We start from the raw sequence: 115,343 nt of genomic DNA, 5'->3' as shown, positions 1-115,343 counted from the left end.
TAAATCGTATCCCATCAGAAAGAAAAAGAAAGTAGTGGATAATTAATGAGTAAAAAAAACGTATGGGTCTGGACATCAGTCCTCTCCCTATTCCTCGTTCTGGCCGGCTGTTCGTCAAATGATACCAACACACCTGCAGACAAAGATCAAAAACCAGCCGTCGAATCAAATGAAGTTTCCAGTTACACAGTTACAGATGATGCCGACAATGAAGTCACCTTCGATAAGGTGCCTGAAACTGTGATTTCCCTGCAACCAAGCAATACAGAAATTTTATATGCCCTCGATGAAGGAGATAAACTGATCGGAGCGACCGACTACGATACCTACCCTTCTGAAGCACTGGGCGTGGAGCGGATATCTGATTCTGTAACCTTCAACGCAGAACGCATTGTCGAATTGAAACCTGATGTAGTGCTTGCATATACAATCGGCGAGGATGAAGCATTGAATACGTTGAGAGACTCAGATATCCCTGTGTTCGTCATCGAGTCCGCTTCTTCCTTCGACGACGTATACGGTGACATTATACAGATTGCGGAAGTAATGAACGTAAAAGACCAAGGGGAAAAACTGGTTGATTCTATTAAAAGCCGGATTAGTAAAGTACAGGAAAAGCTAACCCAAATAGAAACGCAACAGCAAATGTATTATGAGATTAGCCCGGCCCCGGACATCTACACAACAGGAAGCAATACGTTCCAACAAGAGATTTTCGATTTGGCGAAGGTGAACAACGTGTTTGCTGACCAAGAGGGATGGATTAAAGTTTCAGAAGAAGATATCCTGAAGAAAAACCCCGACGTGATCATCACTACAGTGTCCTATGAAGACGATGCCATTGCCAATATTAAAAAACGCGAAGGCTGGGACGTCCTGGATGCAGTGAAAGAAAATCGCGTATGGCAACTCGACAGCGATATTATGTCACGTCCGGGACCGCGCATTGGAGAAGCAGTTGAACTACTGGCGAAATCAGTGTACCCTGACGAGTTTAACTAGACACCTGACCTCTACACGCCTCGAAAGTACTGAAGAAGAGTCTTCCAATCGATTCCTCGATTCGGAAGACTCTTCTCTTTGATATTGCACTGTTTTTCCAACAGTGCTAAAAGCTTACCTCTTTAATAAATGTTGTGTGACGCATGAACACGTGTTTTTCAAAACCAGCAACAAGTTATTCAGAAATCCATACCCGCCGCAGATGACGATTTATAATTGTTTGTGTACCTGGTACCTTCTTTAAAGCCTGGCATCATCTTTTATTCAATCGAAGCTATAACAAAATCATCTTCTTCAACAGAAGAAGGTTTCTCAATAATCACGGTGATTTTCAAATCTTGCGCCTTATTTCCCGCTCCATCTATCGCACTGTACGTTATCGTATAAGTGCCACTAGTAGATGTATTAATATCATTAATAACTACCCCAGAATTATCGGTAATGACAGTTTGAAGCACGATTATTTTACCTGAATAGTCTACCGCTTGAACAGCCGGAAGTGTAAACTTCTCTCCATTTTTAAGACTCAATTGCTTCTCACCATCATATTTCCAAACTGGCGATTTGTCAGTTGGTTGCTGCGGCTTGTTGTCTTCAGTGGGGACGGAAACAGATGCTGTTTTAAATAAGAAGGATGCAAATTGACCCCGTGTAGTCGTATTCTTGGGATTAAACGCAACTGCAACCGGATTGGTAATATCGAAAAAGTCGAGTACATCAACAAATGGGCGAGCTTCCGCTTTGGCTGATTTTAAATCTTGTACATCCTTTTTAAATGTTTGCTTCGCAACAAATCCTACAAGATCTGTTTTGTGAATGGCATTATAAGCGCGAACAAGCACAATTGCCATATTCTCACGAGTAATTTCACCAGTCGGGTTAAGTGTACCATCAGCTTGACCGTTGAAAACTCCTTGATCCTTTACTAAGGCTGAGTATTTCAGTAATTCTTCATTTTGTATTGACTTATTATCAGTAAAACGCGGTTTTGTCTGATAGTCTGCTGGAATATCATATCCAAGAGATACTAGCCATTTCCCCATCATTTTTACAACGTCAGAACGTGACAATGTCTTGTTAGGTTTAAACGTTCCATCCGCATACCCCGAAATGACTCCTTGTTCAACAAGTTCTATTATTGCTTTTTCATGTGAACTATTTTCTGTATCAGAAAACCCTTTCGCGCTTGTAGTGATCGGCGCAGTCATCAGAACGATTATTGCCATAAGCACGATTAATACGTGATTTCGTTTAGATTGAATTGTCATGCAAACTTTCCTCCTATAAATTTCATATATAGCACTATACAATTATATCAATAATCAATAGAAAGTATACACAAATCCCCATATGAATAAGCTACTTTATATCTTGGCCAATTGTACAATCAAGTTAGCCACCTAAATTCAAATAAAAAATGCCACTATAAAATTCGTGTATCATTGAAGTTGCGAGACTAACAATGAGAGGAAGTTTTATAGTGGCACAACTTGAGAGTACCATACAAAACCGTAAAAATAAACACCTGTCGGCTTTTGAGCGCGGTCAAATCGGGGCACTTTACAAGTATGGAAATACCAACCGAGAGATTGGTGGACGCTTAGGACGCGTTAATCAAACGATTGCTTAATGAACTGAAGCGTGGAACCACGCCCCAGCTTAAGACGGGTCGCACGCCCTATACAACCTATTTCGCTGAAACAGAACAGGCGATATATGAACGAAATCGACTTCAGTGCGGTGCGAAAAGCAAACTACTTATCGCGAATGAATTTATCGATTTAGATGTATTGCGCGTTCGAAATATAGACTTGCCGATGAAACTGAGAAGGAACACCAAGGCTAAATGCATCCGAAGAAATCGCTGTGTTTTGGGCATGGGTATTGCTGAACGACCCGTTGAAATTGAAGACACCAAGAATTCGGTCATTACGAAATTGATACGGTAGAAGGACAGAAATCTTATGACACCGCATTATTGACGCTTGTTGAACGAGAATCTATTATGTGATTCTACTAGATGATTAAGATCATGATTCGGCCGGCTTTGCGATGAACCAGTTACGATAGGATTTCGGTGAGCGGTTTCCTCAAGTATTCAAAACGATTACGTCGGATAATGGCAACGAGTTTTCCAATATGACAAAGAGGCTACAAGATATCACGGATGTCTATTTCGCTCGTCCTTATGCTCCGTATGAAAGAGGATCCAATGAGCGACACACCGGTCTTCTCAGACGATATATTCAAAGGAAAAGCGTATCTAATTACTCTACAGAGTCTATTCAACGTATTTATCAGGCACTGAATCAGTTGCCCAGGAAGATTTTGAACTATCGATAGCCATCCATTTTGTTTGAAGAAGAGTTGGCTAAGTTAGCATAGTATTTCCAAAACTAACCCGTTAATTGAGGGATTACATTCCCCCTCATACATACACTGGATTTTATCAAAGTAGCTAATTTAATATTGCAATTCAAGGTTTTATTTTGCAATAAAAATAGTCCCTCTATTGATTTCTCAGTCAAGAAACTATCTCATCTAACTGTCTGAATAATGGTGGAGTTGTGTCGCAAACAGTAGCGATTCTTTAGACTATTGTCGAGACGAATTCCGACGTCACCTAATTTGTGATTCAGTACTAGAATGACATAATCGGGAAACAATTTAAGAAATATACCGCTCAATACTCAATATCTCTTCAACTTTCATTAAACAATAATCAACATAAGCTTCTATAGTTTTCTCAAACGGTGGTGGCAAATAGCGTGGAAGTTGTTCTATGTCTATGTAAGGTTCAGTCATTTTATCAGAGGAGTAGTAATATGGGAACGTACTAAAAGAATAATTAGACAAATGCTTTCCCATGGGTATTTTTGTTTCGATCGGGTTCCGATGTATATACCGGCTAACCGCCAGCATAGCTTGCGGAGTATCCACGAAATAACCCTGCCTCCGTAGATGGAAGCAGGGTTATTCATAATTAGTATTTTGATGTTTGTATAACTATATGTAGAAAAATTCCTATCCGTTTTTCAAAACCTCTTCAAAAACCATGCTAAGTATAGTGAAATATGAGCTTCTTAAAAGCAATATCGCAACAAGGATTTAGCCAATACAACAGAGGCTCTTCAGCCTTCGAACATTCATTCAATCCTTTTTCAAATACTAATATTCCAATTTCTCCGCAATCTTCTCAAACTTCTCTATTCGCAACTTGTGTTTGATGGTTTTATCATAATCGTCATATAACAGTGTTCCCTTTTCGTCTGTCTCCAACAGTCTGACTTCCATTCGATAAATATCGATGGCGACAATCTTGTAGAAATGATTTTCAATTATATATAAGCAATCCGATGGTATGACCAGAAATTGACCTATATAATCATGTACTTCATTTATGGTCTCAAACCCTTTCTCTTTCAGAACTGAATATACGGCTTCATAATACACTAGATCACCTTTTCTTTTCTTCAATCTACTAGAATAAGGTGGCTGATGAGCTAAAACCAACAGATTTAAAAGCTATGTTTTGTCGAATGACTGTAATATATAGAGGCAAGGCTTCTCTTCCAAATATTCCGTAGATTATGATAATAGGCTACAATGGTATACAAAAGCAACAAGCAAGGAGGAATCGTCATGAACATTAATAAACTACGTAACTACTGCATGGAATGGCTACTCTATCTGGGTCGCTTCCTACGGCTCTACTCCCAATCGACACAGTCCGTCAGAATGGAAAATATTGCTCTTAGGAGTCAACTTGCATTATATGTACAACGATACGAGAAAGAGAAGCTTCCTAAGCCTACGCCAACACCGGCATTTCGACATCTATGGGTGTTTCTTTCGAAGTATTTAGGACACTGGAAAGAGGTATTGACGATAGTCCAGCCCGATACCGTTATCCGATGGCATCGGACAGCTTTTAAGTTCCATTGGCGACGGATTTCTAAGAAAATAGGCCGGCCAAACATATCGCCAGCTACCATCCAATTGATAAAACGCATACATAAGGAAAACCCCTTGTTGTCACCGGAGAAAGTTCATGAAAGGTTGCTAGCTTTAGGGATTGAAAAGTCGCCTGCACCCAATAAAATCGCCAAATACCTGCCTACTACCAGGAAGCCTCCTTCGCAAAAACAGGTACAGTCTTGGAAGATGTTCCTGAGTAATCATCACCACGATCTGTGGGCGACCGATTTCTTTACCATTCCTACATTAAAGTTCCGAGTGTTGTACGGCTTAGTCGTCATCCACCATCAGAGCCGGGAAATCGTTTACTTCGCTGTCACTACAAACCCGACTGCTGAATGGACCATCCAGCAATTCCGCAACGCAACACCTTATGGTAAAGTACCCAAGTATTTATTGCATGACAACGATCCAATTTTCTGTTCTAAAGCATTTCAAGCGTTTTTACGATCATCGGAAATCGCTTCGAAGAAGACGGCTTATCGCTCGCCATGGCAAAATCCTTACGCAGAAAGAGTCATTGGAACAGTGAAGAGAGAACTGTTGGACCACATCATCCCACTGAATGAGCGGCATTTATATTCGCTGTTACGAGAATACATCAGCTATTATAACAATGATCGGACACATCAAGGCATCGACGGCAAGACGCCAATTACTTCACCAACGTATCTCCAGACTTCAGCGGAAGAGACAAAACTTGAAGCGATGCCTGTACTGAATGGTCTCTATCATACATATAAGAAAGCAGCTTAGCCCACTATCAACTCGCTCAAATTTTTCTAACCTTTCAAGAAAGGATTCTTTGGAATGCCTTTCTTTTTTATGTTCACTTTTTACATATTGTATTAATGAAATGAAGCTTAATTTTCAGATTCTCTCCAAGGAAATATGAAAGCCATCTCGAGAAATCTTGGTGAATTCTGTCCGGATGGACTTTTTGAAGGCGACAGGAATATCTATCGTCTTTCGTCAGACTCCATAATTGTTTATGGTGACAATCCATTTCCGCCAGAATTAACTCTTCCCCTAATACAGCACATTTTCCTTTTTGAGCAACGAACAGCGATATTCGATTATCATTAAACTCTATCGTTGCCCGTTCGTTAATGACAGGATGCTTCCTAATCCATTGAACTTGCCAGTTTGGAACCGACTTTTGTTCTTTATGCATTAGTTCACGTCCCTCAACGGTGAATTTATTAACACCATTTTTGGGCATTAACGCTGTTTTCGTTTTAATAAACCCTATAGGAATAAGAGGATATCCATTTATATATCTTGTCATTTCCGATTTTAAGTAAGGCTTCAAACCTTGGTCTTTAATTATATAGTTGGTTGTTTTCCTTAATGAGAACTGTCTTAATCGATGGCGTTCTACTAGTGTTAGTTGGTATTGTATTGGCATCAAACTTGCATTTACTTGCGTTGCGATTTGATAATAATTATGAATGCCAATGACCATACTATTGTAGATTTGAACATTTTTGATTAATGCCGTTCCGTTAGGTGCTTTTTGCATAAGTTTGATATGGTCTTTGAGTTGTTTCTTAATCCTCATTCGTGCTTTTTCTGCTATATGTGATTGACAGACATAATTCTTACGACCCAAACGGTCATATCCTTTTCGTTCCATTTTCAGTTCAAAGCCAAGAAATTCGCTACTCTTCTTTTTAAGATTCGTAATTTGAGATTTCTCTTCTGATATCGGAAGGTTTAACCGCTCTTCTAGCCACATTTTACTTGCCGTAAATATTTTCTCAGCATTTGAATGTGTTGTCGTAAAGATTTTAAAGTCGTCAGCGTAGCGAACAATATACATTTCTTTTAGTTTGGATGTTTCCCTTAGCTGTCTGTATCTATATTGATGGCTATACAGTCCCGTTTTCTTAATAAGGTAGTCGTTGATATTACGACATTTCTTACTCTCCCATTGATTAGCTATCCACCAATCGAATTCATTTAAATTGATATTCGCTAACAAAGGAGAAAGTATTCCTCCTTGTGGTGTCCCTTTTGTTGGATATACAGTTTTTCCATTAGGCAAAACAATTGGTGCTTTGAGCATTTTCCGAAGTATAACAAGTAATTGTTTATCCCGGATGCCCATCGTCCATATTTGTTGCATAAGTTTTGAATGTTTCACTTCATCAAAGAAGCCTTTGATATCCACATCCACTACGTATTGCATTTTGCTCCTGCTTATCCGTACAGCACATGCAGAAATTGCATTTTCCGCTGACTTAGTGGGTCGAAAACCGAAACTGTATTTATAGAATTTAGCCTCGCATATCGGTTCCAAAACTTGTAGAATGCATTGTTGCGCTACTCGATCCCACATAGAGGGAATTCCTAACGGTCTAGTTTTTCCATTAGGTTTTGGTATTTCCACACGTCTTACTTTCCGAGGATTGTATTGAGCGAATCTTTTCCTCACAATTTCAATGAATTCATTTGTACTCAACTTTTCAATGTCATTGATTGTGACTTTATCCACGCCAGCCGTTGCACTCCCGTTATTCCGCTTGATATTTCGATAAGCGAGAAGGATATTATCGTCTGAGGTGATAATAGGCATTAGATTCGTCAACTTTTGATTTTCTTTACTTTTTACAAAAAGCGTATCAAAGGTTTCTGTCATGCCGTAGTATTCTGCATGACGTAGCCTTGTATTTTTCATTCTAGGGATTTTCTTATAATTTTCTTTCAAGGTCTATCACGCTCCATTTCTGGCTCGTGACCTTTTTAGTCATACGAGAATCCTTGAGGTGATTGAGTTGAAATAAATTTGACTAAACGACTTGAGGCTGTTGCTCCATTTCCATTATAGAAACTTCAAAGCTCATGCCTCTACTCTCACTATCACAAAAGAAAGTTATAGACGAATCCTTTCCTTCCTACCACTTCATCGAGTGTATACTCTCCATGTTAATAGCTTTCCACGTTCCCTTAACTCTATCCATGTCTTAACTTAGGTGCTAGCTCTTGCCTGGCGTCCTCTCCACCGCCTGTAACGGTGCATGAAGCTTTCGAAACCACCATAGGTACTCGCCCACGGAACGCACTTGATTCTTTCATCAAGCTCACTCATTTCTAAGTGCTCGCCACTTACAGACATTTCATTCGCTAGTTCGTCAGTGTTTTACCACATTCTCACCATATCAAGTTTTTTAAGACTCCCGACCTATCGGTTGCACCAACCACCTCTGGTTAGCTTTCGGTTACCAAATGGCACTACGACAACTTTCAGCCGACTTTACCGAGCTTCACACCCTATTCTTATATACATTCGAATAGCGCATGTCGGAGTATCAGAGTAGGCATTTCAAGGCGTTACCCCATCATTCTACCTATCGAGTTAAGAGTTCACGACTCTCTTACAGTCTTTTGGACTTTCAGACAGCGTGCGTAACCTTTTCAGTTACGAACATGTCACACGGTGGTTGTGCGCAACAATGAGCGAGGCAGCATTGGACAGAATCGCAGTTTTCATCATTTCCCGTGGATGGACAATGCTCGCATTCAAACTACCAATGTGACAGACGTTGATCGCTGTCGGCTGATTCTTCACGTCCAAACACATGACGACAAAGTATTCCCGATCCAATTCCCCAAGGAATTGCTTGAACAGTTGGTAGCCATCTTCGGGACTTTTAATAGAACGGTTCTTGTATAATAGGCTGGATTCTTTGACCATTCGCAAGGACACAATATCTACTCGCTTGGCTGGATGGGACTTGGATGAGGGTGATTGCGTGGATGCTGTTTCTGATGCTTGTTGACTGTTCGTGTAGGGATTGGTTTCTTTCATAATTTCTCCTCCTAAAGTAGAAAGCGTCCTTAACCAGTTGAATGGCTAAGGACGCTTCGTGTATTCAGGAATATAATATCTATTTGAAAAGGTAGTTGGAACGGTAGGAACAGAAAAAGACCCTGTGGGGATTGCTCTCCACAGAGTCATAATTCTTCAGCTACTAGACTATTTTATTATCAGAATAGTGTCTGAATTGTGTGATGCACAGGTACCTCGAACTAGAACCTGGCACCCGAACCCGAACTTATAACTTATTATTGAACTGTAACTGTAACTACTGTTGGACCAAAGTCAGTTGCTTGAGTTAATTCTAACGTTCCAGCATTATCGTTAGCAGTAAATGCAGGTGCAACAACTGGATCAGCATTCAATGCATTAGCAATACGTGTTGCAGCTAATGTAGGAGTATTGTCAGTTGCAAGGAATGTTACAGGAACTGTTCTGTTAATACCAGTTTTAGTGTCTGTAACTGTAACATTTTTAGTTAATGTAGCTCCAGTTAAGTTACCTGATGTAACAACAGTATTGAATTGAGCTGCTGTTCCAGCCGAACCAGCAACTGTTTCTGCTGTAGCTGTAGTAACTGTTACGCCTGCAGTACCTGCATTAGTTACTGTTAATGATGGAGTAGCATTAGATTCGCTTCCAGCATTTTGAGTTGTAATTACTGCTCCGTTATTAGTTGAAGCTGTATAATCAGCTGCGAAAGTTGAATTATTATTTAATGCCGTTGCAATTTTAGTAGCTACTGTTGAAGCATCATCTCCCGCAACAATATTTGTTACAGGAACTGCTTGAGATAGAGTTCCATCTGCAAATGTTACTTCAAATGCCCCTGAGTTACCTGTCGCAGCTGTGAATAATGTTGAAGATTTTTCTGCTACAGGTGAAACTCCAGCAGCTGCTTGCGTTGATGCATTAGCGCCCACACCGAAACTAACAGTTGTATCTGCATCAACAAGAGTTGATGGAGACGCTAAAGCATTATCCGCTAAATCTGTAATTGCTGGTGTAGCTCCTACAGTGTAAGTTATAGCTCCGATATCAGCAGTAGCAATAGTACTAGTAGTCGTTAATGTTAATTGATTTCCAGAAATCACACCGCTAGTACCAGCATCAGTCACTGAACCATCATCATTATGGTCTACTGAGAATTGAGCTCCAATTTGAGCAGCAGTACCAGATGATTTAATGTTTTCGCTGAAAGTAATTACAACAGTATTATTACCTGTTGCTACAGCAGAAGTCATTGTCGGTGGCGTTGTATCAGCAGTTGCTCCAGTATTTCCAGATACTTGTGTACCGTTACTGCTGTTATCTACGTTAATCAAACGAACACCTGTATAAGATACAGAGTTAATGCTGATACGGTCACCTACAGATAACGCACTTTCAAAGTTAGCAATAGTACCTTGCGTCAATGCTGCAAAGTTAGCTGAAGTACCAACATAGAATGTATCGTTACTGTTGTCGTAAGCATAGTGGCGATAAACAGGTGCACTTGCAGTACCTTGTCCGTCAACCTTTACTATTACATAGCCATGATTTCCACCTTGACCAGCAACATCAGCTGTGCTATATCCTACAACTTCACCAGTCAACTCGCCTGTTTGTTGCGCCTGAGAGTTAACAAATTCAACAGTCTTTGTTGCGCCAGCCAGATTCAAGTTGTTGTTAGCTGTGCTACCTTGTGGTGTGTTAACACGGCCATCAATTGACAGCTTTCCAATTTGATTAGTATCTACAGCATTTACACCTAGAGAAACAGCATTTGTTGTACCATTTGCAATACCAGTAACAGTATAGCTGTTACCTGCTGCGATTGTGACATTATTTACTGCAGTACCTGTAGCTACAGTAAAGTTGTTGGCAACTAGATTAACTGTGATCGGTGTAGTACCTGTGTTTGTCAACGTATATTGAACGTCTGTGATTCTTGTAGCAGATGAAGCTGCATTACTTTGATTTCTCAACTGTAGACGCAATTCAGGTGCTACTGCGTTATTAGAAACATATGCACCACGAGTCGTAAGTCCAGCAGTTACGTCTGCAAGGTTTACTTGTGTAACTACTTCGTCACGGAATGTGATAGCAGGACCGTTCAATTGTGGTTCCTGATCTTGACGAACACCATCGCTTGAACCTTGTTCTACTTGATCAATCCATACTGAAGGTGTTGCAGTTGTGTTAGCTACTGCAGAAATCACATTGAAAGTAGCTTTCCCGTTTTCGTCTAAAGTAATACGAACTTTATCCGCTACTGCTACAGTTCCTTGTGTTCCAGTAACAGCGCCACGTGCCGCAACTACTGAAGCGCTAGTTTGAATACGCGCAGCTGTATCTGTTGAGATACTTGAATCTAATAGCTCATCCAAACCTACGTGGATTGTTCCGCCAGCCCAAGCCTTACCATCTTTTTTCAATACTTCTACTTCATATTCAAATGCAGAACCTACAGCTGCTTCAGTTGAAGATGCTGGCTTCGTGAATTTGAAAGTATAACCTTGTTGAGCGCCAACAAACTTAGTTGTAGGAGCAACAACTTGAAGTTCACGTGCATCTAGACGACTATTCCCGTTACCAAAGATAACAGTGTTATCAAAGTTTGCTGGAGCAACCTGATCTAAGAATACGATTGGAGTTGCCTCAGTGTTAGAACCAGTTACTGTGAATGTAGCTTCACCTTTATTGTTAGTTCTGATTGTAGCAACACGCTGGTTGTTTTCAGACTGGTAAGGAGTGATTGCTGTACCAGCACCAGTGCTGATTGTTGCATTTGTATCATTTTTTGTATCTTTATCAATGTTTTCTTTGAATGTAGCATGCAAAGTAACATTTTGAAGTGGTTCGCCTGTAGCCGGATTAACCAATTTCGCTGTGTATTCGCGAGACTGTTGGTTATTTGTTGTATTACTTTCGATGTCAGCTGCAGTCACAGATAGGACTTGTTCAACACCCCAGTAAATAGTAGCTACGTCACGAGTTGCTGGTGAGCCTGTAGGGTATACAGATACAGTATCAACGCCTGCTGCATAACGAGTATAAGAATATGTCGCAATACCTTCAGCATTTGTCATAACTTCAACGATTTCATCCTGGTTAAGGCTACCAGCAGGAGCATCAATATTGAATGTTACAGGAATGTTTGCTTCCTTTACGCCAACGTCAGCAGTTAGGATATGTTGAGTACCTACTTTAACAGCATTAGAATTTGAAGTAAATTTCACAGAAGTCGGAACAACTGCAGATACACCACTGAATGAACCAATTGCTTTGTCATCCAATTTTACTGTGTACTTTTCTCCACCTTTTTGAACAGCAGTAGTCAATACAACAGTCTTATTGTCAGATTGTTTAACTGCAGCGTTAGAAACAGTCAATCCGTCAATTGTGAAGTTTAGTGAGTTAACATTCTCTACCTTGTCTTTGAACGTTACTTCAACAGTAGTAGCGTTAACCGCCTTAACCGATGCAACTCCAGGAGCTACAGCTTCTCCACCGATTTGATCGAAGTCTACTTTAGTAGTCTTGTAAAGGAATGAAGCGAACTGTCCACGAGTTGTTGTGTTTTTAGGGTTGAACTCTGGTGCAGCTGGGTTTGTGATGTCGAAGAAGTCAAGAACGTCGATAGCCGGACGAGCTTCAGCTTTCGCTTTGCCTAGGTCAGTAACGTCTTTTTTGAATTCTTGTCCTTTTACGTATGAAACTAGATCAACGTCATATACGCGGTCGAATGCACGTACAAGAACGATTGCCATGTTTTCACGAGTGATATCGCCAGCAGCGTCAAGTGAACCATCTGGTTTACCTACGAATACGCCGTTGTCATATACTAGTGCTGACATTTTTAGAAGCTCATCGTTAGATGTAGTCTTCAAGTCAGAGAAACGTGGTTTAGTTTTGTAGTCAGTAGGAACTTTGTATCCTTCTGCTACTAACCATTTACCCATTAACTTTACAACGTCAGAACGTGTAAGTGTTTTGTTTGGTTGGAATGTACCATCTGGGTATCCTGAGATAACACCTGCATCAGAAAGAGCGTCGATCGCTGCTTTGTGTGAGTTGTTGTCTTTAACATCTGTGAATTCTGCCGCGAATGCTACTGGTGCTACTGCTGATGCTACTAGTGCAGCTGAAGCAGCCCCTACTACAAACTTGCGGTATTTCGTTGGTTGGTTAGCCATTAAATAATTTCCTCCTCGTAATATCTCTTGTTTTTGCCAGTTACTACCTATGTATGAAAGTAGTAGGCATTACACATTAAAGTATAGATAAGAATGTGCTAAAAGTCAATTGAATCTTAAAATATATGCTAGTCTAATAGCACATGGCGACATTATATTTTTGTCCCCTCTACTATTGTATCGAAAGTTTGATAAAATACAAGTTATTTCCATAGCATTTCAAAAATAGTGTATCCTGGGCACACAAGATAATTTTACCAAACAAAAAGGCTTGAACAGATGGGAACTGTTCAAGCCTTTTTGTTTGCGGTCAACCAACCGTAACGCTTTGCACGTATTGTGCTATATGCTAAAGAGAAAATTATCCTTACAACTTCGTATTCTATCATTAAGTTAACTAGATTACAAGATAGTAACACATTAGTATAAAACTTCTTTATTTACTTTTGTTGGTTGTTTATGTAGATATAAGTAGATTTTTCTTAGGTATAGTAGAGAAGTAGAATGTAGGAGTTAGGTAGTGGTTTGGAATTGAAGGTTAAGTTGGGGTACGCTAACCCCCAACCCACTTCATAATTACTTCTTTCGATAAACTTCTACTAGAAATTTTGGTAGATTCATCTGTCTTTTGATTCTGCTAGGTTCTAATAATAGTCTATACAACCATTCCGCCCCAGCTTTTTGAAACGCAGCTGGTGCTCTTTTGATGTTGCCTGCCAATACGTCAAACGATCCGCCTACTCCTTGGAATAGGATTGGATGCAGCTGGTTACGATGTTCTTCGATCCACTGCTCTTGTTTAGGTGAACCCATCGCGACGAATAGGATATCCGGTTGCGCTTGGTTGATCGTGTCGAGTACAACTTGTACATTCTTTTCATATCCGTGTTGAACACCAGCGATTTTGATGTTTGGATGCATTACTTGTAATCTAGCGGCAGCTTCTTCCGCCACTCCAGGTTTTGCACCGTAGAGGAAAATGCGCTTTCCTCTGACGGCGGCTTCCTGTACGACGCGGTCCATCATGTCGATTCCTGTAACACGTGAACGAATCTGACCTTTTTTTAACTTAGAAGCAAGTATTACACCAATACCATCAGGAATTTGGAATTCCGCTCGGTTAAGCAATGCTTTAAGCTCAGGGTCTTCTTTTGCTTTCATCAACTTTTCCGGATTGATCGCGACAATAAGTGATTTCTTTCCTTCATCGATATTCTCGAAGACTTTTGGAATCAGTTCGTCGTAATTTTCCGTATTGACCGAGACGCCTAGTATTTCTTCTTTCATTTGTATAGCTGCCCCTCTTTTTTGCCATCTCCAAGTTTGAAGAAGCGATATTCTGCTTTTTCCCATTTATCTGCATCGAGTGCATTTTTCGTATCCAACATAATCGGTCTTGGTTGTTTCGTCTGCAAGATTGCTGGATCAAGTTGCTTGAATTGGTCATGGTCTGTAGTTAATAGAAGGAGATCAGCCGAACCGATCGCTTCTTCAAGTGTCGCAACTTGCGTCGAATGCTGTAATTCTTTGATGTGCGGATCGAATGATACGACATCTAAGCCTAGTTCTTGCAGTGAATCAATCACTTTCGTTGACGGACTTTCGCGCATGTCGTCGACGTTGCCTTTGAACGCTAAACCAAGAACCGCCACTTTACCGTTTTCGACATTGTATTCTTTTAGCAAACGCTGCGCGCGCTGTGCTGTGTACATCGGCATGCCGTCGTTTGTATTACGTGCTTTTTTGATAATATCCGCTTTTTCCGGTGCCAGTTCGACTAAGAACCATGGATCGACTGCGATACAGTGACCGCCAACTCCTGGACCTGGTGTATGGATATTGACACGTGGGTGGAAGTTCGCGAACTTGATCGCTTCCCAAATATCTACGTCGATACCTTCTGCGATTTTAGCAAGTTCATTCGCAAATGCGATGTTGACGTCGCGATATGTGTTTTCCATTACTTTTACAAGTTCAGCTGTCGTTGCGTCTGTCAGGTGGATGGTCCCTTTGACGAAAGCTTCATAAAGATCCTTTGTCATTTCCGCTGATTTCGCATTGATCCCACCGACGATGCGGTCGTTGTTTACTAGTTCTTCGAAAATCTTGCCTGGTATTACGCGCTCAGGTGAATGGGAGACGAATAGTTCTTCTCCGATGATTAGATCTGTTTTACGTAATTCAGGAAGCATAATGTTTTCGACAGTCTTTGGTGGGACTGTTGATTCCAAAATAACTAACGCGCCTTTTTTGACGAAAGGCACAATCGATGCAGTTGCCGCACGGATGAATTCCAAGTTCGCCGTGTTATCCGGATTGATTGGCGACGGTACCGCGATGATGTAGACGTCTGCTTCTATTGGTGTAGTCGATGCTTTGAAGTGCCCTGCGTCTACGGCTTGTTCAAGACGTTCTTGCAGGCCGTTTTCTTCTATATGTAGTTGTTTGTTGTTGATTAGGTTGACGACGCGTTCGTTACGGTCGACGCCGTGTACTTGCAAGCCGCTGTTTGCGAACATAACGGCAGTTGGAAGGCCGATGTAGCCTAGGCCTACTACGCATAATTTCTTTTCCATAGTGTATGATACCTTCGCTTTCTTAATTTAGGTTGTGGTTAGATACTTTGGATAAGGGTTGAGACCTGCACTACAGGCGGACGCTTTCCTGCGGGCATGGCTTGAGTCTCCTCGCTTCGCTGCGGGGTCTCAAGGCTCATGCTTATCCCGCGGGAGTCGCCGCCTTTCGTTTCGGTCTTACCTGTAGTGTGGTAACAAGTAAGTAACCACATTCTCTTTGTGTTGGATGTTCAAGTTCAAGAACACGCGACTCAACACATTTCAATTCAAAGAGAAAGGATGAATCTCTTCATCCTTTGCCTTAATAGATACATTTAGTAATAATGAGTACTTTTAGCTTTGGCACTTCCGCTCAAAATCCAAAAGAATACCCAGTGGATCGTAAGCGGAAGGCGGGGACTCCCGATGGATCAGCGAAAGCCTTGAGACCCTGGACGGAGCGAAGCGTAGGAAGCGGCTCAAGCCGAGCCCATGGGAAAGCGTCCGCCTGCAGCGTCGATCCACGTTGCCTTCCCCTTCACTCCATTTACCAAGTATACCAACTTCTCTTCCTCATCACCAATTTATTTAGCTCGTGCCTGAACGGTATAAGGCGTATACGTTCCATTCACTACATTCAACCCGTTAACCCCTTTGATTCCCGGGTGGACGATGAGCATATACTCCGCTCCAAGCGCCATAGGTTTCGCCGGCTGGATCGTCATCGTTTTATCATTGCTAGCTTTTTTAGTTGTTTGTATAGAGACGCTTCCGAACTTCACAAGTTCCATCTTGTTGAAATCTTTCGCAGGACCGAAGTTCATCTTCTGTGTAAACTCTACATTAAACACCTTCGACTGCGGTACACCAGTTGGTCCTTTGACGAACTTGTAGCCTTGCGAGATCAGATCAGAAGTGACGAGGCGTTTATGCATGCCTGATTGCTCTGTTCCTGGCTTCATGCTGATGTTCGGATTCACACCTTTATGTTGTACAGGTGTTCCTTTAGGTCCTGTGTAGTGACCTGTTGTTAACTTCAGCGCACCACCGTTTTCTAATTCAAATAACGACTGGACGCTACCTTTGCCTTTTGTCGTCTCCCCTACTACGTTCGCAGCGCTTTGATCCTTCAGGCTAACTGCAACGATTTCAGATGCTGATGCCGAGTAGCGGTTAACGAGTACGTATGTGTCTGCAGGGAATTTATTCTTCGCAGGAATAACTTTCCCTACCTGTGTGCCCTCGCGCGTTTGCAATTGGTATGCTTCTTTTACTTTCGGAAAGAAGCCTAGTAATTGTTCTGCACTTTCGACATAACCGCCACCGTTAAAGCGCAAATCCAGAACGAGTTTCTCAGCGCCTTGGCTTTTTAATTGACTCCAATGGTTGTTGACGTCGTCAAGCAAATGCGCAGAGAACGTTTTGATCTTTAGATAACCGACGTTGCCATACATCATATGCGATTGGACGTTATCCAGATTGTACGGTGCTGCCACAGCCGCGACTTGCGCAGGTGCTTTAGCGCTTGCGTATTGATTGAGATAATCAGTATATTCAGCAGGCGTCATATAGACCGAGTATTCGTCAAGCTGTCGAACGACTTCTGTGACGTTTCTTGCTTTATGAAGATTAGTTGGCTGTTCGCCGTAATAGTACAATTCGACAATTTCCTTTACTTCGTCGAGAGTCGCGGCTTCTGTAGCGGGTGTCACATAGAGCCAAGCAAAAACAGCTACTAGTGCAAATAGAGTTTGTTTCATTGCGCTTCCTCCTTTATTCGGTCGGGCTTGGTAAATGTATGTATCTTTTCACTATACCCTAAACACCGGTGGTTAAGCGGCTAACTATAATTATTTTTTCGAATATAGTGTGACCCAATAAATTTTACCATTTTTATCTTGAGCTGTGCCTGCGCCAATATGCGTAAATATCGGACTCATTAAGTTTTCTTTATGCGACGGAGAGTTATACCAGTCATTGGTGATGACTAGCGCATCAGTATACCCCTCGCCAAGGTTCTCACCAAAAGCCAACCAATTATAATCAAACTTCTTAAGCATCTCTTCTGCCGTACCATATGTCGGCGTAATATGTGACAATTCCCCAAGCTTCACCAAATCTTCTGCCCGTGCGCTAGCTATTCGGTTGAGCGCAGGATCTGCCGACAACGCTTTAACATCAGCATTCGTCCGTTTCATGTTGACCGCTATAATAGACTGCGCCGCAAGTGATGGTTGTTCAGGTGCTGGCTTTGGTGGTTCTGGTTTAGGCTTCGGCGGCTCTGGTTTTGGTGCTGGTGGTACTGGTGTCGGTTTTGGCGGAACAGGTTTTGGCGGTTCCGGCTTAGGCTTCGGTGGCACTGGTTTTGGTTTCTCTGGTGCTGGCTTTTGATTATCAGGATTCGGCTTGATCAGATTTTTGTTCTGATCGACATAGCCTTTCTTTTGATTGTCATACGTAATCAGACCTTTTTTACGATTTTCGTCGAATTGCATCGTTCTATAGAGGAATGCTGCCATTTGACCACGCGTGACCGGCTCATTCGGATTAAATTTCCCACCCGGTCGCGTCGTCGTAATATTGAGTTCCGCGATCGTAATAATATATTCATATGCGCCACTGCTCTTTTTGACATCATCAAAGATAATGAAGTCGTTGTCGTCGGTAACGATATGATAGCCAAGAACTAGCAGCTTCGCCATTTGTCCGCGAGTCAACGGTTTATTCGGATTGAACTTTTCCGCGTTCTTAAATAGTCCCCGCTGCGTCAATGCACGGATATGATCATATGACCCGTTGTCTTCGGTAACATCCTTAAAGTCTATTTTATACGCATGGCTCGGCTTCGCTCCAATAGAAACCGCTATCATTTTGGCCGCCTGAGCACGCGTGACAGGTTTGTTCAGGCGATATGTATTGTCGGCATACCCTTTGATAATTTCATTGGCAGCCATATAGGTGACGGCATCGTAAGCATAATGTTTCTCCGGCACATCTTTGAATGTAACGGGTTTAGCCGCCTCCACTGGTGTCGGCGTAGCCACTCCTGTCGCAGATACCGCAACTGTCATAGCTATAGTACTTAAGAATAACTTTTTGTTACTTAATAGATTCATATAAACGTCCCCCTTTTGTTAAAAGTATACGGTATTTCACTGGTGTTTTGGTAGGGATTTTGTAGTATTTGCTAGAGTTTTATGATTCTTTATAGGTTTATGGTGTTAGTGGCGTAATGGCCTATGAGCGGTGGTGGGAGTTCTATGAGCACTTAGGCCGTGCGATAGAGCGGCCAGAGACGCTAATAGAGCACTCACAAGTCTGGATAGAGCGCCCAACCACGTAGATAGAGCACTCAGACACGAACATTGAGCAAGTCACCTTACCACGCCCCGTCCCGCGCTCCATCTCGGGCTATGAGCGGTTACTTGGCTTCTATGATCGGATTACGCGCCCCATAGAGCGGTCGCGTAACTTCTATGATCACTCAAAGACTCTGATAGAGCGGCCACACTATAAGTATGATCGGTTAGGCGGTTTCATTGAGCATTCATATAATCCAATTATCATGAAAAACCAGCGGTTGGGTAATATACGCGCTGGTTTTTAGGTATTTAAAGAGACAATTCACGGATTTTAAGAAGTTGTGGGGAGAGCTGATATGTGGCGTGCCGCTTGATTCCAGACATTTCTGTATAGGAGTTCGCAAGCATCCGCTTGGCTATGTGACGCGAGGAGATGTTTGCAAAATGGCGGAATTGCTTATTGGTTAGTTGGCCGCCGCTAATACAGTACCACTCCGCAAGCGTCGCATGATGAGCATGGCGATCACGATGGCCGCACGCACGACATTGCCAACTTCTGGTCCGCCACAACATCGTTAGCTGCTGGCAATTTGTGCACGCGACACCGGTTGCCAGATCTTTGATAGAAAGCCCATACTTTTCAATCAGCGGGAACGGATCGTACTGGCGATGTGCTTTCATGAGTTCATTTGCCAATCTCTTGATCTGGTCCGCGGTCAATAATTCCTCTTTCATTTCCATATTTCGAAGACGATTCGGAATTTCATAGGAGAATACCAGACGGTGGGATGATGTGTTTTCTATGGTGAGTTCATTTTGGTAGGCGAAGACGATGTAGTCAATGAGCGGAATTTCGAGGTTACGCGCTTGCAGCCAGCTAGTGAGATAGTGTTTCTTGCGCTCCATTTCTTCAATCGGACTTCGCAAAACGGTGCGTTCACCGCCAACTGATTCACGAATAAACTGGGTAGGATTTTGTTTAATATGCAGCTTGCCGGCCATGTTCTTGATTTCAAACAACACGATAGCACTCGGCGTAATGAGGATAGAATCGATTTGGAAGTAAGCATGTTCGTGTTTCAGGAATACGTCGTGGAGAATTGCATGTGGATACGGCGGGATAAAATCGCGTAGCTGGTAGTCGAATTCCCTTTCGCCGCCAAAGCCTGCTTTACCGTTGTAGAAATCGTTGCGAATTTTCTCGTACTTCTCGTGATCAACTGGCAGGCGTTTCAGTAATACTTGTTGACCGATGATTAACTTGGGGATGGTACGTGTTTTGTAGATTATGTGGTTTCACTTCCTTTGTTTTATGTGTTTATTGTAGCAAGAGATGCATGGAGTTGGAAGGTTATGGATGAAATTGAATTTCGGTGTGCTTTTTAGGAGGGAAATTGAGTTTTGAGGTCGATTTGATGGAGGAAAATGAGTTTCCGCTGTCTGTTTCTTGGAGTTTGGGAGGATTTTTGTTAAAAACGTTACTTTAGTCGTATTTTTTCTGTGATGCTATGAGCGGTCAAACGGCCGAATAGATCACTCAGCCACCTGAATAGAGCGCTCGCGTGGCCAGATAGATCACTTTAATCCCGACATAGAGCAGATAACGGCTTGCATAGAGCACTCAACGCATTTCTATGAGCGCGACCCACTTTCACTTCACTCCGCCAGCGAACAGTTACGCTATGAGCGGTCAAACGGCCGAATAGATCACTCAACCACCTGAATAGAGCGCTCACGTGGCCAGATAGATCACTTAAACCACTGCATAGAGCGAATAACAGCCGACATAGAGCACTCAACGCACTTCTATGAGCGCGACCCACTTTCACTTCGCCCCGCTAGCAAACTTTTACGCTATGAGCGGTCAAACGGCCGAATAGATCACTCAACCACCTTGATAGAGCGTTCACGCGGCTGGATAGAGCACTTAAAACTCGGCATAGAGCGAATAACAGCCTGCATAGAGCATTCAACGCACTTCTATGAGCGCGACCCACTTTCACTTCACCCCGCTAGCAAACATCTACGCTATGAGCGGTCAAACGGCCGAATAGATCACTCAGCCACCCAGATAGAGCACTCGCGTGGCCACATAGAGCACTTAAACCACGGTATAGAGCAGATAACGGCTTACATAGAGCACTCAACGCACTTCTATGAGCGGCGACGCCCGACGCCCCCCCCCACCCAACTCCCCCACAAAAAACAAAAAAACTGCCCAATTAAGGGCAGTTTTTTCATCGTTTAATTAAATAACGTACATAGTTTTGCCAAGGAGTCGTTTTCCACTGCTGCCATTCCGGTAAATAAAGCGGAAGTGGATGGAAGACTGATTGATTTTCAAGACTACTATCCAAATCATCGCTATGCAGTGCAACCATTCCAGGTTCGATGCCCATTGTCAGAACAGAGCGATCAAGAGAAGTAAATGGTGCTTCGACTACGTTCTGAACTGCTCGTCCATTACTATCTAGTGTCCATGCCTTCGCTGCATTTTGGTATTTATCTGTCAACCAGTTCGTTTTAATACTAACTGCTTGATTGGCTTCATTCGTTTGAATGAACGTATTAACGTTCGTGCCGAATGGTAAATCCATTTGCTCGTCGTATGGCGCGACGACCACTTCGTAATACGCTAATGGATTTTCTTTTTGTGTGTTGCCTAGCGCTTTATACGCTTGTAGCCACTGATCGTCTTTCGCAGGCACTTTGGATACCGATACGACGACTCCGTTAATTGTGGAGATCTCGTTCGGGTAATCCGGTGTGATGCGCTCTTGGATTTCGGCTAGTTTCTTTTCTTTGTTTGTTAATGCAGGCTTTCCTTCAGGTGATTCATTCACTTCCGGATTGGAAATGGTTCCATCAGGGTTCGTAATTGTACCATCCGGGTTCGTTGTACTGCCGTCTGGATTCGTTGTTATGCCATCAGGATTCGGCGTACCTTCAGGAGTTGCATCCGGATTTGTTGTACCATCCGTGTTCGAAGTACCTGGCGTTGATGTCTCCGTATTCGGTGTTGTTTCTGTGCCTGAGTTGTTACTGTTTGAATTATCGATGCTGCTATCCGGCGTGTCCGTAGACCCGTCTGGATTACCGGATGTGCCGTCGAAGTTCTCATCAGGACTTGGACTTGTCGTGTTCGGATTCGTTCCAGAATTACTATCTGACTTAACAGCCGGTGGTTCCGGATCTGTTCCGTCGATTTCCGTTTTCGGATCGTCGTACGGTACAGTGCTCGGTGGAACTCCGTCAGCAGATAGAGACGCTACTGCTTTGCCTTTTTCGCTACCGATTCCATCTTCCGCATTCTCCGGTTCTTCGATTTCCTGAGCCGGATCAACTTTCGGAGTAAATGGTGTTTGGATCGAGTCGTGCTGGATTGTTACCGGCGCGCCTGTTTCTACGTTTGGCCATTCGTTGTCGAGAACGTACGTGACAATCGTCTGGTCCGTGCTGTAAATATCGATGGACGGTGCCTCGCTATCGCGTTTGATTGCGACGACATAGCCATTTACCGGGCTTGTCAATGCAGATTCATTCGGCACTTCTGCGAGTTTCGCTTCGACTAGTGCTATTTTCTTCTGCACTTCTGCGAGGTCACGCTCCGCTTCCGCAATCGCTTGCGCAAACGTGCCGTCGCCTTTGACTTCAATGCCTACGTTCAAATTCACACGCACTTTTTTCTCGTCATTTGTATCATAATAATCACTGTCGTTTTTCGAACCGCCCGCTGAGGACTTGTCATACTCCAGATTACTGATCGTTTGCGAAATCGAAGACGACTGATTTTGCAACGCGGATAGTTCCGACTCTAATTCATTGCGCTTCGAATCGATATGATCCATTTTCAATGAAGCAAGCTCTGTTCCGAAGTCCACGGTCTCGCCTTCTTGAACGAGCCACGAATCAATTGTCTGGTCGTCTTTCAGGTAGATCGTTTGCAACTCTTTCGGCGAAATAAATCCTTCTTTGTCGAGCTCTTTTTTGTAATCATCCGCAGCCAACCGTTCGTACTCGCTGACGTATTGTGCTTTCGGAATGACACTTTTTTCATCAAACATCAATAACATATTGAGTGCCAGAAACGCTGTAACGAGGACCGTCACGATGATATTTTGTGCTTTCATCTTATAGTCCTCCAATCATTAACAAGTTCAACATTTTTTCGATTGGAACAAAACCGACTGCGGCCGTGATCAATGCAAAAATAATTTGCAATGCGATCAACATCCACAATGCGTTCTTGCGGATCCCTTTATGCTCCACCACTTCTTCACCGACAAGTGACGTTTCCACTTTCGAGAAGCTAATAAAGCGATACTGGATCGCGATAATCAAAGCGGAGAAAATCGTTAGTTGATTGACAAAAAGAATGATGTACCAATTTTCCAAGAATGTTACCGCGAGTGGTCCGAATGAAAGAATCGAAACCGCTGCCGTTTTTCCAGCAACCGCGAAAACAAGGAAGTTGATAAGTTTTTCAAATAGCAATAACCCAGTAACCACCAATTGCAACTTCAGCAATGGCTTGAACGGAATTTTCGTAAGCATGCTCAAAATCCATGCGACGCCCCAGAAATGGAACGACATATAGATCATGGCCCAAAGTATGGCGCCCACTAATGCGGTGATGCGGCCGATCGTGAATTCATCGAGCGAACCGTTCGCCAAGATATACGTCATCGTGCCTGTGTTCATGCCCCACATATCGCGGAGGACGAACAGGATGATGCCCAAAATGAATACGCTAAACACACGGCGTTTGAACCCATTGACAGTGCCTTGCCCTATTTCAACGGCAAGTCGGTCAGGATAAACGAGTGAACGCCAGTAACCGTAAGTAGAATACATATGTACTTCTCCTTTGCCTCCAACTTATTCGACTGATTATATCAGTTTCTATCTCTCTTACTTTATCAAAAAATGACGAATTTGCAATGAATGTAGTGTTTGTTTTGGAAATTGATAGGTTGGTTGGGGGGAAAGAGGCTAAAAATGGAGAGTGAATTAGGGGAGTGCATGGGATTTCCGCTCCAGGTGGGGGACGCTTTCTGGAGGGCGGGCGGTGAACCACACCCCTCGCTATGCTCGCTGGGTGTTTCACCTGTCACCCTGATCCTCCCAGAGTCGCCCCCATCTTCCGCTGCAATCCTACTTTTATGGTGGGTGGAGTTAGATCGTTTTCTTGCGATAGTGTGTGAACTAGTACTGTTTTTGAACTTAGTTAAGTTCTAGTTCTAGTGCACTTCTAAATAATTACAACCCTAACTTTAATGACATCTAAAAGTATCCCCCACTCACACTGCAAGGGATTGGAGCGGCAGGCGGCGACTTCCGATGGATCAGCCCGATCAGGTGAGACAACTAAAGGAACGCAGTGACTAGTTGGCTCACCGCGGGCCCATGGGAAAGCGTCCGCCTAGAGCGAAGGCCGTAGCGAAGTACGGCCTTTGCGAGCATAAGCGAAGCGTTGGGAGCACATCTTTGCACTTGAAATCCCTCCCCCTACCCTCTGCCAGCCTTTACCTGTTAAAAACCCCCTAGTCCATTAGATTCATTTAGTTATCTGAATGTTTCCAATCTAAAGAATTAGTCTATAATAGGAAGTAATAGGGTCCTGTGACTCTAATTACAAGAGGAGTGATGAGCGATGAACTTGGACAAGACAATTGAGTTTACATGGCAAGACTTTGCACTAGGCCTTGGTGGATCAGGACTATTCGTACTAGCGCTCCATTTCCTAACACTATGACAACCAAACGAACAAAGCATCCCACATAAAAACACCTCAACTTCGACGCACACGCATGTGCTTTTCGACTGAGGTGTTTTTTAACGCGTCATAGTGATGATCAAATCATTCGCAGTCCTTCCATCAACTCCTTAAACAAGAGCTGGTTTTTCGTTTCGAGTGCGTAGTCTACCATTCGTTCCCAATTATCCCGTTCCAACTTCTCAACCAAACCGTCTGCTTCACGCATGTACTCCTCCTGTAGATGGCCTTCCAATCCCATCGCTCCTTCGAGTATAGTCGACAAATGCAAATGTAAATCGGAAACTAGCAGTAATTGATAAAGCGGGAGCCGTATAAACCGGTTTCCTCGTTGAAAGACAAATACCTCTCCTAAGTTTTCTATCTGCAGACTCTTCGTGTTGACGACGATTTCCTTCCCCTCTGCCGGTACGAATTGGAACACCTCATCATTTCGCTTAATAGAGAAATATTGATAAGCGAATACAAGGCGTAAGTTGAACTCTTCCTTCCTGGTATAAAATGGCTTGATCCGCTGTATAACTAGCATATCTTCCCCCTCCTCTTCATTTGTTTGAATTTTCCGATTATTAATAATATATCACAACAAAGAGGATTTTGTGCATGATATGAGTCGGAAACCTTCTAATATACCAAGAGAATTTTTCAGATAGCGGTCATAGTGGCGAATCACGCCGTTGATTGGGTTATTCGTCAGGCCCTACGAGAAAAGTTTTGGACATAGGATGATATTCGATGTTCTCTTTTTTCAATTGTTCGAGCAATTCTTTGCTCGCATCCACATTCGTTTTCTCATAGGAAAAGATAATTTGATTAGCATCATAATAGATGACGACTTGTTCGAAAATCATCTCGTCACGTGTGATGCCATACAAATACGAAACTCTTCCACTTGGATCGTGGATGGACTTTTCGCAATACTGTTCAAGAGAATGAAAGAAGCATGGTTCACCTGCTATGACCGGTTCAGGCGTTTTGGAGCGAGACTGTAATTGTGGAACGTGTAAGGTCAATTGCACTTTTTCTATCACATTCGCCTACTTTCTACTTTTTATTCATTATCTTCTCATATCCTTTTGAATAAATTTATTAATTGTCATTACGTCAATTCGAATTGCTTAAATGACAATTAATCAAAATGACGGACCCTTTTCTTATAAGATGGCGAGAAAAAATGGGTGATGAAAATGAGTTTCGGAACACAGTTGAAAGAATATCGGGATGAGTATTTACACATCTCTCAGAAGCAGATGGCAGAGGATCTCGGAGTGGATGGCGCAACGATGTCGAGGTATGAATCGGACATACGCGGCTTTCCAATTTATTTAATTCCACGGATCAAGGAAACGTATAATATCCCGGACGATGTATTGCTTGCGATGATTATGGATAAGCCGTTAAAGTCATTGCGCCCTCTTTCCAATCGAACGCTTGATAGTACCGCCACATACGAAAAAGGGTTTATTGCGCAATATGGATCGCTGATTGAAAATGAGCCATTGCTGAAAGAATTTATTTTACAGGTCGATTCATTGGACCACGAAAACCGCCAGTTGTTGCTGTCAGGCATGTTGAACCTCATGCAGCTAATCCATAATCAATCGGGTAAATGAAATCTGAATCTTATTAAGCTCCTCAAGTTGTGGTAAAACATTGATAAAAACGGTATAATAGGAGGAATGCTTAAGTAAGGAGTGGATTCGGTGGCCATCACTATTGAACGAATCGCAAATATGCACGAATCGCAAATCGAAGAATTCATGAACCATATTAAACATACATTTCAGCCGTCTGTCCCTGAGCAGGCGGAAATTATACGCAAGGCGGCTTCACTTGTACGTATGAACGCAATTGGTGCGTATCGCTACACGGAAACCGAGCAATCGTTAATGGCAAATATTTCGGGTACCGAGTCTGAATTCGCGCGTCTTTCCTTCCAAACAATGGAACCGTACTGCACATGTGCTGGCGGAGATTGGTGCTCGCATCAGATCGCGGTGGTCTTTCATTTGTATTCGCAGTTTCATTCATTATCCGATTGGCTGAATACGTGGCGCCAGTCAGGAACTGTGCAAACGCAATTATCGATCAGTGAACGGACACCGGAAGCTTGGTTGACTGCATTATCCGCATTAGTGAAGCCGCTCACCGAGTTAAATCCGAGTGACGGACCGACTGGATTCTTGCATTACGCTTCAAAAATCGAACATCAGAAGACGCGGCTTTCTCCTTTTGAATGGGAATGGAAGCCGCTCTTTTCGCTGTACTATCAACTGACACTAATGCGGGCGGCTTGGCCGTTCCTAAAAAATGAACTATCCGCCAATGATTCCTATCATTACGGCAAATGGCAGTTGACGATCTGGCTCAATGAACAGATGTCCGAAATGAAAGCGGGTATTAAGCAACTTAGTTCGAAATCACGTTTATTTGAAACGGACGCCTTCCATACGAAGCTGAAGGATTTAATCCATTCATTCGCAGTAGACGAAGAAGGATTGTTCTCGAAGCGTTTTGAAGCGTTCCGTCTTGTCTATACTGAGCTCTACGAAGACGAAGCGGAATTGACACAAGAAATTGAGCGCTTGGAGAAAGAAACGGCAGAGGATGCGCCGTTATTTCGTGCGTTCCTCTACTTGACGTCAGGTCGCTTTGATGAACTTGATCAGGAGCTGAATAATTTAGATGCAACCGCAGTTCCTCAGTGGTTGGCATTTGCGCTTTATGCGAAGGAAGATGAAGACTTTGATATCGTACAGTCGATCATGCTGAAATTGCTTCCGCATTTGGCCGAGTATTATCAGCAACTGGCAGCGCGTAATCGTTCGGCTTTCGCTGAAGATATTGATGAATTACTGTCACTTTCTGACGTGCCGGAAGAGCAGCGTGATCAATTATTCCAATCGTACGGTCCGGAAGCGAGTCGTGCGTATGGCAAATTTTTATTCGAGCGCAATCGCTACTCAGAATGGGCTGCGCTTATGCATTTGACTCGCGGATCGGTCGATATGATTGACGGCTCGGCGCTAAAGACGGCACTGGCGGAAGATTCACAAGCCGTGTTCCCTCTTATGCATGCGGAGGCCTTGAAATTAGTTAAAGAGAAAAATCGTGATAGCTATCGTCGTGCGGTGCGTTTGTGGAAGCAGATGAAGACCGCTGCGAAGCGCGATGGCCGCAATGAATTTTGGAACCGTTATGTCCATACAGTCCGCCAGCAATTCCCACGTCTGCGTGCACTGATGGAAGAGATGGAGAAAGGAAATCTACTGTTATGACCGATTCGAACATCTTACAACTTTCATTAGAGTTAACGTTACAAGAAGGACAGGATGGCGTGTTCATCGTATCCGCAAATGTCGAAAGAGAAACGCGCAAGATCGACGCGGACATGTTGGTGTCGTATTTATTTTATTCGGATGAACCGACGATGTATGGAATGTTAGTGGAGCAGCGAGATAATTGGCTCGACGTATCGATCGATATGTTGCTGCGCTTGTTTTCGGCTGGCAGTCATCCGTATGTGCAATACTCGGGTGCGACTTCTAATGATGAACAAGTACTGGCAGACATTCGTGAAGCCGCGACGTTGTGGAATGACCCTGCGTTGTTTTCATATGTGGAAGCGACGGAGTCTGGACTGTCGTTTAATCTCGACAAGACCCATTTATCTGAGCAAGCTGGACGCTATATTTCGCTTGCGATGCGCGGACAGTTGGCGACGCTTGGTGTTTCGATGGCGGACTTCCCTGCTTTGTTACCTCACTTCCAGCAGTATGGATGGCCAAATACCGAAAAGTCGAAGTTACCGTTCCGCGTAGCCCTTCGTTTGACGGAGCCGGATATCGATGAAACGGATTGGTTGCTTGAGACGATCTTAATTAGTGATAGAGGGGCGCAATGGTCGCCGGCGATTGGTAAAATTGCAGGCTCGATGGAAAATGCGTTGCCAGCAAAACGCAAGGAGTATGCAGAAGAGATTGAAGAGCGTCAATCCGAGATGGTCGGGATTTTCCGTTCGGTCGAATGGTATGAGCCAAGACAGTTTATGCATGTGCCGTTAAATGATGCGCAAGTGCGGATTTTCATTCAGGAAGATTTGCCGCTTTGTCAGGCGTTTGATTACCCCGTTATATTACCGGCTTGGTTGAAGACGGTGACAGAGACGAAGTTAAAGATTCGTACTTCTGCAGGAATGCAGTCGTATCGTTCGTCAGCCAGTCTTGATCAAGTATTGTCGTTTGATTGGCAGTTTTCATTAGCTGGCGAAAAGATCGATAAAGACCAGTTCCAGAAGATGGTCGATGAGAACCGAGAATATATTCGTGCAGGCGATGAGTGGTTCCATTTGGATCCGGCATGGCTCAAGCGGATTCGTGAGTTGATGGAGCAAGTGGACGACGGCGAGTGGACGGTGAAAGATTTGCTGTTCAATGAAGTGCCGGAAGAGATTGCGCCTTCATTTGAGGAAGAGGAAGAAGACGATCCGCTCGTTGCGTTCTCGATGCAGCAGTCGTTACGTAAAGTGATGAATATGTTGCATGACAAGAAAGGTTTGCCGGCTGTTCCCGTACCTAAAACGTTGCACGCAGAGTTGCGTCCGTATCAGCAGGAAGGTTTCGAGTGGCTTCATTTCATGCGGGATAATAAGTTCGGTGCCGTGCTTGCGGATGATATGGGACTAGGTAAGACTGTGCAGCTCATCGCGTATTTGCTGTATGTGCATGATTTACCGGAAACGGACTCCCCTTCGCTGATCATTTGTCCGACGAGTGTCATGGGCAACTGGCAGAAAGAGCTTGAGCGTTTTGCGCCTTCGCTAACGGTACACGTACATTACGGAACGAATCGTGCGCGCGAGGAACAATTTGCGGATATCATGAGTACGCGTCAAGCGGATATTATTTTGACGACATACGGTACCGCCACACAAGATACTGAGATGCTGTCGGTGTATGAGTTCGCGAATGTGACGATTGATGAAGCGCAAAATATTAAGAACTTGCAGACGAAGCAGTCACGAGCAATTCGCAAGTTGCGCGGTGGACATCATATCGCCTTGACGGGTACGCCCATCGAGAACCGTTTATCGGAGTTATGGGCTATTTTTGATTTCATTCATAAAGGCTATTTCGGCAGTTTCCGTAAATTCAGCGAAGAGTTCATCGTGCCGATCGAGCGAGATGATCTCGAAGCGGAGAAACGGAAATTGCGTGCGCGAATCCAGCCGTTCATGATGCGCCGGACGAAGAATGATCCGGAATTGCGCTTGAACTTGCCAGAGAAGCTCGAGCAAAATGAATATGTACCGCTGACTACTGAGCAAGCTGCATTGTATGAGAGTTTTGTCTCGGAGACGAAGTTCAAACTTGAAACACTGACAGGGTTTGAGCGAAAAGGCTTGATCTTGAAGATGCTCAGTCGTTTGAAGCAGTTATGTAACCATCCAGCATTATTCTTAAAAGAACCGCCAGCCCCTGCTGCCGAGTTGACGAAGCGTTCCAATAAAATGGCACGAATCGTCTCCATGGCAGCGGAGATTGCGGCGAATGGGGAGCAATGCTTAATCTTCACGCAGTACATCGGTATGGGGCAGATGATCCGTCAGTGCTTGTCTGAATTACATGGAATCGACGTGCCGTTCTTGACGGGTAGTATGCCGAAAGGACAGCGTGATGCATTGGTTGAAGCGTTCCAAAACGGGGAATTCCCGATTTTCATCCTGTCGTTGAAAGCTGGGGGCACCGGCTTGAACTTGACACAGGCGAATCACGTATTGCACGCAGACCGCTGGTGGAATCCGGCTGTGGAGAACCAGGCAACGGATCGTGCGTACCGTATCGGGCAGACCAAATTTGTGCATGTGCATAAATTTGTAACGGTCGGGACAATCGAGGAAAAGATTGACGAGATGCTCGTCGAGAAGGCGGCTTTGTCAGCTGATTTGATTCATTCGAGTCAGTGGTTGACGGAACTCAATGATCGAGAGCTCGAGGATTTGCTGACGTTTAATTAATTGAGTGAGACTTGCATCGAACGTGATGCAAGTCTTTTTATTGTGATTTGGAGGGGATGAGGAACGGGTTGGTTTTGATTGTTTCGAGGTAGTTGATGCGCTCGTTCATGTTGGCGATGATACGGATTAGCTGACCGAGCTGGTCTTCTAAGCGCTCGATATCTTGTTTGTGTACAACGGTAGAAGTGGTTGGCATGGGGCTTCTTCCTTTCTATGGGCGGGTATGTATTCCGTCAGTCCGTCTTTTGGAAGTGGTCTCCAGCAAAACGGACGACGGATGAGTTGGCGTAAAATCGATTCAGTTCCTATGCTGAATGTACTCCCGGCATCACAGAGGATCGAGTCCCCACCCGCTCTTGCTTCTGCCGATTAGGTATTGCTAGTTGGCGAATATGCTTGTAGTGTCGTTTCTGTTTTCTCTTTTTTCGTTTCTCTTCAATTGTGTGTTAGCCAATGGATCAGGAGTTGATCAACAGTGGCTGTGTGACGGCGGATCAGCCTTTGTCTCCTCCCCTTTCGTTTTAGGCTGGTGTTAGAAAATTGGAAGTGCGGTTTCTGCTGTTTTCGCTTCTTCAAAACGTTTCGGCTCAGTAGATGAATGCGTTTTCATTTCGGCGTGTTGAGATTTTGGTGACTTTGACAAGAAGCGAACGTCGTTGCACATAACTTCTGTGATGTACACTTTCGACTGATCTTCCCGTTCGTAGTTCCGAGTTTGAATACTTCCACTGACGCCTATGAGTGATCCTTTGCCGCAGTGACGGACTAGGTTTTCGGCGGATCGCCCCCAAACGGAGCACAGCACGAAATCGGTTGCCACTTCTCCGCTGGCGTTTTTGAAGCTGCGATTAATAGCGAGGACGAACGTGGTGTTGACACGTCCAGATGCGTGTTCTTTTAATACGAGGTCTTTGGTGATACGCCCTACTAAAGCCACTTGGTTCAAGAGTTTGTCCCTCCCTTCTTTGTGCTGCCCTTATCGTAATCTACAAAGGGCAGTTCAAGCAAAGTGGCAAAATTGAATTTTGATGCCGTTTTCGTATAGCTTTTTCAATTTTCATTGGACGTGATTTTCGGAGTTTCTTGTGTTGATAAGGTTTCATGTGGATCCTGCGTAATGCATTATTGAATTTTCGAGTATTGTGAGATTTTTATGCTATACTTGGGAAAATTGTACCGAGGTGATAGGATTGAAGACGTTTAAGATGATTTCGGTGGAAGTGATGCAGGAGAATGGTGTGCTTGCGTTTCCACTGTATGACGGGATTATCATCAATCAGGAAAACAGTCATCGTTTGTGGGTTCTTGAGTTGTTCATTGATGCCAAGTATAAGGACATTATGGATAAATGGAAGGTCGAGGAGACGTTGCTGACAGTGCGCGTCGTCATTTCGTATCCCGGCAATGAACCCGCTTCGTTCGATGTGGCGGTAGAAAACTGGAGTCAGATCGGCGACCGGATTTCCGTATTGATGAAGGGTCGTTTGAAGCGCGCCCGTTCGAAATACGCAGAGCATTTGCTTGAGGAGTTGCTGGATGAAGGCTTCGCGGGCGATGCGTTGCTTGAGCAATTCGAGATGGGCATGTGGGATCGACCGAAGTTGAAGCGTGACACGGATCCTGATGAGAAGACGAAGTTGTGATTGTGATTGTGTTTTTGGTGGCTGCCCTTTTTTGGGTGGCTTTTTTTGGTTTTTGGTGGGTTTGGGTGGGTTGGGTGGGTTGTTAGTGCGGATATTGTGATGCTTAGAGCGGGTAGCTCGCTGCTTAGAGCGGATAACTCACCGCTTAGAGCGGATAACGCAACGCTTAGAGCGGATAACGCGCCCCATAGAGCGGATTACACACCGCATAGAGCGGATAACGCGCCACATAGAGTGGATAGCATGCCGCTTAGAGCGGATAACGCACCGCATAGAGCGGATAACGCACCGCATAGAGCGGATAACGCACCGCATAGAGCGGATAACGCACCGCATAGAGCGGATAACGCACCGCATAGAGCGGATAACACGCCACATAGAGCGGATAACTCACCGCTTAGAGCGGATAACTCACCGCTTAGAGCGGATAACGCGCCACATAGAGTGGATAGCATGCCGCTTAGAGCGAATAACTCGCTGCATAGAGCGGGTAACTCACCGCATAGAGCGGGTAACGCACCGCATAGAGCGGATAACGCACCCCATAGAGCGGATTACGCACCCCATAGAGCGGATAACTCAACCCCATAGAGCGGATAACGCGCCCCATAGAGCGGATAACGCGCCACATAGAGCGGATAACTCACCGCATAGAGCGGATAACTCACCGCATTGAGCAAACTAGACAAACCACCAAATCCAAACACACAAAAACGACCCATGCATTCGATATGCAGGGTCGTTTTTATAGTGGCTGGAATCATCGTACTTTACGATCTTCGTCGCGTAGAACGCCGTTTGGAGCAGCGTCGTTGCCGTTCATGTTGCCGTTCAAGTTGTTGTCGTCGCGTGCACCGCGGTTTTCGTTATTGTCATCGAGGAGTTCATCGCGTGTTCTGTCTATCCCTTCGCGTGTATCCTCAATGATACGATCTCCTTCGTCCCTCATGATACCACGGTCATTGTTGTCATCCAGACCGTCAAGATTTGGACCCATACGCTTGTTACCGTTCGGCGTATTGTCGCGTTCCATATCTTGCATCGGCGTTTCGTTGTTGCTTGGAAGTGCGCCGTTGTTCGTGTTACATGCGGTTAGGACGAGTGCAGATGCAAAAACTACCGGCAGAGCTTTTCTGATCATAAAAAAATTCCCTCCTTTTTTACGAGCTATGAACCATACGTATCGGTATGTTCTTCGTTAGCTTGTGCGAAAAGGAGAGAACTATTCGTTTTAATTATCCGACTGATTAGACGTCGTTTCCAATACGTTTTGAACGTATACAGCTTCCGCTTTACAGCCATAATCGTAATGAGTGTTAAGTTTTTGCTGCAGAATTTCGATTTGCGCGATCTGCTCTTCTGTTGGCGGATCATTGAGGATACGAATTAATACTCCTTCTACACGCTCGGCTAATTCTTTATGGAACTCGGGATCTGCTTTGATGTCATCGGGAATCTTGTCGTACCAAAGAGCTTTAGTCGTAATGTATTCCCGCCAGTTGGCGTAAAATTGTTCGATGTTGTAATCTTCTGCTGACCAGCCGATTTCACTCATATATTGTTCAAATGATTGCGATATGGAACGAGTGATGCTGCTCTTTATATTCGGAGAAAGCTTCTTTAACATGCTGTAATGTACCCTCCCACTGTATGCCAATATTGGCATTCCAATGATTATTATATCAAATTTTTCGTGTTAAGCAAAACGATAGTACTACTCCTGGACTGGTCCTAGTGCGAATGTAATATCTGCTTCACATGCAACTTCGCCTTCTACGGTAGCGACGGCTTTTCCTTTGCCAATCGTTCCGCGCAAGCGAACAATTTCTACTTCGAGACGAAGCGTGTCGCCAGGTGTTACTTGGCGTTTGAAGCGGCAATTATCAATACCTGCGAAAAATGCCAAACGACCTTTGTTTTCTTCTTTCTTGAGCAAAGCGACCGCGCCTACTTGGGCAAGTGCTTCTACAATTAAAACGCCTGGCATGACGGGATAGCCAGGAAAATGGCCGTTGAAAAAGTCTTCATTGATAGATACGTTTTTTAATCCGACTGCACGCTTACCTTCTTCAAGCTCTTCGATGCGGTCAACGAGCAGGAATGGGTAGCGATGTGGAATGATTTCTTGTATTTGTGTAGCGTTCAGCATGAAATGTGTCTCCTTTATTCTAGAGGTTCTGAAGATGTCAGACCTTTCTGTACTTATTTACCATTCATGATATCAAAAATATGTTGCCATGTCTCTTTTTTGAAGACATCGGCTGCTGTGCCGTCACCGATCACACTAAAGCCTACCATTGCACCGACTGCAGCGGCCAAGACGAGCAACACGAGTAAAATCAGCATGCGTAGCCAGATTGGAATCATACGGACTTGAACCCAGCGCATTTCACTTACAGGTTTCATAGGTTTTTTAGTGCGCTCCTTGCGTGGCCATTTGGACTGAATTTTCGTCCAGAACGACGCGTTGGATTCTTCTGGTGCAGGTAGTTTTTTTACAGGTTCCGTTTCGATTAGAAGCGTTTCTTCTACTTCTTGCTGTGAGACGTCAGGTGCTGTTTCTAGAGCTTCCGGCTCCACAATCGGTTGATTGTCTTCACCAACTACTTCGTCTGTCACAAGTGGCTCTGACAGCGTGACAGCCACTTCGTCCGCTACAGTCGGTACGTCCTGATCTGTTTCTGTCAGTTTGATTGGATCTTCCATTTCCGGTGTGCTCGCTGGCTCTACAGGTTCTTTAGTCTTCAACGGTTCAAACGGTTGCACAGGGGAAAGTGGTTCTGTTATTTTTTTGAAATTTGTATGTTTTTCACTCATAGTCAGTACTCCTATTGCACGCGTTAGCGAATGCCATTAATTAAGCCCATCATCTGGTCCGCCATAGTTACGGAACGCGCATTGAATTGATAGGCACGTTGCGTCGAAATCAAATCGGCCATTTCTTTTTCATACTCTACGTTGGATGTTTCGAGTGCTTGATTTTGCAAGCCAATTTGGTTTCGACCCGCTCCGGTCATTTCTGTTAACAAATCATTAGCTGCAAGTCCTAGTGCTGCGAGATCCGTCGGCAAACCGAAGTTCGTTGCGGAAAGCTGAACCATCGAATCTGGCTTTTCAAGAACCGTAACACCGAGATTGAAGTCCTGCGTGCCTTGCGGAGTAGTGACTTGCAATACACCGTTAGGGCGAATTTGATAGTCGGTCGCTTGTCCAGAAAAGACGATGGGACGTCCTGCTGTATCCGCCACTGCTAGTCCTTCTTCATTGACGAGCCTATTGTCGCCGTTTGCAGTAGGTGACAAATAGAAATTACCCTTGCGCGAGTAAATGATTTCTTCCCCATTGTCTGTTGGCTGAATCAAATTAAAATGTTGTTTCGGTTCCGTCAACGCAAAGTCGAGTTGACGATCCGTTACTTGAACGGAGCCGACTTTCCAGTTCATCTGCAAGCTACCAAGATGTGCGCCGGTACCCATGCGGATGCCAAGATCTGAACTTCGGTCCGCTTTATCTGCTTTGTCGTTATTCATTTGTTGGAATAAAAGTTCCTGGAATGTAGCGTCCGAGGATTTATATCCATGTGTGCCGACGTTCGATAAGTTGTTGCCGATCAAGTCAAGACGTTGCTGCAACTGGTTCATCGTATTCGTGGCGGTAGTCATCGTGCGAATCATAAAAGGTCACGTCCTTTTCGCATGTTTCTATATGTAGTCATTAATTGACTCGTCCTACTTCATTGACCGCTTTTTCCATACTGCGATCATAAGCTTGAAGAATCTTTTGATTGGCTTCAAATGCACGGTAAGCTGTCAGCATATCCGTCATCGAGCGCGCGGCATCGACATTGGAATCTTCGAGATAGCCTTGTTGCATCGAGTATGTGCCGCCAGTTGGCAATGCATTGCCGTCAGTTGTCGTGTACAGTCCATTGTCTTGCTTGGACAGCGCATTAGGTCCGTCAGAGTAGGCAATCCCTAGTGTCGCCACTTCCGTTTCCCCTGCGAAAACTACGCCTGAATCCGTCACGCGAATATCGTCACTTGCCAGTTCGATCCGGTTGCCCGCATCGTCAAGGACAAATAGGCCGGATGGATTGGTCAGATAGCCTTCTGCGTTGACAGCGAAATTCCCGTTTCGTGTATAGTATTGACCGCCATTCTCGCCTTCAAGCGTGAAAAACACTGTTCCTGCAACACCGGTTTCTTCGTCCACTTCCATCGGTCCATCAATTAATGCAATATCGGTCTTTTGTTCAGTCTCCCGCAATTGTCCTTGCGCGAATAAAGGCAAGGTTTCTTGCATATAGACGCCTGTCGATAATTCGCCTACTTTGGAAAGGTTATTGAAACTCAAGCCTTTTTCCGTCGGTACGCGCATCGAATCCAATCGGGACATGAACATTTCCGGGAACGCACGAATCGTCGACTGCTCAGCTTTATAGCCTGGCGTATTGGCGTTCGCGATATTATTGGACAGCATTTCCGTACGGCGTTGCTGTGCGATCATGCCTGATCCTACTGTATAAAAACCACGAAACATTTCATTTCACTCCTTCGCATCATCATTTCAGATAAATCGTTCTTTTTAGTATACACTACTTGCCGCTTGCATGGCAGGTCAATTTATGCGTGTTGAGGCTTTACCCGCTTTGTTCATTAACAGACCCGTACCTTGCGCAATACAAGTGAGCGGATTTTCTGCAATGAAAACCGGGACTTTCAAATGTTCGGATAATAAGGTATCGATCCCAGGAAGCAATGCGCCGCCACCGATTAAAATGATGCCGCGCTGCGCTACGTCTGCAGCGAGCTCCGGTGGCGTTTCTTCCAATGCGTCTTTTGTCGTCTGGACGATTTTACTGATTGGCACACGTAATGCCTGATGGATCTCTTCGGCTGTCACTTCAATCGTCTTCGGAATACCTGTCGCTAGGTCACTACCGTGCACGTTCATCGCGCTCGGCTTCTGTCCGCCCATTACAACAAGGCCGATTTCTTTTTTCACTTGTTCTGCCGTTTTTTCGCCTATATATACATCATATTTTCTTCGTATATGTTGAATAATGCACTGATCAAAATAAAGGCCACCGATATTCGTAGTTTTAAAGGATACGATTTCCCCCATTGAAAGCACGGACGCGTCTGTCGTACCGGCGCCTAAATCGACTATCATATTGCCTGAAGGTTTAGATATATCAATTCCCGCTCCGATTGCCGCCACTTTCGATTCTTCCTCGATCACGACCTGTTTAGCTCCAGCTCCCATCACTACTTGTTGGATGACGCTTTTTTCTACCCGGGTCGTATCCGCTTTACAGCACATCGTAATATGGGGTTTGCCACGCAAGCCCTTTCCTTGCGCTTTCTCGAGGAAGTGCTGAATCAATACGCGGGCCATTTCGAAGTCCGCAATGTTCCCGTCTTTCATTGGGCGTACGATTTGGATATGTTCTGGTGCACGACCAATCATTTGATTGGCCTCTATACCAAAAGCTATCGGTTCATCCGAACGTTTATCGATCGCCATGATAGCCGGCTCGTTGATGACAAGACCATGGTCTTTCATATATATCAATATATTGGCAGTACCCAAGTCGATCCCAATTTCTTTCGAAAACATCGTGACTCTATCCCCTTCCCCATCCGTCCTGTCTGGTTAAACTCTCTAGCTGTTCATTATATCATATTTCTACTTTATTTGACATCGTTCGATAGGTTGACAAATCAAAAAGCCGCCAGCAAGTTAGCGGCGGCTAAAGAATTATTTAAAGGCAATTGTCGCGCGAATGGCTTTTTGCCAACCTGCATAAAGTTCTTCGCGTACGGTTTCTTCCATATTCGGTTCAAACGGTTGATCGAGACATAAGTACTCTGCAATTTCATTGCGGTCCTTCCAGAATCCTACTGCAAGGCCTGCAAGATACGCTGCGCCAAGTGCTGTAGTTTCATTGATCGTTGAACGCTCGACCGGTACGTTAAGTAAGTCTGACTGGAATTGCATCAGGAAATCGTTCGACACAACGCCCCCATCCACCCGTAGCGTTTTCAATGAAATCCCCGAGTCCGCTTCCATCGCGTCGAGGACGTCTTTCGTTTGGTAGGCGAGTGATTCAAGCGTCGCGCGTATGAAATGCTCTTTCGTCGTTCCGCGTGTCAGACCGAAAACGGCCCCTTTCACATCGCTGTCCCAGTATGGTGTGCCGAGTCCAACGAATGCAGGCACGACGTAGACGCCGTCAGTTGATTTGACACGCTTGGCATAGCTCTCGCTTTCCGAGGCGTTACGGAACATACGCAGGCCGTCACGTAGCCACTGAAGGGCGGAACCCGCAACAAAAATACTTCCTTCGAGTGCATATTCCACTTTGCCATCGATCCCCCAAGCAATCGTCGTCAACAATCCATTTTCAGATGTTACGGCTTTCTCTCCTGTGTTCATTAGCATGAAACAGCCGGTTCCATACGTATTTTTCACCATGCCGCTTTCAAAGCACGCCTGACCAAATAAAGCCGCCTGCTGATCCCCCGCGATTCCCGCGATGGGTGCTTCGTGGCCAAAAAAGTGTTTGGCGTCGGTATGTGTGTAGACTTCGGATGACTCACAGACCGTTGGCAACATGGCTTTAGGAACACCGAGAATGTCTAGCAGCTCTTCGTCCCACTCTAGCTTGTGGATATTGTACATTAACGTGCGCGAGGCGTTTGAATAGTCGGTAACATGTGCTTTGCCTCCTGAAAGCTTCCAGATGATCCACGTATCGATCGTGCCAAACAGCAAGTCCCCATTCTCCGCCTTTTCGCGTGCGCCTTCTACGTTATCAAGAATCCATTTCACTTTCGTTCCGGAGAAATAGGAATCGATCAGCAAGCCGGTTTTATTACGGAATAGCTCACTATGTCCAGCGGTTTTTAGCTCCTCGCAAATATCAGCAGTTTGGCGGGATTGCCAAACGATCGCATGATAAATCGGATCGCCAGTATGTTTGTCCCAGACGACAGTCGTTTCGCGTTGATTGGTGATGCCGATTGCTTCGACTTGTGTGGCGGTAATATTTTTTTCAGAAATGACAGCTGCGATAACGGAAAGAATCGAACTCCAGATTTCATCCGCATTGTGTTCCACCCAGCCGGACTTTGGAAAGTACTGCTTGAATTCCTGTTGTGCCGTGTGGAAGATGTCACCCTTTTTATCGAATAAAATAGCACGTGAGCTCGTGGTGCCTTGATCGAGCGCCAGAATATACTTTTTTGTCATGATTCATTCCTCCCGTTGCGTTGTTTTGTTGTCTATTATACATGGTTTTGTGGGTTTAGGCGGTTGGTGGGGTGATAGAGCGTTTGTGGACGGAGATAGAGCGATTGGCGCGGGCGATAGAGCGGATAAGATGACGCTTAGAGCACTCGCGGACATGGATAGAGCGAATGGCGCGGCCGATAGAGCGGATAGGACGACGCATAGAGCACTCGCGGACTGGGATAGAGCGAATGGCGCGGGCGATAGAGCGGATAGGACGACGCTTAGAGCACTCGCGGACGCGGATAGAGCGAATAGCGCGGGCGATAGAGCGGATAGGACGACGCTTAGAGCACTCGCGGACTGGGATTGAGCGGATGGCGCGGACGATAGAGCGGATAGGATGACGCATAGAGCACTCGCGGACATGCATAGAGCGGATAGCTAGCAGCATAGATACACAACCAAACAAAAGCTACCCAGATACACGATCATCTGGATAGCTGCTCATGATTTCAGGCTGCTTGTATGGGTACAGTACATTACTGCTTCATTTTCAGTGTGGCTAGGCATCTGCTTTTTGTGCTTCGTTTTCATTTTTCCATTTTTGTCGGGTGGCTTCTCCTCCGCGCAAGTGGCGGATGGATTTATGATAAGCCAAAATTTCTGCGACTTTCCGTGACAAGCATGGATCTACATTCGGTAGTCGTTCCGTTAAGTCTTTGTGGACCGTACTTTTGGAGTAGCCGGTCGCATTGGCTAGCGCGCGCACTGTCAAGTTGGTCTCGATCAGTAGCTTGCCCAGTCGTACGCAGCGTTTTCTAATTTGCTCGTGCACGCCCTCTTCCTTTCTCTATTCACTCCTTTGACTAATGTAGTGTATGCGAACGTGTGTCAACATATGAAAAAAGCCATTCCAGGGGGTGGAATGGCTTGGATGCTACCTATTAAAATGCTAGGAAATCATGTGGATTCACGGCGACTCCGTCTTGCTGGATTTCGAATTGCAAGTGGATGCCTGCTTCAGGATTCCATTCATTCTGAGTCGTTGTCGCGAGCACTTGCCCTTGTTGGACTGTGTCGCCTTCTTTCACAAGTACACCTGTTAACGAACCGTAGATCGTCGTCTTACCGTCCGCGTGTTTCAAACGGACTTCTGTTCCTTTGAATGAGTCCACGATGACTTCTTCGACTGTTCCGCTCATTGCCGCTACAGCTTCGAACGGTTCACCGTCCATCGATAAAGAAAGTCCTTTGCTGGTGACGTACGTCTGGTTGAATACGAGTAGTGCTTTCTCACGCACTGCTTCGTCTGCTTCTGCATCATAAAATTCTTGTAAGATGGCGACTGAATCTACTTTTGCTTCATCGAATGGATACTTCAGTGTTTCCTTTGATGCATTTGTTTCTACCGTGACATTTTCTTTTGGCTGGTCTACTTTTGCAACTTCAGACGGGGCAGATTCTTCCGTCGTCAATGCGGTGTATCCCCATACCATGCCGATGAATAAGAGCGCTACGCTCGTATAAATGGCAGGCCAGAACCAGCCGTTCTTCGTTTTCTTGATCTCCTGAGAAGGGGCCTTTGGTTTTTCTTCTCGCATGTTCATCACCTCACTTGCATTCTTTGCAAGTTACGGGGATTTTAAACATCGATCTTCAGGTAAATTTATTTTTTGTATTTTTGTACCTGTATAATAGTGCGACAGAATTTGATCGGCGGTCCATCCTTTTTGCGCGAAAGCTTCCGCACCATACTGACTCATCCCGACGCCATGGCCATAACCAACGGTCGTAATAAGGACGATTTGATTGTTAACGTCATAAGCAATATTGAAATCGGTGGAAGCCAAATGAAGTTTTTCTCGGATCTGTCGTCCGCTCGTTTCATAGGGTCCTGCGATAATTTTCTGAACACGTCCCGTTTGATTACGCACGAGTTGTAGTTCGCGGAATTGATTAGCATTCCAATTGAAACCGAGTTTACGATTCCACTCCGTTAATGTTAATTCTTGCTTGCGCTCTACGGTTGGCGCCACATCTTCTTCACCTGGGCTATCTACACTTTGTAAATATTCAACCGGATTGCCGCTGAAGTTTTGCGCGGCTTCCGTTTTGCCGTTAGATGTAGAGAAAAACATGGCAGATATAATTTCTTCTCCATATACAATTATTTTACCTTCAGTCGCTTCAGCTGCTTGGCGGACTTTCTTTTCATTGTCTTTGAATGACTTGCCCCAGCGTTCTTTGCGCTCTGCTTCTGTACGATATACTTGCGCAGAGACGTCTTTGGCAATAGGCTTGACCCCTTTATCCGTGTTTCTAGCCGCATAGGTGCGAGCAGCAATTACTTGCGCCTTCAATGCTTCCGGATGAAAATCGGCAGGCATCTCTCCCGCTACGACCCCGACAACATATTCTTCTAACGGAATCGGCTCGTCCACACCTATGACCGTAATCAACACATCGCAGTACTTCTCCTCTCGCTGTTCTACCAGTTTCAACTCTGGCGCTTGTCTTACAAGAATAGGAATAATAAATAATGTGAAAATAATGAATAAAACGAGTAGTTTTTTGTACATACTAGACTATATGTTAGCGAACAATCGTGTATTCATTGTAAAAATCGAAAAAACCATGAACAGTAAACTGTCCATGGTCTTGAAGATTATGCTAATTGAGATTCAGTAACTTCTTGTTCAGTAGAGACACGTGTTATGTCTGCGCCTAGGGCTTTGAGTTTCTTGTCAAAGTCCACATAACCGCGATCTAAGTGAACCAATTCCGTCACACGTGTAATACCTTCTGCTACGAGTCCGGCTAGGATGAGTGATGCAGCGGCACGCAAGTCTGTGGCTGCGACTTCCGCTCCCTGGATTTTTGAAGGTCCTGAAACAATAACAGAACGTCCTTCAATTTTTACGTCTGCGTTCATACGGCGGAATTCTTCCACGTGCATGAAGCGATTTTCAAATACAGTTTCGGTCAACACACCGATACCGGTAGCTGTTAACATCAATGCCATCATTTGTGATTGCATATCTGTAGGGAAACCTGGATGTGGCATTGTCTTCAAATCGACTGCCTTAAGTGGGTGTTTCGCTGTGATACGAACCCCTTCATCCAATTCCGTGATGACTACACCCATTTCAGTTAATTTTGAAATCAAAGCAGTCGAGTGTTCAGGAACTGCGTTTTCAATCGTGACGTCTCCGCCTGTGATTGCTGCAGCTACCATAAATGTTCCTGCTTCGATACGATCCGGTATAATATGGTGAGTGGATGCATACATTGTTGTTACACCTTCAATACGAATGTTATCCGTACCTGCACCTACTACTTTACCGCCCATTTCATTGATGAAATTCGCCAAGTCGACGATTTCAGGTTCTTTCGCAGCGTTCTCGATGATCGTTGTACCTTCAGCGAGTGCAGCAGCTGTCATAATGTTTTCTGTTGCACCTACGCTCGGGAAGTCCAAGTAGATTTTTGCGCCTTTTAATCGGCCATCTACTTTCGCTTCGACATGTCCATGTCCAAATGAAATTTCCGCTCCCATTGCTTCGAAGCCTTTCAAATGTTGATCGATAGGTCTTGAACCGATTGCACAGCCGCCTGGTAATGCGACACGTGCGAATCCGTTACGCGCCAGTAACGGTCCCATTACTAAAATGGATGCGCGCATTTTACGTACAAATTCAAATTGTGCTTCGTCTGCTAGTCTTCCACGTGAATCTACGATGACTTCCCCGTTTTCCGGATCATGCGTGATCTTTGCGTTTAAACTTTTTAGCACTTCATTGATTGTCCGAACATCCGATAGGTTAGGAACATCACGAATGACGTTCACTCCTTCAGATGCCAATAAAGCAGCAGCCAAGATCGGTAATACCGCGTTCTTCGCACCTTCTACACGTACGTTCCCTTTTAAAGTCCGTCCGCCGTTAATAATAATTTTTTCCACCAATAGCCCCTCCGAGTCCAATTTATCCTTCATCCACAGCCTATTATCAAAAATCGTCTATAAACATTTTCATTGTTGAAGCCTAGTCATTTGTCAGTTTCCAAATTTAACATATAAAACATCTACTATTGTACCTTGTAAAACCTTACTAAACAAGTAACTTCCGGCGCAGTTTTGTGTTATTTCTTGCGTGATGTAGTATATGTTTTGATATGACACAATGTGATTGCAAATGACCCATTTATTTAGCCACATTACTGCTAATACCCGTTAATCCTACATTTTACACGTGTTTGCCGTTATTTTTATTACATGAATATTACAGAGTTGTGGCGAGGAAAGCCAATTCTGTGATCTGGTTGGGATTTTCGTTGCAGACGGGGGAACACTTTCCGGAGTCGTCCCCCGTCTTCCACTGCAATCCTAGTGATATTGTGTGAACAGTTGTTCTAATCATTAAAGTATCAGGTACATCTTATTAGTATTGAATAGATAGCGATGCAGTACATAAGTTGATTTCCGTTTCAGGCGGCGACTCCTGCGGAAAGCGTCCGCCCGGAACGGAAATCAACGGTGCTTATAAATTGACCAATTCTTTCTTTACCTTATTCGTTTTAATTTCCTTCAGCTAGAGTTCTGATTTCCGTTGTGAGGCTAGTAGAGCTTCAGCTGAAGGAAATCAAAACCAAGTTGCCCATCTTCCTGACCAATAGGATATGTCTAAAAAGAATTTTGATACGGTCGAGCCGATAGCAATACTTAGTAAAATAAACAAAAGTTGTGTTTGGAATACACGATTTTTTCGTATGATATTTTCTGGCAAGATAGCTTGTAGTGCATAGAAGCTAACGCCGATGAAGAAGATATGCGATACCATCGCGAGTAATGGATTGCTGCCTAGCATGCTGTCCATTGTTTCCACTCCTTTTTTCTTGAATATAGAGAAAATGGACGGACAGAGATTGTCTGTCCGTCCATTTTAGTTATAGATTACATACGCTGTTCATACACTTGCATGCGGTTGATAGCACGTTTCAAATCAAGCTCGTGTAAGTTATGGGAAAGGTCATCAGTTTTTTTCTGAAGATCTTGCTCAGCTTTTTCAGCGGCTTTCTTTGCACGTGCAATATCAATGGACTCAGCCAGTTCCGCACTCTGTGCCAATACAGTGACCACTTCAGGACGGACCTCGATGAAGCCTCCGTGGACTGCGACTGTTACTGTTTTGCCATCTGTCTTTAGGCGAAGTGCACCAATTTGAAGTGGTGCGACCATTGCGATGTGACCGGGTAAAACCCCGATCTCACCAGCTTCGGTAACTGCTATCACCATGTTCGCATCCATTTCAACAACAGGGCCGTCGGGAGTGACGATATTCACTTTGATTTTACTCATTTTTTTCCCTCCTGGTCCCTTTTCTTAGACTTCTACACCCATAGCTTTTGCTTTTGCAATTACTTCTTCGATACGTCCAACTAAACGGAATGCATCTTCCGGCAAGTGATCATACTTACCTTCTAGAATTTCAGCAAAGCCTTTGATTGTTTCAGGAACTGGAACGTAAGAACCTTTTTGTCCTGTAAACTGCTCAGCAACGTGGAAGTTTTGTGACAAGAAGAACTGAATACGACGAGCGCGATCAACGATCTGCTTGTCATCTTCATCTAACTCATCCATACCTAAGATTGCGATGATATCTTGCAATTCACGGTATCGTTGAAGAGTTGTTTGTACTTCACGAGCTACACGGTAGTGTTCCGGTCCAACGATTTCCGCACTCAATGCACGTGAAGAAGAAGCTAGTGGATCCACAGCTGGGTAGATACCCATCTCTGAAAGTTTACGCTCCAAGTTCGTTGTTGCATCTAAGTGAGCGAAAGTTGTTGCCGGAGCTGGATCCGTATAGTCATCCGCTGGTACGTAGATTGCTTGGATCGATGTAACCGATCCTTTATTAGTAGAAGTGATTCGCTCTTGTAACTGACCCATTTCAGTAGCCAATGTTGGCTGGTATCCAACCGCTGATGGCATACGACCTAGTAGGGCAGAAACTTCAGAACCTGCTTGTGTAAAGCGGAAGATGTTATCGATGAACAATAGAACGTCTTGTCCTTGCTCATCACGGAAATACTCAGCCATAGTCAAGCCAGAAAGTGCTACACGCATACGTGCGCCTGGTGGCTCGTTCATTTGACCGAAGACCATTGCCGTTTTCTTGATAACGCCTGAATCAGTCATCTCAAAGTACAAGTCATTTCCTTCACGAGTACGCTCTCCAACACCAGCGAATACGGAAATACCACCGTGTTCTTGTGCGATGTTGTTGATTAATTCCTGAATTAGAACTGTTTTACCAACTCCAGCACCACCGAAGAGTCCGATTTTACCACCCTTAATGTATGGTGCAAGCAAGTCAACTACTTTAATTCCTGTTTCAAGAATTTCTACCTCTGTAGAAAGGAATTCGAATGTTGGTGCAGAACGGTGAATTGGGTCACGTTGTGAATCAGCAGGAACTGGCTCACGCAGGTCAATTTCCTCACCTAGTACGTTAAATACACGTCCGAGTGTAACGTCGCCGACTGGAACAGAAATTGGTGCGCCTGTATTAATTACTGACGTACCGCGTTTCAGACCATCTGTCGAGGACATCGCAATCGTACGAACTGCATCATCACCAAGGTGAAGTGCTACTTCTAAAGTCAATACTTCAACCACTCCGTTGGAACGATCGATATTAACCTTCAATGCGTTATAGATCGCTGGAAGTTGTCCGTTTTCAAACTTAACGTCGACAACCGGACCCATAACTTGAAGAATATGTCCATTACTCATGCTTTTCCCTCCTGTCTTACTGTTTCAAATCTATTATTCGAGTGCTGCTACGCCGGCTACGATTTCAGTGATTTCCTGAGTGATCGCTGCTTGACGAGCGCGGTTAAATTGTAATGTTAACGAATCGATTAGATCAGACGCATTGTCTGTCGCCGTCTTCATCGCTGTCATACTGGAAGCATGTTCGCTCGCTTTTCCATCAAGTACTGCTCCATAAATGAGGCTCTCCGTGTATTGTGGGAGAAGTGTTTCGAGAATCGCTTCTGCTGAAGGCTCGAACTCATAAGATGAATTAGCTGAACCTGATGAAATATCTGTGAGTGGAAGCAATTTACGTTCAGTTGCTTCGTTGGAGATGGCGGAGATGAAGTGGTTGTAATACAAGAACACTTCATCATAAACGCCTTCTGTGAACATGCCAACAGCCCGATTCGCGATATCTTTTACTTCTTCAAAACGAGGGTGATCCGAAAGTCCGATCAGGCTTTCTTCGATCTGGTAACCCAGACGGCCGAAGAATTCATAGCCTTTACGACCGATCGCGATAATGACCACTTCATCTTTCGATTTATGGCGTTGTTCGATTGCACGGGTAACTGCACGGAAAATGTGCGCGTTGTATCCACCAACTAGACCACGGTCAGAAGTAACTACGATGTACGCAGACTTCTTAACGGGACGTGCTGTTAATAGAGGATGTCCGGAATCTTTCGTTACGGCTGCAATAGCACCAACTACTTCTTCTACTTTATCCATGTAAGGTACGAATTTCTTCGCATTCACTTCTGCACGGTTCAGTTTTGAAGCAGATACCATTTGCATCGCTCTCGTGATTTGACTCGTCTTTTTTGTTGAAGCAATACGGCTTTCTATCTCGCGTAAGGACGCCACTGGCTATTCACCACCTTTATTTTAAGATCCATTCAAGGAATATTACGCTTCAGAAACTACGAAATTTTTCTTGAATTCGTTGAACGCTGCGCTCATTACGTCATCAGCTGGAAGATCTTTCGTTGTACGGATATGATCATACACTTCCGTATGGTTGGATTCTAACCAGCTAGTGATTTCACTTTCAAAACGCAATACGTCTTTTACTGGAATATCGTCGAGGTAACCGCGTGTCAGTGCATATAGACTGATAACTTGGTATTCGACTTTCAACGGCTTGTTCAAGTCCTGCTTCAAGATTTCAACTGTGCGGTGACCGCGGTCCAGTTTCGCTCTTGTCGTAGGGTCTAGATCCGAACCGAATTGTGAGAATGCTTCTAGTTCACGGAATGCTGCCAAGTCCAAACGAAGGGTACCGGCAACTTTCTTCATTGCTTTAATTTGCGCTGATCCACCAACACGGGATACGGAAAGACCGGCGTTGATCGCTGGACGTACACCTGAGAAGAATAGATCAGACTGCAAGAAGATTTGTCCGTCTGTAATAGAAATTACGTTTGTTGGGATATAAGCGGAGATATCTCCTGCTTGTGTCTCAACGAACGGCAATGCTGTGATAGATCCTGCTCCTAGATCGTCATTCAACTTCGCAGCACGCTCAAGTAAACGGCTGTGTAGGTAGAAGACATCACCTGGATATGCTTCACGACCTGGAGGACGACGAAGTAGCAAGGAAAGTTCACGGTAAGCTGCTGCTTGTTTAGATAGATCATCATAAACGATTAGCACGTGCTTGCCTGCGAACATGAATTCTTCTGCCATCGAAATACCTGTGTATGGTGCCAAGAATAGCATTGGCGACGGGCTTGATGCAGATGCAGTTACTACGATTGTGTAATCGAGTGCACCGTTTCTGCGTAGAGTTTCAACAACTCCACGAACAGTAGATTCTTTTTGACCGATTGCAACATAGATACAGATCATGTCTTGGTCAGCTTGGTTTAGGATTGCGTCAATCGCAACAGTAGTTTTACCTGTTTGACGGTCACCGATGATTAATTCACGTTGTCCACGGCCAATTGGAACTAGAGCGTCAATCGCTTTGATTCCTGTTTGTAGTGGTTCGTGAACTGATTTACGCGCCATAACCCCTTGTGCAGGGCTTTCGATAGGACGAGTTTTTGTTGTATTGATTGGACCAAGTCCATCAACTGGTTGTCCAAGTGAATTGACGACACGGCCGATCAATTCTTCTCCGACTGGTACTTCCATAATACGGCCTGTACGACGAACTTCATCGCCTTCTTTAATGTCTGTGTATGGCCCAAGGATAACGATACCTACGTTGTTCGCTTCCAAGTTTTGTGCCAGACCCATTACGCCGGTAGAGAACTCAAGAAGTTCCCCCGCCATGACATTGTCGAGGCCATGAGCAAGTGCGATACCGTCACCTACACGGATTACAGTACCTACTTCACTTACTTCCATTTCAGACTGATAATTTTCGATCTGCTGTTTGATCAGACCGCTAATTTCTTCAGCTTTGATGCCCATGTATGTCACCCCTCTTAATTCAAATTAATTGATTAATTGACGTTCAAGACGCGCTAACTTAGCGCTAATACTGCTATCGTAAATTTGATTGCCGATCTGAAGGCGAATGCCACCGATCAAGCTTGGATCAATTACGTTTTGAATATGCAATGATTGTTTCCCTACTTTGTGCGCAAAGGCAGTAGAGATCGCTGAACTTTCTTCATCAGAAAGCAAACGCGTAGAGTAGACTTTCGCTTCGGCAACTCCGGAAGCTTCGTTAGCAAGTTCCAGGTAGTCTTCGATTAGATTATCTATTTCTCCGATACGACCTGCATCGATCAACACATATAGTGTGTTCAGTACAAGTTGATTTGCTCCATTGAAAAGTTGTCCCATCAATTCTTTCTTCTGTTCTGGTGAGAACTTTGGCGAAACTAATAGTTCGTCAAACTGCTTTTCTGCAGCGAAGACTTTTTGCAATTCTTTTAAATCAGTTTGCACGGAAACAGTTTGTTGCTTTTCCTGTGCGGCTTCAAACAATGCTACGGCATAACGTTTTGCGATTACCGATTGGCTCATCGCCCTTCGCCTGCCTTCACAATCGTTTCTTCGATCAATGCGCGGTTATCTTCCTCAGAAATTTCTTTCCCAAGAACCTTAGACGCAGCCAAGATAGAAAGAGATACGAATTCTTCGCGTACTGCTGCAACTGCTTTCTCTTTTTCAGTAGCAATTTCAAGAGTTGCAGATTCTTTCATACGGTTCGCTTCAGCGCGTGCAGCCATAATCAGCTCTTCACGTTGAGTATCACCTTGTTTTTTCGCATTTTCTACAATAGATTGTGCGCTTTCACGTGCTTCTTTCAATAGAGCACGCTGCTCTTCAAGAAGCTTTGCAGATTCTTGACGACTTGTTTCGGCTTGTTCGATCTCGGTAGCGATTAATTGCGCTCGTTGATCCATCACGCCCATTAACGGACCCCATGCAAACTTCTTTAGAAGTACCATGAGAATCGTGAAAAATACTACAGTGACGATAATGTCGCCTAGGTTCAGACGTTGGTTTAAGCTAGCTAAAAATCCTGCGTCAGCGTTTGCTGATAAGAGGACGAAGGTATCCAACACGATTGTTTCACTCCCTTCAAGAGCTCATGACTCTTTGTTTCGTTCTTCTGCCAAAGCAGATGTATTCTATGTTCATTTCATTCATATGTTTTACCACATAAAGCATGGCGAAGACCTATTTCTACGTGCTTCGCCACCATTACGAAAATTATTTGTTCATTACGATAAACGCGATAACTGTTGCGATGATTGGAAGTGCCTCTACCAATGCAACACCAATGAACATTGTTGTTTGTAGAACGCCACGTGCTTCTGGTTGACGAGCGATCCCTTCAACTGTCTTAGAAACGATCAAACCGTTACCGATACCTGCACCAAGTGCTCCTAGACCAACTGCAATAGCTGCTGCTAATAATCCCATACCTGCCATTTTGTATTTCCTCCTAATATTCTTTGTAGTTTTGTTCCCCTATTCCGGGGTAAATATATGTTTAGTGGTCTGTGCTGACTTTGTGAGCCATATAGACCATCGTTAACATAACGAAGATAAACGCTTGGATTGCCCCGATAAATACCGAGAATCCGAGCCATGCAAGTGCTGGTATAACAGCTCCGGCAAGACCGAAGATGCTTGAAGCACCCAATGTTGCAAGCAAACCAATTAAGATTTCACCTGCGAAAATGTTACCGTAAAGACGAAGACCGAGTGTCAACGTATTTGCGAATTCCTCAATGATCTTCAATGGTGCCAAGAATGGAATCGGTTGGAAGTATGTTTTCAAATACTTGCCCATTCCGAGTTGTTTCACACCATAGTAATGCGTTAACGCAACAACTGTAGCAGCGAGGGTTAACGTGATAACTGGATCGGCTGTCGGTGATTTCCACCAAAGTTGGTGATCCCACACGATTGCGAATGGAAGTCCAATCATATTTGCAACGAATACAAACATGATCAAAGTGATGCCTAGTACGTGGAAGCGGCCTCCCGTTTTCCAGTCCATGTTATTTTTGATGATGCCTTTGACGAAGTCCATAACCCACTCCATGAAGTTTTGCATACCCGTAGGTTTCATTTGAAGCCGCCGCGTAGATGCAACTGCAATCAGGAAGACAATCAGACACGTTACAAATAACATCAGTATATTCGATGGGTTAAACCCGATCCCGAATAAAATAAACTGTGGATTTTCATGATTCACGTTTTTGTTCACCTCCCCTTGCTAGTAAAGTGTCATTGCTTCCATTGGAACAGCAGATGACCAGTAAACAGCAATGCGTAGGGTATCATTAACCCGATTACCGTGCTGATCAGATCAAACTCTTCCGGCATAACGAGTGCAATGGCCGTAGCCCCTACACCTGATGCAAAACGCAAGCCCATACCTAGTGACTTCGCACGTGTTTCCTCCGTAATGGATCGGTCAAACCGCTCCATACGTCGAACGAGAATCCAAAAGTTATACATTCCGAAAAGTGAACCTAAGATGAGTCCCGCGAAGATGGTACGGTAGTCCAAGAAGAACCAGCCGAGCACGAACAATGCAAGCAAAAAAAAGAAACTCTTCTTTTGCTGTGTAAAAATTTCCTGCATACTTTGCATTGTCGATTCTCCCAATTCGTATTTTGGATAACAGCGTCTGAAGTGTTCAGTAGTTCTCGACAATTGTCGAGAGATGAGTCTTTGTCGTTTTGATCATCTTTCAACGACATAGATTCCTTGCAAAGGAACCTGGAAATTGTAAGTGAATCGCAATTTTCCGTTCACCAGGTGACGTTGCTATGTGCGACGTCCACAAAGTTTTAGGATTTTGCGTTTCTGAGTGAAGACTTGAAACCTCTGAAACATGATTTCTGTACTCAATTTATGTATGAGTTCCTTATCAATCTTACCCTTTGTTAGCATACAATAGGGGCTTTTTGATGTCAATTGATTCTAGTGAATAAATTCACAATGTGTTCTCTTTGTCAAACATTCGACATATTTGTTTGAAGGCTTTGTATAAAGGTTTTGAAGGACTTTTGGTATGGATTTGCTTGTTATTTGTTTAAAGATTTAATGTTTAAATAGTTTGGATTACATTGGGTTACTTAATTTGAAAGTTGGCAGAGTGTTGGGGTGGGGATTTGCGCTTCGGAGGGGACGCTTTCTGGAGGGCCCGCGGTAAGCCAACTGTTCGCTGCGCTCTCTTAGTTGTCTTACCTGATCGGGCTGATCCTCCCAGAGTCGCCCCTCCTACGCGCCAATCCCTGCAATGTGAGTAGGTTACACTTTTTGTTGTGCATTGAAATAAGTGTTGTAATGGTTTTTTGAACTTCAGTACTTGTATCTAAAGAAGTTAAGACAAAACAATAATTCAAATACTACCTACAATGAGTGATCTAAGTACTTCCACTATCAACGTAGGATGGAAGCGGAAGTTGGCGGCGACTCCCGATGGATCAGCTCGAAAGGAGAGACAACCAAAAGAGAGCGAGAGCCGTAGCGAAGGACGGCTTTTGCGAGTAAAAGCGAAGCGTTAGGAGCACATCTTTGCACTAGCGAACTGGTTGGCTCACCGAGAGCCCATGGGAAAGCGTCCGCCAACTGGAGCTTCCATCCCTTCATGCACACATATTCAATTACTATTCCCATGCATTTGCTTTTGAACTTAAATAACTTCCCCCCCTTCTACTAACTCTTACTATAGAAAAAAACAGCAGAAGGTTCTCTGCTGTTTTGGGTTGTTATAAAGAAGATAAATACTCGAGTAGGCATCCTACAATACGCTTGGAGGCGTGGCCGTCACCATATGGGTTGTGGGCCTTGGACATTTTTTCGTACTCTGCGTCGTCGGACAGGAGTGCGTCGGAAAGTTGGAAGATGCTTTCTTCTTCAGTTCCAGCCAAGCGCAGCGTTCCTGCATCGATACCTTCTGGGCGTTCGGTCGTGTCTCGCAAGACGATAACTGGCTTTCCGAGAGATGGTGCTTCTTCTTGAATGCCGCCTGAGTCTGTCAGGATAATATGCGAACGCGCCGCAAAGTTATGGAAGTCCAATACTTCTAACGGTTCGATTAGATGCACGCGGTCGTTGTTACCGAGCAACTCATCCGCCACTTCACGTACTGCCGGATTCATGTGGACAGGGTAGATTACCTGGATGTCATCGTGTTTGTCGAGCAGACGGTTGATCGCACGGAACATGTTGCGCATCGGTTCGCCGAGGTTTTCGCGGCGGTGTGCTGTCAACAGTACTAAGCGATCATCACCAAGAGTATCGAAAATCGGATGATGGTAATCAGGATCTACCGTAGTTTGCAATGCATCGATGGCAGTATTGCCCGTGACGTAGATACGTTCTTTGTTTTTCCCTTCGTCGATCAGGTTTTGTGCTGATCTTTCCGTTGGTGAAAAATGAAGATCCGCAATGACACCTGTCAGTTGGCGATTCATTTCTTCAGGGTACGGAGAATATTTATTCCACGTACGTAGTCCCGCTTCGACGTGTCCTACTGAAATTTGATTATAGAATGCAGCCAGACTACCAATGAACGTCGTGGATGTATCGCCGTGAACGAGCACGATGTCCGGTTGCGCTTCTTTCATTACTTTATCCAGACCTTCAAGACCGCGCGTAGCCACATCGATCAGTGTCTGACGGTCTTTCATAATATTTAAATCATAGTCTGGTGTGATGTTGAATGTTTCCAGCACTTGGTCAAGCATTTGCCGATGCTGTGCTGTGACGGTAACAATTGACTCGATTTGCTCTGGATGCTTTTCAAGTTCCAATACAAGTGGTGCCATTTTAATAGCTTCCGGTCTCGTACCGAAAATGGTCATCACTTTCCATTTCTTAGTCAATGAATGATCCCTCCATTATTTTGTGCCGAATAAACGGTCACCCGCGTCACCTAGACCCGGTACAATGTAGCCATGTTCATCAAGCTTTTCGTCTAGCGCTGCGATGTATACATCTACATCGGGGTGTGCTTTTGTTAATACTTCCACGCCTTCTGGAGCTGCGACCAAGCACATGAACTTAATGTTCACTGCACCACGTTTTTTCATTGAATTGATTGCCTCGACTGCTGTGCCGCCTGTCGCAAGCATCGGATCCACTACGATGAATTCGCGTTCGGATACGTCAGATGGTAACTTTACAAAGTATTCAACAGGTTTTAGTGTTTCTGGGTCGCGGAATAATCCAACGTGCCCCACTTTTGCAGCCGGGATTAGATCGATGATTCCGTCTACCATACCAATTCCCGCGCGCAAGATTGGAACTATACCTAATTTCTTCCCTGCTAAAATGCGTGATTTCGCTTCACAGACGGGTGTTTGGATCGTGATTTCTTGTGTTGGTAGATCACGTGTAATCTCAAACGCCATAAGTGTCGCTAGTTCGTTCACTAGTTCACGGAATTCTTTCGTGCCTGTATCTGCCTTTCGTATAAACGTTAATTTGTGCTGAATTAATGGATGATCAAATACATGTACTTTTCCCATTTATATCGCTCCTTTTCGGAATATCTTGTACATTATAACAGAAACTTTGCGATAGGCGCAGTGAACATGTGTGATTTGTTCGAACGAAATAGATTAAGGTTAGTTCAGCAAAGGTTGCGAGTATTTAGATATTCAGACATATGCTCAATGTATGCGATTTAGCGCTCTATCACGACCGTTGAACGCTCTATATGGCACGTGATCCGCTCTATGGCGAACCCTGAATGCTCTATCATGACTTTTATCCGCTCTATTCTCCCCTTTATCCGCTCATAGACTCTAGAACACCACACTAAAAAACGCCTGACACAATGTCAGGCGCTACATTTCTTACTTATATAGAGGATGCTGATCTGTTAGAGCTGTGATTGCTTTACGTGCTTCGTCTTTTGCTGACTGGTCTTCGTGGTTTTTCAATAACTCTGCGATGATGCGTCCCACTTCTACCATGTCTTCTTCAACGAAACCGCGTGTTGTAACTGCAGGTGTACCGATACGGATACCAGATGTAATGAATGGTCCTTCTGTGTCGAATGGTACAGTGTTCTTGTTTACTGTAATACCGACTTCATCCAATACGTGCTCTGCTACTTTACCTGTTAGTTCAAGTGATTTCAGCTTCACAAGTACGATGTGGTTGTCCGTACCGCCTGAAACTACATCAATACCTTCTGCTTGAAGTTTTTCAGCCAATGCTACAGCGTTTTTCTTTACTTGTTGCGCGTACGCTTTGAATGAAGGATCCAATACCTCTTTGAACGCTACCGCTTTTGCAGCGATTACGTGCATCAATGGTCCACCTTGAACGCCTGGGAATACTGTTTTATCAATTTTCTTACCGAATTCTTCAGCTGTTTCTTCATTCAATAGAATGATACCGCCACGTGGTCCACGCAATGTTTTATGCGTTGTAGATGTCACGAAGTGTGCGTGTGGAACTGGATTTTGATGCTCGCCTACTGCTACTAGTCCAGCGATGTGTGCCATATCTACCATCAAATATGCGCCAACTTCATCCGCAATTTCACGGAATTTTGCGAAGTCGATTGCACGTGGGTATGCACTTGCACCCGCAACGATCATTTTCGGCTTGTGCTCAAGCGCCTTTTGACGAACATCTTCATAGTCGATGACTTCTTCTTCTTTTGTTACACCGTAATCTACGAAATTATAAAGCTTTCCGGAGAAGTTTACTGGTGAACCGTGTGTTAAGTGACCGCCGTGAGAAAGGTTCATCCCAAGAACTGTATCGCCAGGCTCAAGTGCTGTAAAGTAAACAGCCATGTTTGCTTGTGCACCGGAGTGTGGCTGTACGTTTGCATATGCTGCGCCGAAGATTTCTTTAACGCGGTCGCGTGCGATGTTTTCAACAACGTCTACGTGCTCACATCCACCGTAGTAACGCTTGCCTGGATATCCTTCAGCGTATTTATTCGTCAAGTAAGATCCTTGCGCTTCCATTACCGCTTCCGTAACGAAGTTTTCAGATGCGATTAGTTCGATGTTAGAGTTCTGACGGTTTTTTTCAGCCATGATTGCCTCATATACTGCTGCATCATCGCGTTGTACTTTGCTTAAGTCCATTGGATAGTATCCCCTTTTTCTGATAGTTTTATATTTTCTTGTATTGTACACGGTTTATTCGTATTTAGCACGACTTCCGCCAATTAATTTTGGACGAGTTGTCGCGAGTGTGATGACAGCTTCACCGATTTTGTTAATGGATGTTCGGATTGGTACTACAACCGGCTTCATTTGCATGCCAATTAAAGTTTGTCCGATGTCGATACCGGCATTTGCCTGTACAGATTCCACTACGACAGGATCGCTGAATTGCTTGTACGCATAGGTGGACATAGAGCCCCCCGCTTTAAAGACAGGCACGACGGATACAGGTTCCAAATGAAATTGCTGTGCCGTCTTGCGTTCCAAAGTAATGGCACGGTTAATGTGCTCGCAACCTTGGAAAGCTAAATGCACATTGTATTTATCCGCAAACGCCTGAAGCGGTGCGAATAATGCCTCTCCTATTTCAAGTGCACCGTTCGTGCCGATCCGTGCACCTGCTACTTCAGAAGTAGAACAGCCGACGACGAAAATCGTCTCTTCGGCAGGTGGTGCTTGTTCAGCAAATTCGGTCAATGCTTGTTCTAGTTGCAGTTTCCATAATTGAATGGCATCCACTTGTTCCACCTGCTTTCGTTAGTTCTTTTCAAGTTCCATCATTTTATTTATACGACGCTCGTGACGGCCGCCTTCAAATTCGGTTTCAAGCCAAGTGCTAACGATTTCTCGTGCTAGCCCTGGTCCAATTACGCGTTCTCCCATTGCTAAGATGTTGGAGTCGTTATGTCCGCGTGTTGCTTTTGCGCTGAATACATCATGAACGAGCGCGCAACGAATGCCTTTGACTTTATTGGCGGAAATGGACATGCCGATTCCTGTGCCACAAATCAAGATGCCGCGGTCTACTTTCCCTGCTACGACGTCATTTGCTACTGGTACTGCATAGTCTGGATAGTCGACGGAAGTGTCGGCGTCCGGCCCGTAGTCGATATATTCTATGTCGAGTTCGGTTAATAGATTGGTGATCTCTTTTCGGAGATTGTTGCCTCCGTGGTCTGAAGAAATTGCAACTTTCACTGCGCACCCTCATTTCTATTTTTACTTATCGCTTATTCTATCATTGTTCGATAAAAAAATCATCGGTTTTACTGTACTTTTTATGAATTATTCATTTTGAAACGTTGAAGTTTTGTCATAAAGACGAATGTTATATGAATAAAGTTAATGTATCGTACGTCTTTTTGGCGGTGTTTTTGTGGGTTAGGGTCGTTGCTCGATATTGGCTTGTTCATGGAAAGTAGTGAGGGTCATGCTTTGGACTCGCGCAGGCACGTGGGGGATTGCCTCCAGCCATGAGCCAACTAGCGGTGGGGCTGCTAGCTGTCTCATGGCCACGGCCTACCCCGCAGTTGTGCCTGCGCTACTAAGTGGGAACCAAGTTAGGTTGTGGTTTATAGTAGATAAAACCAGTGACCTGGTAGAATTCGTTCCTTATTCTTGCAAAAGAAGAATCTGAACTGTCCTACACATTATCTAACGAAGGCGGCTGCCAGTGGTAGGCGGAGCAATGAGACAGCCAGGCGCTCTTCCTGTCTGGCTCATTGCGGAAGCCATCCACCACCGCCGAAGTGGGGCCAATGATCGCCCTACTGCAAAGAATCTTAAAACAAACTCTCTACGCGTACATTAAAAAAAGACGATCCCGAGCACGAAATGCCCCTGGATCGTCTTTGCTTATTAAACTGGCGTGCGGTCGAACTTTCGGATGACTTTGTACAGCTCTTCCGATTGCTCCTTCAACTCTAACGCCTTCGTCTTCGTTTGGTCTATCGATGCTACCTGTTCGTCCGTAGCCGCGCGGACTTCTTCCGCACCCGCTGAGGTATGCTCTGCGATTGAGGCTACTTCCATCGACTGCTTGGCTGTGCGCTCGATTGTCCGCATTTGATTGCCGACGATATCAGTGATTTCCTCTACAAATTGCGCCATTGTATGGATTGTGTCGGTCATGGTCTCGACATTTTCATTCGTTTTTGTTGCGCGTTTGGCTTCAGTAGATGCCGTTTCTACTTGTTTTTGCATTTCAGACACTACTCGTTTAACGTCTGCCTGGATCGTTTGGACAAGCCCCGAAATCATCTGCACTGCTTTTGCGCTTTCATCGGCTAAGTTGCGGACTTCTTCCGCGACGACGGCGAAGCCTTTACCATGTTCTCCTGCTCGCGCCGCTTCTATAGAGGCGTTAAGTGCGAGTAAGTTTGTCTGACCCGCTATGTTGCCTACGAGTTCCACGATTTCACCGATTTTATGGGCATTTTCATCGAGTACTTGAATCGTTTCCAATGAATGTTCGCTTTGATTGCTCATTTGATGGATTCCCGCTAATACGGATTGGAAGATCTCGGTTGTCGCATGCAATTCTCGTAACATCATTTTAGACTGCTCTGAAGATTGATCCGCCCGACTATTGACTTCCATCGCGAGTTGCCGGATATCCTCAATCGCATGGACGGTTTCACGAATCGCCTCTGACGTATGTTCTGCACCATTGGAGATTTCTCCGATCGTGCGCGCGATGGCGTCCGATTGACCGGATGCAGCGCTTGTCTCCTTAGTCAATTCATCGACTGATTGAGCAGTTGCTTGAAAGTTCGATTCAATTTGCTCAATAATATTACGCAAATTAACGACCACTTGCTGAAATGCTTTGGAGACGGAATGGATTTCATCTGAAGAATTAGGCAATTGAATGTCCGTACCGATTTTTCCGTCCGCCACTTTCATCGCGGCTGTTTCCAAACGTTGCAATGGCTTGGTCAAAATAACGCTGAACATGGCCGCTAAAATACCTGACCACATGACGCCCATCGCGTATGTTAGCAATTGAAAAATGAACGGTTGTACATTCGGGAAGAACGTTGGCTGTACCCAGTTAATGAATACAGCACTGGTAGTATACGTAATGACTGCGAGAATCACGATAAATAGAACGAGTTTCGCCCGCAGCCCTACTTTTTTCGGTTCTTTCATAAGTTCCCCTCCGCTAACTTTCGGATGACTGAGTTAATGAGTTCTGTCAGCTCATTGAATGTCGTGCGGTATGTAGCCAAATCTCCGCCATATGGATCATGTACATCAAGACCTGGCATTATGCCCGCGTACTCTTTTAATGTAAAGACTTTCTCTTTCATGTGCGGAAAGCGGCTGTGCAGTAAATCGCGATGGTTTGCTGTCATTGTCAGCACGATATCAGCCCATTCCATCTCAGATGACTTAACTTCATTGGAGTAGGGAGAGAAAGAGATTCCTTCTTCCCTCAACAGTTGCGCTGAATTCGAGGAGATGGGTAATCCATCTATCGCATGAATGCCAGCGGACTTCGCAGTAAACCCTGGTACATTGGCATGATTAACTAACGCCTCTGCCAAAGGACTTCTACATGTGTTACCTGTACATATAAAATAAATATTCATTTTCTTCACCTACTTTACAGAATACCGGATTCATGAGGAAAAAGAAACACTATTCTTCAAAATATAAAGGACAATACACCTATACAGATGAAAACAATACCTGTCAGACGTCTAATGAATGTTCCATTTATTAAACGTAGACGACCTGCGGATAAAAACGCAATGCCCGAAAAGACGAATGAGAAGAGACCTGATGCCATGATGAATAGCCATTTATTCAACTGCATCATACCGAATGTCACACTGACGGCGAACGCATCTATACTGACGATCAGCGCTAGGAAAAATGGTGAAATCATCTCTACGATGGATTGCTCTTCACTGTCGGCAAGTAAAATATGAAGGCCGATGAGTGATAACAGTACACCCGAAAGCAAATGACTCCATCCTACGAAATAGGACATCACCCATTCTCCTGCGTAGAAGCCAATGAGTGGCAGTAGCATATTCAGTATAGTAGTCCACAGCATAATCATCAATCGACCTCGCCGTAGTTGCAAAAATGTATAGACAATCAAAATATCGATAGTTGTCACGATAGCTGATATGATTTCTATCAAAGACTAAGCCCCCTTGCAAGTCGCATGTACTCATCTTATGCGGATGCTGAAGGGGGCTATTCATCGTTATTGAAATGTTATTCCATGAAACGCTTGCCGTCTGATGCTTTATCGAGTCGGTTCATGACCGCTGCCCCAATACCCGAAAGGTCTGTCTCAACGGCTAAGATAATGTCGGCTTTGGTATTGTCACATTGACGAATCGCTTTGTACAAGCTTGACGCCATCGCTTCACGACTATTGATCGGGCCTGTGGAAAAGTACCAATCCGCGCGCTCTGTGTATAACTCATCAGGTCCAATGATAGCCACACGTTTGTTTTGCTGGTGAATGGTCTCTAGCGCATGCGCAATAGTATCGGCATTCGACCCAATGACGAATAGCGGTGCTTCGGGTGCGTAATGTGTATACTTCATTCCCGGTGCGCGCGGTGCTGACGTTTGATCTGTGGGTAACGTCGCCATGTGGACGGTACCAATCAAGTCTTCCAACTGCTCCTTCGTTATGCCGCCGGGACGCAAAATGACAGGTGGCGTGACTGTGATATCCAAGATTGTGGATTCCAAGCCAACTCCTGTCTCTCCACCATCCAGAATTAACGGTACTCTACCTAGTAAATCGTGATAGACATGATCCGCTTCCGTCGGGCTCGGCTTTCCACTTCGATTTGCACTTGGTGCAGCTAATGGCTGATCGAGTTTTCGTAACAACTCCAACGCTATCGGGTGGTCTGGCATACGAATGGCTACGGTACTAAGTCCAGCTGTGACAACATCTGCAATAACGCCCGGTTTCTTTTCCATGATTAACGTTAACGGTCCCGGCCAAAAAGCTTTCATTAAGACTTCTGCAATTTCAGGGATGTCTGTCGCATATTTCTCGATGTCTGACTGGTTCCCAATATGTACGATTAGCGGATTATCTGAAGGTCTACCTTTTGCTTCAAAGATCCGCTGTACTGCTTGCCCATCTGTCGCGATCGCTCCCAATCCGTAAACTGTTTCAGTCGGAAAGGCAACAATACCTCCAGATTTAAGGATATCCACAGCTTGTTCATAGATTCTATCGTTATCCACTAGGTTATCCACTATTTCTTGTGTAGTGTCCACTTGCTCAACCCCTCTTTATACACATTTCAGTGACTTTATCCACAAAATGTGTGAATAGTTTCATTTGAACAGTGATTTTATCCACTCCCAAATGAAGAATGTAACAGGTTCTTCTTCTGTTTCAGCGACTGTTGCCTCTTCAGGGAAACAAACGTTAGGAAACAGTGAACACCACCAATTATCCCCTCTACCTGCACCGATTTTAACGACATATGCATCGTAAACGCCCTGGGGCTGAATGAAAAATCCTACGCGTTTTGGCGGGATCATTGCCGCACTATGTTCAAGCGTTACATGTGCGCCGTTTACTTGCGTCTTAGCGATTTCAAGTATCTTCGGCTCCAACACTTGAAGATTAGCATTGATTTGTTGTGTGTTCATAGATTGGCTAATAGCTTTCTCTAGCAATGGTGCAATTTTTTCCTGAACGTTTTGTTTCACTTGCTGATCCGCTACGGTATTCGAGTTTGCAAGAATACGAAATTGCGTCGCTTCACCAGCATTTGTTTGTTGACCGAATACAAGCAACACTGCTTGTATAGTAAGTAATATAAGTACGAATTCTATAAATGCCACTAGTTTCGAAGTTTGAGTCGGTTGTTGATTTATTGGATAATCTTGTAACATGTCATCCCCTCCTGCACTCTATCTTGACCCACAGGAGGGAGTTTTATTCATCGAATCTCACAAAATATCATTCGATCTTTTTTATTGATGTCTTGGATGACTTCAACAGTCGCTTCCGGAAAGGCTTCTTCAAGAAATTTTTGCACTGCCGGGCCTTGTAGATAGCCTATTTCAAAACCGATCAGTGAAGGTCGATTCATCAGAGGCGATAGATTCTCTGCTAGTCTACGGTAGAAATAGAGACCGTCTTCTTCCGCAAATAACGCAGTTTGCGGTTCGAAGTCATAGACAGTTGGTGACATATCAATTTTTTCATAATCTGCAATATACGGTGGATTAGATAGAATGATATCCCACTTCTGATGTTTCAACGGCTCTTCCATATCCCCTTGTAAAAAGGTCACGTTGACTTCATTGCGTTGTGCATTACGTTGTGCGACTTCGAGCGCTAATTCACTAAAATCAGTCGCTGTCACTTCCGCAGTCGGTCTTTCTTTTTTGAATGCGATCGCGATCGCTCCACTGCCTGTTCCGATATCCGCTACTTGAATCATTCGTTCACCAAATAATTGAGTAGCACGTTGCAACGCATAATGTACGAGTTCTTCCGTTTCAGGACGTGGAATCAGTACGTGTTCATTGACCTCGAATGAATAGCCGTAAAAGGATTCTTCACCGAGGATGTATTGAATTGGCTTGCCGGTCAAAAGTTCTGTGATGATGGACCAGAATTTCGAGCACAGTTCATGCGGAACTTGTTCGCGCAAACTAGCTAAATAGTTGGCCTGGCTTTTACCCGTGACAGAGCGCATGGCAAGTTCAGCAGCATGCGTGTCCATACCGCGTGCGTCCAGCAATTGTTGTGCTCGTTGCACAGATTCGAGCATTGTCTCAGTCATTGCGATCCAAACTTTCCAAGCGATGTGCCTGTTCTTCAATAATTAATGCGTCGATGACTTCATCCAGCTTCCCTTCAATAATCTGATCAAGCTTTTGTATCGTCAGACCAATTCGATGGTCCGTGACACGGTTTTGTGGGAAGTTATACGTGCGAATACGTTCGGAACGGTCACCTGATCCAACTGCAGATTTTCGTTTTTCATCATATTCAGCTTGTACTTCCTGCATGAATTTATCATACACTCGTGCACGCAATACTTTCATGGCTTTTTCTTTATTTTTAATTTGGGATTTTTCATCCTGGATCGATACTGTAGTTCCTGTCGGTAAATGCGTGAGGCGTACTGCAGACATCGTCGTGTTGACGGATTGCCCTCCTGGTCCAGATGACGCAAATGTATCGGTACGGATATCTTTATCGTGAATTTCAATTTCTACTTCTTCCGCTTCCGGCAAACACGCAACAGTAGCAGTAGACGTATGAGTTCGTCCGCCTGATTCAGTTTCCGGTACACGTTGCACGCGGTGTGCTCCATTTTCGTACTTCAACTTCGAGTAGGCCCCTTTTCCATCAATCATGAAGATGATTTCTTTGAAGCCGCCGAGTTCAGTCGGTGATGAATCAATCACTTCCACTTTCCAGTGATTCATTTCCGCGAAACGTGTATACATCCGATAAAGACTACCCGCAAATAAAGCTGCTTCGTCTCCTCCTGCTGCACCACGGATTTCCATAATGACACTTTTATTGTCATTCGGATCTTTTGGAATGAGTAATACTTTTAATTGTTCTTCAAGCGACTCAATTTGGTCTTCGAGTTCATCGATTTCCATTTTGACTAATTCTTTCATGTCATCATCAAGCGGTTCATCTTGCATTTCTTTGGCATTCTTATATTGCGCATGGATATGTTTATATTCACGGTATACTTCGACGGTGTCTTGTAAATCAGATTGTTCTTTTGAATAGCTGCGTAATTTGTCCAAATCATTAACGATTTCGGGGTCACTAAGTAGTTCATTCAGTCGGTCATAACGGTCTTCAACTGCTTGTAGTCTATCGAACATAGTCGGTTCACCTCTTCTGAAATAGTGGTTTCTATATTAGTATATAGCAGAACCGCCTATCCTTTCTTGCTTACGGATAGACGGAAATATGTTTATTCTACATGTTGCATACGGCTAACAGGGACTTCATGGTGCTGGCGGCAACGTGGTTCATAAGCTTCGGATGCGCCAACTAGAATGATCGGGTCATCCTGACATGCAGGTTGTCCGTCTATTAATCGTTGTGTTCGGCTTGAAGGCGATCCGCACACAGTACAAACTGCTTGAAGTTTCGTCACTAGTTCTGCCACAGCCATTAATTCAGGCATCGGTCCGAATGGTTCGCCTTTAAAGTCTTGATCGAGTCCTGCAATGATCACACGAAAGCCGCGATCCGCAAGCATGATCGCAACGTCTATAATATCGTCGTCGAAAAATTGGGCTTCATCAATGGCGACCACATCGAAATCATCTGAAACGAGATTTGGTATTTCACTCGCTTTGGAAATAGGATTAGCGATCGTGGACGCACCGTCGTGGCTCACAACTGCCTCTTCGCTATACCGATCATCAATTGCCGGTTTGAATACCGCAATCTTTTGTTTGGCAAATTCCGCGCGTCGAATTCGGCGAATAAGCTCCTCCGATTTACCTGAAAACATACTGCCGCAGATGACTTCCATCCAGCCGCCTTGCATTGAAACGTACATGGTCAATCTCCTTTCGATGTCGTGCTATGTATGTGGTTTGTGCGTTGTGTGTTAATCCTATGAGCGGTTGTGGGCTCGATAGAGCGGTTATACCACTGCTATGAGCGTAAACGGGCACAGATAGAGCGATCAACCTCATTCTATGAGCGGTTGACGCCAGCGATAGAGCACTCGGGCGACTTCTATGAGCACGCTGTCTCTAGTATCTGCAATAAATTAATAAAAATACCCGTCTGGCACGACTGCACCTGACGGGTATCTGGCTTTTATTACTCTTGTTCTTCTGACTTGATGCCGTATTTTTTGTTGAAACGGTCAACTCGTCCATCTGCTGTAGCAAACTTCTGACGGCCAGTATAGAATGGGTGACATTCTGAGCATACTTCCACTCGAATATCCTCTTTTACAGAACCTGTTTCAAATGTATTGCCACATGAGCAAGTTACTGTTGCAAGTTTGTAATCGGGATGAATTCCTGCTTTCATCGATATCTCTCCTTTCGCCCTGAACCATCTGGAACAGAGTGTGAAATTCTGGATGTTTTATTGGCCATTTGCCTATAAAACGATCGATGCCGTACACGACCCGTGTTTGTCAGCCGTATATGCGGTGTACAGAAAAACTGTACTTGATTAGTATAGCAAAATTCGATACATTGCGCAAGTGTTTGATTTGGGTATTTAATGGGCATAAGCTGACTTAGTTAGGGGTTGGATTTCCGCTGCAGCCGAGGGGACGCTTTCCTAGAGGGCTCGCGGTGAGCTGATCCTCTGGGAGTCGCCCCTCGGCTTCCGCTGCAATCTTACCTTTTGAGTACGCACATCACCTTTTTATGCTGGTTTAAAAGCGTAATATAAAAAATACGTTAGAAAATCAGATAAGGCCCTTACCTTTTTTCGCCTTCATTTCTTCGTTTAGCTTGTCGAAGAATTCTTCGTTGTTATCGGATTGGCTTAGTTTTTTCATGAAGCGTTCGGTGAAGTCGTGGGAGTCTGAGAAGGTTTTTCTGATAGCCCACAGTTTTTCTAGGTTTTCTTTAGGGATGAGCAGTTCTTCTTTTCGTGTGCCGGAGCGACGGATGTCGAGTGCTGGGAAGATTCTGCGTTCGGCTAGGTTGCGGTCTAGGTGCAGTTCCATGTTGCCGGTTCCTTTGAATTCTTCGTAGATGACTTCGTCCATGCGTGAGCCGGTTTCGATTAGAGCTGTGGCAAGGATTGTTAGGCTTCCGCCTTCTTCTATGTTACGTGCTGCACCGAAGAATCTTTTTGGTCGGTGGAAAGCTGCTGGGTCGATTCCTCCGGATAATGTGCGTCCGCTTGGTGGAATCACTAGGTTGAATGCACGTGCTAGTCGTGTGATGGAGTCCATCAAGATGATGACGTCGCGTTTACTTTCTACTAGACGCATTGCGCGTTCGAGTACTAGTTCCGCTACTTTCACGTGGTTTTGTGGTACTTCATCAAATGTCGAACTGACAACATCTGCTTTAACAGAACGTTCGATATCCGTTACTTCTTCTGGACGTTCGTCGATCAATAGAACGATTAGTTCAGCTTCAGGATGGTTTGTAGTGATGGAGTTAGCAATTTCTTTTAACAACGTCGTTTTTCCCGCTTTAGGAGGAGCGACGATTAATCCACGTTGACCAAATCCAACAGGCGAGACGAGATCCATGATGCGTGTAGACACGTTATTTCTCGATGTTTCTAATTTAATTTGACGATCAGGATATAAAGGTGTCAACGCTGGGAAATGAACACGTTCGCGTGCGACTTCCGGATTTTGTCCATTGACTGCTTCGACTTGCAATAATCCATAGAAGCGTTCATTTTCCTTTGGTGGACGAACTTTACCTGTTACCTTGTCTCCGTTACGTAGATCAAAGCGACGGATTTGGGATGCAGAAATGTAAATATCTTCTGAACTGGATGAGTAATTGATAGGACGTAAGAAGCCATATCCTTCAGATTGTATAATTTCGAGAACGCCTTCCATGAAAAAGAAGCCTTCTTGTTCGGCGCGTGATTTCAAAATAGCAAAAATTAATTCTTTCTTTGTCAGTTTGCTATAGTTAGTAATTTTAAATTGCTTAGCTAGAGAGTAAAGCTCTTTGAGCGTCATATTCTCGAGGTCCGCAAGCGTAATCATCGTCATCTATGCGTACACCACTCTTCATTTATTGTAGGGAAATTTGGCATAGTAAATAGAAAGGATAGTACATTGTGTACTTCCTTTCCTTTAATAGCCGGACATTATGGATCTGAATAGTTTTTAGGAAATAGAGACCCGGCTGTGACACCGGGTGTTGAGGGAGTTAGTCTTGCATGACGAGAAGAGGTTTTTTCTTCATGCTGTGGCGACCTTCTACGAAACGAATAGTTCCTGATTTCGAGCGCATAACGATCGACTGAGTTCGGCAATACGTACCTTTAAACTGTACGCCATCCATCAATTCGCCGTCTGTTACGCCTGTTGCTGCGAAAATACAGTCGTCTCCTTTTACCAAATCGTCCATGTATAGAACTTTTTCTACGTCGATACCCATCTTGATGCAACGTTCTCTCTCTTCATCATTTGAAGGTACGAGACGCCCTTGAATTTCTCCGCCTAAGCATTTTAATCCGACTGCTGCGATTACCCCTTCAGGTGCACCGCCTCTTCCGAATAAAATATCCACACCTGTGTCATCGAAGGCTGTGTTAATAGCTGCCGCTACATCGCCATCTTCGATCAATTTGATACGAGCGCCTGCTTCACGAATTTCTGCAATGATATCTGCGTGACGTTCGCGGTTCAAAACAGATGCTACTAGGTCAGATACTGATTTGTTTTTCGCTTTTGCTACAGCCTTCAAGTTATCTGTAACACTTGCGTCGATATCAATTTTACCAACTGCTTCAGGACCTACTGCAATTTTGTCCATGTACATATCCGGTGCGTTTAGCAAGTTGCCTTTATCTGCAACCGCAAGAACAGCTAGTGCATTCCATCCACCTGCTGCTACGATATTCGTACCTTCGACTGGATCGACAGCGATATCTACAGCGGGTCCGTGACCTGTCCCAAGTTCTTCACCAATATATAGCATAGGTGCTTCGTCCATTTCACCTTCACCGATGACGACTACACCTTCCATCGGGATCGTATCGAATACTGTACGCATTGCTTCTGTTGCCGCGTCGTCTGCTTCGTTCTTCAAACCGCGTCCCATCCAGCGAGCTGCCGCTACGGCTGCCGCCTCTGTTACACGCACTAATTCCATCGATAAACTACGTTCCATAATGTTTTGTTCCTCCTGTTTGCGGTAAGGCGCGTATTGCGTATTACCTTTCATTTGCCTACGTCCGCATCCATTGACTACTTTCTAGATAGTGGATGTGTCGTTTGAGTCTATTATACACGTTTTGGCAATTAGCGTCACTCGGAAATCGAAGTCGGTGTGAGTACTTCCACTTTTCTAATATCTGCTCCAAGATTTTGTAGCTTCTGAACGATCTTGCCGTAACCACGTTCAATATGTTCAATTTCACGAACTTCCGTTTCTCCACTTGCCAATAATCCAGCAATTAACAATGCGGCTCCTGCACGTAAATCTGTCGCTTCAACCGTTGCCGCATGCAATGGAGTAGGACCTGTTATGATAGCTGATCGACCTTCTACACGGCCGTCTGCATTCATTCGACGAAGCTCATCGATTTGTTTGAAGCGTGCTGGATAAATCGTGTCTGTTAGGATAGATGAGCCTTCCGCTTGTGTCGACAATACACCGAACGGCTGTTGCAAGTCTGTCGGGAATCCTGGATAAACAAGAGTTTTCACATCCACCGCATGAAGTTTTTCAGTTTTCGGAATGAAAATCTGTTCTTCGCCGACTTCTACTTTCACGCCCATTTCGCGAAGCTTCGCTGTGACAGCTTCAACGTGTAAAGGAATGACATTATCAATTGTGACACCATCGCCAATTGCAGCAGCCATAATCATATGCGTACCTGTTTCAATACGGTCCGGAATGATTGTGTGTTTCGTACCGTGCAATGTTTCCACGCCTTCGATACGAATAACGTTCGTTCCTGCACCTTTAATATTCGCGCCCATATTGGATAGCAAAGTCGCGACATCAATAATCTCAGGTTCTTTCGCTGCGTTTTCAATAATCGTTTTTCCTTTTGCTTTAACAGCCGCAAGCATGATATTGATCGTAGCACCCACGCTGACGACGTCTAAATAGATTTTCGCGCCGTATAGTTCTTCTGCACGCAAATAAATAGCGCCGTGTTCATTTTCGACTCTTGCGCCTAGGGCTTCAAAGCCTTTTATATGTTGATCAATCGGGCGTGGACCCAAGTGACAACCTCCAGGTAATCCGATGACAGCGTGCTTGAACTTACCAAGCATCGCTCCCATCATATAGTAGGATGCACGAAGTTTTTTGACGTTACCGTTAGGCAATGGCATAGAAATGATTTCAGTTGGATCGATGATCATCGTACCATCTTTCATTTCCACTTTACCGCCGATTTCTTCGACGAGCGCCTGCAATGTATAGACATCTGAAATTTCTGGAAGTCCTGCAATGGTGACAGGCGAGTCAGCTAAAATAGCGGCAGGGATTAAAGCCACTGCGCTATTCTTCGCTCCACTTACTCTGATCGTTCCTTGCAGTCGTTTTCCGCCTTTGATTTTATAAACGTCCATTTCAAGCTCCTTTTGTTCTATCACTTATTCGTTCTAGTTTCCCAGTCTTTCAAAAACTGATCGATTCCTTTAGTAGTTAGTGGATGTGCAAACAGACTCTGAAGTACGTTGAATGGAGTTGTCGCAATATGTGCTCCAGCAAGTGCAGCAGCCGTAATATGCTGTGGGTGTCTGATAGATGCTGCGATGATTTGTGTATCCAAGTCATGGATTGTGAAGATATCTGAAATCGTTTCGATTAATTCGACGCCATTTTGACCAATATCATCCAAACGTCCGATGAATGGTGAAACGTATGTCGCGCCTGCACGTGCTGCAAGCAAGGCTTGATTGGCACTGAACACTAGCGTAACGTTCGTTTTGATTCCTTCTGATGCAAATACAGAACAAGCTTTCAAGCCTTCAGGTGTCATCGGTAATTTCACCGTGATGTTTTCTGCAAGAGCTGCTAGCTTACGCCCTTCTTCTATCATACCTTCTGCATCCAACGCGATAACTTCTGCACTGACGGAACCTGGTACGAGTGCCGTGATTTCTTTCAAACGATCATGGAATGAAATATTTTCTTTCGCGACTAGGGATGGGTTAGTTGTAACCCCAGAGATAATGCCCCAGCTGTGCGCTTCCTTGATTTCTTCAAAATTGGCTGTATCTATAAAAAATTTCACGTGTATTGTCCCCCTAGTTGTAGTTAATTCATCTAGCTAAAATGCAAAAGAAGGAGACGTATTGCGCTCCTCCTCTGTTCTATCTTCAATCTATAATTACGCTTGCTTCGAACTGCCGAACTCGCGCATTTTACCAATTACAGTTGCTTTGATTGCTTCGCGCATAGGTCCGAGGAATTTACGTGGATCATACACTTCGGAATCTTCGTTTAAGATGTCGCGTACAGCTTTTGTACCTTGAATCTGATTTTCTGTGTTGACGTTGATTTTAGACGTACCAAGTGAAATGGCGCGTTGAATATCTTTCGTCGGAATGCCTGTGCCGCCATGCAACACGAGTGGAATATCTCCTTGTTTCGAGATTTCTTCCATTTCTTCAAATCCAAGATTCGGTTCGCCTTTATACGGTCCGTGTACAGAACCTAGTGCAGGTGCTAGACAATCGATACCTGTCTTTTCTACAAGCTCTCTACATTCAGCCGGATCTGCATAAATAACGCCGTCTGCGATGATGTCGTCTTCCTGACCGCCTACTACGCCAAGTTCAGCTTCTACTGATACATTATGTTGCTGTGCGAAATCTACCACTTTTTTCGTGATTTCAATGTTTTCTTCAAGTGGCTTAGAAGATGCGTCGATCATAACAGAAGTAAAGCCTGCTTCAATCGCTTCTTTACACTTCTCAAAGCTAGAACCGTGATCTAAATGAATCGCTACTGGCACAGTCGTACCGTATTCTTCCATTAGTCCTTTGACCATCATAACGACTGTTTTAAATCCGCCCATATAACGTGCAGCGCCTTCTGAAACACCTAAAATAACAGGCGATTTCTCTTCTTCAGCAGCTTGTAGAATCGCTTGCGTGTATTCCAAGTTATTTAGGTTGAATTGACCAATTGCATATCCTTGCTCTTTACCTTGAATCATCATTTCTTTCATCGAGACGAGTGGCATGTATAATTCCTCCTTGAGTTTCCACGAATTTTTTATGTGTTTTAATTATATTAATTTCTATCCACTAGCATATCAAATTCATGCGATGATTACTACTATCAGACGTCTAGTAACTCCAACCTTTTTAACACGCTATCACGCACTTCGAATATATCGAATGGTTTAGTAAAGTGTTGTTCGATACCTAGTTTATTAGCTTCTTCCAGCATTTCGGTTTCACTATACGCTGTCATCATCATGACAATCGCGTCTGGCAACAGGGTTCGGATTTCTCGAAGGACCTCGACACCATTCATGCCTGGCATCTTCATATCAAGCAAAATGCAGTCAGGTTGTTGTTCGCTGACTTTTTCCAACGCTTCTTTTCCATTCGATGCAAGCGCTGTCATTATTCCCGTTGGTTTGAATATTTCCTCTAGTAATAATCGGATCCCCGGCTGGTCGTCCACAATTAGTAAATGTTTCATCTTCATATCCCCCATCACCTTATTTCCCCTGTTTAATTTTGTAAACTTTATTGTAACCCGACTATTACGGTCTGTATACAAAGATATTTCATTTTCAGCAAAATTGTGTGTGGTTCTATTTCTCTACTTTATTTGTCTATGTAATGTTATTCAAGAAAATTCCAACAACTCCTCTATTTTTCGTCAACTATTTTGCACTTCTTCCTTTTCTCCCATATACTGAGCTTTTGGAGGGATTTTCGTGAAAATATTAACTACACAAATTAGAGGTCTTCTGGAGAGAATTGCAGAAGGTCAAGAAGAATCGATGGAAGAAACTGCTCGTTTATTGGCGCAAGCGGTAGTAGGCGAAGGACGAATTGTCTTAGCAGCTTTTGATGAATTGGAAGCTGTTACTGCGACTGCACTGGATGGTGTCGAACCGTTGGATGATGCGATTCGTTACACAAAAGAGTTGGCATTAACACCGGCTGACCGCGTGTGGTTGCTTGTGCGAAAGGCCGATCATCCTGCTGCGCTTGAGCTGGCACGTGAGCTGGCGGAGCAGTTCATCCCATTCGCTGTGTTGGCTGCTGATAAAGAAGATGACGACAATGAGCTCGCTTCTCTTGCGTATACGTATATTTCGACAGGTTTGAAAAAGGGTCTGATTCCGGGTCCTACTGGCGAAAGAATTGTCCAGCCCCATGCGCTTGCTGCGTTGTTTGTTTATGAGGCAGTGAAGCTGTCGATTGATGATATGTTGGCGGATGAAGATGACGAGCTGTGATATGGGGTAAGGGTTTGCAAGGTGAGTGGATCATACTTTTTGTTGTGCATTGAAGTTAAGATTGTAGTACAAAATCTGAGTGAGTAGACGTATAGTAGCTGGCAAGGTGTTGAACTTTCGAGGCTATGAGCGGTTATCAAGGTTCTATGATCACTTAGATGAATCCATGAGCACTCGTGGCGTCTGATAGAGCGGATAGCGCGTGCTATAGAGCGCAAAATGTGTTCTATGAGCGCTTAAACGGATTCTATGAGCGGATAGCTGACGGTGACTCGTGATGGTTCAGCTCGATCAAGTGAGACAACCAAAAGAGAGCGAGAGCCGTAGCGAAGGACGGCTTTTGCGGGTGAAAGCGAAGCGTTAAGAGCACATCTTTGCACTAGCGAACAGTTGGCTCACCGAGAGCCCATGAGAAAGCTTCCGCCAGCTGCAGCTTCCATCCCCTCGCACTCTCAAACTATCCCTTACTTCTACAAAGATTCTAAATACCCAAAGTCAAAAATGCCCACAGAAGAAAAATCTTCTGTGGGCATACTTTTTAGTTTTTATGCTCAAGCGCCGCGCGGATAAATTCGCGGATTAGTGGTGATGGACGATTCGGGCGTGATGCAAACTCTGGGTGGAACTGGCACGCGACGAAGTATGGATGATCTTTCAATTCCATAATTTCGATCAAGCGACCGTCCGGGCTGATTCCCGAAACGATGAAACCTGCCTCTTCCAATTGCGCACGGTACGCCAAGTTCATTTCATAACGGTGACGGTGACGCTCGTACACTAACTCCTCACCATATGCCGCAGATGCCTTCGTGTTATCAGACACCTTACATGGATGAGCACCTAAACGTAATGTGCTGTCCGCTTCGCGTGCTGTACGACAATCTGGGTGGAACGTTGTCATTTGGTGCTCTGTCTCTGTATCGAACTCGAGTGAATGAGCAGTCTTTAGCCCAATCACATTACGTGCGATTTCAGTAGCCGCCAACTGTAGGCCTAAACTAATACCGAAGAATGGAATCTTCTGTTCACGTGCATACGTGATAGCTTCGATTTTACCATCGATAGCACGATCTCCGAAGCCGCCTGGTACTAGAATTCCGTCAACATCTCCAAGAAGTTCTGCTACGTTTTCAGACGTCACATCTGCAGAGTTGATCCACTTAATATCGATGTCCGCGTCGAATGCATATCCGGCATGACGCATAGCTTCTACTGCGGAAATGTATGCATCTTGCAATTCTACATACTTACCAACTAAACCGATTCTCACTGTTTCTTTCAGTGATTTAACCAACTTCACTAGTTCTTCCACTTCAGAAAGTTCAGGCTGTGGTGTTTCAAGACCTAAGTAATCCACAACTAGCTGATCCATGTTTTGCTCATGCAAACGAAGAGGTACTTCGTATAATGTTTCCGCATCAAGAGCTTCGATTACTTCTTCTGATTTGATGTTACAGAATAACGCAATCTTGTCTTTCATTTCTTGTGGCACTGGATATTCGCTTCGCACAACGATCATGTTCGGCTGGATTCCGAGACTGCGCAATTCTTTTACGCTATGTTGTGTCGGCTTCGTTTTCATTTCACCCGCTGCATGCAAATAAGGAATAAGCGTGTTGTGGATGTACATCACATCATCTTTTGCAAGATCTGTCTTCAATTGGCGGATCGCTTCAAGGTACGGCAATGATTCGATATCGCCTACACTACCACCGATTTCTGTAATGACGACATCTGCATTCAATGTTTGGCCGGCACGTTTAATCAATTCTTTGATTTCATTGGTAATGTGCGGAATAACCTGTACAGTTGCACCATTATATTCGCCTGAGCGCTCTTTACGTAATACTAAATCATAGACTTTCCCCATCGTTACGTTGGAGTAACGGTTACACTCGATGTCGATGAAACGCTCGTAGTGACCGATGTCAAGATCCGTTTCCGCTCCGTCTTCAGTTACGAAAACTTCACCGTGCTGGTACGGACTCATCATGCGTGGGTCAATATTGATATAGGGATCAAACTTTTGGTTCGTTACTTTCAAACCACGATTCTTAAGTAAACGTCCAAGTGATGCTGCGTTGATACCTTTACCTAAAGAAGAGACGACGCCGCCTGTAATAAAAATATATTTTGTCATGTGTAGTGCCTCCATTTATTCTTTTTCCATGCTAGTAGGGTCAATATAAAATCAAAAAAGCGCCCCGTTTGTAGCGTAACTACAATAAGGAGCGCGTATACACGAATTCATGTGTCCTTTTCAGGAGCCCATCCAAATCTTATATTTTTAGGCACTAAAAGTCAAGTCCGATTATTTCTCTTCCTCATACTCTTCGTCTTCTTCGTCGTCCTCGTCATCTTCTTCATCGATATCGAGTTCTTCTTCAGGAATCACTTCTAGGTCGTCATCAGGATCGATTAAATCTTCCTCGATTTCAACTACATCCTCTTCATCTTCTTCGTCATCCACGTCATCGTCTTCTTCGCCAAGTTCAACGTATTCTTCATCGAAGATTTCTTCTTCGTCATCGTCTTCTTCAATATCGTCTTCGTCATAATCTTTTTTCTTCTTTTTCTTCTTGCGTACTTTTACAACTGGTGCAGTTTCTTCTTCGATCTGGTCAACTGGGTACCATTCACGCAGTCCCCAACGATTTTCTTCGATAGCTAGGAATCTGCCGTCGATGTTCAAGTCTGTATAGTATTGAAGAACTTTCTCCTTCAATTCTTTTTCCGTAATACCTGTAAGTTTACGGAACTCTTCCATCAATTCTGCCAATGTGAGGGATTCGCGGCGTTCTGTTAGTACTTGGTGCGTAATATTGATTAATGATTCTTCGAGTAGTTCTTCTTGCGTCATGTCATGGATATTCAATGTATGGCACGTCCTTTCTTCTATCAATCACACGCGGAACCGACCAAGTCAGTGAATGATTTGGCCGATCGACGTTTTTTATCTTGTAGCATATAAGCATAGTGTACATTATATACGTTATTTCTTCCAATATGCTACATTCTTTTACTTCTCTTTATATTTCTATACTCAGATATGGTCAAATACCCCAGGTAGACTGCCGCAATGGTGAAGGGGATTGCGCCGAGTCCGTTGTTGTAGAAGATGAGTGTGAGCGTAATTAAGAGAGTTATTATAATTGCGTGGTAGTACCATCTCACATTCAGCACGCCCCTTTTCTTCGTTGTTTCCATTATACTGACTAACTTGCTAATTTATCCACTATGAGTTGGAATGAATTTTAGCATTGTGTTGAGTTTCGTCTACTCTTTGAAGTTGATTAGCCGATGTGGTGTTGGGATGGGGATTTGCGCTTCGGAGGGGACGCGTTCTGGAGGGCGGGCGGTGAACCACACCCCTTCGCTTCGCTCGCAGGGTGTTTCACCTGTCCCGCTGATCCTCCCAGAGTCGCCCCTCCTACGCTCCAATCCCTTTGCAATGAGAGTGGTTGATACTTTTTGTTAGTCATTAAAGTAAGTTTTGTAATACACTTCTAAACATTAGTTCTTGAATCTAAAGAAGTTAAAACAAAGCAATAATTTACACACCACCTACAGTGAGTGATCTAAGTATCCGTACTCTCGACGTAGGATGGAAGCGGAAGTTGGTGGCGAAGTGCAAAGATGTGCTCCTAACGCTTCGCTTTTACTCGCAAAAGCCGTTCTTCGCTACGGCTCTTCCCGATGGATCAGCTCGAAAGATGAGACAACCAAAAGGGAGCTTGCGACCTGGTCGGCTCACCGAGAGCCCATGGGAAAGCGTCCGCCAACTGGAGCTTCCATCCCCTCGTACACACAAATTCATTTACTATTCGAAAGCTATTGCTTTTGAACTTAAATGAGTACATACCCATTAAAAAAAGAGGATGCCGCCAGAAGTTATGGCTTCTGTGACATCCCCTTTTCGAGACGCGTTACATATTACGTCGGTACTGGCCGCCTACTTCATACAAAGCATTGGTGATTTGGCCTAGACTTGCGACTTTGACCGTCTCCATTAGCTCAGCGAAGACGTTGCCGCCAGTGACCGCCACTTCCTGTAGTCTCGCAAGCGCCTGCTCCGACTCGTCTGCATGTGTCGAATGGAATGCACGCAGATTACTGATTTGAATCTGCTTTTCTTCCTGAGTCGCACGTGCAATTTCCATATTGTCAATATCTTCCTCAGACGGCGGATTCGGATTCAAGTACGTGTTGACGCCGATAATCGGTAGCTCGCCCGAGTGCTTTTTCATTTCATAGTACATCGACTCTTCCTGAATCTTACCGCGCTGGTACTGAGTCTCCATGGACCCGAGTACGCCGCCACGATCGTTCAGGCGATCGAATTCTTGCAATACCGCTTCTTCTACTAGACTAGTCAGTTCTTCGATGACAAATGCGCCTTGTAGTGGATTTTCGTTTTTCGACAAGCCGTGCTCTTTCATGATGATCATCTGGATCGCCATTGCACGACGAACAGATTCTTCCGTCGGTGTCGTGATCGCTTCGTCGTACGCATTAGTATGCAGCGAGTTACAGTTATCTTGCAATGCCATTAATGCCTGCAATGTCGTACGGATGTCGTTGAAGTCGATTTCTTGCGCGTGTAAACTGCGGCCAGATGTTTGAATATGGTATTTCAGTTTCTGACTGCGTTCATTCGCACCGTATTTATCGCGCATTGTGATCGCCCAGATACGACGTGCGACGCGACCGATTACTGTGTATTCTGGATCAAGACCGTTTGAGAAGAAGAAAGACAAGTTCGGTGCAAAGTCGTCGATATTCATTCCGCGGCTTAAATAGTACTCGACATATGTGAAGCCGTTTGCAAGCGTGAAAGCCAGTTGAGAAATCGGGTTCGATCCCGCTTCTGCAATATGGTAGCCCGAAATGGATACAGAATAATAATTACGAACTTTTTTATCGATGAAGTACTGCTGGATATCGCCCATTAAGCGCAAAGCAAACTCTGTAGAGAAGATACATGTATTCTGTCCTTGGTCTTCTTTTAGAATATCTGCCTGCACAGTACCGCGAACTGTTTGGAACGTCATCTCGCGTACTTCCGTGAACTCTTCTACCGTTAACGTACGACCTAATTCTTCTTCCTTCTTGCGTACTTGCTGATCAACAGCCGCATTCATGAACATCGCCAGAACTATCGGTGCCGGTCCATTGATTGTCATCGAAACAGACGTCATAGGCGAGCAAAGATCAAAGCCATCATAAAGCTTCTTCATATCTTCTAGCGTACAAATACTTACTCCGGACTCTCCTACTTTCCCGTAAATATCAGGGCGTTCGTCTGGATCTTCACCGTATAACGTCACGGAGTCGAATGCCGTAGACAAACGTTTCGCATCATCATCTTTTGATACGTAATGGAAACGACGGTTCGTACGTTCCGGTGTTCCTTCACCAGCGAATTGACGACGTGGATCTTCCCCTACACGCTTGAATGGGAATACGCCTCCTGTGTGCGGGAATGAACCAGGAACGTTTTCGCTGTTTACCCAGCGAAGGATTTCTCCATAGTCTTTATACTTCGGCAAGACCACTTTCGGGATTTTCAAACCAGACAGGCTGATCGTGTTGAGCGCCGTGCGTATCTCTTTGTCACGGATTTTGGTTATATATTCATCCTGCTCGTAAGACTCGCGCAGCGGCCCCCAGTTTTTGAGGGTGCGCTTCGTTTCGGATGTCAGTTGCTCTTCGACGCCCGCTTTCAAGCTGTTCAATGAATCCAGTAGTGCTTCATTGGAATCGGCTTCTTTTACAGCTTCTATAGCACCTTCTAATTGGAACACGCGACGCGCCAGTTCTTCTTGTTCCTTGGATTTCGCATGGTAGTTGCGGATAGTAGATGCGATCTCACGCAAGTAATGGCTGCGGTCAGGTGGAATAATAACCGTTTGTTTTTGATTCGTGACAAAGTCAGTATAACTTGTCGTCCAGTCGGAATCTGTTGCTTTATTCAGTTTATCGACAAGCGCCGCAAATAACGTATTTGTACCTTTATCATTAAACTGGCTTGCGATCGTACCGTAGACAGGCATCGTTTCAAGATCCTTATCAAACAGTAAGTGACTGCGCTGATATTGCTTGCGTACTTGAATCAATGCATCTTCTGAACCTTTACGTTCGAATTTATTGATAACAATCAAATCCGCAAAGTCGATCATGTCGATTTTCTCAAGTTGTGTCGGTGCACCGAATTCACTCGTCATCACGTACATCGACACGTCGGAAATATCCGTGATGCGCGCATCTCCTTGCCCGATTCCGCTTGTTTCGACGATGATTAAGTCATAGCCAGCTGCTTTTGTGACATCGAGCACATCATGAATGGCAGTTGTCAGCTCAGAGCGAGATCCTCGTGTTGCCAGACTACGCATATAGACACGGTTATTGAAGATCGCATTCATACGAATTCGGTCACCAAGCAATGCGCCTCCTGTTTTTTGTTTCGTTGGATCAACGGAAAGAATTGCAACTTTTTTGTCAGGAAATTCGCGTAAGAAACGTCGAATCAATTCATCTGTCAATGAACTTTTACCCGCTCCGCCTGTTCCTGTGATTCCAAGTACCGGCGTTTGCTTCGACATGGAGCGTGCATGATCAAGCAACTGCTCCGTCGCTTCGTCTTTATTCAAATGTTTTTCTTCAACATATGTGATTAGATTGGCTAGGATACCTGGCGTTTCTGCTGTCAGTTGTTCCAGGTTGGCTTCTTCGCTTTCGGGAGTCGTGGAGAAATCCGATAGTTCCATGATTTTATTAATCATACCTTGCAGACCTAGTTTTCGACCGTCTTCTGGCGAAAAGATCCACTCAATACCGTAATCATGCAACTCTTTGATTTCCTTCGGGATGATGACTCCTCCACCACCGCCGAATATCTTAATATGGGAAGCACCCCGTTCCTTCAACAAATCATACATGTATTTGAAGTACTCGACGTGGCCACCTTGATAGGATGACATCGCAATTCCTTGTACATCTTCCTGAATGGCAGCGTTTACAACTTCTTCAACCGATCGGTTATGTCCGAGGTGAATGACTTCTGCTCCTGTAGACTGTAAAATTCTCCGCATAATATTGATGGATGCATCATGTCCATCGAATAAACTGGATGCCGTCACAAAACGAATATGATGTTTCGGTTTATATATTTCTTCAGTTGCCATTTGCCTTCCGCCTTTCGTACATGCCGACCGCCGCTATGAACTCGTCACAGCGGAGTCTGCAAGTGTTTTACTTTTCAAGCCCTTTAATAATTTGCTCTGTTTGTATATCGATATAGCGTTGCAATGAATATTCTTTGCGCAGTGCCCATCTTCTAAACGACCACATTTGACCCGATACTAAAATATGGTGCGCTGTCAACGATACTTCATCCGGTCCAATACGCAGATTTCCCGCTTCCATGCATCGGCGGATGATCGTCTCGAATTGCTCAACCATCTCCAGCTCCTTCGTTAGAACGTAGCGCAATGCTTCTCTCGGCAAGGATTTTGACTCCTGGTACATGACGAGGAACTCATCGGACATTTGATCGATCACTTCGTAATATCGCGAAATCGCCACGCGCAATCCTTCTATCGTTTTATCATTCGTGTCGAGTTCAGAAAGACGGATTTTGACTTCATTGTAAATATTGTCGCAAACGAGATACAGGACATCTTCCTTTGTCCGGATATACTCATACAGCGTCCCTATACTGAAGCCGGCTTCTTTGGCAATTTCACGTGTTGTCGTACGGTGAAACCCTTTGTTGATAAACAGCTTAACAGCGCCTCGACTAATTTGTTCGCGTCTCCTCTGAATAAGCTCTTCATCTTTGACAGTAGATTTCACTTCATGTTTTGGCATTGGGTAGACCCCCTGTTATTTCGTCAGCATACGAGAAATGACGAGACGTTGAATTTCTTGTGTACCTTCATAGATTTGCGTAATTTTCGCGTCACGCATATAGCGTTCTACCGGATAATCTTTCGTATAACCGTAGCCGCCAAACACTTGAACCGCTTCAGTAGTCACTTTCATCGCTGTATCACCAGCCATTAGTTTGGCCATGGCAGATGCTTTACCATATGGCAGATCATTGGATTCAAGCCATGCTGCTTGGTATGTCAATAGACGAGAAGCTTCTGTCGCAGTTGCCATATCCGCCAATTTGAAGCTGATACCTTGATTCGCAACGATTGGCTTACCGAATTGTGTACGCTCTTTTGAGTAATCGACAGCAGCGTCGAGTGCGCCTTGTGCAATGCCGACTGCTTGAGCTGCAATCCCATTACGTCCACCGTCAAGTGTTTTCATCGCAATAATGAATCCGTCGCCTTCTTCCCCAAGAAGGTTTTCTTTCGGTACGCGACAGTTTTCGAGTACAACTTCTGTTGTAGGCGATGAACGAATACCCATTTTCTTCTCTTTCTTCCCTACAGAGAAACCTTCGAATGTGCTTTCTACAATGAATGCGCTCGTTCCTTTATGTTTGGATTCGGGATCCGTTACAGCGAAGACGATATATGTGTCGGCAATTCCGCCGTTTGTGATGAAGATTTTCGAGCCGTTTAGCACGTAGTCGTCACCGTCAAGCTTTGCCGTAGTTTTCATGCCACCTGCGTCTGAGCCTGAACCTGCTTCTGTTAGGCAGTATGCGCCCATTTTCGAACCTTCTGCAAGTGGACGTAAGTATTTTTGTTTTTGCTCTTCGTTGCCGTATTTGTATAGTGGCCATCCTGCTAGAGATGTGTGTGCGGACAGGACGACGCCTGTGGATGCGCAGACACGGGATAGTTCTTCTACTGCGATGACGTAGGCTAGGAAGTCGCTGCCGATGCCGCCGTATTCTTCTGGCCATGGAATGCCTGTGAGTCCGAGTTCGGCCATCTTGTGGAAGATGTCCATGTCGAAGGTTTCGTCTTCGTCTCGTTGTGCTGCGGTTGGTGCTACTTCTTTTTGTGCAAAGTCGCGTACCATTTTTCTGATCATTTCGTGTTCTTCTGATAATTTAAAGTCCATTGTTCTCCCACCCCTTGTTATGTTTGGTTAATAAAATCTCGGTTCTGATTACGTAAAGCTTTAATTTGGATAGTGGTTGGGGATTGGAGCTCCAGACGGGACGCTTTCCGCGGGCATGGCTTGAGCCTCCTCGTCCGCTTCGCTACCTGCGGGGTCTCAAGGCTCATGCTATTCCCGCAGGAGTCGCCCGTCTTCCGCTCCAATCCCTACGTATAAATCTATCAAGCAATGTAATGTCATTGAAATTAGTATATTTTAATAAATATTACGCTGTTCGCCTAAATTGAGGGTCGAACCGTGCATTGACAGTTTGTTAGTTCGTAACGTGCTTGGCGATGACTACTTTTTGGATTTCGCTTGTGCCTTCGTAGATTTGGCATACTTTTGCGTCGCGGAAGTAGCGTTCTACTGGGTAGTCTTTGGTGTAGCCGTAGCCGCCGAATACTTGGACGGCTTCTATGGAGTTGTCTACGGCTGCTTGGGATGCGAATAGTTTGGCCATGGAGGCTTCTTTGCCGCATGGTTTGCCTTCTGTTCGTAGCCACGCTGCGCGGTAGACTAGTAGGCGGGCCGCTTCTGTTGCGGTTGCCATGTCGGCTAGTTTGAATCCAATGCCTTGGTTGGCGGCGATTGGTTTGCCGAATTGTTCGCGTTCTTTTGCGTAATCTACAGCGGCTTCTAGTGAGGCTTCTGCTATGCCTAGTGATTGGGCTGCGATTCCGATTCGGCCTACGTCGAGGTTGGCCATGGCAATTTTGAAGCCGCCTTCTTCTTCACCAAGCCTATTTTCAACAGGTACTTTCATATTGTCGAAGCTCAGCGCGACGGTACGTGATCCATGTAGGCCCATTTTCTTTTCGTCTTTGCCAATCGATAATCCCGGTGTATCTCGGTCGACGATGAATGCGGTGATGCCGTACGTTCCTTTTTCAGGAGCCGTGTTGGCAAAGACGATGTAGACATCTGCTTCTCCACCGTTTGTAATGAACATTTTAGAGCCGTTGATCACGTAATGGTCGTCGACTCGCTTCGCTTTTGTTTTCAATGAACCTGCGTCTGACCCAGAAGATGCTTCTGTCAGGCAGAATGCACCAAGGTATTCACCTGATGCCATCTTCGGCAAGTAGCGGTTCTTTTGTTCTTCCGTACCGAAGTAGAGGATTGGATTCATTCCAACAGAAGTATGGACAGACAACACGACGCCCATGACGGCGCTGACTTTCGATAATTCGTGAATCGCGATGATATATGACAGGAAGTCCATCTCTGAACCTCCATATTGTTCAGGCGCTGTAATCCCCATCAATCCAAGCTCGCCCATTTTCTCTAGTAGTTCACGTGGAAACTCCCCATCTTCCATCCGAGGAATCCAAGGTTCGATCTCGTTCTTTGCGAAATCACGAACCATTTGGCGCATCATTTGTTGTTCTTCTGTTAATGTAAAGTCCATCCTTCTCACCTCTTGCTTTCAGCTTAATCAATTTATTCGTAGGTATAGAAACCGCGACCTGTTTTCTTACCGTACCAGCCTGCTTTTACGTACTTACGCAATAATGGACATGGTCGGTATTTTGAATCGCCGAATCCTTCATACAGTGTTTCCATAATGTAGAGGCATGTATCGAGTCCAATGAAATCTGCCAACTGCAGGGGCCCCATTGGATGATTCATCCCCATTTTCATGACATCGTCAATTGCTTCTTTCGTTGCGACGCCTTCGTATAATGTAAAGATCGCCTCGTTGATCATCGGCATCAGCACACGGTTTGCAACAAATCCAGGTGCGTCATTCACTTCAACTGGTGTTTTATTGAGCTTTTTCGTCATGTCTTCGACCGCTTGATAGACATCATCATCTGTTGCGAGTCCTCGGATGACTTCTACGAGCTTCATGACCGGTACCGGATTCATGAAGTGCATGCCGATTACTTTACCTGGGCGTTTTGTTGCTGCACCAATTTCTGTGATTGGCAACGAAGACGTATTGGTCGCAAGAATTGTATGCTCTGGCGTAATTTCATCCAGTTCTGTAAAGATCTTTGATTTAACCGCCATATTTTCAACTGCCGCTTCGATGACGATGTCGGCAGTTTTGGCATTTTGCATATCAGTCGATTTCGTGAAACGGCCTAGAACCGTTTCTTTTTCTTCTTCTGTCATACGACCTTTTTCCACATTGCGTTCCAAGTTCTTCGTGATGACCTTAAAACCTCGATCATACGCTTCTTCATTTAGATCATGAAGTGTCACTTGATAGCCCGCTTGTGCACAGACCTGGGCGATTCCTCCACCCATTTGTCCTGCACCGATTACGAATACATGTTCAATTGTCATTTGGAATCCCCCAATCAGTTAGTTTTAGGTACTTCAATCATGATGGCATCGCCTTGGCCGCCACCTGAACAGATTGCTGCGATACCGATTCCGCCACCACGACGTTTTAATTCATTTGCTAGTGTAAGCACAACACGCGCTCCACTTGCACCGATTGGGTGTCCTAGTGCGACTGCTCCACCATTGACATTAACTTTTTCTTCATCGAGTCCAGCGATTTGTGAGCTAGCAAGCGCAACGACTGCGAATGCTTCATTGATTTCGTATAGATCGATTTCGTCTGCAGTTTTACCTGTTTTCTCAAGTAATGCCTTGATGACGTGACCTGGTGTTTCAGGGAAACGTTCTGGTTCGATCGCGACTTCTGCGTGCCCGAGAATAACCGCAAGTGGTTCTTTGCCTTGCTTTTTCGCTTCTTCTTCATTCATTAAGACAACCGCGCACGCTCCGTCATTGATGCCTGGTGCATTTCCTGCTGTGACACTGCCTTCTTTACCGAAAGCCGGACGCAATTTAGCTAGCGCTTCAAGCGAGCTACCTCTACGTGGACCTTCGTCTTCCGTTACGACGATCGGATCGCCTTTACGTTGTGGAATGCTGACTCCAACGATTTCTTCTGCGAATAATCCGTTATCGATTGCTGCAAGCGCACGTTCATGGCTGCGTAGTGACCATTTATCCTGCGTTTCACGGCTCACAGAGAAGTCGTTTGCTGTGCTGTTTCCGTATGTGCCCATGTGGACATTGCCTTCGGAGAATGAACATGTTAGTCCATCATAGATCATGCCATCTACCAATGTGCTATCACCCATTTTCAAACCTGAACGGACATTTGCATAATACGGTGCATTGGTCATAGATTCCATACCGCCTGCGACGATTGTCGTCTCATCGCCAAGACGGATGAGCTGATCACCAAGTGTGATACTGCGCATGCCTGAAGCACATACTTTATTAATTGTTTCTGTTTTAACGCCGTATGGAATGCCGCCTTTGACAGCTGCTTGACGGGAAGGAATTTGACCTTGGCCTGCTTGCAATACTGTTCCCATGATGACTTCGTCTACTTCATCGCCTTGTACTCCAGCGCGTGAAAGCGCTTCCTTTATTGCGATACCACCAAGATCACTTGCTGTTTGGGACTGCAATGCACCGCTTAGTTTTCCAAATGGTGTTCTAGCACCTTGTAAGATTACTGTTCTCATTTTCAAATTCCTCCTATTTTGTGTACTGACTGAACGCTCGCTCGATATTTGTCTAATAAAGAAGAGGGCACGAAGACCCTCTCATTTATCTATTCAGTTGCATGTTAGCGTTTTAGATACTCTTAATTGTACGGTATTTACACGGTATTCGCAATAATTTTAATCTTGTTTTCCATCGTCGTTTTTCGGTGCTTCATCCTCTGTTTCAACCGTTACAGCCAATTCAGGCTCTGCAAGCACTTCTTCTTGTACAACTACTTCTTCCTCTACTACAGGTTCAGCCACTGTTTCGTGTTCTCCAAAAATAGAGCGTTCTAATAGTTCGGCGATATCGTATGTGCCGACTTGATCTTCGACTTCTACCGCTTTCGTTCCGTCGGATAGCATCGTCAAGCAATACGGACATCCAGAGGAGATGATTCCTGGGCTGACTTCCAGCGCTTGTTCAGTACGTGCAACGTTAACGCGCTGCCCTGTATCTTCTTCCATCCACATCATTCCGCCACCAGCTCCACAACACATACCGTCTTCACGGTTACGTTCCATTTCAACGAGTGTAACACCTGGAATCGCTTTAAGTATTTCTCTCGGCTGATCATAGACATCGTTGTAGCGTCCTAAGTAACAAGAATCATGGAATGTGATCACTTCATCGATTGCATGTTTCGGTACAAGTTTGCCTGCCATCACCAATTCATGAAGTAATTCAGTATGGTGTTTCACGATGACTTGCAGACCGAAGTCAGGGTATTCATTTTTGAAAATATTGTAAGCGTGCGGATCGATTGTAACAATTTTTGAAACGTTCGCTTTTTCAAATTCTGCGATATTCGCTGTAGCGAGCTCTTGGAATAAGAATTCATTTCCGAGACGACGTGGTGTGTCCCCAGAGTTCTTCTCTTTGTTACCAAGAATCGCGAAGCTTACCCCTGCTTCATTCAATAAATGTGCGAACGATAGAGCAATTTTCTGTGAGCGGTTATCGAATGCTCCCATGGAACCTACCCATAGTAAGTATTCAAAGTCTTCTCCAGCTTTTTTCGCTTCTTTCACTGTCGGGATGTGCAAGTCTGGACGTGCATCTCTCCAGTTTTCTTTCTCTTTACGGTTAAGACCCCATGGATTACCTTGACGTTCGATGTTTGTCATCGCGCGCTGTGCATCCGGGTTCATCTTCCCTTCCGTCATAACAAGATAACGGCGAAGGTCGATAATTTTATCTACGTGTTCATTCATAACCGGACACTGGTCTTCACAGTTACGGCACGTTGTACATGCCCAGATCTCTTCTTCTGTGATGACATCGCCGATCAATGAAGGATTGTATAGTTCATCCATTGTCATTCCTTCTGCCGTAGCAGCGAGTGCCAATTGATTTCCTTGTGAGTTTTTAAACATGAGTTGAGGTACCCACGGCTGTTGCTTCGTCATGATCGCTCCTGTGTTTGTCAGGTGGTCACGAAGTTTCGTGATCAAGTCCATCGGTGACAGCATTTTACCTGTACCTGTTGCAGGACACATATTCGTACAGCGTCCACATTCTACACATGCATAAAAGTCGATCATTTGCGCTTGTGTGAAGTCCGTGATCTTACCAACACCTAGTGGTGGCATGTCCTCTTCGTCTTCAATTTCTTCCAACGCTTCAAAATCGATAGGCTTCAAACGACCTGCGTGATCCAAGCGATGGAAATACACGTTTGCTGGACCTGCGATCAAGTGCGCGTGCTTGGATTGTGGCACATACACTAAGAACGTCAGCAATGTCAGTAAGTGTACCCACCAACCGATAAAGAATATCGTGACGGCTACGCCTGTAGGTACTCCGCTGAACACCGTTGCGATGATTGACGCCATTGGCTCTGTCCATGTCGTGCCTTCATTGTGCCAAATCATGTTCGCGCCGTTTGCGACTAGTGTGGAGAGCATCAGTAGTCCGATAAAAATAAGAACTAGACCTGATTTCCAACCACGTTTTAGACGAACAAGCTTTTCCATGTAACGACGATAGAATGCCCAGACGACCGCTACTAGTATGACGAATACGACGATCTCTTGGAAGAATGTAAATGCTGGATACAACGGGCCCAGTGGCAGATGTGAACCCGGCTTTAATCCTTTCCAGATCAGGTCGATAGCGCCAAATTGTACGAGTAGGAAGCCATAGAAGAACATGACGTGAATAGCCCCACTCTTTTTATCTTTCAATAGTTTCTTTTGTCCAAATACATAGACCCAGATTTTTTTCAAACGCGCTTTGATGTCGTTGTCGAATTCTTCTTTTCTCCCCAGTCGAATGAATTCGTATCGGGTTTTTAATAGATATAGGAATAGACCGAAGCCGTATACGACGACTGCTACAAATAATACCCAGTTTGCGATGAGTAGTGTGTTCATCTCTTTCTCCCCTTCCTTTGCTTCTCTGTAAAACCCCTAATGAGAAACCGCTTTCAATTATATTCTATGTATAGTGTAATAATGAATGATCATTCAGTCAACAGTTTTTCGAAATTTTATTTTTCTTTGAGTAGGTTGACTTTTCCAATCCTTTACCCCGTGAGTGCTGAAAGTAGTGAGTGAAGTTGTAAGTATGACGGGATGGAAGCTCCAGCTGGCGGACGCTTTCCCATGGGCTTGCGGGAAGAGCCGTAACGAAGAACGGCTTTTGCGAGTAAAAGTGAAGCGTTGGAAGCACATCTTTTCACTTGAAATCCCCCATCAGCTTCACTTTTGAAATTATTCGCTTTTCACTATATATCAATATAGCAAATTTTACCGATTAATGATAACGTTTTCATAATGTGCTGTGCGCATTGGAGAGGGGTTTTGGTTATGTATCGATTATACGCACGCTTATTTCAAAACGGGCTCAAGGCGGGTATGTACTTATTGCCATGGCGTGAACCTGAGCTACTCATTGGTCCTGGGAGCCTGGAGGGGCTTGCCGGTAAGGTGAAGAGTCTCGGAATTGGTAGCGTGCTGATTATTACAGACCGTGATATTGCGAAACTTGGTTTACTAGATGTCATGCTCGTTGGGCTCGATTCACTCGGCATCAAGTACTTAGTCTATGACAAGACGGTTGCGAACCCGACAATTGATAATATTGAGGAAGCGCGTGGGTTGTATCTAGCGAACGAATGCGAAGCGTTGATTGCGTTTGGTGGCGGGTCACCAATTGATTGCGCGAAAGCGGTCGGTGCACGCATTGCCAGACCCAATAAACATATTCCCGAACTGAAGGGTTTATTCCATGTGCGCAAGCGAATTCCGACATTGTTTACGGTACCGACAACTGCAGGTACTGGAAGCGAAGCAACATTGGCCGCGGTGGTGACAAATAGCAGGACGCATGAGAAGTATGCGATCAGCGATACTTCATTGATTCCACATTACGCAGTGCTCGACCCCCTACTTACCATCAAGTTGCCACCTTCGATTACCGCTGCTACCGGTATTGATGCGTTGACACATGCAGTTGAGGCGTATATTGGTAACAGTAATACGAAGGAAACATGGAAAGATAGTCGCGAAGTGGTGCAGTTGGTGTTTGCAAATTTATATGAAGCGTATCGTAATGGTGAAAATCTATCTGCACGAACAAATATGCAGTGGGCTTCTTATTTGGCTGGAAAGGCATTCACACGGGCGTACGTAGGCAATGTGCATGCAATTGCGCATACACTCGGCGGATTTTATAATATGCCGCATGGATTAGCGAATGCAATTATCTTGCCACACGTGCTCGAGTATTATGGAAAAACTGTCTATGAGCCCCTCTCAGAGTTGGCTGATTTAATTGGAATTACGAGTCGTTCGGATACGAAACGAATGAAGGCGGAGAAATTTATTGAGGAAATTCGCATGTTAAACCGTTTGATGGGGATCCCTGAGCAGGTGGAAGGGATCGTGAAGGAAGATATTCCGCTGATGGTCGAACGAGCGGCGTCTGAAGCGAATCCGTTGTATCCCGTGCCGAAGATTTTGAGTAAGAGAGAGTTTGCGAAGTTGTATGATGTGATTCGAGTGTGATGTGTGGGAGTTGATAGAGCGGATATGTGGCGCGATAGAGCACTCGGATGTCTGCATAGAGCGGTTACGTGGCGCGATAGAGCACTCAGATGTCTGCATAGAGCGGATACGCGGCGCGATAGAGCACTCGGATGTCTGCATAGAGCGGATACGCGGCGCGATAGAGCACTCAGATGTCTGCATAGAGCGGATACGTGACGCGATAGAGCACTCAAACATCCGCATAGAGCGGTCACGCGGCTGGATAGAGCACTCAAACATCCGCATAGAGCGGTCACGCGGCCAGATAGAGCACTCAAACGTCCGCATAGAGCGGTCACGCCACTTGATAGAGCACTCAAACACCGCATAGAGCGGTCACGCCACTCAATAGAGCGACACACAAAAACAGGGATGACAGCTTCAGCCTGTCATCCCTTTTCCCCTGCAATTACTTATCTTTTTTCTCACTTGTGCGGAATACTTTGGCACTGCGGACATATTCGTTGTCTGCAATTCCTAGACGTGCGTTTACAATGCGTGCCGCTACGAATAGGTAATCCGAAAGACGGTTTAAGTAGCGCACGACGACTGGTGAAACGTCGTCTGCTGCGTTCATTAGTGTAACCGTCACGCGTTCTGCTCGGCGGGTTACGGTACGCGCGATGTGCAATGTTGCAGCAGCTGGTGATCCTCCGGGAAGGATGAAGCGTTCGAGTTCAGGTGCTTCTTCCATCAACTTGTCGATTCGTTGCTCGAGAACTGTAATCGGCTCTTCGTCGAGCTTGTAGTGGCGTTCTTTCATGACGTTCGCCAAGTCACCGCCACCGTCGAATAATTCATTTTGGATAGTTTCAAGGTCAGTTAGGATGTCCGCGAATTTCTCTGTGTCGAGTTCCGTCATCGCCTTGCCGACGAATGAATTCAGTTCATCGATCGTGCCGTATGCTTCGACGCGCAAGTCGTCTTTTGCTACGCGTCCTCCAATTAAAGCCGTCGTTCCCTTATCGCCCGTTCTCGTATAAATTTTCATTTCACTTCACTCCTTTGATTGTGTGTGGAATACCGTACCAAATTCTTGTGACGTTTGTTGCTTCCGCAAATAAGTGTTGATATAACCGGCCGCACCGATCGCGAAGGTCTCGCTGTTTGGCGTCAAGAGGAACGATGCCACGACCCATGTCGGTTAGAATAAAAACTGTGTCGGAGCTAATTATTTGCTGTACAGCATCGCGTGCTTCTGCCTCCGTTTTATCGGTATGCATCAACCACTCATGTAAGCCACTAATAACAAGTGATTCACTAGGCTTGGCCGTCGCGGTTGTATCCATTGTACAGAAACATGCCGCCTTGTCACCAATCCAACGTCTTACATAGTCTGTTTTGCCGTTATAGGCACCTCCGATAAAGACGTGCATGGCTTCCCCTCCTTGAACTCTTCCTTACTAACCCACTCGAGTTGCCAGATTGAGCCGTTCGATACATCCCAGTCCCAAAATGATCGGTCGTCTTGCGTGAACGTATCAAGCACTACCCGGATCACGCCGCCATGTGTCACGACAACTGAGTCATTGGGTAATTCGGCTAACGCATCCAGCACGCGTGACTTTACGTGTCCCAAGCTTTCGCCGTTGCGTGGCGGTACATGCCACGGATCATTCAGCCAATTACGATAGTCGGGATCATTTTTTAATTGCGCATAAGTTTTTCCTTCAAAATCTCCGAAATTACATTCTCTTACGCGCGGATCCGCTTCAAAAGTCGCTTGTGGGAAATAGATGGCGGCCGTTTGAATCGTTCTCTTTAAATCACTGCAAAAAACATGTGGCACAGCGACCGGAAAATCGATTGGATCTCCTTCATTTGAAATCAAATCACAATCTGTCCAGCCGCAGTATTGCCCATTTCCGTTCGAAGTCGATTTTAAATGCCGGATGAGAAATAAACGATAAGGACGAGCCATAATAAAACCTCCATTCCTTCAATAAATGCACCGCATAGATCCCCTGTAACACCGCCAAAATGTTTGATCGTCCAGCGATTATATAGCCAAATAGACAAGCATATCACGAGTAGCAAGACGGGAATTAGTACAAATGAACGGTATTGAATACTTACTAAAACCACTGTCACGATGCTGATTGTGCTTGAAGCGAGCAACATGCGTCCACGTAGGAAATGATTTTTGAAAAAGTATGCTATACCACTTGTTTTTGCGGTTTTCGTCAGCGTGTAATACGCGACTAAAACTGCGCGAGAAAGAATCGGCACCGCCACGAGCAATACCCAACCGTTTGCGAGCTGTAGGATTTCAATGAACAGACCGATTTTCAAACAGAGTAAAACGAGTAGCGACAACGTGCCGAACGCACCGAGCCGGGGGTCATCCATAATTGTCAAACGTTTTTCCCGATCCTGATAGGAAAAGAACGCATCACCAAGGTCGGCAAAGCCATCTACATGTAAGCCGCCCGTTGCGATCAGTCCTGCCAGCAAGATCAGTACAGCCGCAAGAAAACTATTGAAATCACTCGTTATGTATGCAACTCCCGCGAGTAACAGTCCAATACCACCACCGACAAACGGCAAAGCGATATACATGCCCGATACTTCCTTTTTCCCGAGCGGTAACTCTTTATGGACAGGCAGCGACGTGAAAAATTGGAGCGCTAGTAAAATGCTATTCATCTTCTCGCTCCTTTACTCCAACATGGTCTGAATTAATGGCCAATTGATATGTTTTCTTACGTGAATAGCCCATTGTTCGTAAACATCTATACCTTCCATTGCGGGAAGCGTCTCCTGGTCCATATCCTCTTCTGGTATGCCATGGTTTTCTAGGATGGGTATGACCCCTACAACGGGAATACCTGTATAGTCTTCAATGAACTGTACCCCATCTTCGAAATAAGAGGCGTCCCCATAAAACTTATTGATGATTATACCTTTGATGCGTCGACGTCGTTCTTCCGATAGTAATTGCAGTGTGCCAATAATCGATGCAAAAGCACCGCCTTTAGAAATGTCCGCTACGAGCAGGACCGGTACATCTGCGAGCTCTGCTACGCGCATATTCGTTAGCTCACGATCCATCAAATTCACTTCTGCAGTACTTCCTGCCCCTTCAATAATTAGCATGTCGTAGTGATCGGATAAATAATCTAGTGCTTGCTGAATGGTTTCGAGTCCTTTATCGAACCACTCTTTTCGAAAGTATTGTCCGTCTACCCTCTCGAGTGGTACGCCCATAAATAGAACATTTGCCTTCATGTCTTCTCCTGGCTTCATCAATATAGGATTCATTTCAACAATCGGTTCCGTGCGAGCCGCTTCTGCTTGCTGAAATTGAGATCGGCTGATTTCACGTCCGTCTGCTAGTGTTTCGGAGAAGCCTGACATGTTTTGTGATTTGAAAGGTGCTACTTGAACGCCTTCATTCGAAAACAATCGGCATAGTGCAGTGCAAATCATCGTCTTGCCGACGTCTGACGCTGTGCCGACGATCATTAATCCGTTCATAGCTTCTCACCTTTCCAAATAATTGGAATCCCGTGGTCCATCTCAATCGCCTGATCTGCTAGCTCAACGATTCGCTGATGCAATGTGCCGATCGTTTGGCGGTAGATTTCCGTCTCTTCTCCGTATCGTACCCACTCATCGAGGACTTCGTTAGATACGATGACTAGATGAGCGACGACTTCGTTCATTTGCATAATCGTATGAAGTAATTGTTTCTGTTTTTGTTCCAAGCACCCTGGGCGATGAACGCAAGGTGTGCCTTCATCGTATCCTTCGTACAATTCATTGGCGAGCCAAGTCGTCAGACAATCCCAAAGTACAAGATCGCCCGGTTGCAAAAATGGCAACGCTTCATGGAGATTCTTCGGTTGTTCAATCGTCAGCCAGTCCGCGTCTCGGCGATCTTCTTTATGCTTATCGATCCGTTGCTTCATTTCGTCATCAGATGCTATGCCGGATGCGATATAGACAAGACGGCCTGCTGATTGATCCGTAAGAAGACGTTCTGCATACGCACTTTTCCCACTACGCGCTCCACCACTGATGATTGTTACTGTTCCTTGAACCATTGATCCATCGCCTCCCGCAGTGTGTCCATCATCTTTTCGGACTTCATGCCAATACGTAACCAGCGTCCATCCATCCCGCGGAAGTTTTCCGAATGGCGAAGGACGATGCCTTGTTTTAATAAATCGTGATAAAGTTTTTTCCCATCTTGTTTCGGTTTCATGACGAGATAATTTGCTGAGGAATCAAGTACTTTGCAATCATGTGAGCGCAAAAACTGTTTCATCTTCAATCGTTCTCTTTGTGCGTGTTGAATCGTTTGCTCACGATAAGCGTCTTCACGCAAACACCATACACCGATTTCAGCGGCGAGCCCGTTCACATGCCAATGTGACGCCCGCAGTTTCAGCGATTCGATACGCTTAGGATGGGCGATCAAATATCCTAAACGGATGCCCGGTATCGCGTACATTTTCGTCATCGAACGGACTATCAACAAGTTCGGATAGTTAGCCACTTGTGAAATGAAGGACTTTTCTTCATCGACGAAATCAATGAATGCTTCATCCAGAACGACGTCTGTTCCGCTATTTTTAGCGGCTTCCACAATCATTAGTAACTCACTTTTTGTAGGCAATATACCCGTCGGATTATTCGGTGTGCAAATATAGATTGCATTCACTTTTGGTAACGACTCAAGAATACGCTGCATTGGCAATTGAAAACCGTCTGTCTCATTAGCCTGAAGCGATACTACTTCCGCTCCGTTAGCTATAAGCGTAGCACGATACTCAGAGAACGTGGGGTCAATTAGCAGCACCCGTTTACCCTGGTAATGCCCAGCCAATAACGATAGAAGTTCCGCTGCACCGTTACCAACGAGTACTTGTCGTTCTTCGACTTGATGAAAAGTCGAAACCGCAAAAAGGAAAGGCTGTCCGTCCGGATCTGGGTAGCTGTTGAGCGTAGTGAGTAATTCTGGCCAAGCCTCCACTATGGATGGCGGTGGCCCTACCGGATTACAGTTTTCACTAAAATCGAGCACTTCTTCAGGCAGAGGCATATTCATTGATGCATATAATCGTTTGCTGTTCGCGCCATGTTCAGGCAATCGCATAGAAAATCCCTCCTAGTACTGTGCCTAGCGACCAGAATGTCCAAGACACAAGTTGCATTTGATAGGTAGCGGAGCGGATATGTTCTTTATTCGCAATGACTGCCGGACCAAGTATCGCCCGTTTTGATACTACACCTCGATATGTACTACTACCGCCTAACTGAATATTGAGTTGCCAAGCAGTAGCCGCTTCCAAATAGCCACTATTGGGGCTCATATGCTTTTTGGCATCACCTAACCAACCACTAATCCGCTGTTTCATTGAATGTCCGCCTTCATTTGGAGTGAACAATAGAATGAGCAATCCTGTAATTCTTGAAGGGATCCAGTTAAAGAGATCATCCATACGCGCTGAAACTTTTCCAAATTCACGATAGCGCTCATCTTTATAGCCAATCATGGAATCGAGTGTATTGACCGCTTTATATAGCCACAAGCCAGGCGCACCAAGCAAGAATGCCCAAAATAACGGAGCGGTGACACCGTCAGACGTGTTTTCTGAAACAGTTTCGATCGTGGCGCGTGATATTTCACTCTCATCGAGCTTCTTCGTATCCCTACCCACAATCCAACTTAGTTTCTCACGTGCTTCTTTCAAACCTTTAGATTGTAATGGTTTGTAAACTTCAAGCGCTGCATCACGCAAACTTTTTTGTGCAAGTCCTGCCGCAATAAGCAACGCTTCGACTGCGATACCTACTAGCAAATGAAGACGATAGGCGATACTGACGAGCCAAATCACGAGTAGAAACGTTGTCATGCAAACAAACAGCCAGAGTATGGCACCTTTAATTGTACGCATGCGACCTTTATTCAACAGCTTCGTCAAGTTTCCAATTGTCGTACCGAGCAACTTCACGGGATGCGGCCAGTTGGGTGGATCTCCGATGAGACGGTCGAGCACCATGCCGATCGCGATCGCAATGAAATGAGCAGGAATCATCTGTCATCACCTACTGCTAAACGATAGGAGTGAATAGCCCGCACTGTACACTCGTAAACGCCTTTACCAATCAGTTTTCCGAGTTGCGTAATCGGTCCGGCATAAGGCAAATACGTTCCTTGCTGTGTAGACGCAATCAACAGGCTGTCGGTCGATGTACCGGTTGCTAGCGTTCCAGACTCGGGATCCTTCACTTTCTCGTCTTGCAGTGCTTTCACTTTCGCTTCGGTCGCTGTGATCAACGCCTGAACGAACCCTTCCTCACTTAATTCGCCATTAATGAATACCCACGTATTGATTGTACCGATGTACGGAATATCTTCTCGTAACCAAGACTTCGAGACGTCGACAGCGTTTCCAATACCCGCTGTTACTACTACAACGATTGAACCGAATTCCCCTTCGTATTCTTCGACTTCAACATGTTCAGGACTGACTGCAGTCATCATGGCGACCGTGTCTGTTAGATGATAACCTAGCGCGCGCAAGTATTCGGTGTTCTCGCGCTGTACATCATCGATCATATAATCCGCACGTACACCTCGATTGACAAACGTCCGGTACCAGCCAAGGCCTGCATTATGTACTGCAGAGGAAATCGTCTTTAGCGGCTGGCTTGATTGCAATAATACGTGATCTCGCTGAATCGAAACGTCTGCTTTCTTTACACAAAACAGCTCCACCTTTTCTTGCAAGTTCGGCAATAGCGTCATTTGAGGCTTCGGCATTTCGGGGTGTGGCTGTGTTTTAACGCGTGCATTGTACACTTCATGAATTTCCTGTTCGAGTACGACGTCTTGCGGCACACCGATCGATGCGACTTCACCGTTCTTCAACAACAACAAGCGATCACAATAGAGAGCCGCCAAGTTAATGTCGTGAAAGACCGAGATGACCGTGATCCCTTTCTGCATTGCTTGATTGCGGATTGTATCGAGCAATTGTTGCTGATGCGCGATGTCGAGATGGTTCGTTGGTTCATCCAATAATAAAATAGGCGCTTGCTGAGCGAGTGCTTGGGCAACGAATACGCGCTGTTGCTCGCCACCTGATAATAATTCAATTGGAGTATTTTCATATCGTGTGACGCCTGTATGGTGCATCGCTTCCTGTACAGCTTGCTCGTCCAGCTCCGACCAACTCGAGAAAATTCCTGACTGATATGGATAACGGCCGAGTGCCACGGTGTCTTTCACTGTATGCGAAAACGCATGGGCATGGAGTTGTGGAAGGACCGCTACTTGTTGGGCAAATTGCTTTTGTGTATACGCACCAGAAGGCTTTCCAGCTATCATTACCTTGCCGCTTTGTTTCGGCAAAATTCCCGAAATAATCTTCAATAACGTCGATTTACCACTACCATTCGGACCTAAAATCCCAAGAACTTCTCCTTTTTCCACGTGGAACGACACATTTCGCACAATCGGTTCCTTGCCGTAGCCTCCCGATAAATTTTCCACTTGCAACATGGTCACATCGCTCCTTTTCTACGCTGTTTATAAAAGATATAAGCAAACACCGGAGCGCCAATGAATGCCGTAATGACACCGACCGGTAATTCAGCCGGCGAAATAATCGTTCGTGCTACAAGATCACAAATGATGAGTAACGAGGCCCCATTGAATAAGGATAACGGTAGAACGTGTCGATGATCGGAACCCCAAAGCATCCGTGTCATATGCGGTACAACTAAGCCGACGAAGCCAATTGTTCCCGACACCGCCACGGCAGAACCCGTCAACACCGAACCACCAAGCAGAATCATTAACTTACGTTGTTTTACATTGACTCCAAGGTGATGCGCACGTTCTTCACCAAATAGTAAAGCATTCAACTCGCGACGATTCAGCCACAACATGAACGACCCGATGATGAAAAATGGCAGAACCATCGTAATATATTTCCATCCACGCATCGATACGCTACCAAGCAACCAACCTACAATTTGGCGGAGTTCTTCTTGCGTTAATGCAATCATCAGCGACAGTACCGAGCCAAGGAATGAGCCAAATATGATTCCTGTTAATATAATCGTTTCCATTTTCATTGAACGGTCGACCAGACGCGCGAAACCGATTACTAGAAACATCGTCAAAGCGGCACCGATCATACTAAATACGGGTAAGGTGAATGCGCCAAGTACCGGTAGCGAAATACCAAAAAAGAGTGTGATCACGGCGCCGACAGAGGCACCGGATGACACTCCGAGGGTGTAAGGATCAGCTAATGGATTTTTCAGTAGCCCTTGGAAAGCGGCTCCTGAAATAGCAAGTGATGCACCGACAATTCCTGCCAGTAATACACGCGGCATCCGGATCTTCCACAATATATTACTTGCAGTCGCATCTGAATGATTCCATAGCGTCTCTATTGGTATTTTCACTGTACCGATCGATACGCCGAGCCAGATTGCCACAAGCAATGTGGCAATCGACACGACATAGGCGAGAGCGGTTTTATTCACCGAATACCTCAGGATAGATTGCTTTCGCAAACAATTCTAATCCATCAGCTAAGCGTGGACCTGTACGGCTTGTGATATCTTCATCCAGTTGAATGACTTGATCTTCTTTGATCGCAGTCACCGCATCAAACCCGTCACGCGTTTTAATATTTTCTACGACGTTTGGAACGTAGCTATACATAGCCAAAATAACATCCGGATTTTCATCTACAATCGTTTCAGGGCTGATCATAATCCAACCTTCTTCTGTCACGATGTTTTCAGCGTGAATCATATCCAAGAATTGCTGTGGGAACGTCCCTTTTCCTGGTGTATAGATCTCAGGTGCATCGGAGTTTTCAACAAACACGCGCTTCTTGTCTGTAATATCCGCTGCTTTCTTTTCGATATCTGCAATTTTTGTTTTCATATCTTCGACGATTTGATTAGCTTCTGCATTTTTGTCCATCACTTCACCAATCATTTCAATCGATGCATACGTCTCGTCAAATGTACCCGCATTCGGAACGACGATCACTGGAATGCCAGCGTCACGAATTTGGTTCAAACCTTCTTCACTTGAACCCATCATCATTTCGTGTGCAAATACTGCTTCTGGCTGCAATGAAATCACTTTTTCCACATTGACCGTGAAGTCCCCTACTGTATCAAGTTCTGCTACTTCTTCAGGAAAGTCATCGTTTTCTGTTACAGCGATTACTTTATCTCCTGCATCGATACCAAATAAAATTTCTGTGTTGCTTGGAATTAATGAAATTACAGTTTCAGGTGCTTGTTCCAATGTAATTTCTTCGCCCGCTGCATCTGTCAGCGTATATGGATAACTTGTTGTATCCGTTGATTGTGTATCTGTTTTCGTTTCTTCGCCAGCTGGATTTTCATCTGCCGGTGTTTCTTCTTTTTTGCTGTCGTTGCCGCATGCTGCAAGTACAAGTACCGCAAGCATCGCCGTCAGCAAAAGTTGCCAAAACTTCTTCATGTGTGTTCCTCCTTTGATATGTGTGTTTCATTACGCGATCCGCAGACATTAAAAAAACCCTTCGATAGGTCGAAGGATGAGGTGGGATGAAATCAGGGTGTGATTTCTTCCACTGTACCTATCCTCGTAGGTTGCTGCGGAACTTCATTTTCTTAAAAAGGCAGGTGACCTGGCTTGTGCATAGCACGTACAGTGGCGGGACCGCATCGGATTTGAACCGATTTCGCTTTTCATCTCGTTAATTAGAGAACCTTTTCGAAAGATATGTAATTATGACTTATTATAGCGATAATAGTGTTGGTTGTACAGGGGGTAGGCGGAGATTGGAACGTGTTTGGGAGTGAGGCTCCAGCAGGGGGACGCTTTCCTGAGGGGCCGCGATGAGCCCTCCCGAACGCGTCCGCCTGGAACGCAGCGAAACGTTGCTCTCCCCTTCCTCCTCAAAAAGCGAAAACAAAAAAGCCAAGCAGTAAACCCGCTTGGCCACTTTCAACATATTACATTCTTTCAGGTGCTTCGACGCCTACCAATTTCAACGCATTCGCAATCGTCGTTTTCGTTGCCGTAATCAAAGCCAAGCGTGCTTCGGAAAGCTCCTTGTTCTCAGGATCCAACACTTTGTTCGCATTATAGAAACTATGGAAGCTTGCTGCTAGCTCTTGGATATACGTCGTCACACGGTGCGGTGCACGCATGCGAGCCGAGTCGCTAATGAGTTTTGGGAAATCTCCAAGCTTCTTCAACAACTCTAATTCTTTTTCATCTTGCAATAGCGTGACGTTCTCTGTCGACGCCACTACGTTTTGCTCTTTCGCCTGACGCAAGATCGAACAAATTCGCGCGTGCGCATATTGTGCGTAGTACACAGGGTTTTCGTTGGATTTGGAAACAGCCAAGTCCAAGTCGAAGTCCATTTGTGCATCACCTGAGCGCATCGCGAAGAAATAACGTACAGCGTCTAGGCCGACTTCTTCTACGAGTTCACGTAGTGTGACCGCTTTTCCTGTGCGCTTGCTCATCTTGAACTTTTCTCCGTCTTTATAGAGCTGAACCATTTGTGCCACTTCTACTTCTAGCGTATCGCGATCATAGCCAAGTGCTTGAATCGCTGCTTTCATACGCGGAATATAGCCATGGTGGTCTGCTCCCCAGATGTTGATGAGTTTATCAAATCCGCGACTCAGTTTATCTTGGTGATAAGCGATGTCCGGAGTTAAGTATGTGAATGAACCGTCTTGTTTGATCAGTACACGGTCTTTGTCGTCACCAAATGTAGTCGAGCGGAACCAAGTTGCACCGTCTTCTTCATAGACATGGCCATTTTCACGAAGTTTAGTAAGCGCAACTTCGATCTTGCCGTTGTTATATAGTGACGTTTCCGAGAACCAGTGGTCGAAATGAACGCGGAAATCTGCCAAGTCTTTTTTCAGTTTGTCCAATTCGATATTCAAGCCGTGCTCACGGAAAAATGCAAGTCGCTCTTCTTCTGACACATGGACGTACTTGTCGCCATATTGTTCAACGAGGCCTTTTGCGATTGTGATGATATCTGCACCGCGATAGCCGTCTTCTGGCATTTCTTTTTCTAATCCAAGCGCTTCGAAATACCGAACGTCAATAGATAACGCTAAGTTATTTATTTGATTACCCGCATCATTGATATAGTATTCGCGCGCTACGTCATAGCCTGCTTTATCGAGAATATTACACAATGAATCCCCTAGTGAAGCCCCGCGTGCGTGCCCTAAGTGCAAGTCGCCTGTTGGGTTTGCTGAGACAAATTCAACTTGGATCTTCTGTTGCTGTCCGCTGTCTGAACGTCCGTAATCTGCTCCTTGGTCAAGGACAGATTTCACGATATCTCCAAGACTGTCTGTTTTCAAACGGATATTGAGGAAACCAGGTCCAGCAATTTCGATAGAGTCGATTGCGGTGTTCGTCGTATCCAAGTTCTCTAGAATACTTTCCGCAATTGCACGTGGTGGTTTTTTCGCTAGTTTCGTCAACTGCATCGCAATGTTCGCTGCATAGTCTCCATTTTCTTTACTTCTTGGTGATTCCAGTTTGATTTCTGGAATATCTGCACCTTCTACTAGTTGTGCTTTTTCAATGGCTTGGTGCAATGCTTCTTTAATTTCATGTTGAATCTGCTCTACTGCATTCATTGTGTTACCTCCGAGTAGGTTATTGTCAAATGGTATTTCCCTAATAAACTTTCATCTGAATGTAAGTCGTACGCTACCGTAAAGCGTCCAGGTACCCACTCCAGTTGATTCGTACGAACGGCTAAATCCATAACTGCAGGACCATTGCCATATGTACCGAAGCGTATGTCATCCTGTCTGAAAGGCAATCGCATCTGTACGCCGCCCTTGCGCATGATGAAGGCATCTTCAGCATGTAATTTCACGGTCGTCCGGACTGCTGGCATACCTTCAGTTCGTTCTTCAAATAATAAATACGCCTGTCCTTTTTTCTCAATGATTTCACCAGTTGCCTGCATCGTATGCGTTTCTGCTTGCTGATCTGGATGTTGAATAACGGAACGGAGCTGAACTTGCATTTTTAGCGCTTCCATTCGTTCACCGCCTTAAGTAAATATATCCACTCATTATACACTTCTTCCGACACCAGTTTCAATGTTACGCATCTAAACTTTTCTCACAGTCCGTTTAATCCGTCCAGAACCGTACCATACTGTCAAAAGACACTGAATGGAACGGGATGTGATGAGCAATGAAACGTACCGATTATATAAAATCAACAAATCGCAGAAAGTGGAAAAGGGTTGCATTATCCCTGTCGATCACGTCCATAGCTGCAATCGTAACTGTCTTAATCGCCCTTCGAATATATGCTCAAGTACTTGGTGCGCCTTCACTGAGCGTACCAAAGGCTTCATTGTTCCTCGATCATAGTGGACATCAGATCGGGGATCATTTTTCACAACATAGACGTTATTGGATGAAGCTGTCCGATATATCTCCTTTTCTTACGGAAGCTTTTGTAGCAACGGAAGACAAGAAATTTTATTCACATAATGGATTCGATTATAAACGACTTGCTGGTGCAGTTCTGAAAGACGTCAAAACAATGAGTAAGGCACAAGGTGCGAGTACGATTACCATGCAATATGCGCGGAATTTGTATTTGACGCACGAAAAGTCTTGGACACGGAAAATCCATGAAGCGCTGTTTGCTTATCGACTGGAAATTTTCTATGACAAGGATACGATTTTGGAAGGTTATTTAAATACCGTCTACTTCGGGCATGGAATGTACGGCGTGGAAGCGGCTAGTCGATTTTATTTCTCCAAAGCCGCGAAAGAGCTGACATTGGAAGAAGCCGCTACGATTGCAGCCATCGCAAAAGGACCTTCCGTTTATTCACCTTTAGATAACCCAGAGAATTCTCGCAACCGCCAACTTCTCGTACTTGATCAGATGGAGGAATATGATTATATTTCAACTGCGCAAAAGGAACGCGCGGTCGAAGAAAGAATCGTGCTGAAGACAGAGAGTTGGAAAGATATGAAACAAGTGGCTCCATACTTTTTGGATGCTGCATGGCAACAGGCGGAAGACATCCTCGCGTCTAAAGGGCGAGTACCTGCTGAAGGTGGCTGGCAAATCCGAACGACGTTGAATCAACAGCACCAGCAAGCGGCGGAACAAGCCATTAAACAAGCGATGCCTGCAAATGATCTGCAAGTTGGATTCATTTCTATGGCTGCTGACACAGGATTCGTCACGTCGATGATCGGTGGTGTGGATTTTGGTGATAGCTCCTTCAACCGTGTGACACAAGCGAAACGTCAGCCAGGATCTGCGATGAAGCCGATTCTCTATGCGGCTGCACTCGAAAAAGGGATGAATCCGTTAACCTTTATGACAGCAGAAAAGACGCTATTTACGTATGACGACGGTCGTTCAACCTACGAGCCGAGCAATATTAACGGAGAATTTGCGGCGAAGCCGATTTCATTAGCACAGGCGATTGCGATATCGGATAATATTTATGCAGTCAAAACGCTTGAGCAGGTCGGTTACAAGCCATATACGAAAATGGCGCAGCGACTTGGCGTCGATGTCGCGTTTCCTGAATCCCCAGCGGTCGCGCTCGGAACTTCAGATGTGACATTGCTTGAGATGACGACAGCGTATAATCGCATTGCGTCAAAAGGTAAACAAGTCGAACCTCAATTGATTCTATCGATTACGGATGCGAACGGAAAACTGGTATATGAGCATTCTTCAAAGAAACCGAAGCAAGTGATGTCGGAACAAGACACGTTTGTGCTGACGCATTTAATGACAGGTATGTTCGACCCCGTCTTTAATGATTATTTAACTTCTACAGGATTGTCGATGCGCCCGAAACAAACACGACCTTATGCAGCGAAGTCGGGAACAACGATATCCGATCAGTATTTAATTGGATTCTCTCCCACCTTGACAGCGGGCATCTGGACAGGCTTCGACCGCGGCAAACAGCTCGAGGACTTGGAAGATAAGTCTGTCTCCAAAAAAGTCTGGATTGATTTCATGGAAGCCGCGCATGAAGGGACAGCCCCACAGCCATTCCTCCCCTCTTCTGGCGTGCAAGGTGTCATTGTCGATATCGAAACTGGCGGAATTGCAGTCAATGAGTGTCCAAAACAACGATTAGTCTATGTGAAGGATAAGGATGTTCCGAAAAAGTTATGTACGGATCGCTCGTTGAGAGAACAACATTCTGGAGAAGAGGAAAATTCTAAAATGGAGTTGTTCCCGTTTTCGTTTTTTGAGTGATGATGAGTGAAGTGATAGTGAGGATGGGATGAGCTAAGAGCGGTTGCGCGTGCTGTATGAGCCGTCGACGTGGCTGATAGAGCGAATAGCAGGCTTGATAGAGCGCTCGGCCGCTCTGATAGGGCGGTTAGCGGCCGTGATAGGGCGGATAAAGCCTCCGATTGAGCATTTGCAGTAGCAGTAGCAATAGCGCCCCCACTTCTCTATCCATTGAAAAAAGCCACATTCTCCGTATCCGCGGAGAGTGTGGCTTTTTTGACCGATATGCAGTGATCGAATGAATCCGCACTGCTTGGGTTTGTGTTTTATCAAACAATTGTCTGCATAACGGGTGTCCTAGATTACAGCGCAAAGCTGTATATTTAGTTTACTTCCTTTTATGCAGACATTCAACCTCAAAGAGGAGGTAATGCAAATTGTCACATTTTTGACTTATTTGACGAGATTTGAAGTTTTGATTCCAATAAATTTTCAGCTTACTCCGTGCGTAAACCTTCGTGTAATTCAGGTGTACTGCGTTCCCATAGTTCCGCATTATGCGATTGGAGGAAGTCCCTCAAGATATTTTTTGAACGATCGTCCATTTCGTCTACCATGATTTTACGCTTCATTGATTTGTCCATGCGGTTGACGTGATCTGCCAGTAATTTATAGCCGCGTCTCTTTTCACGGTTGACCACCATCTCACAAGCCGTAATTCCTGCATAATACGGTCCTTCTTCACGGTAATCAATGGTAACCCAAACTAACCAGTACGGCTTTCCACCTTCAGAATCTTTGCGATCTGTCGTAAATTTGATTCCGCGCTCCGTATCACTGCGAGCATGCATAGCGCCCATTTCCACTTGCGCTGTACCTTCTTCGACATCGATGATCACGGGTGAGATGTTTTCCAATGATAGTGACCCGATACCGAATCCCTTATGACCGTCTGTCGGGTCATTTTTTATGATAGTAAAACCTAACTTCGGTTTTGAATTTTGTTCACTTGCCATGTAAATCGCCCTCCGTCTCTGTTATTATATGTACTATACCTGAATTTTCTGCTAAGGAGGAAATGAAATGCCATACGTAACGGTAAAAATGCTTGAAGGTCGCACAGACGATCAAAAACGTGCACTATGTGAAAAGGTTACACAAGCGGTTGTAGAAACAACTGGTGCTACTACTGATAGCGTAACAGTTTTCATTGAAGAAATGCCAAAAAACCATCTTTTTAAAAATGGAAAACTTATGAGTGAACAGTAAAATCAGCAAAAGGATTCTCATCGTGAGAATCCTTTTTTATTGCTACATGTAACCTACTGAACTTACTTGCATCTCTTCAATGAAATCAAAAGCTTGTTCCATTTCCTGATCGGTGAAGTTCAATTTATTTTTCACAATACGTACTTTAGCAATTTGATCCTCTTTATCGAGTTGATCGAAAAACAACAACGTCGAAACAAGTTCCAAAAATCGAGACGACTTTTCATTCAATCGCTCAATACAACCCGGCAGCTGCTCTTTTGGTGCGTCTGCTGTCGAAATGAATTTAGAGCCTTCATCCGTCACTTGATAGCAATATTGCTTATATGACCCCTTGTCCTCAAAGCGTTCTGCCAAAAAACCCATCTCGCATAATTCTTCCACTCGCAATGTCAGTTCTTCCGAATAAGGACCGTACATATGGAGTTCGTATTTCTCCGCGAAAGGGAAATTCATCTTTTTCAATATATACACCATCTTTTGCATCTTCTTACGGCCATTTACTTCATTCGCCAACGATATAAACTGAACGATTTTTGCATGCTCTTGCAGCAAGTCCCGCAACCCCTCTCTTAACCTCTCAACAATTCCAAAATCTTCTCATGCAACGGGTTTCCATCTATCAACAAATCTTCAGGATAATAAATTTTATGGTCTGTTCTGCGTTTTCCTGATATCGCTTCTACCACATCCGACATGCGCGACAGTTCACGCAAATCACCATTTTCTAGTTGTAAATAAATCGGGACACGCTCATTCTCTTCACCCGGACGGTAAAAGTCATAAGGCAAATCAGATGAAGAATCTGTCACCAAATAATATTCTGGATCGAGCCCAGCCTCTTTGAATAACGTGATGAGTTCTCCGAATTTCATATACTGCACTGCCGGATCGAACTCCGCATACTGAAATAAACGTCTGTTCACGAAACGATCGCATAAATCAGCTAAAATCGTATCGTTCTCTTCCATCCACAGCTGGAAATACGTCAATAACACGCCCTCATCAAGGGCTATGTACTCTTTCAATTTGAACTCTTGCGCGAAGAATGAAATGAAATGCATCGGCTCTTGCTTAAATGCATACCCGTTTTCGAATAAAAACTTCGCTCTATGCAAAATTTTAATCAGAATCACTTCTGCGCTACGCGATACTGGATGGAAGTACACTTGCCAGTACATTTGGTAACGACTCATAATATAATCTTCCACTGCGTGCATACCGCTATGTTTAATGACTACTTGTTCCTCAGTCGGACGCATGACGCGCAAAATACGTTCCATGTCGAAGTGGCCGTACGATACGCCTGTGTAATACGCATCGCGCTGAAGATAATCCATGCGGTCCGCGTCAATTTGACTGGAAATCAAGCTAACGACCAATTTATCCGGGTACGTTTTGTCAATGACATCTGCAACTTTTTGTGGGAAATCTGGCGACACACGACGCAACACTTCATGGACTTCTGTCTGTTCCAATAAAATTTTCTGAGTGAATTGTTCGTGATCCAGATTGAATACTTTTTCAAATGCGTGAGAAAACGGACCGTGTCCGAGGTCATGCAACAGCGCTGCACATAGGGCAACGAGTCGTTGTTCTTCGTCCCACTCTTCTCTTAAGCTGAAGCCGTCGTCAAGAATGCGCCGGACGATTTCATAGACGCCAAGCGAGTGCTGGAAGCGGCTATGTTCTGCGCCGTGGAACACTAGGTACGTGGTGCCGAGTTGGCGGATCCTACGCAGGCGCTGGAATTCGCGCGTGTTGACCAGGTCCCAGATTACGCGGTCGCGGACGTGTATGTAGCGGTGCACGGGGTCTTTGAACACTTTCTCCTCGGGCAATTTTTCGTATTGGTACGTCATGTCGTCACCTCATCCTTCATTCGCTACAGTATAACAAAAAACGACGTGAGGTGACATAGTACTCTATGACGGATTTTAAACGGTTGGTGTTGGAATGTGTTTGTAGAAGAGAGTGACTTAGTGTCTACTTTGGGATGGAAGCTCCAGCTGGCGGACGCTTTCCTATGGGCCCGCGGTGAGCCAACTAGTCACTGCGTTCCTTTAGTTGTCTCACCTGATCGGGCTGATCCATCAGGAGTCGCCACCAGCTTCCGCTTCCATCCTACCTATTGAGTGGGAGTTACTTAGATTGCTCCCTGGAGTTAATATGTAAGTTATTATTGTGACTAAACCTATTTAAGTTCAAGTTCAAGTTCAAAACAGATTACAATCCTAACTTCAATGCCAACAAGAAGTATCACCCGCTTACAACGTAAGGGATTGGAGCGAGAGCCGTAGCGGAGGACGGCTTTTGCGAGTAAAAGCGAAGCGTTAGGAGCACATCTTTGCACTAGGAGGCGGCGACTCGGGGAGGATCAGTGGGACAGGTGAAACACCCGGCGAGCGAAGCGAAAGCCGTAGCGTAGTACGGCTTTTGCGAGTAAAAGCGTAGCGTTAGGAGCACATCTTTGCACTAGGGGTGTGGTTCACCGCCCACCCTCCCGAACGCGTCCGCCTAGAGCGCAAATCCCCTCCCCAACACCCCGCCAGCCTACCCCCGCTAACTTTACTTAACTCCCACTCACCCAAAAAATCTGCCCATTTTATTACCATCTTCATAGAATTTTGTAACTCTCTGAATAAAAGATTCGTTTCGTGGTCATAATGGCAGTAGAAAGAGAGTACAAGACAGGAGGCATGGAGATGGTGAAAGTTAGACAAGATGCTTGGTTAGAACGGGACGATGAATTATTGGCAGAGACGGTGCTACGACATGTAAGAGAAGGAAGTACACAGCTTGGTGCATTTGAGGAAGTAGGCGACGCACTAAACCGAACAGCCGCGGCTTGCGGATTCAGATGGAACGCTGTCGTACGAAGAGAATACGAGGAAGAACTCGCCGAAGCAAAGAAAGAGAGAAAGCAAACGTTGCGTGTGCTAGGTACAGATTTTAAAAGACGCAACCAGCAAATGTACAACCCAGAAGCAGGTCCGGATGGCCAGGAAAAAATCCAGGTTCCCCTATCCGCCCTATCCCTCGATACCGTCATCGCGTATTTAATTCGTATGCATCATAACGGTGGTGCAGATACAGATGCACTTCGTTGGAGACAGACGGCAAAAACAGCGACCGAGCAAATGAAAACGCTGGAAACACAAATAGACAATCTGAAAAAAGAGAACAAAACGTTGAAAGAAGATTACGAGCAATTCGTCCAGATCATGAACCGAGCACGTAGACTAATCGCATTGAATGAAGAAAGCGAACACATCGCACCGTTATTTAAAATGGAGCCAAATGGAAATTTAGTCGCATCAAAAGAGCCGCCAATCGATAACTGATTGGCAGCTTTTTTTCGTTCTATGATAACATCTTTTGATTTCGTTCAAAGACCCGTTGCAAATAAAAGCCGTACAATTCCATTTCTTCATCCGTCAAGCCGCCATGCCGCACATCGTCTGTCAACGAACGCAATAATAACTGTAGGCGAATGACTACTTCATTGACGGTCAATTGCGTATCAAGAATTTCTGATAACGACGCCATAGTATCAGGCTGAATCACAGGATAGCTGAATTTTGTCTGCTCACCTTGCAATCCCGTCTCATAGACTTCTCGAATCATCTCCGCACGTTCAGATCCACTGCCTTCTATGCATAAATACACTTGTACAGCGACTCCTTGACGTAGACGACGTTGGGAAATGCCTGCGAACTTCTTGCTATCCACACTTAAATCGTATGAACCTGGACAATACGAACCGACGATTTCATAAGCTTTAATCCGTTCGCCGAGTTCTGGAAATAGCAACTGAACTAGCGACAGCATCGCTTCGTAACCTACGGGAATATCAATTGAAGATTTCTGTTCCGAAAAAATGAGCGAGATATTCAATATCCCATTATCTAATACCACGGCAAGGCCACCTGAATTTCGGACAATCGACTGATAGCCGTGCTGCGCTATTCCTTCCATTGCTTGCTGGATGTAAGGCATTCGATGATCTTGAATTCCTAAGACCACTGTATGATCGTGCACCCATGTTCTAACGACGGGGACACTTTTTTGCTGTCCGACTAATTGACATAATGTATCGTCCATGGCGAAAGATTCAAGCGCTGAACGATTACGCGCCGAGATCGATTCGTCGATAAAGCGCCAAGCCGGTTGATTCAATAAATGTTTATCTTGTGACATGTCTAGTTCTCCTATAGTTGTTAATCTGGATTGTATGTAGACGTTTCACAAACTTGGAGCCTGTAATTATAGGCTTTGAGCTGCTGTGATGATAGACAATTTGTACACGTCTTCTGCAGAACAGCCGCGTGACAAATCGTTGACAGGACCATTCAAGCCTTGAAGAATCGGTCCAATCGCTTCATATCCACCAAGACGTTCAGTCAATTTATAGCCGATGTTGCCGGCATCCAAAGTTGGGAAAATAAAGACATTTGCATCGCCTTTGATGACGGATTCAGGGGCTTTCTTCGCGGCTACACTTGGTACGTACGCTGCGTCAAATTGGAATTCTCCGTCGATCAATAGTTCAGGTGCCAATTCCTTTGCAATTCTAGCGGCTTCTACTACTTTTTCCGTTTCTTCTGTTACAGCAGAACCTTTAGTCGAGAATGAAAGCATTGCCACACGCGGATCGATTCCGAATGCCTTTGCCGTCTTCGTACTTTCCACCGCAATTTCAGCTAACTCTTGTGCTGTTGGATTTACCGTGATAGCACAATCTGCAAAGATCATACGCTCTTCTTCCTTCATCATAATGAAAGCACCGCTTGTTTTAGTAATACCAGGTTTCGTCTTGATGATCTGCAATGCCGGACGAACTGTATCTGCCGTCGAATGTGCAGCCCCACTCACCAAACCGTCTACACGTCCTGTATAGATTAGCATAGTTCCGAAATAGTTTACATCTTTCAATTGCTCGCGTGCTTGTTCAATTGTGACTTTCCCAGCACGACGTTCCACGAACTTTTCCGCTAACTCATTAAAATAGGAAGCGCTTGCAGGATCGATCAACTGAATTTCGGAAATATCGAAACCACCGTCTTGCGCCACTTTTTTTACGGTCTCTTCATTACCTAATAATACCGGTGTAATGATCCCCTCTTGCTGAAGATGTACAGCCGCTTCTAGTATTCTAACGTCTTCCCCCTCAGGCAATACAATGGTCTTTCCTTTGCCTTCCAACGTTTTACGAATACCTTCAAAAAGATCTGCCATGTGTAATTCCCACCCTTTGTTATATTTTCCTATTCATCATACCTGAAAATCTAAATTAATTCACTAAGAAATTCCAAGTTTTCAGACAGTTGTCGGATTAGTGCATATTTTCATCGTATATAACGTACGCGCCATCTTATTCCTTAACGACCACAGACCGTTTATGATACACTTGAAAAAGAAACTACTTTGATTTAAAAGGAGACTGAATTCAAGTGAACGAAGCAGCTATTACATTAGACGGTTGGTATGTACTTCATGATTTTCGTACGATGGACTGGGCTTCTTGGAAACTGATTTCAAAAGAAGAGCGCCAGGCAGCAGTCAATGAATTTCTAACATTTTTGGACCGTATGCAAGAAGCGGATGACGCTAAAACAGGCAGCCATGCTTTTTATACGGTAATTGGCCAGAAAGCAGATTTCATGCTTATGACATTACGTCCAACAATGGATGATCTTCAACAATTAGAGGCAGAATTCAATAAATTAACGATCGCAGATTATACGATCCCAGCTTATTCTTATGTATCCGTAGTCGAGTTGTCGAACTACCTTGCAGGCGAGTCGGACGAAGACCCGTACCAGAACCCATACGTGCGCGGACGTTTGTATCCTGAATTGCCACGTAGCCAATACATTTGTTTCTATCCGATGGACAAGAAGCGCGAAGGCGACGATAACTGGTACATGCTCGACATGGACAACCGTAAGAGTTTAATGCGCAGCCATGGCATGATTGGCCGAGGCTATGCAGGAAAAGTGAAGCAAATCATTTCCGGTTCAGTCGGTTTTGATGATTACGAGTGGGGCGTCACGTTGTTCTCTGATGACGTGTTGCAGTTCAAGAAACTCGTCTACGAAATGCGTTTTGACGAAGTTAGCGCACGCTACGGCGTGTTCGGTTCGTTCTTCATCGGTACGATTCTAGAAGCCGACAAGCGCGCAGCATTTTTTGAAGTATAATAAATAATTACGAAGCCGCGAACGCAACTGTTCGCGGCTTTTTTTGTCTGGAGGAAAGAGTTAATTTGGCTAGTGGTTCGGGATTGAAGCTCCAGCTGGGGACGCTTTCCGGTGGGCGTGGCTTGAGCCCATAGCTGTCAATTTAAGAAATAGGTGTACTTTTTTCAAAAAGATGGTAAAGATACATACCATCTTTTTTGAAAGGAGTTCTTTTTATGTCTATCAACCATCATTTTGACATGCTTGAACAATTACTTTCATTGATCCATCCTGAAAGAGTGGATGCGTTGGCTAAGGAAACCGGTTTTATCAAGCGTAAAAGACAAATTACTGCTAGTGATTTTCTTACACTCCTCTTTAAAAGTCACGGAAATTTACTAGACTCTTCCCTTCAAGAACTTTGTGTAAAGTTGAGTCTGGATCAAGACATTTCTGTCAGTCGAACTGCTATTGACAAGAAATTCACGCCTGAAGCAGCGGAATTTTTACTTCGATTGATTCATGAGGTAGTCATTGTACAGAATCAACTGGATTTGTCATCACTACTAAATCAAGACACACTTCCATTTACTAGTATACGCGTTATGGATTCTACATTTGTGAGTGTGCCAGATCATTTGAAATCGCGTGCTAAAAATACACATCAACAGTCAGCGAAGGTGCATTTTGAATTCGATCTACTTTCAGGTCAATCAACATTCCTTAAAGTGGATTTCATCCATATCAACGATGCTAAAATGGGAAGTCAGAGGCTTCCTTATGTAGTCGAAAACGAGCTTTGCATGCAAGATTTAGGCTATTTTAGTTTTGAACAATTTAAAAAAATGGATCAATCGGGTGTATTTTTTATATCAAAAACACGAAATGATATGTATCTGGCATACAAAAATCCCTATCCTACTTATCATAAGAATGGAAAGCCAGTAAAAAGTAGTCAATATCATCGAATTGATCTAGTCGAGCTGTGTAGAAATTTACAACCTGGAGAGTATTTAGAGTTAGAGGATGTGTATTTTGGAGGTGAGGCCCACTTTCCTGCACGTTGTATTATTTTTTCCCATGGGGAAAAGCAAATAGAAAACAGATTAAAAAAGATTGACAGAAGAACAACGAAGTCAGGAAAAGAACCCAAACAGGTAATACGTGATTTGGCAGGGATCACGGTATATATGACGAATCTACCTATATCAATTTCTGAAAAACAGGTGACGCTGTTGTATCGGCTTCGTTGGCAAGTCGAACTTCAATTCAAAGTATGGAAATCTTATATAAAAATTGATCATTTTAAATTGGTAAAAAACCCACGTTGGTTGTGCCATTTATATGCCACTCTTCTCGTGTGTATAATAAGTCAATTCATTGCGTATCAAATACGGAACATCATTTGGGAGGAAAAAGAGATGGAAATTAGTGAGATGATTGCCGTACGTACAATCTCGAATGAAGTGTTACCTAAGTTATACGGAATTTTCCACAGAAAAAAGAAGGGATGTATAGTGATCTTCCAAGCAGTGATCCAATTACTTTGTAAAACTGCTAGAAAACCCAGATCCGCCAATGGAACTGCCATACATCACCTTCTATTTAACTGAAAAAATTAATTTTTTACGACACGAGAGCGTCGTTTATTTAGCGTGCTTACAAAGATCTTACCCTTTTAATCAAGCTAGTAAACCATGGATAGTGCATGGGATGCGGTTTATAAATTTACTATCAATTCTTAAGTTGACAGCTATGGTGGCTTGAGCCTCCTCGTACGCTACGCTTCCTGCGGGGTCTCAAGGCGCACGCTTATCCACCCGGAGTCGCCCCAGCTTCCGCTTAAATCCTACATAGTTATTGGTGCTACTTAGAACTCTCATTATCCATAGCAAGTGAATTATTATTAACTTTCAACATAGTTAGGTTCTACATACAACTAAAATTCACAACTTGCACAGGGTCTTGAACTCCACATTCCAAATCTCCATTCATACCTCCTCCTCCTCCAACATAAGATACCAACAAGGAGGTTTTGTTCCACTCTCATCACGATAAACTTCGAAGGAAACGACGTGTATCCCTATAAACGTTCTTCCTTCAAGACCGCCCGCAAGAAATACTACCTTATCTGGAAAGGATGTTAAAATGGTTAATTATTATTGGAATCCCGGCTATGGCCAGCAACAAATGGTACCGCCACAAACTAACCCACAAGGGGGCGGGCCCACTATACCCTTCAGAGAACAATCGTATATCGAGAATATCCTCAGGCTCAACAGAGGAAAACCGGGCGTCTTTCACTTTTCATTCGAACATGCGGTAGAAGCAGGCAAGAACACGAAGGCTGTTACAGGCATGGTAGAAGCTGCCGGACGTGACCACGTAATCCTCAGTGAAGCCGGAACGGGTAGACGCTACTTATTCCCGATGATCTACTTCGATTATGCCGAGTTCCCTGAGGAATTAAATTACTTCGACCAAACGCCATAAGAAAAAAAACCGCTCATCCTGTGTGAGCGGTTTTCCTTTATTATCTACCGAATTTCACTGCGGCAATAATCAACATGATCCAGCCAGCAATGAACGCGACGCCGCCTATAGGCGTGATGGCGCCGAGTATTCCGATTCCAGATAAACTAAGTACATACAGACTTCCCGAGAAAATAATGATACCAGCCAAGATCAAATAGCCGGCCCACGATAGTTGTGTCGATGGTCCAAGCAATGCACTGCTCATCAAAATACCAATGGCAAGTAAGGCAATCGCATGAAACATCTGATATTGTACCGCGGTTTCCCAGACGGCTAAATAGTGTTCGGACAAGCGATCCTTTAATGCGTGTGCACCAAACGCCCCAAATCCAACTGCAATAGCCGCGTTAATAGCTCCAGCAATTATAAAAAACGGCATGAATATTCCTTCTTTCTAACAAATCATATATATCCTGATTCTAGTCTATCATATCGTCAGGGCTAGAATTAACAGGTTTTTGAACGGTTTGTGGCGCTATTAGAAATCAAACAATGACTCCCCATTAGCATCCGGTTCATGCAATGGTTGTTCGCTCAACGAAGTGACTGGCGCTGCATGAACAGAACTCAGTTGCACAGATTGCGGAATGGACGGTTCGGACGGCCGTTCTTCATTCAGCATTAAATTACATAAGGTTCGCACAGCATAAATCGCTTCCCGCTGCGTCGCTTCGTCTTGTGCTTGCTTTGCTAAGCGCACTTGTTGTTCCATTTCTCCAAGCAATTTTGAAGCAGTAATCATCGCATTTTCATCCCCTTTTTCGGTTCGAACTTCATGCACTCCATACCAGAGGAGCGCTTCACTACAATAGAAGGTAACATTTTCGTCTTAAATCCATATGCCTTGCAGCCCCGCGGATTTGCAGGGTCCCATGTTGTATAAAAGAAGATACAGTCGAAACAATTGACTGCCATAGTCACACTTCCTTTCTAGTTGTTCACTTCGTAGTTTTTGACCAATCAATCGGCTCTTTATTCCACTTAGTCAAGTACTCATTTGTTTTGGAAAATGGTCGGCTCCCAAAAAATCCGCGCGATGCACTAAACGGACTTGGATGTGGTGATTCAATGATTGCATGACGTCTACGGTTAATCAAAGCGGTTTTTTCCTGGGCATGCTTCCCCCATAGAATGAAGACAATAGGGTCGTTGCGCATGGATAGTTTGCGAATGACTTCATCCGTAAACAGTTCCCAGCCTTTGCCGCGATGTGAAGCCGCTTCCCCTTCACGCACAGTCAGTACCGTATTCAATAATAATACACCTTGTTCGGCCCATCCTGTCAACATTCCCTCTGTTGGAATATCCATACCGATATCCGAAGACAGCTCCTTAAAGATATTGCGCAAACTTGGAGGCAACTTAATGCCAGGTTGTACGGAAAAACTCATGCCATGCGCTTGATTAGGTCCGTGATACGGATCTTGACCCAATATTACCACTTTGACGTCCTGAAAAGCTGTTAGTTTAAAAGCTGTCCACATGTCGGTCATTTGCGGATAAATGACGTGATGTGTATATTCTTTGTGTAAAAATGTACGCAATTCCTGATAGTACGGTTTGTTGAATTCATCTTTTAGCATGCGATCCCAATCATTACGAAATTCTGCTACCATATGCATCACTCCTTAAATTCAATATCCAATCGATAGCCAGCGAATGAAAACATATCCTTTAGCGATTTGACTGCATTCTGTTCAGCAGAATCCAGCACACCCTGCTCGGATGCTTCTTCCATCAGTAATGTTTTGGCTTCATTCGCTAGTTCATAACCTTCTTTAATATCCGCTTTACCACGGAAAAGTCCCTCTACCGAATACACTTCCACTTTATCGAAATATAGTTCGGCACCACCTAGGAATTCAGCTTTCGGTATCGTTAACTGTATGCGTTTTTCTTCTTCATCCACTTGCATATCGTGCTCAGTGACTTTACTGAGGTCGATTCCAGCCTTAACAGAGCCGGGAATAACCACTAATAAATTCCGTTTCGTTCCAGGAAAATTAACGCCTATGCTTCGGCCGAATAATTCGTTGTCCGTGCGTTCGATGAGAACTTTCGTATAGGCTTCGGCGGTCGCCAACTCCTGCAATTCTCGTACGCGCTCGACGAAGGCTGTTTTTTGTTCAGAAAATGTAGAACCTAGTTGCATTAAATAAAATCCTGCGATTGGCAGGGTAATAAGTGCGGCGATCAATAATAAAATAAGCAAAGTATATGTTTTTCTCCACGAGGACCATAAACTAAAGGCAAGTTCCAAAATTCCGCCCCTGCGTTTGCGTTTCTTTTTTTTTCGTCCAGCAAACGGTATGACGGGTTGCGCATCTGCCCCTTGTCTTTCCTTCTTCCCTCTTTTGGATGAATCATGCTTACTCATGGCTCACATCCTATCTTATGATCAGACACTTTGTCTCTATCTGTACGTTCTGTCGACTAATAGGTTTCATTAGCAGAACGTATACGTATAACGTGACTTCTAGGTTTGCTAAACATCCAAATTGATTGTATTCCGACAATTAGTTGTATACTATAAATAGCAAGAAAAAGTAGTAAGCGAAGGAGATGTTTTATTATGCCATTGAAGAAAACTTTAACGATTGCAGGCTCGGATACATCAGGCGGCGCAGGTATTCAAGCGGATCTGAAGACTTTTCA

The 115,343-nt window shown here is 44.7% G+C and carries 110 protein-coding genes, 1 pseudogene and 1 riboswitch (2 of these 112 cut by a window edge); of the genes and pseudogenes, 20 read left to right on the top strand and 91 right to left on the bottom strand.

What is annotated here, in order from left to right; genetic code table 11:
* Nucleotides 1–46: the 3' end of a hypothetical protein gene (locus CSV76_RS06880; protein ID WP_085428217.1), read on the top strand. It extends 494 nt beyond the left edge of the window; only the last 46 of its 540 coding nucleotides appear in the window; the start codon falls outside the window, past its left edge; the stop codon is at nt 44–46.
* A complete protein-coding gene (locus CSV76_RS06875; RefSeq protein ID WP_085428216.1) occupies nt 46–1,002 on the top strand; it encodes an ABC transporter substrate-binding protein in 957 nt (318 codons plus the stop codon). Before CSV76_RS06880 ends, CSV76_RS06875 begins: the two co-directional genes overlap by 1 nt.
* Nucleotides 1,003–1,262: 260 nt before the next feature.
* On the opposite strand, the gene CSV76_RS06870 is transcribed toward CSV76_RS06875, so the two are convergent.
* Entirely contained in the window at nt 1,263–2,270 is a 1,008-nt protein-coding gene (locus CSV76_RS06870; RefSeq protein WP_099625076.1) for an S-layer homology domain-containing protein, read from the bottom strand.
* A 212-nt stretch (nt 2,271–2,482) separates the two neighbouring features.
* Here CSV76_RS06870 and CSV76_RS17960 point away from each other — a divergent pair, with 212 nt between their 5' ends.
* On the top strand, nt 2,483–2,632 hold the full coding sequence (locus tag CSV76_RS17960) for a helix-turn-helix domain-containing protein (RefSeq protein WP_158232746.1): 150 nt from the start codon (nt 2,483–2,485) through the stop codon (nt 2,630–2,632).
* 509 nt (nt 2,633–3,141) lie between these two features.
* Complete coding sequence (locus CSV76_RS17955) at nt 3,142–3,345, top strand: hypothetical protein (protein ID WP_483315643.1); 204 nt, start codon at nt 3,142–3,144, stop codon at nt 3,343–3,345.
* A gap of 825 nt (nt 3,346–4,170) precedes the next feature.
* On the opposite strand, the gene CSV76_RS06855 is transcribed toward CSV76_RS17955, so the two are convergent.
* The gene (locus tag CSV76_RS06855) at nt 4,171–4,455 is read right to left on the bottom strand and encodes a hypothetical protein (protein ID WP_099625074.1); all 285 of its coding nucleotides are present in this window, start codon (nt 4,453–4,455) and stop codon (nt 4,171–4,173) included.
* A 189-nt stretch (nt 4,456–4,644) separates the two neighbouring features.
* Here CSV76_RS06855 and CSV76_RS06850 point away from each other — a divergent pair, with 189 nt between their 5' ends.
* Nucleotides 4,645–5,736 carry an integrase core domain-containing protein gene (locus CSV76_RS06850; RefSeq protein ID WP_099625073.1) on the top strand — a complete coding sequence of 364 codons (1,092 nt, stop codon included), beginning with the start codon at nt 4,645–4,647 and terminating at the stop codon, nt 5,734–5,736.
* Between the two features lie 73 nt (nt 5,737–5,809).
* On the opposite strand, the gene ltrA is transcribed toward CSV76_RS06850, so the two are convergent.
* The 12 genes and pseudogenes from ltrA to CSV76_RS06780 form a co-directional block, all read right to left on the bottom strand.
* On the bottom strand, nt 5,810–7,660 hold the full coding sequence (ltrA, locus tag CSV76_RS06845) for a group II intron reverse transcriptase/maturase (RefSeq protein ID WP_483315645.1): 1,851 nt from the start codon (nt 7,658–7,660) through the stop codon (nt 5,810–5,812).
* A 759-nt stretch (nt 7,661–8,419) separates the two neighbouring features.
* Nucleotides 8,420–8,677: pseudogene (locus tag CSV76_RS06835) on the bottom strand (JAB domain-containing protein); the annotation flags it as partial.
* 371 nt (nt 8,678–9,048) lie between these two features.
* The gene (locus tag CSV76_RS06830; protein ID WP_099625070.1) at nt 9,049–12,978 is read right to left on the bottom strand and encodes an S-layer homology domain-containing protein; all 3,930 of its coding nucleotides are present in this window, start codon (nt 12,976–12,978) and stop codon (nt 9,049–9,051) included.
* A 576-nt stretch (nt 12,979–13,554) separates the two neighbouring features.
* Nucleotides 13,555–14,265, bottom strand: coding sequence for a WecB/TagA/CpsF family glycosyltransferase (locus tag CSV76_RS06825; RefSeq protein ID WP_099625069.1), 711 nt, complete (start codon nt 14,263–14,265; stop codon nt 13,555–13,557).
* Nucleotides 14,262–15,554: a nucleotide sugar dehydrogenase gene (locus CSV76_RS06820; RefSeq protein ID WP_099625068.1), complete on the bottom strand. Its 1,293-nt coding sequence runs from the start codon at nt 15,552–15,554 to the stop codon at nt 14,262–14,264. Before CSV76_RS06820 ends, CSV76_RS06825 begins: the two co-directional genes overlap by 4 nt.
* 563 nt (nt 15,555–16,117) lie before the next feature.
* On the bottom strand, nt 16,118–17,293 hold the full coding sequence (locus CSV76_RS06815; protein ID WP_099625067.1) for a S41 family peptidase: 1,176 nt from the start codon (nt 17,291–17,293) through the stop codon (nt 16,118–16,120).
* A 90-nt stretch (nt 17,294–17,383) separates the two neighbouring features.
* Complete coding sequence (locus CSV76_RS06810) at nt 17,384–18,649, bottom strand: CAP and S-layer homology domain-containing protein (protein ID WP_099625066.1); 1,266 nt, start codon at nt 18,647–18,649, stop codon at nt 17,384–17,386.
* Nucleotides 18,650–19,144: 495 nt separating this feature from the next.
* Nucleotides 19,145–20,032: a nuclease-related domain-containing protein gene (locus tag CSV76_RS06805; RefSeq protein WP_255406934.1), complete on the bottom strand. Its 888-nt coding sequence runs from the start codon at nt 20,030–20,032 to the stop codon at nt 19,145–19,147.
* A gap of 1,040 nt (nt 20,033–21,072) precedes the next feature.
* Entirely contained in the window at nt 21,073–22,965 is a 1,893-nt protein-coding gene (locus tag CSV76_RS06800) for an HlyD family secretion protein (protein WP_099625064.1), read from the bottom strand.
* Nucleotide 22,966: 1 nt separating this feature from the next.
* Nucleotides 22,967–23,689, bottom strand: a complete 723-nt coding sequence (locus CSV76_RS06795) for a hypothetical protein (protein ID WP_099625063.1) — start codon at nt 23,687–23,689, stop codon at nt 22,967–22,969.
* A gap of 1,001 nt (nt 23,690–24,690) precedes the next feature.
* Entirely contained in the window at nt 24,691–25,140 is a 450-nt protein-coding gene (locus tag CSV76_RS06785) for a transcriptional regulator (protein ID WP_085428178.1), read from the bottom strand.
* Between the two features lie 157 nt (nt 25,141–25,297).
* Entirely contained in the window at nt 25,298–25,642 is a 345-nt protein-coding gene (locus CSV76_RS06780; protein ID WP_099625061.1) for a hypothetical protein, read from the bottom strand.
* Between the two features lie 156 nt (nt 25,643–25,798).
* Here CSV76_RS06780 and CSV76_RS06775 point away from each other — a divergent pair, with 156 nt between their 5' ends.
* From CSV76_RS06775 to CSV76_RS06765, 3 genes are all read left to right on the top strand, one after another.
* Entirely contained in the window at nt 25,799–26,224 is a 426-nt protein-coding gene (locus CSV76_RS06775; protein WP_143560351.1) for a helix-turn-helix domain-containing protein, read from the top strand.
* Nucleotides 26,225–26,314: 90 nt separating this feature from the next.
* Nucleotides 26,315–27,889, top strand: coding sequence for a hypothetical protein (locus CSV76_RS06770; protein ID WP_099625059.1), 1,575 nt, complete (start codon nt 26,315–26,317; stop codon nt 27,887–27,889).
* On the top strand, nt 27,886–30,627 hold the full coding sequence (locus CSV76_RS06765) for a DEAD/DEAH box helicase (RefSeq protein WP_099625058.1): 2,742 nt from the start codon (nt 27,886–27,888) through the stop codon (nt 30,625–30,627). The genes CSV76_RS06770 and CSV76_RS06765 overlap by 4 nt, the downstream gene beginning before the upstream one ends.
* Before the next feature lie 37 nt (nt 30,628–30,664).
* On the opposite strand, the gene CSV76_RS17530 is transcribed toward CSV76_RS06765, so the two are convergent.
* Both CSV76_RS17530 and CSV76_RS06760 read right to left on the bottom strand, forming a co-directional pair.
* The gene (locus tag CSV76_RS17530) at nt 30,665–30,823 is read right to left on the bottom strand and encodes a hypothetical protein (RefSeq protein WP_199173040.1); all 159 of its coding nucleotides are present in this window, start codon (nt 30,821–30,823) and stop codon (nt 30,665–30,667) included.
* Between the two features lie 336 nt (nt 30,824–31,159).
* On the bottom strand, nt 31,160–31,564 hold the full coding sequence (locus tag CSV76_RS06760; RefSeq protein WP_233204425.1) for a single-stranded DNA-binding protein: 405 nt from the start codon (nt 31,562–31,564) through the stop codon (nt 31,160–31,162).
* Between the two features lie 253 nt (nt 31,565–31,817).
* Between CSV76_RS06760 and CSV76_RS06755 the strand changes: the two genes are divergently transcribed.
* Both CSV76_RS06755 and CSV76_RS17950 read left to right on the top strand, forming a co-directional pair.
* The gene (locus CSV76_RS06755) at nt 31,818–32,270 is read left to right on the top strand and encodes a YwpF family protein (protein ID WP_085428172.1); all 453 of its coding nucleotides are present in this window, start codon (nt 31,818–31,820) and stop codon (nt 32,268–32,270) included.
* Nucleotides 32,271–32,369: 99 nt separating this feature from the next.
* On the top strand, nt 32,370–32,861 hold the full coding sequence (locus CSV76_RS17950) for an alanine-zipper protein (protein WP_369823303.1): 492 nt from the start codon (nt 32,370–32,372) through the stop codon (nt 32,859–32,861).
* Here the strand turns inward: CSV76_RS17950 and CSV76_RS17525 are convergent.
* The 28 genes from CSV76_RS17525 to rpiB form a co-directional block, all read right to left on the bottom strand.
* Nucleotides 32,825–33,034, bottom strand: a complete 210-nt coding sequence (locus CSV76_RS17525) for a hypothetical protein (RefSeq protein WP_199173045.1) — start codon at nt 33,032–33,034, stop codon at nt 32,825–32,827. The genes CSV76_RS17950 and CSV76_RS17525 overlap by 37 nt on opposite strands.
* Nucleotides 33,031–33,411 (bottom strand): hypothetical protein, encoded by a 381-nt coding sequence (locus CSV76_RS06745; protein ID WP_099625055.1) that lies wholly within the window; start codon nt 33,409–33,411, stop codon nt 33,031–33,033. Before CSV76_RS06745 ends, CSV76_RS17525 begins: the two co-directional genes overlap by 4 nt.
* A gap of 90 nt (nt 33,412–33,501) precedes the next feature.
* Entirely contained in the window at nt 33,502–33,897 is a 396-nt protein-coding gene (locus CSV76_RS06740) for a hypothetical protein (RefSeq protein ID WP_233192364.1), read from the bottom strand.
* A gap of 87 nt (nt 33,898–33,984) precedes the next feature.
* Nucleotides 33,985–34,419 carry a 3-hydroxyacyl-ACP dehydratase FabZ gene (gene fabZ / locus CSV76_RS06735; RefSeq protein WP_085428167.1) on the bottom strand — a complete coding sequence of 145 codons (435 nt, stop codon included), beginning with the start codon at nt 34,417–34,419 and terminating at the stop codon, nt 33,985–33,987.
* Nucleotides 34,420–34,472: 53 nt separating this feature from the next.
* Nucleotides 34,473–35,087: a DNA-directed RNA polymerase subunit beta gene (locus tag CSV76_RS17665; protein ID WP_233204417.1), complete on the bottom strand. Its 615-nt coding sequence runs from the start codon at nt 35,085–35,087 to the stop codon at nt 34,473–34,475.
* A gap of 23 nt (nt 35,088–35,110) precedes the next feature.
* Nucleotides 35,111–35,944 (bottom strand): flagellar hook-basal body protein, encoded by an 834-nt coding sequence (locus tag CSV76_RS06725; protein ID WP_099625053.1) that lies wholly within the window; start codon nt 35,942–35,944, stop codon nt 35,111–35,113.
* Nucleotides 35,945–35,984: 40 nt separating this feature from the next.
* On the bottom strand, nt 35,985–36,809 hold the full coding sequence (locus CSV76_RS06720; RefSeq protein ID WP_085428165.1) for a flagellar hook-basal body protein: 825 nt from the start codon (nt 36,807–36,809) through the stop codon (nt 35,985–35,987).
* 78 nt (nt 36,810–36,887) lie between these two features.
* Nucleotides 36,888–37,889: a rod shape-determining protein gene (gene mreB, locus CSV76_RS06715; RefSeq protein ID WP_099625052.1), complete on the bottom strand. Its 1,002-nt coding sequence runs from the start codon at nt 37,887–37,889 to the stop codon at nt 36,888–36,890.
* Nucleotides 37,890–38,030: 141 nt separating this feature from the next.
* Complete coding sequence (gene glpK / locus CSV76_RS06710) at nt 38,031–39,524, bottom strand: glycerol kinase GlpK (protein WP_099625051.1); 1,494 nt, start codon at nt 39,522–39,524, stop codon at nt 38,031–38,033.
* Nucleotides 39,525–40,068: 544 nt separating this feature from the next.
* Entirely contained in the window at nt 40,069–40,341 is a 273-nt protein-coding gene (locus CSV76_RS06700) for a sporulation transcriptional regulator SpoIIID (RefSeq protein WP_085428161.1), read from the bottom strand.
* A 109-nt stretch (nt 40,342–40,450) separates the two neighbouring features.
* A complete protein-coding gene (locus tag CSV76_RS06695; protein WP_199170408.1) occupies nt 40,451–41,107 on the bottom strand; it encodes a M23 family metallopeptidase in 657 nt (218 codons plus the stop codon).
* Nucleotides 41,108–41,137: 30 nt separating this feature from the next.
* On the bottom strand, nt 41,138–42,085 hold the full coding sequence (spoIID, locus tag CSV76_RS06690) for a stage II sporulation protein D (protein WP_085428160.1): 948 nt from the start codon (nt 42,083–42,085) through the stop codon (nt 41,138–41,140).
* Nucleotides 42,086–42,171: 86 nt separating this feature from the next.
* Nucleotides 42,172–43,467: a UDP-N-acetylglucosamine 1-carboxyvinyltransferase gene (gene murA / locus CSV76_RS06685; protein WP_085428159.1), complete on the bottom strand. Its 1,296-nt coding sequence runs from the start codon at nt 43,465–43,467 to the stop codon at nt 42,172–42,174.
* A 679-nt stretch (nt 43,468–44,146) separates the two neighbouring features.
* Nucleotides 44,147–44,380 carry a DUF1146 family protein gene (locus tag CSV76_RS06680; RefSeq protein ID WP_085428158.1) on the bottom strand — a complete coding sequence of 78 codons (234 nt, stop codon included), beginning with the start codon at nt 44,378–44,380 and terminating at the stop codon, nt 44,147–44,149.
* 77 nt (nt 44,381–44,457) lie between these two features.
* Nucleotides 44,458–44,862, bottom strand: a complete 405-nt coding sequence (locus CSV76_RS06675; RefSeq protein WP_085428157.1) for a F0F1 ATP synthase subunit epsilon — start codon at nt 44,860–44,862, stop codon at nt 44,458–44,460.
* 24 nt (nt 44,863–44,886) lie between these two features.
* Nucleotides 44,887–46,302, bottom strand: coding sequence for a F0F1 ATP synthase subunit beta (gene atpD / locus CSV76_RS06670; protein ID WP_085132717.1), 1,416 nt, complete (start codon nt 46,300–46,302; stop codon nt 44,887–44,889).
* Nucleotides 46,303–46,335: 33 nt separating this feature from the next.
* Nucleotides 46,336–47,193, bottom strand: coding sequence for an ATP synthase F1 subunit gamma (gene atpG / locus CSV76_RS06665; RefSeq protein WP_099625048.1), 858 nt, complete (start codon nt 47,191–47,193; stop codon nt 46,336–46,338).
* Between the two features lie 42 nt (nt 47,194–47,235).
* The gene (atpA, locus tag CSV76_RS06660; RefSeq protein ID WP_099625047.1) at nt 47,236–48,747 is read right to left on the bottom strand and encodes a F0F1 ATP synthase subunit alpha; all 1,512 of its coding nucleotides are present in this window, start codon (nt 48,745–48,747) and stop codon (nt 47,236–47,238) included.
* A 24-nt stretch (nt 48,748–48,771) separates the two neighbouring features.
* Complete coding sequence (locus tag CSV76_RS06655; protein WP_099625046.1) at nt 48,772–49,308, bottom strand: F0F1 ATP synthase subunit delta; 537 nt, start codon at nt 49,306–49,308, stop codon at nt 48,772–48,774.
* On the bottom strand, nt 49,305–49,856 hold the full coding sequence (atpF, locus tag CSV76_RS06650; RefSeq protein WP_369823302.1) for a F0F1 ATP synthase subunit B: 552 nt from the start codon (nt 49,854–49,856) through the stop codon (nt 49,305–49,307). The genes CSV76_RS06655 and atpF overlap by 4 nt, the downstream gene beginning before the upstream one ends.
* Before the next feature lie 145 nt (nt 49,857–50,001).
* A complete protein-coding gene (gene atpE, locus CSV76_RS06645; RefSeq protein WP_029053447.1) occupies nt 50,002–50,214 on the bottom strand; it encodes a F0F1 ATP synthase subunit C in 213 nt (70 codons plus the stop codon).
* 70 nt (nt 50,215–50,284) lie between these two features.
* Nucleotides 50,285–50,995 (bottom strand): F0F1 ATP synthase subunit A, encoded by a 711-nt coding sequence (gene atpB / locus CSV76_RS06640; RefSeq protein WP_083034955.1) that lies wholly within the window; start codon nt 50,993–50,995, stop codon nt 50,285–50,287.
* A gap of 32 nt (nt 50,996–51,027) precedes the next feature.
* Nucleotides 51,028–51,396 carry an ATP synthase subunit I gene (locus CSV76_RS06635; RefSeq protein WP_085428152.1) on the bottom strand — a complete coding sequence of 123 codons (369 nt, stop codon included), beginning with the start codon at nt 51,394–51,396 and terminating at the stop codon, nt 51,028–51,030.
* Nucleotides 51,397–52,520: 1,124 nt separating this feature from the next.
* A complete protein-coding gene (wecB, locus tag CSV76_RS06630) occupies nt 52,521–53,639 on the bottom strand; it encodes a non-hydrolyzing UDP-N-acetylglucosamine 2-epimerase (RefSeq protein ID WP_099625045.1) in 1,119 nt (372 codons plus the stop codon).
* A 15-nt stretch (nt 53,640–53,654) separates the two neighbouring features.
* A complete protein-coding gene (gene upp, locus CSV76_RS06625) occupies nt 53,655–54,284 on the bottom strand; it encodes a uracil phosphoribosyltransferase (protein WP_085428150.1) in 630 nt (209 codons plus the stop codon).
* A gap of 330 nt (nt 54,285–54,614) precedes the next feature.
* The gene (gene glyA, locus CSV76_RS06620) at nt 54,615–55,868 is read right to left on the bottom strand and encodes a serine hydroxymethyltransferase (RefSeq protein WP_099625044.1); all 1,254 of its coding nucleotides are present in this window, start codon (nt 55,866–55,868) and stop codon (nt 54,615–54,617) included.
* 54 nt (nt 55,869–55,922) lie between these two features.
* Nucleotides 55,923–56,468, bottom strand: coding sequence for a TIGR01440 family protein (locus tag CSV76_RS06615; RefSeq protein ID WP_198166160.1), 546 nt, complete (start codon nt 56,466–56,468; stop codon nt 55,923–55,925).
* 18 nt (nt 56,469–56,486) lie between these two features.
* The gene (gene rpiB, locus CSV76_RS06610) at nt 56,487–56,927 is read right to left on the bottom strand and encodes a ribose 5-phosphate isomerase B (RefSeq protein ID WP_085428147.1); all 441 of its coding nucleotides are present in this window, start codon (nt 56,925–56,927) and stop codon (nt 56,487–56,489) included.
* Nucleotides 56,928–57,402: 475 nt separating this feature from the next.
* On the opposite strand from rpiB, the gene CSV76_RS17215 reads away from it, so the two are divergent.
* Complete coding sequence (locus CSV76_RS17215; RefSeq protein ID WP_158232744.1) at nt 57,403–57,540, top strand: hypothetical protein; 138 nt, start codon at nt 57,403–57,405, stop codon at nt 57,538–57,540.
* Between the two features lie 47 nt (nt 57,541–57,587).
* Here CSV76_RS17215 and CSV76_RS06605 read toward each other — a convergent pair whose 3' ends face one another.
* From CSV76_RS06605 to CSV76_RS06535, 15 genes are all read right to left on the bottom strand, one after another.
* Nucleotides 57,588–58,880 (bottom strand): methyl-accepting chemotaxis protein, encoded by a 1,293-nt coding sequence (locus CSV76_RS06605; RefSeq protein WP_099625043.1) that lies wholly within the window; start codon nt 58,878–58,880, stop codon nt 57,588–57,590.
* Nucleotides 58,877–59,323 (bottom strand): low molecular weight protein arginine phosphatase, encoded by a 447-nt coding sequence (locus tag CSV76_RS06600; protein ID WP_085428144.1) that lies wholly within the window; start codon nt 59,321–59,323, stop codon nt 58,877–58,879. Before CSV76_RS06600 ends, CSV76_RS06605 begins: the two co-directional genes overlap by 4 nt.
* Before the next feature lie 56 nt (nt 59,324–59,379).
* Entirely contained in the window at nt 59,380–59,883 is a 504-nt protein-coding gene (locus CSV76_RS06595) for a manganese efflux pump MntP (protein WP_085428143.1), read from the bottom strand.
* Nucleotides 59,884–59,960: 77 nt separating this feature from the next.
* A complete protein-coding gene (locus CSV76_RS06590; RefSeq protein WP_099625042.1) occupies nt 59,961–60,992 on the bottom strand; it encodes an L-threonylcarbamoyladenylate synthase in 1,032 nt (343 codons plus the stop codon).
* A gap of 60 nt (nt 60,993–61,052) precedes the next feature.
* Nucleotides 61,053–61,619, bottom strand: a complete 567-nt coding sequence (locus CSV76_RS06585; protein ID WP_099625041.1) for a stage II sporulation protein R — start codon at nt 61,617–61,619, stop codon at nt 61,053–61,055.
* A gap of 47 nt (nt 61,620–61,666) precedes the next feature.
* On the bottom strand, nt 61,667–62,518 hold the full coding sequence (gene prmC / locus CSV76_RS06580; RefSeq protein WP_099625040.1) for a peptide chain release factor N(5)-glutamine methyltransferase: 852 nt from the start codon (nt 62,516–62,518) through the stop codon (nt 61,667–61,669).
* Nucleotides 62,511–63,587 carry a peptide chain release factor 1 gene (gene prfA, locus CSV76_RS06575; RefSeq protein ID WP_099625039.1) on the bottom strand — a complete coding sequence of 359 codons (1,077 nt, stop codon included), beginning with the start codon at nt 63,585–63,587 and terminating at the stop codon, nt 62,511–62,513. Before prfA ends, prmC begins: the two co-directional genes overlap by 8 nt.
* A 92-nt stretch (nt 63,588–63,679) precedes the next feature.
* A complete protein-coding gene (locus CSV76_RS06570; protein ID WP_085428138.1) occupies nt 63,680–64,276 on the bottom strand; it encodes a thymidine kinase in 597 nt (198 codons plus the stop codon).
* Nucleotides 64,277–64,545: 269 nt separating this feature from the next.
* Nucleotides 64,546–64,761 carry a 50S ribosomal protein L31 gene (rpmE, locus tag CSV76_RS06565; protein ID WP_085428137.1) on the bottom strand — a complete coding sequence of 72 codons (216 nt, stop codon included), beginning with the start codon at nt 64,759–64,761 and terminating at the stop codon, nt 64,546–64,548.
* Nucleotides 64,762–65,149: 388 nt separating this feature from the next.
* Nucleotides 65,150–66,430: a transcription termination factor Rho gene (gene rho, locus CSV76_RS06560; protein ID WP_085428136.1), complete on the bottom strand. Its 1,281-nt coding sequence runs from the start codon at nt 66,428–66,430 to the stop codon at nt 65,150–65,152.
* Nucleotides 66,431–66,590: 160 nt separating this feature from the next.
* Nucleotides 66,591–67,556, bottom strand: a complete 966-nt coding sequence (gene glpX / locus CSV76_RS06555) for a class II fructose-bisphosphatase (RefSeq protein ID WP_099625038.1) — start codon at nt 67,554–67,556, stop codon at nt 66,591–66,593.
* 137 nt (nt 67,557–67,693) lie between these two features.
* Complete coding sequence (locus CSV76_RS06550; protein WP_099625037.1) at nt 67,694–68,971, bottom strand: UDP-N-acetylglucosamine 1-carboxyvinyltransferase; 1,278 nt, start codon at nt 68,969–68,971, stop codon at nt 67,694–67,696.
* A 20-nt stretch (nt 68,972–68,991) separates the two neighbouring features.
* Complete coding sequence (gene fsa / locus CSV76_RS06545; RefSeq protein ID WP_085428133.1) at nt 68,992–69,639, bottom strand: fructose-6-phosphate aldolase; 648 nt, start codon at nt 69,637–69,639, stop codon at nt 68,992–68,994.
* 96 nt (nt 69,640–69,735) lie between these two features.
* Nucleotides 69,736–70,593, bottom strand: coding sequence for a class II fructose-bisphosphate aldolase (locus tag CSV76_RS06540; RefSeq protein WP_085428132.1), 858 nt, complete (start codon nt 70,591–70,593; stop codon nt 69,736–69,738).
* Nucleotides 70,594–70,691: 98 nt separating this feature from the next.
* Complete coding sequence (locus CSV76_RS06535; RefSeq protein ID WP_085429073.1) at nt 70,692–71,060, bottom strand: response regulator; 369 nt, start codon at nt 71,058–71,060, stop codon at nt 70,692–70,694.
* A gap of 241 nt (nt 71,061–71,301) precedes the next feature.
* Here CSV76_RS06535 and CSV76_RS06530 point away from each other — a divergent pair, with 241 nt between their 5' ends.
* Nucleotides 71,302–71,829 carry a DUF2529 family protein gene (locus CSV76_RS06530; RefSeq protein ID WP_099625036.1) on the top strand — a complete coding sequence of 176 codons (528 nt, stop codon included), beginning with the start codon at nt 71,302–71,304 and terminating at the stop codon, nt 71,827–71,829.
* A 538-nt stretch (nt 71,830–72,367) separates the two neighbouring features.
* On the opposite strand, the gene CSV76_RS06525 is transcribed toward CSV76_RS06530, so the two are convergent.
* The 9 genes from CSV76_RS06525 to CSV76_RS06480 form a co-directional block, all read right to left on the bottom strand.
* Nucleotides 72,368–73,969: a CTP synthase gene (locus CSV76_RS06525; RefSeq protein ID WP_085428130.1), complete on the bottom strand. Its 1,602-nt coding sequence runs from the start codon at nt 73,967–73,969 to the stop codon at nt 72,368–72,370.
* Between the two features lie 171 nt (nt 73,970–74,140).
* Nucleotides 74,141–74,704 (bottom strand): DNA-directed RNA polymerase subunit delta, encoded by a 564-nt coding sequence (gene rpoE, locus CSV76_RS06520; protein ID WP_085428129.1) that lies wholly within the window; start codon nt 74,702–74,704, stop codon nt 74,141–74,143.
* A gap of 1,051 nt (nt 74,705–75,755) precedes the next feature.
* On the bottom strand, nt 75,756–79,013 hold the full coding sequence (icmF, locus tag CSV76_RS06510; protein WP_099625034.1) for a fused isobutyryl-CoA mutase/GTPase IcmF: 3,258 nt from the start codon (nt 79,011–79,013) through the stop codon (nt 75,756–75,758).
* 67 nt (nt 79,014–79,080) lie between these two features.
* Complete coding sequence (locus CSV76_RS06505; RefSeq protein ID WP_085428127.1) at nt 79,081–79,698, bottom strand: TetR/AcrR family transcriptional regulator; 618 nt, start codon at nt 79,696–79,698, stop codon at nt 79,081–79,083.
* 15 nt (nt 79,699–79,713) lie between these two features.
* The gene (locus tag CSV76_RS06500) at nt 79,714–80,853 is read right to left on the bottom strand and encodes an acyl-CoA dehydrogenase (RefSeq protein WP_085428126.1); all 1,140 of its coding nucleotides are present in this window, start codon (nt 80,851–80,853) and stop codon (nt 79,714–79,716) included.
* A gap of 313 nt (nt 80,854–81,166) precedes the next feature.
* Nucleotides 81,167–82,303 carry an acyl-CoA dehydrogenase gene (locus tag CSV76_RS06495; protein WP_085428125.1) on the bottom strand — a complete coding sequence of 379 codons (1,137 nt, stop codon included), beginning with the start codon at nt 82,301–82,303 and terminating at the stop codon, nt 81,167–81,169.
* Between the two features lie 32 nt (nt 82,304–82,335).
* Nucleotides 82,336–83,187 carry a 3-hydroxybutyryl-CoA dehydrogenase gene (locus CSV76_RS06490; RefSeq protein WP_099625033.1) on the bottom strand — a complete coding sequence of 284 codons (852 nt, stop codon included), beginning with the start codon at nt 83,185–83,187 and terminating at the stop codon, nt 82,336–82,338.
* A gap of 14 nt (nt 83,188–83,201) precedes the next feature.
* The gene (locus CSV76_RS06485; protein ID WP_085428123.1) at nt 83,202–84,392 is read right to left on the bottom strand and encodes an acetyl-CoA C-acetyltransferase; all 1,191 of its coding nucleotides are present in this window, start codon (nt 84,390–84,392) and stop codon (nt 83,202–83,204) included.
* Nucleotides 84,393–84,551: 159 nt separating this feature from the next.
* Complete coding sequence (locus tag CSV76_RS06480) at nt 84,552–86,789, bottom strand: (Fe-S)-binding protein (RefSeq protein WP_099625032.1); 2,238 nt, start codon at nt 86,787–86,789, stop codon at nt 84,552–84,554.
* Nucleotides 86,790–87,224: 435 nt separating this feature from the next.
* Here CSV76_RS06480 and CSV76_RS06475 point away from each other — a divergent pair, with 435 nt between their 5' ends.
* A complete protein-coding gene (locus CSV76_RS06475; protein WP_099625031.1) occupies nt 87,225–88,424 on the top strand; it encodes an iron-containing alcohol dehydrogenase in 1,200 nt (399 codons plus the stop codon).
* 430 nt (nt 88,425–88,854) lie between these two features.
* Here CSV76_RS06475 and CSV76_RS06470 read toward each other — a convergent pair whose 3' ends face one another.
* The 13 genes from CSV76_RS06470 to CSV76_RS06410 all read right to left on the bottom strand — a co-directional run bounded on the left by CSV76_RS06470 (nt 88,855) and on the right by CSV76_RS06410 (nt 100,510).
* Nucleotides 88,855–89,436 carry a cob(I)yrinic acid a,c-diamide adenosyltransferase gene (locus tag CSV76_RS06470; RefSeq protein ID WP_085428120.1) on the bottom strand — a complete coding sequence of 194 codons (582 nt, stop codon included), beginning with the start codon at nt 89,434–89,436 and terminating at the stop codon, nt 88,855–88,857.
* Between the two features lies 1 nt (nt 89,437).
* Nucleotides 89,438–89,821 carry a bifunctional adenosylcobinamide kinase/adenosylcobinamide-phosphate guanylyltransferase gene (locus tag CSV76_RS06465; protein WP_085429072.1) on the bottom strand — a complete coding sequence of 128 codons (384 nt, stop codon included), beginning with the start codon at nt 89,819–89,821 and terminating at the stop codon, nt 89,438–89,440.
* Nucleotides 89,773–90,366, bottom strand: coding sequence for a histidine phosphatase family protein (locus CSV76_RS06460; protein ID WP_099625029.1), 594 nt, complete (start codon nt 90,364–90,366; stop codon nt 89,773–89,775). The genes CSV76_RS06465 and CSV76_RS06460 overlap by 49 nt, the downstream gene beginning before the upstream one ends.
* Nucleotides 90,327–91,091: an adenosylcobinamide-GDP ribazoletransferase gene (gene cobS / locus CSV76_RS06455; RefSeq protein WP_099625028.1), complete on the bottom strand. Its 765-nt coding sequence runs from the start codon at nt 91,089–91,091 to the stop codon at nt 90,327–90,329. Before cobS ends, CSV76_RS06460 begins: the two co-directional genes overlap by 40 nt.
* A gap of 12 nt (nt 91,092–91,103) precedes the next feature.
* Entirely contained in the window at nt 91,104–91,922 is an 819-nt protein-coding gene (locus CSV76_RS06450; protein ID WP_099625027.1) for a cobyric acid synthase, read from the bottom strand.
* Complete coding sequence (locus tag CSV76_RS06445; RefSeq protein WP_099625026.1) at nt 91,919–92,491, bottom strand: bifunctional adenosylcobinamide kinase/adenosylcobinamide-phosphate guanylyltransferase; 573 nt, start codon at nt 92,489–92,491, stop codon at nt 91,919–91,921. The genes CSV76_RS06450 and CSV76_RS06445 overlap by 4 nt, the downstream gene beginning before the upstream one ends.
* On the bottom strand, nt 92,473–93,546 hold the full coding sequence (gene cobD, locus CSV76_RS06440; protein ID WP_099625025.1) for a threonine-phosphate decarboxylase CobD: 1,074 nt from the start codon (nt 93,544–93,546) through the stop codon (nt 92,473–92,475). The genes CSV76_RS06445 and cobD overlap by 19 nt, the downstream gene beginning before the upstream one ends.
* Complete coding sequence (gene cbiB, locus CSV76_RS06435; RefSeq protein WP_099625122.1) at nt 93,533–94,486, bottom strand: adenosylcobinamide-phosphate synthase CbiB; 954 nt, start codon at nt 94,484–94,486, stop codon at nt 93,533–93,535. The genes cobD and cbiB overlap by 14 nt, the downstream gene beginning before the upstream one ends.
* Nucleotides 94,486–95,958, bottom strand: coding sequence for an adenosylcobinamide amidohydrolase (locus CSV76_RS06430; RefSeq protein WP_099625024.1), 1,473 nt, complete (start codon nt 95,956–95,958; stop codon nt 94,486–94,488). The genes cbiB and CSV76_RS06430 overlap by 1 nt, the downstream gene beginning before the upstream one ends.
* Nucleotides 95,959–95,960: 2 nt before the next feature.
* Nucleotides 95,961–96,953 (bottom strand): FecCD family ABC transporter permease, encoded by a 993-nt coding sequence (locus CSV76_RS06425; RefSeq protein ID WP_099625023.1) that lies wholly within the window; start codon nt 96,951–96,953, stop codon nt 95,961–95,963.
* Entirely contained in the window at nt 96,946–97,932 is a 987-nt protein-coding gene (locus tag CSV76_RS06420) for an ABC transporter substrate-binding protein (protein WP_099625022.1), read from the bottom strand. The genes CSV76_RS06425 and CSV76_RS06420 overlap by 8 nt, the downstream gene beginning before the upstream one ends.
* A gap of 142 nt (nt 97,933–98,074) precedes the next feature.
* Nucleotides 98,075–98,202, bottom strand: a riboswitch (cobalamin riboswitch).
* 227 nt (nt 98,203–98,429) lie between these two features.
* Nucleotides 98,430–100,097, bottom strand: coding sequence for an arginine--tRNA ligase (gene argS / locus CSV76_RS06415; RefSeq protein ID WP_085428111.1), 1,668 nt, complete (start codon nt 100,095–100,097; stop codon nt 98,430–98,432).
* The gene (locus CSV76_RS06410) at nt 100,094–100,510 is read right to left on the bottom strand and encodes a YwiB family protein (protein WP_085428110.1); all 417 of its coding nucleotides are present in this window, start codon (nt 100,508–100,510) and stop codon (nt 100,094–100,096) included. The genes argS and CSV76_RS06410 overlap by 4 nt, the downstream gene beginning before the upstream one ends.
* A gap of 158 nt (nt 100,511–100,668) precedes the next feature.
* Here CSV76_RS06410 and CSV76_RS06405 point away from each other — a divergent pair, with 158 nt between their 5' ends.
* On the top strand, nt 100,669–102,723 hold the full coding sequence (locus CSV76_RS06405) for a transglycosylase domain-containing protein (protein WP_099625021.1): 2,055 nt from the start codon (nt 100,669–100,671) through the stop codon (nt 102,721–102,723).
* Nucleotides 102,724–103,199: 476 nt separating this feature from the next.
* Here CSV76_RS06405 and CSV76_RS06400 read toward each other — a convergent pair whose 3' ends face one another.
* A complete protein-coding gene (locus CSV76_RS06400) occupies nt 103,200–103,718 on the bottom strand; it encodes a YwhD family protein (protein ID WP_099625020.1) in 519 nt (172 codons plus the stop codon).
* Nucleotides 103,719–103,785: 67 nt separating this feature from the next.
* Here CSV76_RS06400 and CSV76_RS06395 point away from each other — a divergent pair, with 67 nt between their 5' ends.
* Nucleotides 103,786–103,971, top strand: a complete 186-nt coding sequence (locus CSV76_RS06395) for a 2-hydroxymuconate tautomerase (protein ID WP_085428108.1) — start codon at nt 103,786–103,788, stop codon at nt 103,969–103,971.
* A gap of 42 nt (nt 103,972–104,013) precedes the next feature.
* Here the strand turns inward: CSV76_RS06395 and CSV76_RS06390 are convergent, their stop codons facing one another.
* Both CSV76_RS06390 and CSV76_RS06385 read right to left on the bottom strand, forming a co-directional pair.
* Nucleotides 104,014–104,526, bottom strand: a complete 513-nt coding sequence (locus CSV76_RS06390) for a YwgA family protein (RefSeq protein ID WP_099625019.1) — start codon at nt 104,524–104,526, stop codon at nt 104,014–104,016.
* Between the two features lie 17 nt (nt 104,527–104,543).
* Nucleotides 104,544–105,833, bottom strand: coding sequence for an HD domain-containing protein (locus CSV76_RS06385; protein ID WP_085428106.1), 1,290 nt, complete (start codon nt 105,831–105,833; stop codon nt 104,544–104,546).
* A gap of 843 nt (nt 105,834–106,676) precedes the next feature.
* On the opposite strand from CSV76_RS06385, the gene CSV76_RS06380 reads away from it, so the two are divergent.
* On the top strand, nt 106,677–107,315 hold the full coding sequence (locus CSV76_RS06380) for an RsfA family transcriptional regulator (RefSeq protein WP_085428105.1): 639 nt from the start codon (nt 106,677–106,679) through the stop codon (nt 107,313–107,315).
* A 19-nt stretch (nt 107,316–107,334) separates the two neighbouring features.
* On the opposite strand, the gene lipL is transcribed toward CSV76_RS06380, so the two are convergent.
* Entirely contained in the window at nt 107,335–108,171 is an 837-nt protein-coding gene (gene lipL, locus CSV76_RS06375) for an octanoyl-[GcvH]:protein N-octanoyltransferase (protein WP_099625018.1), read from the bottom strand.
* Nucleotides 108,172–108,237: 66 nt separating this feature from the next.
* Nucleotides 108,238–109,209, bottom strand: coding sequence for a phosphate acetyltransferase (gene pta, locus CSV76_RS06370; RefSeq protein WP_085428103.1), 972 nt, complete (start codon nt 109,207–109,209; stop codon nt 108,238–108,240).
* A gap of 215 nt (nt 109,210–109,424) precedes the next feature.
* Between pta and hemQ the strand changes: the two genes are divergently transcribed.
* From hemQ to gerQ, 3 genes are all read left to right on the top strand, one after another.
* Nucleotides 109,425–110,174: a hydrogen peroxide-dependent heme synthase gene (hemQ, locus tag CSV76_RS06365; RefSeq protein ID WP_085428102.1), complete on the top strand. Its 750-nt coding sequence runs from the start codon at nt 109,425–109,427 to the stop codon at nt 110,172–110,174.
* Between the two features lie 215 nt (nt 110,175–110,389).
* Nucleotides 110,390–111,766: an IS4 family transposase gene (locus CSV76_RS06360; RefSeq protein WP_099625017.1), complete on the top strand. Its 1,377-nt coding sequence runs from the start codon at nt 110,390–110,392 to the stop codon at nt 111,764–111,766.
* A gap of 535 nt (nt 111,767–112,301) precedes the next feature.
* On the top strand, nt 112,302–112,646 hold the full coding sequence (gene gerQ / locus CSV76_RS06355; protein WP_085428100.1) for a spore coat protein GerQ: 345 nt from the start codon (nt 112,302–112,304) through the stop codon (nt 112,644–112,646).
* A 40-nt stretch (nt 112,647–112,686) separates the two neighbouring features.
* Here gerQ and CSV76_RS06350 read toward each other — a convergent pair whose 3' ends face one another.
* The 5 genes from CSV76_RS06350 to CSV76_RS06330 form a co-directional block, all read right to left on the bottom strand.
* The gene (locus CSV76_RS06350; RefSeq protein ID WP_085428099.1) at nt 112,687–113,067 is read right to left on the bottom strand and encodes a DUF423 domain-containing protein; all 381 of its coding nucleotides are present in this window, start codon (nt 113,065–113,067) and stop codon (nt 112,687–112,689) included.
* A gap of 99 nt (nt 113,068–113,166) precedes the next feature.
* The gene (locus CSV76_RS06345; protein WP_085428098.1) at nt 113,167–113,430 is read right to left on the bottom strand and encodes a YwdI family protein; all 264 of its coding nucleotides are present in this window, start codon (nt 113,428–113,430) and stop codon (nt 113,167–113,169) included.
* Nucleotides 113,427–113,603 (bottom strand): uracil-DNA glycosylase, encoded by a 177-nt coding sequence (locus CSV76_RS17660; RefSeq protein ID WP_085428097.1) that lies wholly within the window; start codon nt 113,601–113,603, stop codon nt 113,427–113,429. The genes CSV76_RS06345 and CSV76_RS17660 overlap by 4 nt, the downstream gene beginning before the upstream one ends.
* Before the next feature lie 23 nt (nt 113,604–113,626).
* Nucleotides 113,627–114,304 carry a uracil-DNA glycosylase gene (locus CSV76_RS06335; RefSeq protein WP_085428096.1) on the bottom strand — a complete coding sequence of 226 codons (678 nt, stop codon included), beginning with the start codon at nt 114,302–114,304 and terminating at the stop codon, nt 113,627–113,629.
* A gap of 5 nt (nt 114,305–114,309) precedes the next feature.
* Nucleotides 114,310–115,065 carry a DUF4230 domain-containing protein gene (locus CSV76_RS06330; protein WP_099625016.1) on the bottom strand — a complete coding sequence of 252 codons (756 nt, stop codon included), beginning with the start codon at nt 115,063–115,065 and terminating at the stop codon, nt 114,310–114,312.
* A gap of 195 nt (nt 115,066–115,260) precedes the next feature.
* Between CSV76_RS06330 and thiD the strand changes: the two genes are divergently transcribed.
* Nucleotides 115,261–115,343: the start of a bifunctional hydroxymethylpyrimidine kinase/phosphomethylpyrimidine kinase gene (gene thiD, locus CSV76_RS06325; protein ID WP_085428094.1), read on the top strand. It continues 751 nt past the right edge of the window; only the first 83 of its 834 coding nucleotides appear in the window; its start codon is at nt 115,261–115,263; its stop codon lies off the right edge, out of view.

Source organism: Sporosarcina sp. P17b, from assembly GCF_002743115.1.
Classification (GTDB): domain Bacteria; phylum Bacillota; class Bacilli; order Bacillales_A; family Planococcaceae; genus Sporosarcina; species Sporosarcina ureae_C.
Note: the sequence above shows the minus strand (reverse complement) of the source record. Positions and strands in the feature narration are given on the sequence as shown.

Bases quoted from the DNA above. Each gene is read 5' to 3' on its own strand.
- CSV76_RS06875 (WP_085428216.1), top strand. From the start codon at position 46: ATGAGTAAAAAAAACGTATGGGTCTGGACATCAGTCCTCTCCCTATTC.
- CSV76_RS06870 (WP_099625076.1), bottom strand. From the start codon at position 2,270: ATGACAATTCAATCTAAACGAAATCACGTATTAATCGTGCTTATGGCA.
- CSV76_RS17955 (WP_483315643.1), top strand. From the start codon at position 3,142: ATGACAAAGAGGCTACAAGATATCACGGATGTCTATTTCGCTCGTCCT.
- CSV76_RS06850 (WP_099625073.1), top strand. From the start codon at position 4,645: ATGAACATTAATAAACTACGTAACTACTGCATGGAATGGCTACTCTAT.
- ltrA (WP_483315645.1), bottom strand. From the start codon at position 7,660: ATGAAAAATACAAGGCTACGTCATGCAGAATACTACGGCATGACAGAA.
- CSV76_RS06830 (WP_099625070.1), bottom strand. From the start codon at position 12,978: ATGGCTAACCAACCAACGAAATACCGCAAGTTTGTAGTAGGGGCTGCT.
- CSV76_RS06825 (WP_099625069.1), bottom strand. From the start codon at position 14,265: ATGAAAGAAGAAATACTAGGCGTCTCGGTCAATACGGAAAATTACGAC.
- CSV76_RS06820 (WP_099625068.1), bottom strand. From the start codon at position 15,554: ATGGAAAAGAAATTATGCGTAGTAGGCCTAGGCTACATCGGCCTTCCA.
- CSV76_RS06815 (WP_099625067.1), bottom strand. From the start codon at position 17,293: ATGAAACAAACTCTATTTGCACTAGTAGCTGTTTTTGCTTGGCTCTAT.
- CSV76_RS06810 (WP_099625066.1), bottom strand. From the start codon at position 18,649: ATGAATCTATTAAGTAACAAAAAGTTATTCTTAAGTACTATAGCTATG.
- CSV76_RS06800 (WP_099625064.1), bottom strand. From the start codon at position 22,965: ATGAAAGCACAAAATATCATCGTGACGGTCCTCGTTACAGCGTTTCTG.
- CSV76_RS06795 (WP_099625063.1), bottom strand. From the start codon at position 23,689: ATGTATTCTACTTACGGTTACTGGCGTTCACTCGTTTATCCTGACCGA.
- CSV76_RS06785 (WP_085428178.1), bottom strand. From the start codon at position 25,140: ATGCTAGTTATACAGCGGATCAAGCCATTTTATACCAGGAAGGAAGAG.
- CSV76_RS06775 (WP_143560351.1), top strand. From the start codon at position 25,799: ATGAGTTTCGGAACACAGTTGAAAGAATATCGGGATGAGTATTTACAC.
- CSV76_RS06765 (WP_099625058.1), top strand. From the start codon at position 27,886: ATGACCGATTCGAACATCTTACAACTTTCATTAGAGTTAACGTTACAA.
- CSV76_RS17530 (WP_199173040.1), bottom strand. From the start codon at position 30,823: ATGCCAACCACTTCTACCGTTGTACACAAACAAGATATCGAGCGCTTA.
- CSV76_RS17950 (WP_369823303.1), top strand. From the start codon at position 32,370: ATGCTTAGAGCGGGTAGCTCGCTGCTTAGAGCGGATAACTCACCGCTT.
- CSV76_RS17525 (WP_199173045.1), bottom strand. From the start codon at position 33,034: ATGATTCCAGCCACTATAAAAACGACCCTGCATATCGAATGCATGGGT.
- CSV76_RS06745 (WP_099625055.1), bottom strand. From the start codon at position 33,411: ATGATCAGAAAAGCTCTGCCGGTAGTTTTTGCATCTGCACTCGTCCTA.
- CSV76_RS06740 (WP_233192364.1), bottom strand. From the start codon at position 33,897: ATGTTAAAGAAGCTTTCTCCGAATATAAAGAGCAGCATCACTCGTTCC.
- fabZ (WP_085428167.1), bottom strand. From the start codon at position 34,419: ATGCTGAACGCTACACAAATACAAGAAATCATTCCACATCGCTACCCA.
- CSV76_RS17665 (WP_233204417.1), bottom strand. From the start codon at position 35,087: ATGAGTGAAAAACATACAAATTTCAAAAAAATAACAGAACCACTTTCC.
- CSV76_RS06725 (WP_099625053.1), bottom strand. From the start codon at position 35,944: ATGATTCGCACGATGACTACCGCCACGAATACGATGAACCAGTTGCAG.
- CSV76_RS06720 (WP_085428165.1), bottom strand. From the start codon at position 36,809: ATGTTTCGTGGTTTTTATACAGTAGGATCAGGCATGATCGCACAGCAA.
- mreB (WP_099625052.1), bottom strand. From the start codon at position 37,889: ATGTTTTCGAAAGAAATTGGGATCGACTTGGGTACTGCCAATATATTG.
- glpK (WP_099625051.1), bottom strand. From the start codon at position 39,524: ATGACAAAAAAGTATATTCTGGCGCTCGATCAAGGCACCACGAGCTCA.
- CSV76_RS06695 (WP_199170408.1), bottom strand. From the start codon at position 41,107: ATGCGAGAAGAAAAACCAAAGGCCCCTTCTCAGGAGATCAAGAAAACG.
- spoIID (WP_085428160.1), bottom strand. From the start codon at position 42,085: ATGTACAAAAAACTACTCGTTTTATTCATTATTTTCACATTATTTATT.
- CSV76_RS06680 (WP_085428158.1), bottom strand. From the start codon at position 44,380: ATGGACAGCATGCTAGGCAGCAATCCATTACTCGCGATGGTATCGCAT.
- CSV76_RS06675 (WP_085428157.1), bottom strand. From the start codon at position 44,862: ATGAGTAAAATCAAAGTGAATATCGTCACTCCCGACGGCCCTGTTGTT.
- atpD (WP_085132717.1), bottom strand. From the start codon at position 46,302: ATGAGTAATGGACATATTCTTCAAGTTATGGGTCCGGTTGTCGACGTT.
- atpA (WP_099625047.1), bottom strand. From the start codon at position 48,747: ATGGGCATCAAAGCTGAAGAAATTAGCGGTCTGATCAAACAGCAGATC.
- CSV76_RS06655 (WP_099625046.1), bottom strand. From the start codon at position 49,308: ATGAGCCAATCGGTAATCGCAAAACGTTATGCCGTAGCATTGTTTGAA.
- atpE (WP_029053447.1), bottom strand. From the start codon at position 50,214: ATGGGATTATTAGCAGCAGCTATTGCAGTTGGTCTAGGAGCACTTGGT.
- CSV76_RS06635 (WP_085428152.1), bottom strand. From the start codon at position 51,396: ATGCAAAGTATGCAGGAAATTTTTACACAGCAAAAGAAGAGTTTCTTT.
- upp (WP_085428150.1), bottom strand. From the start codon at position 54,284: ATGGGAAAAGTACATGTATTTGATCATCCATTAATTCAGCACAAATTA.
- glyA (WP_099625044.1), bottom strand. From the start codon at position 55,868: ATGGACTTAAGCAAAGTACAACGCGATGATGCAGCAGTATATGAGGCA.
- CSV76_RS06605 (WP_099625043.1), bottom strand. From the start codon at position 58,880: ATGAAAGAACCGAAAAAAGTAGGGCTGCGGGCGAAACTCGTTCTATTT.
- CSV76_RS06600 (WP_085428144.1), bottom strand. From the start codon at position 59,323: ATGAATATTTATTTTATATGTACAGGTAACACATGTAGAAGTCCTTTG.
- CSV76_RS06585 (WP_099625041.1), bottom strand. From the start codon at position 61,619: ATGTTACAAGATTATCCAATAAATCAACAACCGACTCAAACTTCGAAA.
- prmC (WP_099625040.1), bottom strand. From the start codon at position 62,518: ATGACTGAGACAATGCTCGAATCTGTGCAACGAGCACAACAATTGCTG.
- prfA (WP_099625039.1), bottom strand. From the start codon at position 63,587: ATGTTCGATAGACTACAAGCAGTTGAAGACCGTTATGACCGACTGAAT.
- CSV76_RS06570 (WP_085428138.1), bottom strand. From the start codon at position 64,276: ATGTACGTTTCAATGCAAGGCGGCTGGATGGAAGTCATCTGCGGCAGT.
- rpmE (WP_085428137.1), bottom strand. From the start codon at position 64,761: ATGAAAGCAGGAATTCATCCCGATTACAAACTTGCAACAGTAACTTGC.
- rho (WP_085428136.1), bottom strand. From the start codon at position 66,430: ATGACGATGATTACGCTTGCGGACCTCGAGAATATGACGCTCAAAGAG.
- glpX (WP_099625038.1), bottom strand. From the start codon at position 67,556: ATGGAACGTAGTTTATCGATGGAATTAGTGCGTGTAACAGAGGCGGCA.
- CSV76_RS06550 (WP_099625037.1), bottom strand. From the start codon at position 68,971: ATGGACGTTTATAAAATCAAAGGCGGAAAACGACTGCAAGGAACGATC.
- CSV76_RS06540 (WP_085428132.1), bottom strand. From the start codon at position 70,593: ATGCCACTCGTCTCGATGAAAGAAATGATGATTCAAGGTAAAGAGCAA.
- CSV76_RS06535 (WP_085429073.1), bottom strand. From the start codon at position 71,060: ATGAAACATTTACTAATTGTGGACGACCAGCCGGGGATCCGATTATTA.
- CSV76_RS06525 (WP_085428130.1), bottom strand. From the start codon at position 73,969: ATGACAAAATATATTTTTATTACAGGCGGCGTCGTCTCTTCTTTAGGT.
- icmF (WP_099625034.1), bottom strand. From the start codon at position 79,013: ATGGCAACTGAAGAAATATATAAACCGAAACATCATATTCGTTTTGTG.
- CSV76_RS06505 (WP_085428127.1), bottom strand. From the start codon at position 79,698: ATGCCAAAACATGAAGTGAAATCTACTGTCAAAGATGAAGAGCTTATT.
- CSV76_RS06500 (WP_085428126.1), bottom strand. From the start codon at position 80,853: ATGGACTTTAAATTATCAGAAGAACACGAAATGATCAGAAAAATGGTA.
- CSV76_RS06495 (WP_085428125.1), bottom strand. From the start codon at position 82,303: ATGGACTTTACATTAACAGAAGAACAACAAATGATGCGCCAAATGGTT.
- CSV76_RS06490 (WP_099625033.1), bottom strand. From the start codon at position 83,187: ATGACAATTGAACATGTATTCGTAATCGGTGCAGGACAAATGGGTGGA.
- CSV76_RS06485 (WP_085428123.1), bottom strand. From the start codon at position 84,392: ATGAGAACAGTAATCTTACAAGGTGCTAGAACACCATTTGGAAAACTA.
- CSV76_RS06480 (WP_099625032.1), bottom strand. From the start codon at position 86,789: ATGAACACACTACTCATCGCAAACTGGGTATTATTTGTAGCAGTCGTC.
- CSV76_RS06475 (WP_099625031.1), top strand. From the start codon at position 87,225: ATGTATCGATTATACGCACGCTTATTTCAAAACGGGCTCAAGGCGGGT.
- CSV76_RS06470 (WP_085428120.1), bottom strand. From the start codon at position 89,436: ATGAAAATTTATACGAGAACGGGCGATAAGGGAACGACGGCTTTAATT.
- CSV76_RS06465 (WP_085429072.1), bottom strand. From the start codon at position 89,821: ATGCACGTCTTTATCGGAGGTGCCTATAACGGCAAAACAGACTATGTA.
- CSV76_RS06460 (WP_099625029.1), bottom strand. From the start codon at position 90,366: ATGGCTCGTCCTTATCGTTTATTTCTCATCCGGCATTTAAAATCGACT.
- cobS (WP_099625028.1), bottom strand. From the start codon at position 91,091: ATGAATAGCATTTTACTAGCGCTCCAATTTTTCACGTCGCTGCCTGTC.
- CSV76_RS06450 (WP_099625027.1), bottom strand. From the start codon at position 91,922: ATGAACGGATTAATGATCGTCGGCACAGCGTCAGACGTCGGCAAGACG.
- CSV76_RS06445 (WP_099625026.1), bottom strand. From the start codon at position 92,491: ATGGTTCAAGGAACAGTAACAATCATCAGTGGTGGAGCGCGTAGTGGG.
- cobD (WP_099625025.1), bottom strand. From the start codon at position 93,546: ATGCGATTGCCTGAACATGGCGCGAACAGCAAACGATTATATGCATCA.
- CSV76_RS06430 (WP_099625024.1), bottom strand. From the start codon at position 95,958: ATGTTGCAAGTGGAAAATTTATCGGGAGGCTACGGCAAGGAACCGATT.
- CSV76_RS06420 (WP_099625022.1), bottom strand. From the start codon at position 97,932: ATGAAGAAGTTTTGGCAACTTTTGCTGACGGCGATGCTTGCGGTACTT.
- argS (WP_085428111.1), bottom strand. From the start codon at position 100,097: ATGAATGCAGTAGAGCAGATTCAACATGAAATTAAAGAAGCATTGCAC.
- CSV76_RS06410 (WP_085428110.1), bottom strand. From the start codon at position 100,510: ATGGAAGCGCTAAAAATGCAAGTTCAGCTCCGTTCCGTTATTCAACAT.
- CSV76_RS06405 (WP_099625021.1), top strand. From the start codon at position 100,669: ATGAAACGTACCGATTATATAAAATCAACAAATCGCAGAAAGTGGAAA.
- CSV76_RS06400 (WP_099625020.1), bottom strand. From the start codon at position 103,718: ATGGCAAGTGAACAAAATTCAAAACCGAAGTTAGGTTTTACTATCATA.
- CSV76_RS06395 (WP_085428108.1), top strand. From the start codon at position 103,786: ATGCCATACGTAACGGTAAAAATGCTTGAAGGTCGCACAGACGATCAA.
- CSV76_RS06385 (WP_085428106.1), bottom strand. From the start codon at position 105,833: ATGACGTACCAATACGAAAAATTGCCCGAGGAGAAAGTGTTCAAAGAC.
- CSV76_RS06380 (WP_085428105.1), top strand. From the start codon at position 106,677: ATGGTGAAAGTTAGACAAGATGCTTGGTTAGAACGGGACGATGAATTA.
- lipL (WP_099625018.1), bottom strand. From the start codon at position 108,171: ATGTCACAAGATAAACATTTATTGAATCAACCGGCTTGGCGCTTTATC.
- pta (WP_085428103.1), bottom strand. From the start codon at position 109,209: ATGGCAGATCTTTTTGAAGGTATTCGTAAAACGTTGGAAGGCAAAGGA.
- CSV76_RS06360 (WP_099625017.1), top strand. From the start codon at position 110,390: ATGTCTATCAACCATCATTTTGACATGCTTGAACAATTACTTTCATTG.
- gerQ (WP_085428100.1), top strand. From the start codon at position 112,302: ATGGTTAATTATTATTGGAATCCCGGCTATGGCCAGCAACAAATGGTA.
- CSV76_RS06350 (WP_085428099.1), bottom strand. From the start codon at position 113,067: ATGCCGTTTTTTATAATTGCTGGAGCTATTAACGCGGCTATTGCAGTT.
- CSV76_RS06345 (WP_085428098.1), bottom strand. From the start codon at position 113,430: ATGATTACTGCTTCAAAATTGCTTGGAGAAATGGAACAACAAGTGCGC.
- CSV76_RS17660 (WP_085428097.1), bottom strand. From the start codon at position 113,603: ATGGCAGTCAATTGTTTCGACTGTATCTTCTTTTATACAACATGGGAC.
- CSV76_RS06335 (WP_085428096.1), bottom strand. From the start codon at position 114,304: ATGGTAGCAGAATTTCGTAATGATTGGGATCGCATGCTAAAAGATGAA.
- CSV76_RS06330 (WP_099625016.1), bottom strand. From the start codon at position 115,065: ATGAGTAAGCATGATTCATCCAAAAGAGGGAAGAAGGAAAGACAAGGG.